This window comes from Pseudomonadota bacterium (assembly GCA_039193195.1).
Taxonomy (GTDB): domain Bacteria; phylum Pseudomonadota; class Gammaproteobacteria; order Steroidobacterales; family JBCBZW01; genus JBCBZW01.
The window spans coordinates 1-115,343 of the sequence record JBCCWS010000003.1 but is presented as its reverse complement, the minus strand read 5'-3'; the positions used below and the strand labels follow the sequence as shown (position 1 = coordinate 115,343).

Below are 115,343 nucleotides of genomic sequence, written 5' to 3'. Positions count from 1 at the left end.
GCTATACCTGGAGCCAAGGCTATACCTGGAGTCAGTCCCTGCCTTGGGAGGGAGGTACGGGCGTCGACACCGCGACAACCGCCTCGGTGAACCACTGGGTGCCGCACGAATAAGGTCCTTCGGCCCTTGAGGCCGAAAGCTAACTGCCTATATTTCGAGGGGGCATCGCGCAACGCGGTGTCCCCTCATTTTTTGCTCCCTCGGACGACACAAGGCCATGTCATCCGCTAGCATCTCCCGGCGTTGCCTAGGTGTGCCCTTCAACTTCTCAGGGAGTCGTTTTCATGTCTCGCAATCACCTTCTCGGTGGCCTTGCCGCCGCCGGTCTCACCCTCCTCGTCGCCGACGCCCAAGCGCAGACCGGGTTCTACGTGGGCGGTGGCGTCGGCATCAGCGATCAGGAAGTCACCCTCGATGCGGTTGGCGAACTGACGCAAATCGCTTTAGACGATGGCCAGGAGTTCGCCTGGAAGGTGTTCGCCGGCATCAACCTCGACGTGCCCTTCATCAATTTAGGGGTCGAGGGTGGTTACGTGGATTTGGGGAGTCCACAGTCTGCTGTCCCCGGGGCTTCGCAGGCGAGCGTGGACAGCAGCGGCTTCGACGCCTTCGGCGTGGTGGCTGTGGACGTGGGACCCTTGTCCATCTTCGGCAAAGTCGGCCTGATCGCGTGGGATCTTGATGTCTCCACGACGCCTCCGGCGCTCGACGTCGGCGAGAGTGGCACCAACTTCGCAGGTGGCGTCGGCGCTCAGTTCCGGATCGGCAGACTGCAGCTGCGCGGCGAGTACGAGTACTTCGATATAAGCGAGGTGGACGATAGCTTCTTGCTGTCCACTAGCCTGCTCTGGAGCTTCTAGGGCAAGGGCGTTCGGGCGGTTTGTGCAGGCGCTGCGATTGAGGGAAGTGGGGGGGAGACCTTGCCTCGCAGCGACCTGCACGCCCCGAACAACCCTAACACTACTGCGCTGCGGCGCAACAATCAAACTAAAATCCTCGACTAGCTGATAGATCGCCTCAATCGGGCGGCAGAATTCTGGAGGTATTTGTCAATTAAGCTGGCCTTTCGTGCACCACTTCCCGACCTGCCGAATGCCCCAGCGAGCCGAGCTTGCGGGTGTCGTTGGTGGCTGGCGACGGGCTGAGGAGAGTTGGCGCGGAAGCGCCCAGGCGCCACTTGGGGCGCACGCCCCTAGCTTGAAAGGCTGGTGCGAGGGTGCGTCAAAAGAAGAAGGAGACGTACATCTGGAGCACGTTGGCGTCGAAGCGGTGCAGGGGTTCCTCACCGACGGCGCCTTCCTGAGTGATGTCTCGGTAATTGTCGTAGCGGAAGCTGAAGCGGTCGTAGTAGACGTTGAGCGAGCCCTTCTCGACAAACGCGAAACCGCCTCGCTTCTGGCCGAACTCCCAACTGGCGCCCACGCTGATGGCATGCGCCTGGTAGGTGGAGAGCTCCTTGTCGCGAGCCCTGAAGTTGAACTGATCCGCACGATCGAACAGGTCGCTGTAGAAGTCAGCGGCGCCCTGAGTGTAGTAGCGGTAGCCCAAGTCTAGCGTTAGGTTCCAGCGCTCCAGGGGGTGCGTGTAGCCGAAGTTTGTGGTATGAGCGAGGATGTTCCAGGTGTCGGTAAAGAACCGATACTCGCCGTATAGGGCAGCACGGTAGGGTAGGTAGTACTTCGCCCGTATCGCTGCCGCGTTGCTCGTGCGCGTGTCCGGATAGAGTTCCTGCTGGAAGCTGAAGCCGCTGCCCGCATCGGGGTTGCGAAAGCGCACCGACCGATAGGGGTTGTTCAAGAACCCTTCGTCGGTGATGGTCTCGTAGGAGAAACCGAGGATGGCGTTCTTCGTCAGCACCTGCGATAGGCCAAAGCTGTAGCCGTAGCGTCGCGTGTCCTCCGAGAAAACGTCATCGTTGCGCCGCATCACCGTGTCGTCGCCGTAGGTCAGGCCAAGGGAGATCGTCGTCAGATCGCCGAAGAAGTCCTGGGACACGCCGAAGTGGTAGTTGTTGGCGAGGTAGTCGTTTTCGTCGCTTCGCGTGTAGTTGAGGCTGATGAGGGTCTTGCCGGTCAGAAAGTCGATACCCGCGGAGGTTTGCACGCGCTCTTCTGTGTAGGCACTGCCCTGAGTGACGACATCCAAGGACGCGCTCGACAGGCTGTCGACGTAGTAGTTACCGCTAACGGAAACGTGTTGGCCGAAGCCCTTGCGCACGAGCACGGAGGGCCCGGTGACGTCCACGCCGTCACCGCTGTAGGCGTGGTACAGCACGTCCGCGCGGTCGTCGGGCAGGATCGCGCCGTTGGCGCTGAGTGCTGCGAGGGTAAGGCTCGCACAAGCCCAGGACCGTAGGCGCCTGGCGGCGGCCACACTCACGACAGTACTCTCCTTGCGCATAGTGAACACTCGGTGAATCGATCAGTTGCAGCCGCAGCCGCCGCCGGTGGCACCGGTGGCACCGCGGGCGCCCTCGCGCGACTCGTGTACGTGACCGATGTAAGCGCTGGCGACTGGTGCGCGGTCGAAGGACATTATCGGATCCGCTAGGTGATCGCGCTCGTAGGGCTCTACCCAAGGCTCAATGGCGGAGCAGGCGCCCAGGAGCAAGGCGAAGCAGGCTATGGTGGCGGTGCGCATCAGTCTCGTGATCATGTCGGGTTCCTCACCAGTAAGGGCGTGCTGCCTTCCCTAAGCCGCACGCGCAGCGTTCGTTGCCGGAGCCCTCGCGCTCACTCGCGGATTAGCGAGCGTACGAGGTCCTGGTAGGTGTTCTCATCACCGGGCTTGTAGCCTTTGTGCAGGTGGCGCACATTGCCGTCGCGGTCGACGAGAATCGTGCTCGGCATTGCCTTTACCTGATACATCTTCGTGAGCTGGTTGGTCGGATCGAGGAGGACGGGGAAGCTCACGCTCGTGTCGGCGAGCCAGCGCTTGGCATCGTCCACATCCTGCTCCACGTTGACCCCCAGGAGCTCAAAGCCGAGCGGGTTGTAGCGCTGGTAGAGCGCTTCGAGCAGCGGCATCTCCTGGCGGCACGGGCCGCACCAGGAGGCCCAGAAGTTGATCATCACCACCTGGCCGCGCAGCTCTGAGAGGCGCACGTTGTCGCCGCCGAGGCTCCTTAGGGTGAAATCCGGAGCCTGCTGGCCGTCGGAGGTGGACTTAGTGAGGCCACCGGCGCTGAATAGCAGGCCAAGGGTGAGCAGGGAGCTTGCGGCGAGGGTCTTCAGTTGCATGCGGATTCTCCTTGGCCATCCCTCAAAGGGGGACAGCGGCATCTACGAATGGATTAGAAAAACACCGTGAAGCCGCCGTGGGCTTCCAGGTTGGTGGTGGTCTCAGGCTCCCCTAGGATGTCTAGATCGAAGAGGTGTCCGCGCGCCGTCGCGTGCAGTGCCAGCCAATCCTTGACGTAGAAGCGATAGCCCAATCCTGCGCTGATCGTGAAGCGACTGTCGCCTGCGAACTCCGTGCTGCCGGCGCCAGCCGTCAGGTACAGCGATGAGTTGAAGGCGCGTTTCTTGCCCATGAAGACCTCGCCCGGCAGCAGGTTCAGGCCGAGCGAGAAGTTGTAGTAGGTAAGCTGGCGATCGTCGGGCAACAGCAACTCGGCGCCGCCGCTCAGCTCCTCAAAGCTCGTCAGTCCGGCCTCCGAGCGGCCGTAGCTCGCTTCGGCGTAGAAGGCCTGTGTCACGTGGTAGGCGGCGCGCACGCCGACCAGGGAATTGGTGCCGAAGTCTTCGATGCTCATGATGCCGCCGAAGACCCCGATCTCGAAGTTCTCGGTATCGATCTTTGCCTGGCGCACCTCACGGGTCTCGATGTCTGGCTCGAACACTAGCGTGAGCGTTTCCTCATCGCCGTCGTCGGCCTGCGCATCTTTGTCGCCGCCGCCGAAGATGGCGCAGCCGCTCAAGGCGAAGGCCAGCGTCAGGTTTAGAAGAAGAACGAGAAACCGAGTTTCCATTCAAAAATCTCCTCGTTCTCTTCGCGCTCGGTGAGTACGACGTAACCGTTGTACTCAGCTCGAGCCATGAAGCGACGGGTCAGGTAAGCGCGCACGCCGAAGGTGGCCGTGGCGACGGGGTCCGTGCGGTCCTCCACCTGCACCAAGGTGGCGTTTGGGGAGGTGCTGATCACGCCGGCGCCGATACCGAAGTATGGCGATGCGCGCCAGCGCGGGAAGAAGGTGTTCACCATCCGGGCCTGGCCGATCAGGCTGTTGGAGACCCGCCCGAGGGCCTGAGAGCCCTGCAATTCCAGCGCCAGGTTGGGGCTCAGGGCGAGGGCTCCGTAGCCCGTCAACACGTTAGCCCCGCCGAAGTCGCCCGTCATGAAGCCCATCTCGAGACGCCGATTGCCGAGCTCATCCAGACCCGCATCTTTGAGAATGACCTCATCGCCATTGGAGAGAATCGTACGCGCCAGGTCCTCACGTGAAACCCAACCCACGTAGTCTCGTACGGTTCGGATCTTGTACCAGTCCGTGCGGCGCTTCAGCACTTCGATAGGCTCACCACGGTCCGCGATCTGTGTCACGGGGTAGCCAGAGTGTGGGCCGGTTCGCAGTTCCAAATAGGGGTCAGCTACCGTGAGTTGCACAGGTGCCTTGCGTGCCCAGCCGGCAGTGCTAAACAGCACCAGGCATACGGTGATGACAGCGGTTAGCACACGTGACACGGCAGCCTCGTCAGTCCACGGGAGCGGCGAACGGGTTGTTATAGTACTGGGCGCCAACGTCTAACCACTCGCTGATGAGTCTCAGTTCTGCAGCGGAGAGATAGCCCTCGTGCACGCCGCCCGGTGCGAACACGGCAAAGAACCGCGTCGATGCATTGGCGCCATTCGCCGTTGCCGGGGGCGCCACGTTTTCTGTGGCGAAGATCGGCAGCCCCGTATCCGGGTCGATCCCCACCTGTATCTGGGCATCAACTAAAACCCCCGCCACGAGGTCCTGCACGGTGTCGCCAAACAGCAACTCCCGAAACGACTTGAACTGGTCCGCCTCCTGATCGGAAGGACCGTCGCCCAGATCAAGCTGCGCCGCCGGTACCTGCAGCACGCCGGCCGGATCCGCGGGGCTGTGACAGGCGATGCAGGTATTGTCCTGGATCACGGTCATGTCGACGTCGTCCAGGATCAGGCGTAGCACGCTCCAGATCGGGTGGATGTGCTCCTCGTAATTCACGGTGATGCGGCACGCCGCGCTCCAGGCTTGGACGCAGGCCTGGAGCGTTGGCGGCGGCGTCTCGAGATCCGCGTAGCTGAAGGTGAAACTCGCGTCGGCGGCGCGGCCGGCGGCGTCCTCGTCGGTCCACACGTCCTCGTAGACGACGTCGACACTCGGCCGCAGGGCGTTGCAGTTATCGATCGCGCAGCTGATTCGCGTGCGGGCCTCGGCCATGGTCTCGCCGAAGTCGGCGAAGATCTCGGGGTTCGTATTGGGGAAGGGCGCGGATGTGGTCAGTGCACCCTGGTTCGCAGGCGCGAAGGCGTCCATCCGACCGTGGCTAAAGGGGCTGTCCGGATCGTGGCAGCCGTTGCATTCCATGATCTCCCCGGCCTGCACGCTGAGCCAGGTGCGGTGGGCGCTACCCACCCGCTGTCCCTCGGCGTCGAGCAGGGACAGGGAGAAGGCGACGTCGGCGGGCACCATCACCCGCACGGAGCCGTCCGGCTCCACTGGCGCGTAGCCCAGAACCTCGCGAAAGCCCAGCCCCTGGTTGGGACCGAAGGCCGTGTTCGGGATCTCGAACACCTCTTCGTCGGGAATCGATACGGCTTTGGTCAAACGTACGAAGCGGACGGGCCGATCGGCCGCAGTGCTGAGCGCTGGGTCGGCGAGGGCGGCGATGTCGGCGGTCGCCTCGCCGTCGAAGTCGTAGACGCTGCGGATGTGGATCACGCCGACGCCCTCATCGGCGAAGGTCTGATCAAACTCCTCGCCCGCATCGCCCGGCAAGATGATCGTGGGCAAAGGCCGTGGCTGGGTCGCCACCACGTCTGTGTACATCACGCCTTCTTCGGGCTGCAGGATCGGCAGCTGCGTATCCGTCTCAAGGTCGTATAACCACACGCCGTAAAGGGGGGGCGCTGGCACCGCGTTTGGGTTCTCGAGGTCCGTCGTCGTGCATGGGCCGATGCGCGATTCGCCCGTGTCTGGATCGGTGATCGTCAGACGGCACTGACTCCAGGTCACGAGCAGGCGGTTGGTGCCATCGAAGAGGGGGAAGACGCTCGAGTAGCGCCCCCCGGGCGATGGGTCCTGCTCCGTGTCGACCACATTGATCGTGGCCGGCACCTGGGCGGGGCCGCTGAGCACGCCGAGGTTCTGCGCCAGAGGCTGCGTGTTCTCCACGTAGTTGGCGACGTCGATGAGCTGTAGATCGCCCCCGTAGTTGTTGGTCACGAAGGGGCGGACCAGGGAGATGATGCGCCCGTCCGGCATCTCCTGGGGCTCTAAGAAGTGGATCTCGCTCTCGTTGGTGCCTGTCATGTGGCTCTCGGCACCGTAGAGCAACTCGATGCCGCTGCCGTCGGGCCGCATCTTGTATAGATGGATGCCCTCGGCGCCGCCGTTGCTGTTGTCCCACCGGCTGAAGACCACCTCGCCGGATTGCAGGATGCTCGGATCTTGATCGTGACTCTGGTTGTAGGTCACCTGGGTCAGGTTGGCGCCGTTGGCGTCGATGGTGTGCAGCACAAAGGCGGGCTCGTTGCCGTCCTCATCGAGGGCCTGGAACTGCGGCTTGCCCTCGTCCAGGAGCACCGCGCTTGAGCGACGCTGGCGCGTAGAGCTGAAGATGATGCGTCCGTCTGGCAGGTAGGCGGGCGAGATGTCGTGCCCCAGCTGTGCCGTGAGATCGGAGGAAATCACCCTCGAAAGGGTGTCCGTCAGCAGGTCGTACTGCCAGATGTTCCAGGTGGGCTGATCTTCCTCGTCCAGGTTCGGCAAGGGCGGGAAGCGCATGGCGAACAAGATCGCGTTGCCGTCGAAGGCGAGGGTAAGGTCTCGGATGTCGACGCCCGGGAAGACGAACTCCGGGTCGTCCACCAGCGTGGCATACTCCGCTTCGAGCTCCACCAGGAAGCTCTCCGTGAGGTGGGTTTCCAAGGAGGTCGGAGAGGCCCGATCGCGAAGGAAGAGCTCGGCGCCGCCAGCGAAGTCAATCAGTTCGCGCGCGTCCAACTCGATCAGCGCGCCGTCCTCATCGACGGGCAGCGCCCGCTTAACATAAGCGATAGGGAAATCGATGATGACGGGGTCTGCATCCTGTCCGGAGCCAAAGCCGATACCGCCGTCGAGGGGATCGGTGCTGTCGCCACCGGTGCAGGCAGCGAGGATCGCGATGAGCGACACCGTTGCGAGCGTCTTGAGCTTGGGTATCAACGTAGCGCTCCGTTCGAGTGAGGGGTGGGCCACCACCAGCCGCTGCGTAGCGAACGCCGCGGGTGCTCGCGCGGTTGACAATAACCGCGGCAGAAGCCGGCCACTAGTGCATTCTGTTGCACCGACTAGCGCGACTTCGCGCGGCCTGCTGCCTTCCAGCTTGTCGCCGCCGCATCGACGTCGAGGATGATGGACAGGGGGGTACCCGCGGTCCGTGATCATGTTCACATCCGCTCTCCGCTACACGGCCCCGCGACGCAACGACGTGATGGAGGTCGCGTAGGCCAGCCAACCAATGTGATGCACATCGAATATTGGGACGGGCGATGGGCCGCTCGCGGGGTGTTGTGTGTCTCCCACAACGTCCCAAAGACGTGCACCGTTCACGCTTCACGGGCGATACGAGGACTCCGTGTAGGCGCTACTGTCTAGGCGATCAAATCAAAAAGGTGGGGTCACCCCCAGTCGTCGCGATAATGCGACGTCGCAGCTTGGAGACGTTTGCCAGGTCGAGGATGCTGTGTGGAAATCACTGCACATCCGAGGGCCGTGCGAGCGCCCTCGGCGGGGCCGCACCGCGCAGGGGGAATGTCTGCCGGGCGGAGTGGATGAACTGTAAATGGCATACCCGTCGAAAGGCGGGGACGCAAAGCTTCCGGTCTAAGGGCAAGAGGCCTAAGACAGCGGAGTTGCCAGGGGTCCAGGTCTCCTTCGGGTGCCTGCGAGGTGATCCAAGCGATCGCCTGAACTTCTCCTAGCCACGCTCACCGCTTCTTCTCACCTCTTCCCTTGGTCGCTTCGGTCCAGCGAAGAGTGCGTCCCCAAGAATCGACAACAAAAAGTTAAGTCGGACGGTAATTGAAATGAGCGCGAATCCAGCAGCGAACATCTCACGCGTACACCACGACGATCGGCAGGGAGCCTGTCGCGATGGTCACAGCGAACCGGATACCCGTATGGCCCGACGTGTGATCCTATGGTCACATTACCTCCTCGTGGGTCTCCTCTTCTTGGGTGTCGTCGCTTACGCAGGCCCGCGTGAGCAAGCCCAGCGTATGCACAATCGTCTTGCCGGCGTTCCGCCCAGTGCGATTGTGCTGAATCAAATGGAAGCGCTGATCGCCGACGGCGACTCGGCTGGTGCCGCCGCGTTGGCGATGGAGAACGATGCGTTCTACAACGCCACGCTCAAGAACTGGATCGCACCGTGGACCAACGAGGAGCGCGACGTCTTCGTGCCCCTCAATGACTACACCGCCACGGTGATTGGCATGATCCGCGACGACGTGCCCTTCAACACGTTGTTCTCCGCCGACATCCTCTACGTGGGGTCTGGGAGCGGCCTGCCGCCCTACTCGATGACCAACAACGATCACTACGAGGAGCTCGAAGCGCGAGGCTTGCCTCTGCAAGACGCGCTCCAGCGTCGCACCCAGTCCGCGCTGACGGACCTGCCGCCAGAGGCGATCGCGGGCATCTTCACCACGCGCCAGGCGGCACAGGCCTACTTCATCATGGGCACCAACCGGGCCATGTTCCGCTTCATGCTCATGGATCACATGTGCCGTGACCTGGAGCAGATGCAGGACACCACCCGCACGCCCGACCGCATCCGCCAGGACGTCTCGCGCAGCCCTGGTGGTGACAGCCGCGTGTTCCTGAATAACTGCGTGAGCTGCCACTCGGGCATGGACCCCATGGCCGGTGCCTTCGCCTTCTACGATTACGATGTGGATCTCGGTCGCATTATCTACAGCGCAAACCAGGTTCAACCCAAGTACTCCCTCAACAACACCACCTTCGCCCCTGGCTACATCACCACCGACGACGGCTGGGTCAACTACTGGCGCGAGGGTATTCACGGCTCCGTCGGTTGGGATCTCAGTCTGCCGGGCAGCGGCAACGGCGCCGCGTCCATGGGCGATGAGCTCGCCAACTCACAGGAGTTCGCTTCCTGCCAGGTGCGCAAGGTGTTCCGCAACGTCTGCTTGCGCGATCCCGTGGATGGCGCTGACCGCAACCAGATCGACGCCATGGTGGCGGGCTTTCGGGCGGGTGGCTTTCGGATGAAGCAGGTGTTCGCGGAGTCCGCGGCCTACTGCATGGGCGAGTGAGGGAGTGAGCACAATGAAAAACGCATTGAATCGTCTCGCGTCAGCCTCGTCCACGGGCGAGTTGCGCGCGCTAGCCGCACGTCCTGCTGCCTGGGCGGTCACCGCGGCCCTCGCCGTGCTCGCCGGCTGCGGCGGGGAAAGCACGGTCCCCTTACCCGTTACCGACACCGGCGGTGGTGGCGACGCGACGTACAATGGCCCACCGGCTGCCACGCCCGAAGTGGCCGCCTTCAAGAACCAAGTGTGGGATCCCATCGTGGCGGAGGGCGGCTGTCAGGGCTGTCACTTCACCGGCGGCCAGGCCCCCACCTTCATGCGCAATGACGACATCAACCTGGCCTTCGAGGATGCCCGACCGCTGCTCGATCAAGGCTCACCCGAGCTGTCGCGCCTGTCGACCAAGGTGGGTGGCGGCCATAACTGCTGGCTCGCTTCGGACCAGGCCTGCGCCGACCGCATGACGGCGTGGATCGGCCTGTTCGCCTTCGAGGTAGCCGGCGGGGAGAGCCCCAGCGATGGGCGCGAGATTATCCTCACGCCACCGCCGATCAAAGACGTGGGCGCGAGCAAGGCCTTCCCTGCGGATCCGGCCCTCTACGCGGCCACCGTGCAGCCGTTGCTGGTGACCTACTGCTCCGGCTGTCACGCGACGAGCTCCGCGCTCGCCCAGTCGCCGTACCTCGGCAATGCCGACCCGCTCACCTCTTACGAGGCGGCCAAGGCGCGCATCGATCTCAACACGCCTGCGAACTCGCGCTTGGTGCTGCGCCTCGAAGATGAGTTCCACAACTGCTGGGGCGATTGCGTAGCGAACGGCACCGAGATGCAGGCGGCGATCGAGGCCTTTGCCAATCAGATCGATCCGACGGAAGTCGACCCCAGCCTGCTCACCAGCAAGGCCCTCACGCTCTTCGACGGATCGCTCGCGAGCGGCGGCAGCCGGGTTGAGAACAACGTGATCGCGCTCTACGAGTTCAAGAGCGGCCAGGGCAACACGGCTTTCGATACGAGCGGTGTCTCGCCGGCCCTCGACCTCACCATCAGCGGAGACTTCGAGTGGGTCGGCGGCTTCGGCGTCGACCTGCGCGACGGCAAGGCCCAGGGCTCTACCACCAACAGTTCGAAGCTCCACGAGCTCATCACCCAGACCGGTGAGTACTCGATCGAAGCGTGGGTGGTCCCCGCCAACGTGACCCAGGAAGAGGCGCGTATCGTCAGCTACTCGGCAGGCCTGTTCCAGCGCAACTTCACGCTGGCACAGACCCTGTACAGCTACGACGCCTTGAATCGATCGAGCGTGACCGACGCCAACGGCGAGCCCGTGCTCTCCACGGACGCCGACGACCAGGATCTGCAGGCCACCCTGCAGCACGTGGTGGTGACCTACGACGCACTGCTCGGCCGTCGGGTCTACGTCAACGGCACGTTCACCGACGACTTCGACGCCGGTGGCGGCAGCCTCGCCGACTGGGACGATACCTACGCTTTCGTGCTTGGCAACGAGGTCTCGAACGATCGGCCCTTCGCCGGCGTGATCCGCCTGGTAGCCATTCACAACAGAGTGCTCACTCAGGAGCAAATTCAGACCAACTTCGACGCGGGCGTGGGCGAGAAGTTCTTCCTACTCTTCAACGTGGCGGACCTGGTGGAGCTGCCTGCGGCCTACGTCATGTTTGAGGTGAGCCGCTTCGATAGCTACGCCTATCTGTTCGAGGAGCCCCGCTTCATTAGCCTGGACGGCTCGGTCATTCCCGATAACATTCCTCTCGAGGGCATGCGCATTGGGGTCAACGGCGCGGAACCGACCGTGGGCCAGGCCTACGCCAACTTGGATGTGTCGCTCAACACGGCCAACTACGATCCTGGCCAAGGTCAGTTCCTGTCCACGATCGGCACCATCGTGGCCCTTGATCAGGGGCCGGAAGCGGATGAGTTCTTCCTCACCTTCGATCGCATTGGCAACAACGAGAACGTTCGCACGGACGACGCGGCCCTCGCCCCGCCCCCTGCCGTCGACGGTGAGGAGACGCCTGACATCGGTATCCGCACTTTCGCCGAACTCAACGCGTCTATGGAAGCGGTGACCGGCGTTGACAGTCAGACCGAGGCGGTGAACACCACCTACGAGCTGATTCGCCAGCAGCTGCCTGCGGTGGATGCGCTAGGCGGTTTCCTGTCCTCCCAGCAGATCGCCGTAGCTCAGCTCGCGATCGAGTATTGCAACACGCTGGTGGACGACACGGGGGCTCGCGCGAGCTACTTCCCGGGCTTCGACTTCGGGGCCGCGCCGAGTGCGGCGTTTGCCAACGCAGGTCAACGCGATCAGGTAATCGAGCCTCTACTGTCGAACATGTTGGGTGACGATGTGGCGACCCAGCCGGTGCCCGCCGACGTGCGCGGCGAGCTCAATGCGCTGATCGATCGCCTCACCGCCTGTGGCAACGCCTGCCCTGCGGACAAGACCGAGACGATCGTCAAAGCGGTGTGCTCCAGCGTGCTCGGTAGCGCTGTGACGCTGATCCAGTAAGCGACAATAAAAGACTACGAGGAATCCTGACATGTCACGCAAGATCAACTTCGCAGACACCAGACAGCCGTTGTTGCACCCGGATCATCCACGCCCAGTCACTCGCCGCGAGTTCATCTCCGCCGGCCTATTGAACGGTCTCGGCGTGGCCTTCGGCTCTACCTTGTTCGGCCTGTTCGGCAGCCCCAAGCTCGCTCGCGCTGCCCTCTCGGATGATCTGGAGACCCTGCGTCAGAGCTGCGGTATCGCCGTTCAAGGGGCGGGGCGCATCCCCTTCATGTGCTTCGACCTGGCCGGTGGCTGCAACGTGGCGGCCTCCAACGTGTTGGTTGGAGGCCCTGGCGGCCAGTACGACTTCCTGACCACCGAGGGCTACGCGCGCTTGGGATTACCGGGGGACATGATTCCGCCCGTGACCAACCCAGCCACGGGAACAAACGATTTCATTAACACGGATATGGGTATCGCCTTCCACTCCGACAGCGCCTTCCTGCGCGGTATTCAAGAGAAGGCCTCGCCCGCCACCCTCGCCAACGTGCACGGCGCGGTGATCCCGGCACGCTCGGAGAACGACACGGGCAACAACCCCCACAACCCCATGTACGGCATCTACCGGGCCGGTGCCGACGGCGAGCTGCTCACCCTGATAGGTTCGCGCAACAGCGATTCGGGCGGCCGATCGGTGGCGCCAATGGAGCTGATGGATCCCAGCGTGCGTCCTACCAAGGTGGATCGCCCAAGCGACGTCACCGGATTGGTGGACACGGGCAAGCTCGTGGGGCTGCTCGATCAGTCCGACGCCGTGGCGGTAATGGAGTCTATCCAGCGCATCAGTGACATGAAGCTGGGGCAAGTGGACACGCGGATCACCTCCGACGACATCGTTAAGGACCTCGTCAGATGTGGGTACGTGAAGTCGGCAGATCTAGCGGACAGATTCGGTAACCCGGCCGCTCTCGATCCGGAGATCGACCCGGACATCGTCGGTGAGGCCGGGATTTTCACCGCCGAAGAGCTGGGCGACAACGATATCCGCAAGACCGCATCGGTGATGAAGCTCGTGATCAACGGCTTCGCTGGCGCCGGCACGGTAGAGATGGGCGGTTACGACTACCACGGCGGTCGCCGAGCCCGGGGCGAAGAACGCGACCTCGAGGCGGGCCGCTGCATGGGAGCAACCCTCGAGTACGCTGCGCGCGTTGGCGTGCCCGTCATGCTGTACGTGTTCAGCGATGGCTCGGTCTCGGCCAACAGCAACATCGACAACACGGAGGAGGGCCGTGGCAAGTTCGAGTGGCAGTCGGACAATCAGTCCACGGCCGCTTCCTTCTTCCTGGTCTACGACCCGAACGGAAGGCCAACGCCGTTCACCGGCGACTCGCTCGGGCCCGAGCGACACATCCAAATCGGCCACTTCCGTCCCGACGGGTCGGTGGAGTCCTCGAGTACGCCGGCCGCCAACAACGTCAACCTGCTGGTGCAGACCGTAATACTCAACTACTTGGCCTTGCACGGGGAGCAGAACCGCTTCGCGGAGATCTTACCCGCGCACGGCTTGGGCAGTGTGGCCCTTCGCGATAGCCTTACGGCCTTCGACCCGATAGTGAACGGTTCGCTTGGCTGAACGACTCCTCGCCACCCGGGCGCCGCTGACGGCGTCTTCTGCAGTGCGCTGCGACGACTCTCGTCGCGGCGCCGTCGTCGCGCCCGGGGCGGCGACGATTCAACGCATCAGCACGCTGCCCGCACCCGCGCAGCGAGTGCGCGCCCTCGAGGCAGGCCAAGTGCTGGTGCTCGAAAGCCCACCCGCCGCCTTTGCCGGCCTTCTGCGCCGTGCTGCGGAGCTGGTCGAGGACGCCCTCGGGCTGGAGGGACCAGCGGCCATCGCCCACTGCCTGCCACCCCCAGTGTTCTTGGAGCGCGGGCGCGCGCTTCAGCAGCGCTTCGCCAGTGATGCAACGGTGCGTGATGCGTTTTGGCAAAGCGTAAGCGAGATGGAGATGGCAGGCGCCACTTTTCGCGATCAGCTGTTCCTGCGTGTCCTGCCGCCGCAGGCGAGCGGCCATGGTGCATTTCCTCCCCTGCACCCACACCGCGACACCTGGGGATCGCGGGTCATGTGTCAGGAGAACTGGTGGGCGCCGGTGTCGCCCGTCTCGCGCTTGAACACCCTGGGCCTGTATCTACAGCACTGGCAGCAAGCGATCGAGAACGAGTCCGATACTTGGTCCTTCGAGGACTACCGAGCGCATCGTAAGGCGGCCGGCGAAGGCCGACCGTTAGCATATCCGTCCGCACCGCGCGCGAAGTGGCCGCCGCCGGCAGGGGAGGCGACACCGCTTGAACTGCCTGTCGGCCATCTCGCCCTCTTCTCCGGCGCCCAGCTGCACGTCTCTTTGCCCAACCACAGCGGCGTCACGCGCTTCAGCGTGGAAACCAGAACCGTGTGCCTGCGGGACGGGCAACTCCCAGCCGGGCCGCAGAACGTCGATACGGCATCCCGGCCTCCCTACCTCGGGTGGTTTCGCGATCGCCAGGGCACCTCTCTCGCCGAGGTCGTCGACACCCAGGGCAGGTGATCGTTCGAGCGACTACAATGCCGGCCCATGATGACCACACTTCCCTCCCGCGCAGGACACTTCTGCAGCGCGCTGGTCGCCGCCATGGCGCTAGTTGGGTGCTCAGAGGCCCCGCCGCCGCGTAACCTCGCCAGTGCACGCTTGCTGAGTATCTCCCTCGCGGCCGCGCCGGAGCATGGCATCGTGTCGCTTGCGGCAGATGGCGCGGACGATGCCGAGCGCTGGCTCTATCGGGCTCCTGCGGGCAGTGAGATTCGCCAGCTTGCCGTGGCCCGTGACGAGTCCTTTTTGGTTTACAGCTTCGTCCCGCCGCCTCAGGGCAACGCGCGCCTGTTCGACCGCAGCGCCCTGTACCGGATGGATCTGACGGCGCCCGAAGGCAACGCCGAGCGCCTGATCGGCGGCGACACGGCGGGCGAGTACCTGCTGGAGCCTGCCCTGTCTCCCGACGGACGCTACTGCTACCACGTGCGCGTGGCTGCCTCGGACGATGCGATCAACGCCTACTCCGACGTCACCCTACGCCGTTTGGATCTTCGTACGGGCGAGGTACAGGACATCATCGCCAACGGTATCTGGCCCACGGTGTCTCCGGACGGGCGCAAGATCGCCTTCGTCGGAGTGCAGCCGCTCTCTCAGCAACGTGGATTGTTCTTAGCGAACGCCGACGGGAGCAAGCTCGAGATGCTCGTGCGCGTTGGTAAGTTCTTCGACGTGGACGCGCCGGCCTTTACACCGGACGGGCGACACTTGGTGTTCGCGGTGGCGGAACAGGACACGCGGATTCCCGCCGGCCAGAGGAGGAGCCTGTCTTCACGCTTGCTGTCGCTGATACCAATCAACGCTGCGCAGGCGCATAACGATCACGATGTGGCATCGGACTGGTGGCGCGTGGCGACTGCCGGAGGCGAGCCCGAGCGCCTTACGCAGCAGGAGCAGATTATGAGCTACGGTGCCTTCGCCGGGAGCGACGGACCCTTCGCCTACGCCACCACCAACGGAATATACCTGACGAACCTATCAGGTGATTCGCCAACGGTCGTGCGCGATGAAGGAGTATGGATGAGCATGGCTTGGCTGGGAGGGCGGTGAGCATGGCGTCCACAATCCCGCTGAGCCTGCTGGCCCTCGGCCTGGCGGCTCTGCTGTTGCTAGGGGCCTGTGCGCCGTCGCCGAGCGAGTCCGAGCAGGCCATGGCGGATGAGCACGCGCACCACAAGCACACGGGGAGCGATGGCGATGCCGAGGTTCGTGCGATGCTCGAAGGGGCGAGCGTCGCCTCAGCTCAGTCCACGCCCTCGTCCTGGCGCGCCCTTCGCGCGGAAGTGGCGGCGGGGCGCATGAGCCTGGACGATCACGGCATACCCGAGAGCCTGGTGCCGGTGGCGAGCAAGCTCAGCGACGGCGGGCATTTTCGCATCAGCCTAGAGGCGCCCGCGGGGGGGGCGAAGATCAATCGACTGCTCACTTACACGATCGCCGTGGACGATCCCGGCGGCCTGCCCGTGGCGAATGCGCAGCTCGACTTCGTTGGCGGTATGCCCCTGCACGATCATGGCTTCCCCACCTCACCGGCGATCGGTGAAGCGTCGGCTCCCGGGCGCTACCCGCTAGAGGGGCTGCGCTTCGGCATGAAGGGCTGGTGGCAGCTGGTGCTGTCGGTGCAGTCAGGGGACGTCGCCGACACGGTGACCTTCGATATCGCCGTGGTCCCTTGAGCCGTGTGAGTGCGCGGGCTGCCTTCTCGGCGCTAGGGTTGCTAGTGCTGCTCGCCTGCGGGGTCCCTGCAAGCGCGACGCAAGCGCCCTGGAGTGATGCGGAGCGTTGGCTCCTGCGCAGCCTCAGCATCTTGCCGAGCCCCAGCCTGCCTGTTCCTCCGAGTCCGTCCAACGCCCTCGCTGATTCCCCCGCCGCGGCGGCCCTCGGGGAGATCTTGTTCTTCGACACGCGCCTGAGCGCAAACGGTGAGGTCTCGTGTGCTACCTGCCACCGGCCGACCCGTGCCTTCGCCGATAGCACGGCACGCTCGCAAGGCTTGAGCTCAACTGCCCGCAACGCGCCCACCGTGCTGGGCGGTGCGTATCAGCGTTGGCTTTACTGGGACGGGCGTCGCGACAGCCTATGGTCCCAGGCGCTCACGCCGATCGAACACCCCGACGAGCAGGGGCTGGGCCGCGTGGCCGTGCTCGCGCTGGTGGCGCAAGACACCACCTATCGGGATGCTTGGCGTCGCCTGTTCGACGAGGCGCCCCTCGATGTATCCGATATGCAGCGCTATCCCCGCCACGCCACTCCGCGCGGTGATGCGCCTGCGCTCGCGGCCTGGCGACGTATGGCACCGGCCGACCGGGAGCAGGTCGATGCTGCCTTCGCGCGCGTAGGAAAGGCAATCGCCGCCTACGAGCGCACCCTGTCACCCGCGCCATCGCGCTTCGATCGATACGTCGACGCCGTGTTGGCGGGGGATGAGACCGGGGGTGAGTACCTCGACGATCAGGAGCGATTGGGCCTAAGGCTATTTATCGGTGAGCGGGCCCAGTGCACCCAGTGTCACAACGGTCCGATGCTCAGCAATGGTGGTTTCCACAACATAGGCCTTGTCGCCCAAACGGCCACCGCTACCACAGCGGACCTCGGCCGGGCGGCGGCGGTGCGCGAAGTGCAGGAAGATCCCTTTAACTGTCTTGGACCGCACAGTGATGCACCGGCCGAGGCCTGTGCCGAACTGCGCTTCATGAAGCAGCGCGGTGCGGAGCTGCTCGGCGCCTTTCGCGTTCCCACGCTGCGCAACGTGGCGCGCACGGCGCCCTACATGCACGACGGGCGCTTTGCCGACCTGCCGACGGTGCTCGCCCACTACGTGGCAGCACCCACTCAGGTGCTCGGGCACCAGGAACTCGATCCCCTGCGCCTGAGCGCCGAGGAGTTGGCCGCTTTGATCGCGTTTCTCAGGGCCCTGAGCGGTGAGGAGCTCGCCAGCGGTGTCGCCTCGGGCACGTGAACATCTCGCACCTTGGCGATCTTTGCTCCCTGCTCGAGGCGGGCGCTATAGTCGCTCTCAAAGCCCCAATGGGTTCGCCTGAAAGCGGTAGGACTGTGCCTTGAAGTTAGCTGAGATTCGCGTCTATCAGGTTGATCTTCCGCTGGTGGAGGGCCGCTACAGCTGGTCTGAAGGCAAGTTCGTCGAGGTGTTCGACAGTACGGTCGTAGAGATGATCGGCGACGACGGTCGCTACGGCATCGGCGAAGTCTGCCCCCTCGGTCCCTTTTACCTGCCGGCATTCGGGCCAGGTGCTCGCGCAGGCATCGGTGAGCTCGCGCCGAGCTTGCTGGGGCAGGACCCTACCGCCCTCGGGCCGATTAATCGCCTTATGGACCGCGCCCTGCTCGGACATCCCTACGTCAAGTCCGCCATCGACATGGCCTGCTGGGACCTGTTCGGCAAGGTCTGCGAAAGGCCCGTCTGTGACTTGCTGGGAGGGCGCCATGGCGAACACGTCGTGCTCTATCGAGCGATTAGTCAACGCTCCGTGGAGGAGATGGCGCAGAACGTCGCCGAGCATCGCGCCGCGGGGTACACGAAGTTTCAGCTGAAAGTGGGCGGCGAACCGTCGACGGATATCGCGCGTATCCACGCAGCCGCCGATGTGCTTTGCGAGGGTGAGCTACTAGTCGCCGATGCCAACACAGGCTGGCGCGTAGACGATGCCTTGCGCGTGGTGCATGCGGTGCGTGATCGCGATGTGTACATCGAGCAGCCCTGCCGAAGCTACGAGCACTGCCTCACGGTGCGGCGCAAAACAGCGCTTCCCTTCATTTTGGATGAGAACATCACCGATCTCGGGGCGTTTATGCGCGGTCATCACGACGGCGCCATGGACGCGATCAACTTGAAGATCTCCAAGGTGGGCGGCCTGAGCAAGGCGCGGCAAATCCGCGATCTGTGCGTCTCCCTAAACGTGCCGATGACCCTGGAGGACAGCTGGGGCGGTGACATCATTACCGCGGCGATCGCCCATCTCGCCCACTCCACGCCGGAGCCGTTGCGCTTCTCAGCCACAGACTTCAATAGCTACGTCACGGTGAGTCATGCCAGTGGTGCGCCGACGCGCGTAGACGGTCGTATTCAGGCCTCGCGAGCCCCGGGGCTTGGCGTCGAACCGCGACGCGAGGTGCTCGGCGAGCCGCTGGCTGTGTACAGCGCCTAGGCGAGGAGTGTTGCGATGGAGCTGCGGGTGTTCGACGCGCAAGCGGTGGTTCAGGGGACGCCCTGGGTGCCCATGATCGATGCGATCCGCGACGCCTTCCGGGCCGAAGGCGTCTCGCCGACGCGCCACCACCACGCGGTACCCAGTGCCCAGCCGAGTGACGAGGATCTCACCTTGCTGCTGATGCCCGCCTGGCACGGTCGGGGCGGTGCCTTTGGGCTCAAGGTGGCAGCCCTGTCCTCAGCCAATGCATCCGTTGGGTTGCCCACCTTGCACGGTGTCTATCTCCTGTTCGAGCCCGGTACGGGCGTACCGCGGGCCCTTCTCGACGCCGGGGAGCTCACCGCCCGACGCACTGCGGCCGCCTCGGCCTTGGCATCGCGCTACCTCTCGCGCGAGGACTCGCACACGCTCTTTATCATCGGCACGGGTCGAGTGGCGCGGCAGCTGGTAAGCGCGCACTGCGCGGTGAGGCCGATCCGAGAGGTGCGCGTATGGGGGCGTCGGCCGGAGCGGGCGCAAGCCTTGGCGGACGCCATCACGGCGGACCTAGGCGAGGGGCAGCGGTGCACGACCGTGTCCGATGTGGCGAGCGGCGCGGCGGGCGCGGACATCATCAGCGCTGCCACGTCGGCCCGGTCACCGCTCCTACGCGGCGATTGGGTGCAGGAGGGTACGCACGTCGATCTTGTGGGGGCTTACACGCCCGCTATGTGTGAGGCGGACCCGGCGCTCGTCGCGCGGGCCGATCGGGTGTTCATCGACACCTGGGAGGGCGCGCGCGATGAGGCGGGTGATCTCCTGCAGGCGATATCCGCCGGTGCGTTTTCCTTCGATTCGGTAGCGGGCGATCTGTACCAGATGTGCGCCGGTGATGGATGCCTGCGCCGTAGCGCGGGCGAGATCACCCTGTACAAGTCCGTCGGCACTGCCCTGCAGGACCTTGCTGCGGCCGAGCTCTGCGTACGCGGTGCCGCCTAGGCGCGCATATGTCGCCCGCCCGTGCGCAAAACGGACCTTGCATAGTGTCGAGGGCGTCGGCGAGCTAGGCCGGCGGCCCCCCTAGTCGATCGACACGCCTGCTAAGTCAATGGCTTATGTTGGTACCCGCGTGCTCCGCTCGCCTCCGGTACACTACGGCCTTCTAAAGTTTGAGCTAATTCAGGCGTTACCTATCATGAACGAGAAGAAGACCGCAACAGCGGCTGTGAAGGCGTCGACCATGTCGCGCGCGGGGACGATCGGGATGTTCGTATTGGCCCTAGTGCTTGCCGGTTGTGGCGGAGGCGGCGGAGGCGGCGGTAATCCAGCGCCGCCCCCACCCCCCACCAACTCGGCGCCCACGATCAGCGGCACGCCGCCAGCGATGGTGGATCAAGATGCCCAGTACGCATTCTCCTTTACCGCCAACGATGCGGATGGCGACACCCTGTCCTTTACCATCGATGGCGCGCCCGCCTGGCTCATGCTCGATGCCGCCACCGGCGACCTCTCCGGCCAGCCTGGTAACGCAGATGTCGGGGTGAGCGCGGACGTTACGGTTAGCGTGAGCGATGGTGAGCTCTCCGCAACGAGCGCGCCCTTCAGCGTGGAAGTGGTGAACGTGAATGACGCCCCCGTCTTCACCAGCGCGGCCTTGCCCACGATGGCGACGGAAGATGATCCCTTCACCTTCCAGCTCACCGCCATCGACGCGGACGCAGATGCGCTGACCTTCGGTCTGCGAAATGCCCCAATTTGGTTGCTGGTCGACCCGATGACTGGTGCTTTGAGCGGTACGCCGACCAACGCCGACGTGGGCGTCACCACAGACGTCATCGTGACGGTCAGTGACGGCACTGCCACCACCAGCAGTGCGGGCGTCACGCTGGAAGTGGTCAACGTGAACGATGCGCCCGAGCTCGTCGGCGCCCTCCCGGCGACGGCCACAGAAGACGCTGCCTTCGCCTTCCAGTTCAACGCTACGGACGCCGACGGCGATACGGTCACCTTCTCCATCGCCAACGCCCCCGCGTGGGCGACCCTGGACCCGGCCACCGGTGAGCTTTCCGGCGCGCCGACCAATGACGACGTGGGCATTACCGCCGGTATCGTCGTCAGCGTCTCCGACGGCGTGGACACCACCTCTAGCGCCCCCTTTACGCTCGAGGTGCTGAACACCAACGATGCGCCGCAAATCACGGGAGTTGCACCGACCACCGTGGATGAGGGCGCCACCTACGCCTTCACGCCTTCGGCGAGCGACGTCGACGTGAGCGATAACCTAACTTTTTCAATCGCTAATACGCCCTCTTGGGCGAGCTTCGATCCGGACACCGGCGCCCTGACCGGCACCCCCTCCAACACGGACCAGGGCGAGTACGCGGACGTCACGATCAGCGTGGGCGACGGCATGAGCACCGCCAGTCTCGATCCCTTCACGATCACCGTGGTGGACATCACGACGGTGATGATTTCCGGCGTGGTGACCGACGCGCCGGTCGCCGATGCCGCCATCTTCGGCAGCTTCGACGGCGATGACTTCGAAGCCACCGCGGACGGCAGCGGTAACTACACGATCACCTTGCAGCGTCGGGAAGGGGAGTTCGATGCGGATGCGCTGGTGACCCTGCGCGCCTTCGGCATGGCGGCCGGTCAGGAACAGGTGGAGCTCGTCTCCGTGCTGGGCAGCCTCGCCCAGCTGGTCGAGGCCGCCGGCGCGGACGAGACTCTCGGGGCGAGCGAGTTTCCACGCCTGAACGTGACCCACGTGAGCACGGCCCGCGATCTGCTGTTACCGGATTTCAACGGCGGCGCCGCCGCGACCGACGCCGAAACCCTGGCGCGCGCCGAGACCGCCATCCCGTTGCAGTTGCTCCTCGACACGGCCGCTTTGATCAAGGCCATCGCCGACGACGGGCTGATCGCTGTGCCCGACGGTGAGACCGTGCTCGGACTGCTGCTCCCGGACGGTATGGAGTCGCGCCAAGAGGCGATCGCCGCCCTGCTGGAGGCGCAAGGTCTGCAGGATGCCGATGGCGTTCGCACGGACGCCTTCGCCCAGGCGCTAGCGGATGCCCAGGCCGACACTTTGGCCGACGGCAATGTGGTCGCCGGCTTCGATGCGGCCACGCTTGCAGGCACGCGCGTCTGGGCGGACGAGTCGGCGCCCGATCATCTCCTACGCGACATCGCGGTGAAGTCCGTGGTTGACCTTGCGGACGGTGGCACTGGAACCTTCTACCGCCAGCGCTACGAGGCCCTCGGCGCGCGCGCCCAAAAGGTGCGCACGGACGCGATCTCGCTTACCTGGGCCTTGATGGACCAAACACTTTCGTTGACTTTCGGGGAGGCCGACGCGCTCGCGGTGGCTACCACCACCGATGTCGTCTTGGCGGATCGTAACGATCTGGTCTCTGAGTTCGGCTTCGATCAAGAAGTCGTCGACTTTATCACCCAAGCGCTCGTGGACGGCGACCCGGTCCCCGATCCCCTGCCGGTGCGCACGCGCCTCGCCTCGCGCACGGCCCAGGCCGTGAGCAGCGTCGATGGCGATGTGCAGGCGATCGTCGAGGAGAGCGAAGTGAGCGACTTGGATCAGGTGCTCACCGATCTCGAGTGGCCGGGAGACCTGCCGAGCGGGACGCGCGCGAGTGAGTTGACGCGGGTGATCTCGCCGGCGACGGCGCGCGAGGGCGATCTCGCCGACGACGTGGTCTCCCTGCAGGCCTGGGCCGTGCCCGTGCGCTACGACCTCGGCGGCAGCTTCGACACGGCACCTGGCATCGCCGTGGACTTGTTCACCCTGCGCCAGGACGGACGCACCACGGTCGGCCCCCTGAGCGACCTCGACTTCGCCTGGAACCTGGTCGACGGCGCGCTCGTGCTCACGAGCGAGGATGAGGAGGGAACGACCGAGCGCTTCACCTACCAGCGTTTGCGACGCCTGTTCGATATCGAGTTCGTGCTGGTCACCTACGAGGTGGACGGCGAGGTGATGCTGCGCTTCACCGACTGGATGGCTCGCCAGCGCAACGATGGGGTGAACCTCCTCGAGGATCTGCTGGCCGCGGAGCCGAACTACTGGGCACCGGTCACCGCCGAGCCCAACTTCGGCGGGGAACGGGTCGATCGCAGCAGCATTTACCGAGCCGACGGCTTGCCCGACCCGCAGCGTGTGTCCGGCTACCTGTTCAGCGCCGACCTTAGCGCGCGCCTGTTCGAACCGGGGCCGGCGACCTGCCTGAGCGACGACTCGCGCGGCTGCTTCGAGACCGCCGGCACCTGGACCTACACCAGCTCCGCCGACACCGCGCAGATCGTGCTTACCGGTGACTTCGCCCTATTCGATCGTGACCTCACCTGGGAGCTGCTCGACTACGATGTCGAGGCCGATGTTGGCACCGTGCTCGAGTTCGAGTTCAGCCTCTTCGACGACGGCATGGGCGGGGAAGGCCGTCAGGTGCGCGTGCCGCCGCGCTTGAACCGCATCGACCTGCAGACCCTCGACGATTACCCCGCCGAGCTTCAGGACGCGCGCAACGTGGGCTTTCTCGAGGATTGAACGCCCCTGCCGCCGGGGCGGCAGCAACCGTCTCGCTGCCGCGCGTTGGAGGAACTCCAGGTACAATGGCGACCTTGGTTTCGTTTTCATCGCGAACTTTATCTCAAGCAGAGGCACCCCTGTCGTGAGCAACTTCGAGCAGCAGAAAGCCAAATTCCAAAGCGCCGATGGTTTCATCGCCGCCCTCGACCAGAGTGGCGGCAGCACGCCGAAGGCGCTGCGCCTGTACGGCGTGGCCGAGGATGCCTGGTCAAGCGACGAGGGGATGTTCGACCTCGTGCACCAGATGCGCACGCGCATCATCACTGCGCCCGCCTTCAACGGCGATCGCATCCTCGCCGCCATCCTCTTCGAGATGACCATGGATCGGGAGATCGACGGTCGCCCCACCGGTGAGTATCTCTGGGAGGAGAAAAATGTGGTGCCCCTGCTCAAGGTGGACAAGGGTCTCGCCGAGCAGTCGCAGGGCGTGCAACTGATGAAGCCCATGCCGGGCCTCGATGAGCTCCTGGCGCGAGGCAAGGCCAAGGGCATGTTCGGTACCAAGATGCGCTCGGTGGTGAAGCAGGCCAACGGCGAGGGCATCGCGGCCATCGTCGAGCAGCAGTTCGCCGTGGGCAAGCAGATCGTCGCCGCGGGCCTCGTGCCCATTATCGAACCGGAGGTGGACATCCACTGCCCGGACAAGGCGGGTGCCGAAGAGATCCTGCACGCCAACATTGTGCAGCACCTCGATGCGCTCGGTGACGATGAGCTGGTGATGCTGAAGCTGACCCTGCCGGAGCAGGACAACCTCTACGCCGACTGCATCGCCCACCCGCGGGTGCTGAAGGTGGTGGCCCTGTCCGGTGGCTATAGCCGTGAGGAGGCGAACGCTCGCTTAGGTCGCCAGAACGGTATGGTAGCGAGCTTCTCGCGCGCCCTGAGCGAAGGCCTTTCCGCGCAACAGTCCGATGAGGACTTCAACAGCACCATGGATGGGTCCATCCAGAGCATCTTCGAGGCCTCCAAGACCTAGTATCCGCGTACGCTCGAGAGGCGATCATCGCCTCAACCTTCACGCCCTGGGGCTAGCGGGGCGTGTCACTCAGACCTCATCGCCGGTGCCGCCAGCCAGTCGATCCGCTAGCTGTGCATACTGGCGAACACCCAAGAAACGGTCCGGGTCGAGCTGCGCCAGTCGTTGCCGTTTGGCCTCGTAGGCCTGTCGCGTCAGCGAGCGGAAGAAGGTGCGAAGGCCCTCTTCATAAGGAGGCTCGAAGGTCCAGCCGATCCCTAGCGCATCGACCATTTCGCCGATCATGAAGTGTCGCGGTGCCAGCAAAGGGCGGCCGTAATAGCCTCCTTCGTACAGGCGGTTCGGGAGCAGCCAGCGGCTGTTGTGTGCCTCGTTGACCAGCTCGAAGGCCCAAGTGAAATCGATGTCTTCGTATAGCCGTGGAAGGTCTTCGGGGTGGGCGTATTCGCCGCCGTAGTGCATACGCGCGTTAGCTTGCACCTGAGCTGAGAACTGCCCTGCGTCGAGGCGCGTCGGGTAGCCATGGAATCGGCAGCAAACCCTCGCCACCGCGTCGTCGCTGAGGGACTGCAGCATCTGCATCGAGCGCTCGCATCGGATGGCACCGAAGTAGCCGATGGTCCAGGTGGGTGGCGCGCCCGTGTCTGCCCCTCGCGTGTGGGGCACCGGCGCCGTCGTCGGCGCGGGGACTGGCGGGTATAGCTTGTTCTCGAGCAAACTCCAGGCACCGTTGAAGCCGTGGCGAGGTGCAAAGTAGGCCTCGATGAACCGCGGGGAGGTGACGACCAGCCGGGCCACGCGCTTGAGGGCCCAGCGCTCCATCGCGCGCAGGCACTTGCTGCGGAGCGAGTTGCGCGTCAGGGCTGGCTGAATGTCCGCCACTTCGTAGGCGATAGGGGGAAACGCCGATCGGCCCACTGCCGCACCTATCGCTAGTAGTAGCAGATCGAGATTGACTGCGTAGACCGCCCGGACGTCGGGCGATTGGCGCAAGGTCTTGCGGATGCGTCCAACAGCGCGCAGTAGGGGCAGCAGTCGGTCGAGGTAAGCGCGGTCGCGAATCGTCCCCAGATCGACGTTGTGCCAGTCCGGCTCGAGGTCTCGGTTGTAGCGCTGACGGCGGAAGGTGAGGGCGATGACCTCGAAGCCCTGATCCGCGAAGGCATGGATGCGCTTGGCGACGCGGCTGTCCGTGCAGTCGGGGCCAAGGAAGATCAGCTTGCCGCGGTGGTGGCGGTTCGGGGGGGCAGTCAACCGGTGAGCTCCTCGCGGCGATCACACGGCCGCTCGCCTCTACGGCGTCCGATGCTAATCCTGCTGCTCGCGCGGCGAAAGGGTGTAGTGCAAGAGGTCCCGCGAGCGCGTGCTCGCGAGACCCGTGCCTTGCTCAACGCTCAAGGATTAGTCGTCGTTGAGGGCACCGTTCAGGCGTAGACCGTCCTCATCCGCCACACTGTCGGACCACAAGTAGGCGTCGCTCCACAGGTAGGCGTCGGACCAGAGGTAGCCATCGCTCCAGAGGTAGGCATCGGACCAGAGGTAGCCATCGCTCCAGAGGTAGGCATCGGACCAGAGGTAGCCATCGCTCCAGAGGTAGCCGTCGGACCAGAGATAGCCGTCGCTCCAGAGGTACGCTGAGCTCCAGCTGGCATCGCCCCACAGCTGCGCCGTGTTCTCCACCAGCATCACCGTGCCGTCAGCTGAGCGCGCCATCAGGGGCGACAGGGCGTTTGCACTGACCGTACCCTGGTCGTCGAGGGCGGCCTCGATGTCCAGAAGACCTGCACCCACCTTCGTCGGGCCACCATCGATCTTCTTCGAAGAGCGCATTAGGCGAGCCTTGATCGTGTCCGGCGTTAGGGACGAGTCCTTCTGCAGCATCATGGCGGCGGCAGCAGCGACGGCCGGGGCGGCCATGCTGGTGCCCGACATCTCCAGGTAGTCACCCTGGCAGCTGCTGCTCGTGCAGGGCACGACGCGATCGGACAGGTCGCTGCGCAGCCTGCTGTTGTCGGTGATCGTGGAGATCACCCGATTGCCCGCTGCCACGAGATCGGGCTTGAGCACGAAGTCGATCGCCGTCGGTCCCTGCGAGGAGTAGGTGGAGGGGAAGTCGTCGAGCGGGTTGAAGCCCGTGCCGTTGTCCGTGAGCGAGCCCACGGTGATGACCTTGCGCGAGTTGCCCGGGCTGGTGATGGTCATGTGCCCGTCGCGGCCGTAGTTGCCTGCGGATACGACCACGGTGATGCCCGAATCCCACACTGCCTCCACCGCCTGAACTAGCGGATCGACGCGGTTGGATCGCAGGACGGGCATGCCGAAGGAGAGGTTGGCCACCTTGATGTCATGCTCCGTGCCGTGCTGCAGGAGCCATTCCATCGCGGCTAGGGCGCCGGACAGGCTGCCGCGGCCATTCTCGTCGAGCATCCGCAGAGAGTAGACCTTCGCCTCAGAGGCCGCACTGCGGTGCGTGCCGTTGGAGCTGTCGCCATCGGCCGCGACGATGCCTGCCACGTGGGTGCCGTGACCGTTCGGGTCGTGGTCGGTGACGTAGGCATCGGGGCCAGCGTTGTAGTGGTCGAGCACCTGATTCGGGCTGAGCGCGTCGCAGTGGACGGCGGCGAGGTGGTACTCGCCCTGCCAGTCGCGATTGCCGTTGTCCGCTTGCGTGCTGAACTCATTGGCGATCGCAAGCTTGAAGTTGGGATTCCAGTTGGAGAAATCGCCGCTGATGGTCTCGACTGCGCGCTGCTGCCCATCGACGTAGAGGCGCGCGTTGCCCTGAGCATCGCGGACGGCTACCACGTGTTGAAGGTCGGTATTGACAGCGTTGGATGGACTGTACAGCTGGCGGCCTACGCCGTTGTTGCCAGTCGTGGTCGTACGTAGGCGCATGACGTAGCGATTGCCGTCCTGCGCGAGCGTGAAGTTACGATGGCCGGCGTTCAGGGAGAAGGTGATGATTCGCGCAGGGCCACCTTGACCTAGCGTCTGCGGCTTCACCCAGGCTTCGAGGGAGATCTCGTTGCTAGCGCGGCACGCGTTGAAGATACGATCGCTGCCTGTCGCGGCAGTGGCGCGTGTGGCGCCGTCGATCTCAGCGGTGCGCTCTTCCCACTCGTAGTTTGTGTTCTCGAAGAGCAGGTCAGCGGGCGTCTCACCGGGGCTGGCGGAGCGGTCGAAGACTCGCCGGCCCTGGCCTTCGTCGAAGATGTACAGGGCCTCGGCTGCCTGGTCGTGGCGTACGCCGTTAGCGGCACGCGTGTAAGGCGTTACTAAGTGGATGCGCTCGACGTTGTCGAGGTCTCCATGGAAGCCCACGCCCGAGTCGACCACAGCCACGTTGACGCCGTTGCCGCGGTACTGGGCGTTGGGACTGTTGGCTTGGGGGGCCTTGTTCGTACGGCGCGAGGCAGTAGAGGCGCCGAGCACTTCCCGATCCAGCGATAGACCGGCAACGTGCGGGTCCATCGCCAGCGCCTCGAGGGAGTTCGCCGGCAGGCTGACGGCCCGCATGTTCAGCGCGTCGAACTCCTGCGTGACCACACCGCCAAGGGCTGCCAGTCTCTGCGCGTCGAACAGCTCCGGTCGGTCGTCCAGGTACGCAACGAGGTTCACCCGCTGATCTCCACCCATGGCGAGCACGGCGGCGAGCGCTGGACCGATCTTGTCGCTGACACTCGGGGTGACGCCATCACGAGCGGCGCTGCGCTGGGTGCCCTGGGCGGTATCACCCACCGGGTCGCCAGGCAGGGTGTCGATCGCACCGGAGGGCGGGGCCTCTAGGTCTGGCACGTCGCCCGTACGCTGGGACCAGGGAAAGCCAGCAGATTCGAAGCTCGCTTCGGCGCCAGGCACCATGGGGTCCAGCGAACCTCCCGCGTGCGCTCCAGGCGCTATATCGGTGGCTGCAAACAGCGCTTGTGCCTCGGTTGGATCCGAGGGTGCGCGTGGTGACAGTGCGGTAGCCGCCGAGATGGCGACGACGACGGCGATCCCGAGGGAAGTACTCTTATTCACGTTGATCAGCCCCAAAGGTGTGTGCCTGAAGATGCACGTATTTCATCAGGGGCCATGAATCCCGGCGGTGTCTTTGCGACGCGCTCCTCAGATCCAAGTGTGAATGTGTTCAAGTAATCGCACGGTAAAGTGCTCATTACGCCGTTCTTCTTGACCGAACGCCGCGCGCAAGCGTGGCGAGCGCGTAGGTCGCTCCCTTGCGTCTCGCCTTGTCGCCTCCGTCCGCGGCGGTAGAGTAATAGCCCTCGCTGACCCTGCCGATCGCTTTGGGACCCTCGCTTATGCAACGCCGCCAGTTCCTCGCCACTGCTGCCTCGGCCCTCGCGTGGGCGTCGGTCGGAGCGGTCACGCCCCCGCGGCGCCCCCTGATCAAGGCGCCGCCGTTGCGCGTCGGCGATCGCGTGGGCCTGGTGAATCCAGCAACTGCTGCCTTCAAGCGTGCGCCGATCGAAATCATGCAGGAAGCCCTCGAGTCGCTCGGTCTCGAAGTGGTGCTCGGCGAGCATTTCTATGATCGCTTGGGCTACTTCGCCGGCGAGGATGAGGCTCGAGCATCGGACATCAATGGGTTCTTCGCGGACCCCTCGGTCCGGATGATCTTTGCGCGTGGCGGGTGGGGATCGGCTCGATTGCTCCCCTTACTCGACTACGACATGATCGCCAACAATCCGAAGGTGCTCCTCGGTTACAGCGATGCGACCGCGCTGATCAACGGCGTCCACCAGCGCACGGGGCTCGTGACCTTCCATGGGCCGTCGCCCCTGGATCGCTTCTCTGCGCGGTACTTCCAGCGGGTTGTGATGGCGGGTGAAGCCGTGACCATGCGCAACCCCGCGGGCGCTCCCAAGGACACGCTGGTGCCCGTCGCCCACCGTATCCGCTCGCTTTGTGGCGGCAAGGCCCAGGGGCCGCTGCTAGGCGGCAACCTCACCGTGCTCACTGCGATCATCGGCTCAGCTTACGTACCGGACTTTGGCGGTGCCATGCTGTTCCTGGAAGACGTGGGCGAGGCGGTCTATCGCGTCGACCGTATGCTCACGCAGCTGAAGCTCTCCGGGATCCTCGACCGTGTCGCCGGGATCGTCTTCGGCCGCTGCACGGACTGCGGACCTGGCACCGACTACGGCTCGCTCACGCTCGAGGAGGTGCTGGCCCGCCACATCGAGCCCCTGCGCGTGCCGGCCTTCAGCGGTAGCATGATCGGCCACATCCCTAAGCAGTTTGTGCTGCCCCTCGGCTTGAGTGCCGAGATCGATGCGGACCTCGGCACGATTCGCCTGCTGGAGAGCGCCGTCGCGCCAGTGGGCTAACGGCGCATCGCACACCCGTCACCGGTTCTCAGCCTGTGGATATCGCCTCCGGCAATCCTTGTTGCTAGGATCGAAGGTCACGGTGCTGCACTAGGGACGCGGCACCTCAACACCGATCGAATAACAACGATGCTAGGCGAGGGCAGTGTTGATGTCGATTATGTCAAAGAAGCGGGTGCCCGTAGGTGCTGGCTCGGCAGCGGTGTCGTTTCTGACACTGGCCTACTGCACAGCGTGGGCGCAGCTGCAGTTCACTGATGTCACGGCGAGTGCGGGCGTGGAGTTCTTCCAGACCGGGGACCATCAGGTGCCGATTGGCGCCGGTGCCGCCTGGCTGGACGTAGATGGCGACGGCGACGATGACCTCTACACCACGCAGATGGTTGGCTGCAATCGCTTGTACCTCAACGATGGGCAGGGACAGTTTACGGAAGTTATAGGTGCCGCTGGCGCCGACGACTGTACCGGCGTCAGCTTCGCAGTGGGGGCGGCGGACATCGACAACGATGGCGATCAAGATCTGTTCGTCGGCAACAAGGGGCAAAATCGCCTGTACGCCAACAGCCTCGTTGACGGTGAGCTGCGCTTCATCGACATCACCGAGAGCGCCGGCCTCGCCAACGACGGGGCGCGCACCACGGGTGTCATCACCTTCGGTGACTTCGATGCGGATGGCTTTCTCGATGTGTTCGTCGGCAACCACATCGTGCCCCCGGAGAGCCCGGAGAACGGGTTTTTGCCCGTTACCTGCACGCCGGACTACCTATGGCACAACAATGGCGACGGCACCTTTACGGACGTGGGACCTGGCACGGGCATCGCCCTATCCGGACTCCCCGAGTCGGCGGGCTGTGCCCTGGCCGCCACCTTTACGGACTTCGACAACGATGGCGACGCTGACCTCGCCGTAATCAACGATTTCGGTACGCAGAGCGGTACCGGAGTACCGAACCGCTTGTTCCGCAATGATGGTCCCGGCGTCCTGTCCTGGACCTTCACGGACGTAAGCGACGCGGTCTCCTTCGACTACCCCCAAGCGGGGATGGGCATCGCCGTCGGCGATATCAATCGCAACGGCTCCTTCGACTACTACTCGACGGACGTGGGCTCCAACGACTTCGCTTCGGGTGATCCCTTCGATCTGATCTTTGCCAACGTCGCGAAGTTTCTCGGCGTGGACGCCAACGATCAGGACATCTTCGGCGGGCGTGGGCTCGTCGGCTGGGGCACGGGGCTGTTCGATCTCGACCACGACGGCTGGGAGGACCTGATCGTCGTCAACGGGGGCGTGCCGATCGAGAAATTCCCGGCGACCTTCGGCGGCGCGGACTACCAGCACGAGAACCCGGTCTACCTGTACCTGAACAACTGGCCTAGCACCTTCCCCGAAGTCCACGAGCAAGTGGGTTTGACGGCCCAGAAGCTGTACCGCGGCTCCGCTGTGACGGACGTCGACGATGATGGTGATCTCGATCTGCTGTTCTCCACCTTCGAAGGCACCAACACGCTGTATCGAAACGACCTAAATCCGGCCGGGGACGAGGCGCACTGGGTGAAGGTGCGCGTGGAGGGTACCCTGTCCAACCGCGACGGGATTGGGACCCGTCTGCGCCTGACCACAGCGACGGGTGCCGAACTGATTCGAGAGGTGGACGGTGGTTCTGGCTACGCGGGTCGAAACACGCTGCAGGTGCACTTCGGGACCGGCTCGGAAGATCGAGCGGATATCAATGCGGTATTCCCGAGCGGCATCGAGACCGAGGTGCTCGACGTTTCCCTGGATCGCACGGAGACCTTTATCGAACCCCTACTCTCAGCACGCTTCGCCTCAGACGAGCAGGTGACGGGGCCTGCCGGCGAGACCTTCTCCTTGGAGTTGACCGTGCGCAACCACAGCGCCAGCACGCAGACCCGCGAGCTGTGGATTCTGCGCCAGACGCCGGCGGGGGCCGAGGTCGTCTTGCGCGAAGCCCGCGAGCTTAGCCTCGGTGCGGGCCAGTCCTTCTCCTTCGCCGTTGCCTTGCCCACCACACCTAATACGCAGCTTGGGCGTCACCGCATCATTGTGCGCTCAGGGGAGTTCCCCGACGTGCTCACGCAGCAAGATCACGTAGACATCAACCTCGTGGCTCCGTAGCAGGTTGGCTGGCCCTGAATGAAAGAGGCCGCTGAGGTGAACCCTCGGCGGCCTTCGCGTGAGTGGTGGGGGAGGCGTGGAGCCTCCCCCGAGTCATTCCGGCGCTCTCATTCGTTCGGCGTGTACAGATCGCGCACTCGGAACTGGCGGTAGGTCGGTACGCTTACGCGCAGGGCCAGGGCCACATCACCGTTGGGCGTCAGCTCATCGCCGCGGGCGAAGGCGAAGTCGATGATGCCCGAGTTGGCGTAAATGTTGCCGTTCTCCAGCAGCTGGGCGGAGCCCAGAGCGAAGGAGTAGCGCGGCGTGGAGAGGCTGCGCACCAGCGTGGCTTCCATGGTGTTCTCATCGAAGCTGTAGAGCTGAGCGCGGCTACCGCAGCCGTTCACGGGATCCGCGACGCAGCCGGACAGGGCGTTGCCGTTGTCGTACACCAGCATCTGGTTGTCGCCGATGAAGTTGTTGTCGTGCTGGTGGCTCTGCCAGAAGTCCGGGTCAGCGCCGTCGGTGAGGGTGAAGTCACCGTCCTTACCGAGGTTCCACTTCACCGCACCGCTGCCGAGGCCATCGCCGTAGTCGATGCCCATCATCCAGTCGAGGTGGCGGATGGACATGACGATGGTGCCGTCCGACTCGCGGTAGCCGAGGGCGTTGCTGTGCAGCCAGTCGTTGGCTTCCACCACGCCGTCCGGCTCACTGCCGGGGCCTTCGGGGCCGTAGTCATCCTGGGAGATGAACAGCGTGGGGCAGCCGGGGCCGTTGGTGACGCAGATCTCACCGAGGATGGCGAGCTTGTCGAGGTTGACGTGCTCGAAGGCGTCCCATTGCCAGATCACCTGCATGTTGCGATCGAGGCCGAGGATGATGTCGGACAGGATGTCGACGGGACCGTCTTCACCCTGGGCACCGTCGAGGCGGGCTTCCGAGTGGGCGAGGATGATCCACTGGCCGTTCGGCAGTTCGCGGGCCTCGTGGTGCACGGTGGTCAGCGGCACGGTGCCGCCGTTGGCGGTGAACTGCTCCGATAGGCGTCGGGCGTTGGTCTCACGCAGGGTATTGCCCACGAGATCGATCTCGCGCACGCGGAAGCGATCCGAGCCCGCCGCGGCGCCGATCAGCATGATGCGACCGCCGCTGGACATACGCGTCAAGGTCACTCCGCTCTCATCTGCCGCGGGCGGGTTGTAGTACCACACCACGTTGCCGTCGAGATCCACGGCGATTGGAGTGCCGCCATTGCCGGCTGTGGGGCCGATGAGGACGAAGCGCTCAGCGGTGCTCATCTCTTCCGTCGCGGCAGACTCCACCGTGACCTCCGGGATGTCCTCCAGCCCCTCCGGGATAGCGCCGCTGGTGAACTGGCGCAGCGGGCCTTGGACCACCTCGTTGCCGTTCGGGGCGAGTAAGACATGGTTGAGGTCGTAGGTGGTGTTCGGTAACAGGCCACCGACGTAGAAGTTCATGGCCGAGGTGCCATTGCAGGGCTTCGCGTTGGTGGAAACCGGCGCATCACCGCTGCCTGTCGGGGCGAACTTCACGGCCATGCGCAGGCCGGCGGGGCAGGCGGGGGCGCCGTAGATACCGACCAAGGGGTGGCGCGTCTCACGGATGCTCACACCCGGGGTCGGGCGAATGAGAAAGCCTGCGCGAAGGGTTTCGAGATTGACCCCGTCGCGCACGGTCATGGTGATGGCGTAGCGACCGACCTCGATCGGCGTCCATCGAAGGCCGTTGATCGACGTGTAGTCGTAAACCACCTGCTGTTGGCCACCGATACGGGTGACGGCGAGGCGGTAGGTCGCATTCTCCGGAGCGTTCTCCACGCTCCAGCTGATGGAGGTACCGGGCAGCTGCCCGGGAGGCAGATCCGATACCAGGTTGAGCTGAGCGTTCGCCAGCCCGGCAGCGAGTGCAAGGCCGGCCGCCACGAGCGGCCGAGTGTGTTTGAGGGTCATTTCACCATCCCTAGCGTTGGCGCTTTTCGAATACTGATTCGCGAATCAGTTTGCTTATTAGAGCGATCCATGGATGCCCCAACATATTGTCGAGACGCGTCAAATATAGCGAATGTTTTAGGGATCGTCGCGCCGATTTCGCGTATTGAATCTGCAGTAAATTGCTGCGATGAACAAACAAGTGTCCCAAACATAGCGCAGTCTGTTGATTCTGTTGTGTGTATCGCCGCACGCGACGGATCGGGACTGTCCTGCTTGGCCTTGAATCAGGAGCTTAGATATGAATCGCAGGTCGCGTTTCGAGAGCGCTCAGGCGCTTGAGGCCCCCACGACGGGGCCGTCGACCGGGGGCAGGGGGTACTTTAGACCGGTGGCGCAATTGAACAGGACGGCGTGGTCGGTGGGCCCGATGAGGCCTCGCTCGCGTGCCAGCTGCCATGCCACGTAGGTGGCTGCCCCTTCCGGGCACAGAAGCAGGCCTTCCTGGGCCGCAACTTGCGCAACGGACTGCGTCGTGTGCTCATCATCCACCGCGATGGCAAAGCCGCCGCTTTCACGAACAGCCTTGAGAATCAGGAAATCGCCGATCGCCGCCGGCACCCGAATGCCCGTAGCCACCGTGTGGGGATCCACCCAGGGTTGCGCATGGCTATCCCCACGCTCGAACGCGCGCACTATGGGCGCGCAGCCGCTTGCCTGCACTGCCACCATGCGCGGCATGCGCGCGTCGTCGAGCCAGCCGAGTTCACGCAATTCGGCGAAGGCCTTCCACATACCGATCAGGCCCGTGCCGCCGCCCGTGGGATAGAAGATGACATCGGGCAGGCGCCAGCCCAACTGCTCGGCGAGTTCTAGTCCCATCGTTTTCTTGCCCTCGATGCGGTAGGGCTCTTTGAGGGTGGAGACGTCAAACCAACCCTCACGTGCCCTGCGCTCACCTACCAAGCGACCGCAATCGTTGATATAGCCATCGACCCGGTACACGGTGGCGCCCTGCAGGGCGGTCTCTTCGATGTTGATCGCCGGAGTGTCCTTGGGGCAGAAGACATGACAGGGCAATCCGGCGCGTGCAGCGTAGGCGCTCAGGGCAGCGCCTGCGTTGCCGTTGGTGGGGATGGCGAAGGCGCTCGCGCCGAGTTCCCGGGCCATCGTGACCGCCATGACCAGACCGCGCGCCTTGAAGGAGCCTGTCGGCAAGCGGCCCTCATCCTTCACCGTGAGCCGTGCCCGCGATCCGCCGAGCCGAGGCAATTCCACCAGCGGGGTCATCTGCTCACCAAGGCTCACTCGATTGGCGAGATCCTGTACCGGCAAGAGCTCTCGATAGCGCCATAGGGTGGGCGCTCGATCGCGCAGGTCTTGGCGTCGAACGGCTCGACCTACGGCATCCAAATCGTAGTGGACGAGCAGCGGCGCGCCGCTCGGCGAGAGGTTGTGCAGCTGGCCTGCGGGCAGGCGTTCGCCGGTCTTCGAACAGCTCAGATGGGTAACGAAGCAGCGATCAACGGTGGTGCCCATAGGACAACTTCCTTGTTTTGCGGGGGTGGCGGAGCCTTGTGCTAGGCTCAGCCCACAGGCGTGCGCCTATCCTCGCACACTCCTAGATCAGCACAGCACAAGCAACGGAGCTCCCATGCCCTGGACCGTGGCCCCCCTAGCCTTCTCCTTGTTCGCGGCAGGGGTGGCCTGCCTGGCGCCGACGGTGAGCGCAGCGGTCACACCTGAGCAGCTCGAGCGGGCGATCGACGCGGATTACCCCTACCTCGGCCGCTTATTCGTTCACTTCCATCGCAACCCAGAACTATCCTTTCGTGAGGAGCACACCGCCAAGCGCCTGGCCCAGGAGCTTCTCGACGCGGGCGTGCCAGAGGTGACCACCGGCGTCGGTCGCACAGGAGTGGTGGCCATTCTGCGCAACGGTCCCGGGCCGGTGGTGATGATTCGCGCCGACATGGATGGCTTGCCCGTGCGCGAGATGTCGGGCCTCGAGTACGCCTCCGAGGCGAAGCAAACGAATATCTTCGGTGATGAGAAACCCGTCATGCACGCCTGCGGCCACGACATGCACATGGCGTCCCTGGTGGGTACGGCGCGCCGCCTGGTGGCCATGCGCGAGGACTGGTCTGGCACGGTGGTGTTCATCGGACAACCAGCTGAGGAGCGCATCACTGGCGCCAAGGCAATGCTCGACGATGGTCTCTACGAGCGCTTTCCGCGCCCGGACTACGCCCTTGCCCTGCACGTGGCGGCGGGCGAGCCGGCTGGGAAGATCGGCGTCAGCTCCGGTCTGACCTACTCGAGTTCGGACAGCGTGGATATCACCGTGCACGGCGTTGGGGCGCACGGCGCCTCGCCTCACCGCGGGAAGGACCCGGTGGTACTCGCCGCCCAAATCATCCTCGCCCTGCAAACGCTGGTGAGCCGTGAAGTATCTCCCCTCAAGCCTGGCGTGGTCACCGTGGGGTCCATCCACGGCGGCCAGAAGCACAACATCATCGGCGAGCGCGTCGACCTGCAGCTAACGGTGCGTTCGAATGACGAGGACACGCGTCGGCGCCTGCTCACGGGCATCGAACGCATCGCCATCAACGCCGGTCGTATGGCGGGGTTCCCCGAAGACAAGCTGCCCACGGTGACCTTCCTGGAAGAGTCCACGCCAGTCACCGAGAACGACCCGGCCCTCGCCTCACGCATCATTCCCCGCCTCCAACGCGATATGGGAGAGGACCAGGTGTACTTCGCCGAGCAGAAGGGTATGGGGGCGGAAGACTTCGCCTACTTCACGAAGACCACGCATGCTGTACCGGGCTTCTACTTCCGCGTGGGCGGCACCCTGGAGGCAGACCTGATTCGCGAACGTGACGGCGGTGCGCAGGTGCCCTCGCACCACTCACCGTTTTTCAAGATCGCGCCGGAACCGTCGATTCGGGCGGGCGTGAAGGCGATGACCCTGGCCGCGATCGAACTACTCGATACCCCGGCAGAGCCCACCGGGGCTGACGCCTCCCGATAGCCCAACCCTTGGCGCGGGAATCTCGCTCGCGATCACTCAACCCACTTGCCGCGCGCTTATGCGACCGCTGTCACATCTGATCGGCCACCCCCCGGTGGCGCGCGGGCGCGTCACGATCGCCTCCCTGCCACACTCCTTTCGAGCAATGCATAGACGCGCGGAAGGAGGCCCCCAGTGATCTGCGAGCGACTAGAGATGGTGAAGAGCGTGGTGGTGGGTGCCCTGATGGCCTTAGCGTTCGTCTTGATCGGTCCGCCGACGGGAGGCGCGCCCGAGGCGTTGGAGCCGACCGTCGCATTGGTGGATCACTCGCCCGCCAGCGGCGGTGAGTACCTCACACAGCTGATCAGCGAATGAGCGAAGGTGGGCTTCCCGGCTCGTCGAGATCGCGGTCCTAGCCGCGCCAGCTGCTTGGCTCATCGGGGCATCGGGCCACCGGTTCGGGTCGGCTGTCGACGAGGCCCGAACGCCAACACTCATCGAACACCGAGCAGTAGCACGCCTCGAAGCGGTAAGTGAAGCGCGCCTGATCGATCGCCGCCCACAACCCATCAGGCCTGCCATCGTAGGGGATGCCGAAGACGAGGATGCCCTCGCCGGGAGCGAGGACGCGGCCCCCTGGGGTGGTTGTGTAGGTACTCGCTCCAACGTCGCCTGATCCGCCGCCGCCCTGCGGCGTCGGCGGCCGTGTCCACTGCGGGTCATAGCTGTGGCGGATCAGTTCGCCTATGTGTCGGAGGGGCGTCTCATCATTCGCGTAGATCACGAAGGACTCCAGGCGCAGCGGACCCACACCGGTGTTGGTCAGGGCAAGCTGGATCACGCGTTCGCCATCCACCAGGTTGCTCGAATCGAGCTGGAGGTAAGGCCAGCTGTTAGCCTCTACCAACCGCTCCATGGAGTCGGCGTTTTGCACGGCGATGAAGATGGAGGCGGCCGAGGTGGCGAGGGCGGCGAGGCTGACGACGATGCCGAACCAGTCACGCCTCGAGGCGGGCGCGGGCACTTCGGCGGATTCGGGGATGTCTTCCATTGTGGCGCTCGAGGCGTGTTCTTAGGGAAATGAGCAGACGATAGCGGCCCACTAGCCGCCAGCCGGCGCCGTGCGCTGCCCGCCGAGCAAGCGCTTCACCGGCGCGGTGATCCAGTTGACCAGTCGCACAGCGTCATCGAGCACCAGGTAGTTCATCGGGATCAGTAACAGCGTAATGGCGGTGGCGAAGAGGATACCGAAGCCGAGCGATACCGCCATGGGCACCAGGAACTGCGCCTGGGTGGACTTCTCGAAGATCAGCGGCATGAGGCCTGCGAAGGTGGTGAGTGAGGTCAGCAACACGGGGCGGAAGCGTGCTCCGCCCGCCGCGTAGACGGCCTCTCGCACGCTGGCTCCTTCGCGGCGGCGCTGGTTCACGTAATCGACCAGTACGAGGCTGTCGTTCACTACCACGCCCGAGAGGGCCAGCATACCGAGGGCGCTCACAAAGCTCAGCGGCAGGCCCATGATCATGTGCCCGAGCATCGCGCCGATCACACCGAATGGAATCACTAGCATGACGATGAGCGGTTGTAGGTAGGAGCGAAACGGCACGGCCAGCAGCACGTAGATCCCGAACAGCACGAAGGGGATACCCGTGAACAGGCTGCCGAAGGACTCGCGTTGTTCGGCGGCTTCCCCCTCGAGAGAAAAGCGCACGCTGGGTAAGGTGGTGAGCTCGCCAGCAAGCCAGGTGTTGAGATCGGTCTTGATGCCCTCGACGTCGGCGCTCTCCTTGTCAACGTCGGCGGTCACGCTGACCTTGCGCGTGCGATCGACGCGCGTGATGGAGGCAAAACCGCGCCCCTTGCTCGCCAGGGCTACCTCTTCGAAAGGCACCTCGGTCCCGCTCGCCGTGCGAATCGTCATGCTCTCGAGGGTGGCGATTGACTCGCGGTCCACACGCGGGTAGCGCAGGTACACGCGCACCTCCTCACGCCCGCGCTGCACGCGCTGCACTTCGAGACCGAAGAAGGCCTGGCGCACTTGCGAGGCGAGATCCTCCAAGGTAAGGCCGAGGGATTCGACCTGCGGCTTGAGGGCGAGTTCGATCTCCGACTTGCCGGCCTCGAAGTCGTCGGTCACATCGAAGACGCCGGGGTAGGTGGCGAGACGCTCGCGCACCTGCGCGGCCACGACGCGCAGCTCATCGAAGTCCTGGCCCGTGAGCTGCACGTCGATGGGCGCGCCACCGCGGGCGAACTCAGCGCGTAGGTTCAGGTCCTCGGCCCCCGGTATGGTGCCGATACGCTTGCGCCAGCTCGCGACCACATCGCGCGTGGTCGGGCCATCGGGGCGCTGCTCCGCGGGTGTCAGCTCCACCAGCACGCGGGCCACGTTGCTCGCCGAGCCGCTCGGCTCCGTAGAGCCGAAGCCGCCGCCGCCCGTGGCGCCGACGATCTCGTAGATGTGTGTGATCACGCTCTCGCCCGTGGCGGGATCGACGAACTCCTCGCGCAGCGCATCGGCCGCCTCGCCCATGCGCCGGGCGGCTACTTGGGTCACCTCGAAGGAGGTGCCCGTGGGCATGGTCAGGCTGGCGCGGGCGGTCTCGCTCGGCACGCGCGGGAAGAAGACGAAGCGCAGGTTGCCGCTCGCCACGGTGGCGAAGGTCAGCATGCCGAGGGCGACGAAGCTCGCGAGCACCACGTAGCGGTAACGCATCGCCAGATCGAGGAAGGGTTGGTACACGCTGCGCACGAACCACTCCAGGGAGTCGGCGATGCGGCGCTGGACCCGCGTGAGCAGGCCTACGTCGTCATCGCGCATCGCATGCGAGCGCGCGTGCTTGAGATGCGCGGGCAGGATCAGCTTTGATTCCACCAGCGAGAACAGCAGCACGGGAATCACGATCAGGGGAAACTGGGAGAACAGCTTGCCGCGCGCGCCCTCGATGAAAAACAGCGGCGTAAACGCAGCGACGGTGGTCAGCACGCCGAAGGTGACGGGGAGCGCGATCTCCTGCGTGCCACGGATCGCGGCCTGCTCCGGCGGTTCGCCGGCACGCAAGTGGGTGTAGATGTTCTCGCCGGTAACGATCGCATCGTCCACCACGATGCCGAGCACCAGAATGAAGGCGAATAGGCTAAGTATATTGATCGTAACGCCGAAGACTGGCATCAGGGCGATGCCGCCCATGAAGCACACGGGTATCCCTACCACCACCCAGAGGGCGACGGACCAGCGCAGGAACAGGGTGAGCAGGATCAGGATCAGCAGGCCGCCCTGAATGGCGCTCTTGGTGAGCGTGCCCAGGCGCGCCTTCACGATCTCCGAGTCATCATCCCAGACGGTGATCGCCACGCCAGGGGGCAGGGTGCTGGCCGCGCGCTCCACGTAGGCCTTGACGGTGGTCGCGATCTCGATCGCGCTTTGCTCCCCAACGCGGCCGACTTCGATCACGGCGGCACCTTCGCCGTCGAAGGCCGAGGCCAAAGGTTCTTCGCTAAATCCATCGCGGACCACGGCAATCTCCGAGAGCGGGATGCGGGTGCCGTCGGCGCCGCGCACGGTAATGCCCTCGAAGTCGAGGCGCTCGTAGGCCTGGCCCTGCGTACGCAGCACGATGTCACCGCTCGGGCTGCGGATCTGGCCGGCGGCCAGATCCAGGGAGGAGCGACGGATCGCCTGCGCCACTTGTTCGAAGGTCAGGCCATACTCGCGCAGGGTGGTGTCGGAGACCTCGATCGAGATTTCGTAGTCGCGCACGCCAGAGAGGGAGACCTGCGTGATGCCCGGCAGGTTGGCGACGTCGTCGCGCACGCGCTCGGCGAGCTGGCGCAACTCCGCTTCGGGCAGTTCGCCGTGCAGCACCACGTCGACCACCTCGAAGCCGGTCTTCGGGATGTAGATGACCGGCTTCTCGGCGTCGACGGGAAAGGTGCTGATCGCATCGACCTGCACCTTGATCTCATCGAGCACATCCTGCGCGTCGTAGCCGCGGTCGATCTCCGCCGTGACCGATCCCAAGCCTTCGCCCGCCGTCGAGCGCAGGCGCTTAATGCCTTCGATCTCGTAGATCGCCTCCTCGATTTTGATCGTGATGCCCTGTTCCGCCTCCACCGGCGTGGCGCCGGGGAACGGCACGCGCACGTTTACCACGTCGATCTCGAAGGCGGGGAAAACCTCTAGGGGCAAGCTGCGCACGGTCATGAAGCCCGCGGCCAGAATCGTGAACATGAGGAGGTTCGCGCTGACGTCGTTGCGCGCGAACCAGTCGATCAGTCCCTTCATCGAAGGGCGCTCGCTGCCGCGTCGACGGCGGTCCCAGCCGCGGCGCCGCCGCCGCGCCGCGCGGGCGCGACGCCGTCCACGGTGGCCCTGACCAGCGTGCCGTCGGCGACCACGGCAAGCGGCGTGGTGACCACCACGTCGCCGGTGCTCAGGCCTTCGTCGATCACCACCTGGTCGTCCGTGAGCCAGGCGACGTGCACCTGTCGACGCTCCAAGGTGCTCTCGCTGGTGATGGTGAGCAGCTCGTTCGCGCCGCGCAGCGCCTGGCGTGGCAGGACGAAGACCCCGCTGAGGGTGCGTCCTTCAATGCGCGCCTCGACGAACTGACCGACGCGCAGGGGAGGGCGGCCTTCGTTCGCGAGGCGCGCATAGGGGTCGATCACCTCGGCGATGACGAACAGGCGCCGGCTGGCACTGTCGATTGCCCCGTCACTGCGTACCACGCGGGCGGGCCAGCCGTACGTACGGTCACCTAATTTTCCTGTCAGTTCGACCTTCGGTGAGGGGGCGGAGCCTTCGTCGTCGTCGCGATAGCTTCCGGGAAGGTCGACGTAGGCCAGCTGGCGACTAGATAGGGGTAGGCGTACCTCGGCGCGCTCTACGGAGTAGAGCTCAGCGAGGGTCGTACCGACGGCGACAAACTGGCCGATGTCCGCGCTGATCGACAGGACGCGACCTGCGTAGGGCGCGCGTAGCACCGTGCGCTCCAGGTCGACGCGGGCGCGTTCGAGCTGGGCCCGCGCTGATGCGAGGTCAGCGCGGGCTGCGGCGATCTGCGGTTCGCGCAGACCCAGGGGAGGAGCCTCGCGGCCGAGGGCCTTCCAATCGCCTGCCACCACCTCTGCCTCGGCGAGCTCCAACTCGAGGGCAGCCTGGGCCTGGGCCACGGCGGCCTCCGCGGAGGTGACGGCGAGCGTGAAGTTGCGCTCGTCAATGCGCACGAGTACGTCGCCTGCTTCGAAGAAGGCGCCGGCACGAAACTGCTCGGCGACCTCTTCAATGCGTCCAGCCACCTCCGGGATCAGAGTGGTGGCGGTGCGCGGCGAGACCGTGCCGTCACTGAGCAGCTCGATGGCGTACTCGGTGGGGACCAGGCGGGTGGCGTCGACGCTCACCACCGAGGCCGGTGGGGTGAAGCGCTGCGGCTCCGGACGGCCGGCGATCATCGCCTTGGAGAGGAGAAACCCAACCACCAACACCCCGACGGCCAACCCCGCCTTGAGTGCAGCTGATCCCACTTTGCTCCGCCCCATAGGTATCCCCTGATCGCTCTCATGGTTCGCTTCTGCCGCCCGTCTAGGCACGCTGTCGAACATGGATTCGCTAAGTCGGTGACTTCGCTCGAGCTTAAGGGACGGATGTGACGGCGACAGCAAAGATCCGTAAGGAATCGTTTGCCGTCGCGGTGCTTCTTGGGATCACTCGTCCGGATCAGGGTCCGGCGGCGGATCGGCTAGCAGGTCGGCCCAGGCCTGAATCGCCGCCTGCATCTGAGTCGCGTCCGCGTTGCAGTCCGCGCTCCAGCACTGATGGTTGTCCACGGCGAGGCGCTCGACCAGGCGTGAGGCCGCGGCCACCTCAAGGTTGACCAGCATGTTGTCGAGGGTCTGGGCGTGGGCTGTCTCCACCACCGGGTCGGCGAAGGCTGGGGAGGCCGGCCCGCCAACGAAGTGGCAGTTCGAACACATCGCCTCGCCGCGCACCAGCGGCCAGACGGTGGCTTGGAAGGCGGCGATGCTGAGCGCGTCATCGTCCGGCGGTGGTTCGTCCTCCGGCGGCGGCACGATGATGATGCCCACGTCGTCCTCGTCGGGAACCAGGCAATCGGGGCCCATGGCGCTGATCCAGGCGTCCACGAGGGCGATGCCCGCCGCGTCGGCGATGCGCTGGCCGGAGGGCGGCATCTGGCGCGGTCCGCGCTCGGCCATGCGCTGGCGCAAGATCGACCGCGCCGCATCGCCAGAGGCGATCAAACGTGGGTCTTCCACTGCGAGGTCGCCACGCACCGGTGCCACATCGCAGGCACCGATCATGTCCACGGTTTGCTCGAAGCGTAGGTCCAGCGCGCCCGGGGCGCTGCCGCCAGGGCGGTGGCAGCTGGAGCAGTTCACGTGCAGGTAGGCGCGCGCGCGACGGGTCAGGGTCTCCTCCATATCGTCCAGGCGCGGGAAGGCGGGCAGGTCCGTGGCGGGTGCGGGCAGGGGTTCCGTGAACAGGTCGATGCCCTCGAGCGTGGTCAGCTGGTTGGCGCGCCGTGGGCCGTAGGTGAAGAGGCTGTTGAGCTGGGGTGACTCGAGGCCCAGGCTGCCGCCGGCAGGGCCGAGGTGGCAGTCGAGGCACTCGTTCTCGCTCGGGTAGTACCACAGGGGCCCTGCCAAGCCTTCTGATTCTCCTAGGTTAATAATCGCACCGCCGCGCACGCGGGTGGCCGTGCGGGTGAGTGGATCCCAGGCGTAGGTATAGCCACGCAGGCGACCGTCCGTGTGCCTGGCGAGCACGCGCGTCTCCACGGGAGAGCCGTTCAGTTCGAGGGTTTGCAGCAGGACGTAGGTGTCCGGCAGGGTCCAGTCCCCGTTGCCCGTCTCCGGGTCGAGGCCCGCGTCCACGAAGGTGTTGTTCGGCAGGGCGAAGCCTTTGCTGTGCACGGCCTCTTCGGTGAAGCTGTCGACCAGGGTGGCATAGGGGATCACGGCGTTGGCGAAGGCTTCGAAGTCGTTGAGGTCGATGCAGCCCGTGTCCGCCAAGGCGTCGGGCCAGGGGTTGTTCTCGCTCGCCGCGTTGGGCGTCATGCGCAAGAAGCGCCCGGAGGCGATGTCCGTGAGGTACAGCTCGCCTTCGGCGTCCTCGAAGAAGGAGGCCGGGGAGCGGGTGGTGTCGAGCAGGCGTTCTACCGTGTAGCCGCCATCGTCGGCTAGGCTCAGGGCGAGGACGCGACCGCTGACGAAGTCCGCAAAGACGTAGCGACCGACCAGCGTGGGGATGGCGCTGCCGCGATAGACGTAGCCGCCGGTGATGGAGCTGCCGAGGCCCTCATCGTGGGCGTATTCGGCCGTGGGTCTGACCAGGTCGATATCCGTGCAGCCGATCGCGGGGTCGAAGCAGCGCGAGCCCTCGCGGATGCGCCAGCCGTAGTTGCCGCCGCCGACCACCACGTCGATCTCCTCCACCGCATCCTGGCCTACATCGCCGACCCACAGGCGGCCGGTGGCGCCGTCGAACTGCCACTGCCAGGGGTTGCGTAGACCCCAGGCCCAGATCTCCGGGCAGGGCGCCGCGCCGACGCCGCCGGTGGCGCAGGTGGGGTTGTCGGCGAAGGGGTTAGTCTCCGGGATCGTGTAGGGCGTGCCGAAGTTCACGTCGACGCGGAGCATGGCGCCAAGCAGGTTCGTCGTGTCCTGGGCATTGTCTTTGGGGTCGCCAGCGCCGCCACCGTCGCCCATGGCGATGTAGAACAAGCCGTCGTCGCCGAAGCCGATGCGCCCGCCGTTGTGGTTGGTGAAGGGTTGCTCCACAGTGAGCAGCTCGAGCTCACTAGCAGGGTCCAGCGTAAGACCACCGTCTTCGCTCACGAAGCGAGAGATCACAGACGTCAGCGGACCTGCGCCGTTGCTAGTTCGGGTGTAGGAGACGAAGACGAAGCCATTGAGGGCGAAGTCTGGATGGAAGGCCGCGCTGAGCAGGCCTCCTTCTCCGCTCGCGTCGACCCGTGCGGTCAGGTCAACAAACACGCTAAGGCCTGCCGGCGGATCATCCGGCAAGGCCTCGGGGTCGGGCAGGGCTGCGCTGTCGTAGCGGTAAATCAGTCCGCCGCGCTCGACCATGTGCCAGACCGTTGCCGGCGGCGGTGGCATTGCGTCATCGAGGGGTTCGACGGCTGGGGGGCGCAACAGCTGGATCGGGGCGGCGAAGTCGGGCAGGGACGGGAATGCGTCCGTAAGGCCCACGGTGGTGGTCGTGGTCGGCGTCGCGCCCGCGAGGCAGACATCGTTCGGCGGGCGGGTCGTCAGTCCGACCCCGTCGCTTTCGTCGTCGTCGTCTACGATCGTGCCCGTCGCAGGACCCTCGGGCAGCACGCCGTTGACCACGTTGCTGAAGCTCAGGACGATCGACTCCGGGCCCTCCTCGATGTCGTCATCGAGGAGGTCGACGACCACCGTCTGGCTGGTCACGCCGACTGAGAAGGTGAGGGTGCCCATCACGGCGAGGTAGTCCTCGTCCGGCGTCGCTGTCCCCGGATCCACGGAGTAGTCCACCATCACCGGCGCGTCGGGCGTTGCCGTCAGCGTGACCAGGAAGCTCAGGGGGGTGACCCCAGCGCTCGCTTCGTTGGCGCTGGCATCGGCGACCTGCAGCTGGGGGAAGAGGTCGTTGTCGACGATGGTGGCGATAGCGCCAGCCAGCTGAAACTCCGCACCTACTGGATTACTTAGTTCAAGTCGGAAGTTCTCATCGCCCTCGCGGATCTCATCGCCGACCACAGGCACCGACACGGTGGCCGTGGTTTGGCCCGCATCGAAGGTGAGCATGCCCGTGCGCCCGAAGAAGTCGATGCCGGCGGCCGCCGTGCCGTCCACGGTGGTGTAGTCGACCGTAACGGTGCTCTGCGACGCCCTGTCTAGGGTGATCGTGAAGATCGCATCGACGGCGCCATCATCGCCCTCGGTCACCTGGGTCTCTGCAACACTGATCCGCGGTGCTGGCGCGGAAGCATCGCCAGCAACCTGATCCGTGTTGACGGTGCACGCGGTCAGCAAGCTGGCGCTGGCAAGGGTGAGGGCGGCGGCCTTCGCCACCCGATCGGTGGGGATCATCACGCGTCGATTCCAAGTGGGCCTGAGCGCTGACGGTACGGCGCTCACTTGTAGGCGGTGAAGCTGTCTCCCGTCGAAGACACGGGCGCGAACGCCTTACCAGCAGGCGGCGGAGGTGTCACCGCCCGTCGTATCGACGGCGGTTCGCTGGCCTGCCGCGTTGATTGAGAAGCTCGAGCAGATCGCATCGTTTACCTGAGGCCCACCCTCAGTGGGCGTCGCGGTAACCGTAAAGGTGGTGGCGTTGGCGGTCGGAATGGTGAGCGTGTAGTAGCCCGCGTCCGTCACCGGATCGTTCAGCTCCGACATGTCGCCATAGCCGTTGTTCTGCAGGTAGTACTTCTCCTGCTCCGCGGCGACGCGCATCAGCGCAGCGGTGGCGTCGGTGCGGTTGCTGCGCCGGATCTGATTGGTGAAGCTTGGCAGGGCGAAGGCGCCGAGGATGGTGATGATGGACACCACGATCATCAGCTCAGTCAGGCTGAAGCCAGCGTTGTGCTTTCGAGTAATGCTCACGTGAACTCCAGAAGTGGCGTAGGCGAGGTCAGGTAGCGCAGGTCGGCGCGCCGGGGACCTCATCGTGGGCGACGATCTGCGGGCGACCCGTGGCGGGCAGGCGAAGAATGCGAGCGCCCGTGTTGCCGCGCTCGTCGCAGAAGATGATGTCGCCGCTCTGGGCGCCGCCACCGATAGCGCGGGTAAACCCGGAGGAGACATAACTCACGTAGATGGGCAGGCCATCGGCAATCGTCGTGATAGTGCCGCGCAGCCAGACGTCGTTGCGTAGAAGCACGTCGCCTGCTCCTGCGTCGAAGGAGGAGTCGTCGTCTACGTTTACGAAGACCGCATAACCAGTTCCCTCTGAGGAGCAAGCGGGCGCGTCGCTGATCGTGCTGCGGCAGACCGTTACGCGCCTACGCTGCTTGACCGCTTCCGAGCGACCCACGTACAGGGCGCTCAGCAGCGTATTGGTGGCCGCGTTCATGCGACTTGAGCGCACCTGGTCGATGAAGCTCGGCACGCCCACCCCTAACACCAGGGCGGCGATCCCCACGGAGTAAAGCAGCTCGACAAGCGTGAAACCGCGTTGAGTGTTCATGACCTCGAGTGTAGCCAGGCCTTGGGCTGGCGCCGGTTGAGGTGGTTCACAACTTGGACCACCGGGGTTTGCGGTGCGACGTAACCTGTCTTGCGCCCAGGGCAACCGGAATTTCATGTCGCGCGGCTGCGAACAGCGTGGCCTCGCCGCGAATCTCGGCGATCGGACTTGAGCCGCCCGGGGCGCCCGTGCACAATCCCCTCCGCAGCGCGTCAGAGGGTTCTCGAACGAGCCAGGCGGCTAAAAAGCAAGCGATTTTCGGCGCGAAAGGTGGCTGGCGTTGGCCGCCCCAAGTGCCGCCCGGCGACTCGGAATCGGGGACTGGAGTGAGGCACATAAGCGTCGTGTCGCTCGATTTGGACGACACGCTCTGGGAACTAGGGCCGGTCATTCGCCGCGCGGAGCAAACGCTTCAAGCCTGGTTGCGCCAGCGCTACCCGGCGGTGAGCGAGCGATTCTCCTCGGCGGACATGTTTGCCATGCGCCCGCTGATGCTCGAGCGCTACCCCGAGCACCGCCATGACGTGTCGACTCTGCGTCGCGCCACCTTGCGCCATTGCTTCGAGGCCGTGGGCGCACCGCGCGCCGGGGCGGACGACGCATACGGCGTGTTCTACGCGGTGCGAAACGAGGTGAAGCTGTTCGAGGAAGTGCCGGCGCTGCTGGCCTGGTTGAGTGAACGATTCACGGTGGTGGCCTTGACTAACGGCAACGCCGACCTCGAGCGGATCGGCGTGTCGACATACTTCGAGCACGTGGTGACGGCCGCGAGGGCGGGGGCGTCGAAGCCGGATCGGGCGATCTTCGAGATGGCCAGGGCGGCCTGCGGGGTGCCCGCATCTCAGGTGGTGCACGTGGGCGATCATCCCGGCGCTGACGTGGCGGGTGCTCTGGGGGCTGGCATGCACGCGGTGTGGTTCAACCCCGCGGGCCACGCCTGGCCTCAGGACATAGAGGTGCGACGGCACCCGAACCAGGCGCATCAGGAGGTGCGGTCTCTGGCGCAGCTGCGGGCATTGCTGCAGCCTGCGGCGAGAAACGCTGCCACGACGGAACAGACTGGGAGAGGGTAGGGGTTTGGCAACCAACATTCTGGCAGAGGATCGGCCGGCGAGCGTCGCGGCGCCGCAGGCGCTCGAGGTCGCCATCAAGCGCGCCCTGGGCTGGCTTGATGACAACCAGGAAGACGGTGGTTACTGGGTAGGCATGCTCGAGTCGAACTCGTGTATCGAGGCCGAGTGGCTGCTCGCCATGCACTTCCTCGGCATCGACGATGGGCCCAAGCGCGACGGTTTGGTGCGCGCTCTGCTGGCAGAGCAGCGCGAGGACGGCTCCTGGGAGACCTACCACGAGGCGCCGCGGGGCGATATCAACGCCACAGTGGAGAGCTACGCCGCCCTGCGTGCATGCGGCTTCGCAGCCGATGATCCTGTCATCGTTCGCGCCCGCGAGTGGATCTTCGCCAACGGCGGCCTCGGAGGCCTGCGCGTGTTCTCTCGCTACTGGCTGGCGCTGATCGGTGAATGGCCGTGGGAAAGCACCCCGAATCTGCCTCCCGAAATCATCTTCCTGCCGAGCTGGATGCCCTTCAACATCTACAACTTCGCCTCCTGGGCACGGGCGACGATGTTGCCCCTGAGCGTGCTGTGCGCACGGCGTTCGAGCCGACCGCTGGCGGCGCAGTCGCGCCTCGATGAGCTATTTCCGAACGGCCGCGACGATTTCGACTACCGCATGCCCAACACCAAGTCAGGCTCGTGGCGCGAAGTATTTCTAAAGGCAGACCGGGCGCTCCACGCCTACCAGAACTTCGGTATCACGCCCGGGCGCAGTGCGGCCATACGGCTGGTGCTCGACTGGGTGGTGAAGCACCAGGATCAGGACGGCGCCTGGGGTGGTATCCAACCGCCCTGGATCTACAGCCTGCTGATGCTCTACGAAGAGGGCTACTCCCTAGAACACCCGGTGCTCAAGCGCGGCCTCGACGCCCTCGACTCGCACTGGTCCTACGAGCGTGAAGGGGCGATCTACATCCAGGCCTCGGAGTCGCCCGTTTGGGATACGCTGCTGTCGCTGCTCGCCATGCAGGACTGCGAGTGCGATTACGCCGCGACGCCATCCATGCAGCGCGCCGTGGAGTGGGTGCTGGAGCAGCAGGTGCGGGTGCCTGGCGACTGGAGCGTCAAGGTGCCGAACGCGACGCCGGGCGGCTGGGCCTTCGAGCGCGCCAACCTGCACTACCCGGATATCGACGATACGGCCGTAGCGCTTATCGTGCTCGCGCGCCTGCGCGGCGCTTACCCGGATCAGGCGCGCCTGCAACGGGCGATCGACGATGCGGTGGGCTGGACTCTGGCCATGCAGTCATCGAACGGTGGCTGGGCAGCCTTCGATAAGGACAACGATCACGAGATCCTCACCCAGCTGCCCTTCTGCGATTTCGGGGAGGTGCTCGATCCTCCCAGCGTCGACGTGACGGCCCACGTGGTGGAGGCCCTAGGTTTGCTTGGCATGGATCGCCGGGAACCCGCGCTGGCCAAAGCCCTCGACTACATTCGCCGCGAGCAGGAGCCCGACGGCAGCTGGTTCGGTCGCTGGGGCGTGAACCACATTTACGGCACGGCCGCCGTGCTGCCGGCGCTAAAGGCCGTAGGTGAAGATATGCGTTCGGTCTACGTCGTGCGGGCGGCCGACTGGCTGGTGCAAACCCAGCGCTCTGACGGCGGCTGGGGCGAGAGCTGTGCCTCGTACATGGACGCGCGTTCCCGGGGCAAAGGTGAGAGCACGGCCTCGCAAACTGGCTGGGCCCTGATGGCCTTGATCGCCGCCGACAACCGCCGCTACCGGGAGTCGATTCAGCGCGGCCTGGACTACCTGACCCTTTCACAGCTCGACGAGGGCACCTGGGACGAGCCCCACTACACGGGGACTGGCTTCCCCGGCTACGGCGTTGGCGCGCGGCGTGATCTCGACCAGAAAGGCCAGAAGCTCGAGCGGGAGCTGCACCAAAGTACCGAGCTTGGCCGTGGTTTCATGATCAACTACAACATGTACCGCCACTACTTCCCGCTCATGGCGTTGGGAAGGGCGCGGCAGTACCTGGCCTCGCTGACCTCTTAGGCGACCCCCGTCACAGGGAGGGGCGCCACACCTCGAAGCGAAAGATGCGCAGATGGCGTTCGCCGCCGCTGCCAGCAGGCGCGTGGGCGACGCGCAACTCGTAGTCGCCGGCGGTGATCTCGTCGGCGGGTATGCTCAGGGTGGGCCGCCTGGAGCCTAGCGTGTCCGCGCGCCAGCTCGGCGATCCGCCGGCCGCAGTGAGTTCCAGGCGCCAATCCACCGGCTCTGCCGTGCGCAGCTGCGGCAGTAGGTCCAAGCGTTCGGCTCGAGGGTCGAGGCGCACGGCAGGGATGCTTTGGGCGTTGGCCCAGGCGGCCATGTGGTCGGGCACGCTCACCACGGTGACGCTCTCCCCCGCGGGCGCCTCGTACGGCGAGATGATCGGCTGCGGCCTCGGGGTGGTAGCCGCACCCCCGGCCGCCCACCAGATGACGAACGAGGCGAGGAGCAAGGCGAACGCGGACCAGGCGCGGTGAGGGTGTGATCTTTGGACGCTGCTAGGTTCCAGCACCGTCGCCGTCACCTCCGACCGCCCGAGCTCACGCGCCAGGCGCAGCTGCTTGGCGAGCTCCGACGGCGCACCTTGCACAGACTGCTCGAAGGCGCGCGCCTGGGCCGGGTCGAGACGTCCGGACAGGTAGCGTCGCAGCACCTCTCGCGGCTCTATGTACGGCGAGCGGCTTGCCTGTCGCAGGCGCAGGGGATGGCGGGTGGTGTCGGGGGCCAACGGCACTCATCTCCTTAGGGTGAATCGCGACGATGTGATCGTAGTCCGGCCCCGACCGGGCGGACTACGGACGTGCTCTCCTTATAGCGCTAGTCCTCGAGCGACACGATGACCGGACACAACTTTTCACGCCCGCGGCGAGCTTCGTTAAACTTTCCGCGTGCTAGCTCAGGAGAACACCCTATCAATACGCCCATTGACGCCCCGTTGATCCCCCTCGACGCTGCCGCTGTCCGCCAGCTGGTGGACGTTCTGTCAGGCCGACGGACCATCAACTTGTTCGACGATCGCCCCGCCCCGAAGGCCGCGCTCATCGATGCGATCGACGCGGCGCGCTGGGCGCCTAATCATCGTCTGACGCAACCCTGGCGCTTTCACCTGCTCGGTGAGCAGACGCGGGATCGGGTTATCGACCTGGAGGTGGCCCTCGCCGTGGCGCGCAATGGCGAGGCGGCAGGCCCACGCCGTCGCGAGCGCTTGGGCGCGATTCCTGGCTGGTTTGTCGTGACCTCCGCCCTGTGTGGCGATGAGCTGACGGATACGGAGAACTACGCAGCCACGGCCTGCGCGGTGCAAAACCTCTCCCTATACCTATGGGCGCGCGGCGTAGGTCTGAAGTGGACTACCGGTGCGATCACTCGCGAGGAGCGCTTCTATGAGATCCTCAGCATCGAGGCGAGCACGCATCAGGTCGTCGGCATGTTTTGGTACGGATATCCGGCGATGGTGCCCGAGCAGAAGCGCTTGCCCTGCGAGGAGATCGTCTCTCACCTGCCCTGATCCGAGATGTGATCGAGGCATCGATCGGAGTCCTTTAGGAGTGTTGGAAAGATGACCCGACTGACGTTTGTCGAACCTGACGGTCGCCGCCACGATGTGGATGCAGACGATGACATGACCGTGATGGAAGCTGCGATCGACAACGGCGTCGACGGCATCGAAGCGGTGTGTGGCGGTGGACTGAGCTGTGCCACCTGCCACGTCTACGTGGATGATGCTTGGGTGGATCGGCTGCCTAAGATCGAGGTGGGCGAGGAGCAGATGCTAGGCACCACGGCAGCTCCTCGTCAGCCAAATAGTCGCCTTAGCTGTCAGCTGGATATCGAGGCGGATGTCGATGGCCTCGTGGTTCACCTGCCGCCCTTCCAGAGCTGATGGGTTTGCCCTCGCGGGCTAGCGGCTAGCCCTGCGCCGCCAGCTCCTCTAGGCGTCGAGCCACCTCATCCGGTGAGGTCGTGCCACGGGCGATCAGGCGGTAGGCTGCGGGCACCACGAAGAGGGTCAGCAGCGTCGCCAGAGAGACGCCGGAGAACACCACCACGCCGAGGGTGGCGCGAGACTCGGCGCCGGGTCCCGTCGCGAGGATCAGGGGCACGGCTCCCATCACCGTCGAGATTGCCGTCATCAGCACGGGGCGAAAGCGCACTCGCGCGCCCTCGATGATCGCCTCTTCGAAGGGCGTTCCCTCATCGCGCATCTGGTTGATGAACTCGACGATGAGAATCCCGTTCTTGGCGGCGATGCCGATCAGCATGACGACGCCTATCTGGCTGTAGATGTTCAAGGTCTTACCGAAGATCATCAGGCCGATGAGGCCGCCGGCGATAGCCAGGGGCACGGTCAGCATGATGATCAGCGGGTGGCGGAAGCTCTCGAACTGCGCCGCCAGCACCAGGAACACCACAAGCATGGCGAGGCCGAGGGTGAACAAGGTCGAGCCAGAGGATTCGCGGTACTCCTGGGATTCGCCGCGATAGTCGATGTTGGCGGTGGGGGGCAGCTCCTCGGCCACCACCTGCTCTAGGAAGTCGAGGGCCTCGCCGAGGGAATATCCGTTGGCGAGATTGGCGGAGATGGTCACCGCCCGCATCCGGTTGTAGCGATTGAGCTCCGCGGGGCCCGCGCGGTCACTGATCGTGAGCAGGCTGGCCAGGGGGATGAGCTCGCCGGAACGCTCGCTGCGCACGTAGATGTTGCTGAGATCACTCGGGCTCGCGCGCTGGTCCTCCTCCGCCTGCAGAATCACGTCGTATTCCTCGCCCCGGGTGATGTAGCTGGCGACGCGCTGATCGCTCATCATCGCCTGCAGGGTCTCGCCGATCGCAAGTGTGCTGACACCGAGCGCGGCCGCCCGCGCCTTATCGATGCTGACGGTGAGCTGGGGCTGGGTCTCGATCAGATCCGAATCTACGCGCGCCAGGCCCGGATTGCTCCGCGCGCGTTCGATGATGGCGTCTCGCCAGGCGGCCAGGTCGATGTAGTTGGTGCCGCCGATGACGAATTGCACGGGTTTGCCACCTCCGCCACTCGATAGGCCAGAGCGCATGAAGGTGAACACGCGCAGATCGGGGATACTCTCCCAGCGCTGCTCTAGCTGATCCATGGCCTCGTAGGTGCTGAGGTCGCGCTGCTTCCACGGCGCCATGGTGACGATGGCGATGGCGCTAGAGGGCGAGGACGCGCCCCAGCTCGGTGCTCGCACGAGGGCGCGGCGGACGGCGCCTTCTTCTACCAGTTCCAGCATCGGCGCTTCCACCTCCACCAGGTGTCGCTCCATACGCTTGAGGCTAGTGCCCTCCGGCGCGCGGACCTGAGCGAAGAAGCTACCCTGATCTTCAGAAGGTGCGTATTCCTTCGGCACGTACTGCAGGAGGAACCAGGTGCTAGCGGCCACCGCTAGGGCCACCAGCACTACCAGGGCCGGTGCGCGCAGCGCCGCGCTCAGGGCGCGCGCGTAGCCGTTGGCGATCGCTTCGAAAGCGCGATCGAACAGGCGCGCCTTGGCTGCCTGGCCCGTTGGCGGTCGGGCACTGAGTAGCTTCGAGCCAAGCACCGGGACCAGGGACAGGGCCAGCACGCTTGAGAAGATCACCGCCGCAGAGAGCGTAACCGCGAGCTCAGCGAAGATGCGCCCCACCGCGTCCTGCAGGAAGGCGATCGGCGCGAACACGGCCACGAGGACGGCGGTGGTGGCGATGACGGCGAAGCCGACTTGGCGCGTGCCGCGAAAGGCGGCCAGCAGTGGCGCTTCGCCCCGCGCCACGCGACGCTGGACGTTTTCCAGGACGACGATCGAATCGTCCACCACCAAGCCGATGGACAGCACGAGCGCCAGCAGGGTGATCAGGTTGATCGACAGGCCGAAGCCGGCCAACACGCTGAAGCTCGCGATCAAACACACGGGGATGGTGACGAAGGGGATCACCGTGGCGCGAAGGCTGCCTAGGAACAGGAAGATCACCAAGCCGACCAGGGCCGTAGTCAATGCAATTGTTTGGTAAACGCTGGCGATTGCGGCCCGGATGAACACCGAGTCATCGCTGCTTTTGACCAGGGAAATGCTGGAGGGAAGGGTCTTGCGCAGGCGGGCGGTCTCCTCTAGTACGGCCTCGATAACATCCACCGTATTGGCCGTGGTCTGCTTGACGATACCCATACCGACGGAGTTCTCGCCGTTGGTGCGGAAGATGCGGCGATCGCTGCGCGGCGCCACCTCCACGCGGGCCACTTCGCCGAGCCGGATGATGTGACCGTCTTCGCCTTGGGTGATCACGAGCTGGCGGAAGTCGTCCGGGGAGTCGTAGTCGCGCAGGACTCGAACCGGGAACTCGCGGTCGACCGACTCGATGCGCCCCGCGGGCAGCTCCACGTTCTCCCGATCTAGGGCCGTCTGAATGTCGGCCACCGTCAGGCCGCGGGCGGCCAGGGCGAGCCGGTCCACCCAGATGCGCAGGGAAGGACGGCCCACACTGCTCACGCGCACGGTGGCCACGCCGGGGATGGCGGCGTAGCGATCCACAACGGATCGTTCGAGGAAGTCCGTAAGGTCCATCAGGCTCATGGCCGAGGAGTTGGCGGTGATGTAGATCACCGGCCGCGCATCGCTGTCGCGCTTACTCACCTCCGGCGGCTCGGCGCCCTCGGGCAGGTTGTCGGCGACCCTCGAGAGGCGATCGCGCACATCGTTGGCCGCCTCATCGATGTCGCGCTCGAGGGAGAACTCGATGGAGATGTTGGACTCCCCGTCCTGGCTCGACGAGCGCACGTTGCGCACGCCCTCGATACCGGCGACTTGGCCCTCCAGCAGCTCGGTGATGCGGTTGTCAACGATCTGAGCCGAGGCACCAGGGTAGTTGGTGTCGATGGAGATCACCGGGCGCACCACATCTGGATACTCGCGCACGGACAGCTGTTTGAAGGAGAGCAGCCCAAAGGCGATCAGCAACAGGCTGATCACCGAGGCGAACACCGGGCGCTTCACCGAAACGTCTGAGAGCCACATAATGTTCTCCTAAGGGGCCGCTGCCGTCGCGCCATCGACGGCTAGGCTGACCTCGCTCGATTTGCGCCGGATTGGGGCGCCTTCGCTGAGGCGGATGGTCCCCTCCACGACCACTTCGTCGCCGGCGACGAGTCCGTCGGTAATCTCGACCAAGCCGGGGCGGCGAACCCCGAGCACGACCTCTCGCCGCCAGGCCGTGTCGTCCTCGTCGATAACGTAGGTGAAGGCGCGCTGAGCCACCTGGAAGACGGCCGCCTCCGGCACCACGATCGCCTCACGCGCGTTCGAGCTAACGTTCACTGTCAGCAACATGCCTGGGCGCAGGGCGCCGTCGGCGTTATCGATGTAGGCGCGGATCGTGGCGGCGCGGGTCACCGGGTCGACGCGCGAGGCGATAGTCTGTACGACGCCGGAAAACTCAGCGCGGCCGGCCCCACCTGTTCGCACGGCGACTACCGGATCGCCCGGCGAGATCACGCCGAGGTACAGTTCGGGCACACTAAAATCGAGTTTGATCCGCGAGATGTCATCCAGGGTGGTGATCGCCGTGCCGGGGCTGACCAAGGTACCTTGGCTCACCTCTCGGAAGCCGAGCACGCCGGCGAAGGGCGCGCGCACGAGACGGTCCTCCATTCGTGCGACCACCGTGTCCAGGCGCGCCTGCGCGGCGTTGCCTAGGGCTCGCGCCGTGTCCAGCTGAGACTCGGGGGCCAGCCCCTCGCGCGCCAGATCGGCCAAGCGCTCGGCTTGGCGCTCGGCATCGCGCAGGTTGGCCCGAGCCTCCTCTAGCAGGGCAGCTTCCTCCTCGCTGGTCAGCTCCACCAGCACAGCGCCTTCCGCCACGCGCTGGCCGTCATCGAAATGCACCTTGCGTACGGTCTCGGTGAGGTTGGCAGTGATGGTGACGGACTCGTTGGCGCGCGCCGTACCGAGTGCCTCGATGCTGTCCACCACGGTGCCTATGGCAACCGTTTGCGTAAGCACTGTGACTGGCCTCGGGGCGCTGCTTTCGCCGGTGAGGTTTGGGTCGTCCGAGCAGGCGCCGAGGAGCACCAGGCTGGCGATGGCGGGGATGGGGCTATGGGCACGTCGCATCATGGTGGGCCTTTTCGCATCAAAGCGGCTTTCGGTTTTCGCGTGCTACCATCGCGCGCTCCGCCGGAGGGGCGCTGCAATTTAGCGGTCGGGATCAGGGCGGCTGCGCGAATCGCGATTGCTCCCCGGACCGTAGCCCTATCCGCCGAGTCTCGCTACCACCTAGCCGTGCCTGTGGCGACGGAGTGACAAGATGAGCGACAGAATTGTAATCGTTGGCGCCGGCCACGCGGGTACGCAGGCCGCTGTGTTTCTGCGCCAAAACGGGCACAGCGGCGCCATCGCCGTGGTCAGTCAAGAGTCCGACGCCCCTTACCAGCGCCCGCCCCTATCGAAGAAGTACCTCACCGGTGGCCTCAGTGACGCGCAGATCGCCTTGCGCCCTGAGCAGTGGTTCACGGATAACGATGTGCTCATGTACCTTGGCGCGGAGGCGGTGGAGCTGGATCTCGACGAGGGCCTGGTCTCCCTGCGCGACGGCGAGGAGCTGAAGTATGACCGCCTCCTGCTGGCCACCGGCAGCCGCCTGCGCCACCTAGTGGTTCCCGGCGCTGATCTGCCCAACGTGCACTATCTACGCACCGCGGAGGACTCACGAAAGCTGGGGGATGCGCTCGGTGAGGGCGAGCGGGTGGCTGTCATCGGTGGTGGCTACATAGGCCTTGAGGTGGCCGCGTCCGCGCGACAGATGGGTTTGGAGGTCACCGTGCTCGAACGCGCTGATCGCCTGCTGCCGCGGGTGGCGTCGGCGGAGCTCGCGGGCGCGATAGCCCGCCTGCATCAGCGAGAGGGGGTGAACGTGCGGTGTGGCGCCAACGTCACCGCACTGAAAGGCGATGATCGCTGCGTACGGGCGGTGGCGCTCGAGGGCGGCGAAGAGGTGCCAGCCGATGTGGTGGTCATCGGTATCGGCGTCACCGCGGAGACCACCCTCGCCGAGGAGGCGGGCTTGCGCGTGGATAATGGCATCGTCGTGGATGAGTTTTGCCAGACCTCGAATCCGCGCGTCTACGCGGCGGGCGACTGCACGAGTCACCCGAATAAATTTGTTCGCCACCGCGTGCGACTGGAGAGCGTGCCAAACGCGACGCAACAGGCGCGTACGGCCGCAGCTGCCATGACCGGCACGCTGGCCGCTTACACGGAGGCGCCATGGTTCTGGTCGGAGCAGTACAGCGTTCGCATGCAGACGGCGGGGCTCCCCGACGCGCGCTACGAAACCGTGCTTAGGGGTGATCCGGCGAGCGACGCCTTCGCGCTGTTCCACCTAGACGGGGGCCGCTTGATGGGCGTGGAGGCCTTAAACCGCGTGCAGGAGTTCATGTTTGGACGCAAGTTGATCGAGGCCCAAGTGGAGGTGGATGAGCGTCTCGCCGATGAGTCCGAGTCCTTTAAGAGCATCGCAGAGTCCTTGCTCGGTTAAGCGTTGACCATAGGAAGATCGAGTTGACCACCGCTGGCTCGCCTGCCGCTGTCGCCCACGGCACCGCCTATCGCTACTACGCGCCGATCATGGCGGCCTTCGTCACGGTGCTCCTGTGTTCGAATCTGATCGGCCCGGCCAAGGTGGTTGGCCTAGAGCTGCCCTTCGCTGTGCCGGTGATCGGTACCCTGCTCGTGTTTGGCGCCGGCAACATCTTCTTCCCCATCAGCTACGTGTTCGGCGACATCCTCACGGAGGTCTACGGCTACGCCCGCGCGCGCAGGGTGATCTGGGCCGGCGTGGCGGCGATGAGCTTTGCTACGGTCATGTCCTGGGTGGTGTTGAACCTGCCCCCCTCGCCCGACGAGCCATTCAACGCCACGCTCCAACCCTCTCTAGAGGTTGTGTTTGGGTCCACGTGGCGCATCGTGGTCGCTTCCTTGTTAGCCTTCTGGGCGGGCGATTTCGTCAACTCCTACGTGTTGGCCCGAATGAAGGTGGCCACCCAGGGGCGCTGGCTCTGGGCGCGTACAATCGGCTCCACGGTGGTAGGTCAGGGCGTCGACAGCCTGATCTTCTATCCCGTCGCCTTCGGCGGCATCTGGGCGAGCGAGACCTTGCTTGCGGTCATGGCCTTCAACTGGGCGTTCAAGGTGGGCGTCGAGGTGGTGATGACGCCGGTGACCTACGCGGTGGTGGGGCATTTGAAGCGCGCCGAGCAGGTGGACGTCTACGACAAGAGCACCAACTTTACGCCCTTCTCCCTGGCCGACTAGGCGAATCGCCCCGACGCTCTTATCCTCTCGAGGGCCTGCTAGCCCTCCCTGTGTTACCAAGCTAGTGTGCTGTCCCAGAAGTTCGTTGAAAAATACGCACGGGGCTTTTCGTTCCTGGGTGCGGCGCTAGGACGAGCGTGGCAGGCCCCACGGGAGGAGGAGCAACGTGCCTAGGGGCAAAATGTACCCGCGAATTCTTCAACGAACTTAGGGGACAGGACACTAGGTAGCGGGACTTGATCCGGGCCCGCAGTGTACATAAGGCCGGCGCCTCTGGCGCATTGCGACCGCGCTCGATGTGCTAGCCGCGTGCGGGGGTGAATCGCTACCATTGCTCGAACAACAACAATACGACGGGCAAGTGGATGGATGCGCAGGTAGATCACCAACGCAGTGTGCTGGGTCTTGTCGAAGAGGCCTTGGTCCAGCCCGCCGGCGCCCGCGGGGCGTGGCTGGCCGCGCGCTGCGAAGGAGCACAGCTCGCCCAGGCGCAACGTTTGCTTGCGGTTGCTGAGGGCTGTGATACGGCCAAGGCCCTGCCAAACGTGCTCGCCCCCGTACCGCTCGATAGCCAACACGGACAAGTGTTCGGCGCCTACCGACTGATAGACATAATCGGCCAGGGTGGCATGGGCGTGGTGTACCGGGCCCAGCGGGCGGACGGTGCCTACGACGACCAGGTGGCCGTCAAGCTCATCGCCCTCGCTAACCCCACTGCCGATCAGGTCGGCCGCTTCCAGCGCGAACGCCAGCTGCTCAGTGACTTGCGACACCCGAACGTGGCGACGCTCTTCGACGGCGGCACCAGCGAGCACGGCATCCCCTACGTGGTGATGCAGTACGTTGACGGCGTCGCGATCGATCGCTATTGCCAGGAGCAGGCGCTCAGCCTAAGCGATGTATTGGGTCTGTTCGAAACCGTGTGTCGCGCCGTGCAGGCTGCGCACCAGCGCTTCGTCATCCACCGCGATCTCAAGCCGGAGAACGTGTTGGTGGAGGCGAGTGGCTTTCCCCGTCTGATCGACTTCGGCATCGCCACTACGCTCGATCGCGAGTCCCACGCGGCCGATCGCACCCAGGTGCTGAGCCTGACGCCCGCTTACGCAAGCCCGGAGCAGATCCGCAATGAGCCGCTCACGGCGGCGACCGACGTCTACTCCCTCGGCATCATGCTCTACGAGCTGCTCGCCGGGGTGCGGCCCTACGACGTCTCGTCAATGAGCGTGTTGGAGGCGGAACGCTTGCTCACCACGCACGAGGCGGAGCGACCGAGCAGCGCCGGGGCTGGCGGGCGATTTTCCCTGAGCGGTCTGCGTTGGAAGGAGCTCGATGCGATCGTCCTGCGCGCGATTGAGGCCGATCCCCAGCGGCGCTATCAGACTGCCGGCGCGCTCGCCGATGATCTCGGCCGATTTCTGCGCCGCGAGGCGGTCAGTGCAAAGCTCGACACGGGCCTCTACCGCGTGCGTCGATTCCTCTCCCGGCATCTGGGAATCAGCGTGGCCAGCGCCGTCGCGGTGCTCGCCCTAATGGGAGGCTTGGTGGTGTCCCTGGCGCAAGCGGATAGGGCGAACCGGGAGCTGGCGCGCGCCGAGGCGGTACGCCAGTACCTCGAGGACATCTTGCTGGCGCCCCAGCCCTACGTGAGCGACTCCCTGCAGCAGGGTGAGGACGCCACCATCGCTGAGCTGCTCGAGGCGGCCGAGACGCGACTGGACAGTGACCTCGAACACTTGCCCAGTGTGCGCATGGATCTGTATCAGACCATCGCCAACGCCCAGATGTGGATGAACCTCCCCGAGTCCGCCTTGCGCAGTGCGCGCAAGGCGCTGGCCCTGGCTCGCGAGAAACCTAACGATAGAGAAAGCTTGATGGTCGCTCTGCAGCTCGTCGCAGAGGTGCACGATGATGCGGGCGACGCGGACCAGGCGATTGCCCTCTACGATGAAGCTAAGAACATGGTAGACGCCCTAGGGGAGCGGGCGTGGGAAGATCGCGTACACCTTTACAACAACTTTGCCGTCGCCCTGGCGGCGGCCGGCCGCTACGATCGGGCGCTTGCTATGCAGCGCGAGATCATGCCGATCCTCGACGACGCCGGCAGGGGCACCCAGTGGGGCATTCAGCTGCCAGCCAACCTTGGACGTTACCTGTTCGAGACCGGTGCTTTGCAGGACGCGCTGGTGGCCTATGAGCGGGCCCTGGAGAACGCGGCCGGCACCTCCGACTTCGAGTTCTCGGCCCGCTTGCTCGACTGGCGCGTGGGGGAGTACTACGAGTTTGCTCAACAGGCGCCTAAGGCACGCCAGTACTACGAGCGTGCGCTGCGCCTAGCCGACACGCCCTACGTGGATGCAGAAGAGGACGTCGCCAAGATCACCTTACTTCTGGCTCGCCTGGAGGCCACCGACGGGTCGTCGGTCGCGGCGCGGGAGACGCTCGATGCCATCGGCGAGGCCTTCGCGGACTACCTGGATCAGCCCGAGGCGTGGGTCTACCACCACGCGGCGGCGGCCCTGGCGCTGACCGAGCAGCGTTGGGGCGACGCACTGGCGGCCACGGCGCGTGCGCGGCGCCTAGCGCTCGCCGGTCGGGCCATCTCGAATGCTCGCCTCTTGCTGATGGACTACGAGCATGCCAAGGCGCTGGCGGGCGCGGAGCGCGATGCTGGACACGCGTTCGATGGGACAGCGTCCGCCGCGGTGGAGGCGATGCGCGAGGCCTACGACGGTCTGCGCCGCTGGGGTGGCGCTGAGCATCCTCTCGTGCAGCGAGCGCGAGAGGAGCTGCGCGCGCTCAGCCTTGAAGACCCGATCGTGTATCGTGAGCGGCCCGCTTCCGGGGCGCCGCGCTAGTCGCCAGCGGTGAATTTGGCGATCACCTCGGCGGCGGTCAAACGGGGCGCGTCGTCGGCGAACTCGTAGTGCTCTGGCTTGCAGTCGATGAAGATGTGCGAGTCGATGCGCGCGAAGGCCGACGTGTCGTCAAAGGCGCCTACGGCGGCGCTGAAGTAGCTCCCGTCACGCAGCCGCCAAAACAGGGCGCTGCCGCAACGCTCACAGGACCCCCGCTCGGCCCATACGGAGCTTGCGAACCAGCGTACGGGCCCTTCGACGTCGTAGCCCTCGGTGAACGCGACCGATAGCAGGGGCCCGCCGTTCCATCGCGCACAGTCGCGACAGTGGCAGCAATGGACCCCTTCCGATTCGCCCTTGCCCGTGAAGGACACGGCGCCGCATAAGCAGTGCCCCTGCGCCCGCATCAGTCGTTCTCCCAGGGTTGTTGAGGCGACGCCTTCAAGTAGCGCAGCTGGAACACCCAGCCGCGGTGCACCGTCTGTGACGGGACCTTTTGCAGGCGGATGCGCTCGCAACCATCTACCCCAGTCGTGTCGCCGTTGAAGATCGTGCGACAGCTCAACAGCGCGTACTCGGCGAGCGACCGTAGGCGGTCGGCTAACGCCTGCGGGCCCTCGCGAGCATCCAGCGCTTCGAACTCGGTGCTGCCTAGGGCGGTGAGCCCTAGGGTGTAGCCCTGAACGCGGCCGTCGTCGAGGGTGCTGGCCCGCGCAGACACCCACAGGCCGACCGGAAAGCGCTGTTCGTAGTCGGTGGCGAGCACACGTTTGGCCTGCGTGGCAGACCAGAGGGTGCGTGAGGGAGCCCACAGCACTGCCCTCGCTTGCGGGCAAGTGTCGAGCAAGGCAAACACGAATTGAGACAGGGCAACCGCCTGCAGCACGGCGCGCTTGTCCGCCTCCAGGGTCACTAGCACCGCGGCCGCATGGGCGTTGCCGGCGGGCCGAGCCGCCGCTTCGCCGAGCACGGGGTGCTGGTCAATGGGGGTGATCAGCTCGAAGGCGATTTGCGCGCTGGGCACGCCGACGCTCCGCCGCAGGGGAGGATCTTCGGTGGCGACAGCTGTGGGCGTGGCGTGCGTCCCCCACTTGCCGCGTACCTTCGCCACGATGGCCTCTAAGTCGAGCGTTGGGTAAGCATCCACCAGCACGACGGCGTACAGCTTAGCTGCATCTACCTCGCTGCCGTGCGCTTGCCCGAGCGCTTCGCTCAGGCTGCGCAGCGGCAGGCTGTCGAGAGTGGGTGCCTCGGGTGGCGGCGGTCGCGTTCGCCAAAGCAACATGTAGGCGGTGGCGGCGAACAGCAGCAGGAGCGCGAGGGGAGCCATAGGTCGGATCGTCTAGGCGGCGAACGTTGGGGAACGATAGCAGACCCGGACGCTCAGCACCCGACCGGGCGTGGCATGTCAGCCCTCATTGGGCACTAGCGACGACATCCACCGGGGCTGGCGTCTGCGGAGTTTCCCATCCGCCGCCTAGCGCTCGATACAGGTCGACGGCCCGTTGATTCATGCGGTTCTTCGCTGCCACCAGCGCCAATGCGGCGTTGCGATCTTCGCGCTGCGCGTCGAGCACGGCGAGGTAGGCGCCGAGACCGGTTTCGTAGAGGCGGGTGGCGATCTGAGCTGCCTCAGCGGTGGCCTGTGTGGCGAGCTTTAGGCGGTCGCGCTCCGCCCGCGCACCGGCGAAGGCCGCGAGCGCGGTCTCCGCCTCCTGCAGGGCGATCAAGGCCGTGCGATCCCAGGTGAGACGAGCGATCTGCGCCTCCGAAGTGGCGTTGTCCACTTCGGCGCGGATTGCTCCGCCTCGATACAGGGGCAGGTTAACCGCGGCACCGAGCAGCCAAGTCACGCTACTCGCCTCGAGCATATCGAGGAAGGACCCGGCGTCCGTGCCGCCAGCGCCGGTGAGTATGAGCTGCGGAAAGCGGATCTTGGCACTCGCCTCCAGGGAGGAAGTCGCCGCCTGCAGACGCCAGCCGGCCGCCGTCACGTCTGGTCGACGTCGCAGCAGATCGGAGCGCACGCCGACCTGCAGCAGAGCCGGTGGTGTGGGTTGGCCCTCTGCTGTCGCGGCGAGCGACTCCTCGAGTGCGCCTGGTGTCTTACCTATCAGAGCCGATAGAGCGAAGCGCTGACCTGCGACCTCGGCCTCGAGGGCGGGCAGGCGAGCCCGGGAAGACTCCAGCTGCCCTTGAGCACGCAGGGCATCCAATTCTGCGCTTAGTCCACTAGCAGCGAGATCTCGCGTGAGCGAGTACTGCTCTTCACTGATGCGTACGTTCGCGCGCTCCACCTCGAGCTGGGTTTGGAGGGCCCGCAGCTGGAGGTAGGTGGAGGCGATCGCGGCGGTGACCGTAAGCTCCACGCCGCGCCGATCCGCGGCGCTCGCCGCGAGATTGCTCTCGGCGGCGGAGATCTGGGCGCCGAGGCGACCGAACAGGTCGACCTCCCAACTGAGGTTGGCTCCCAGGTCGTAGAATTCGTTAACGTCGTCGATGAGCCCCGCCCCGTTCAGCTGGGACGCCGCGCCTGCGCCCTGGGAGCTCACCTCCGCCCGTCGCGCGTTCACTGCGAAGTCCAGCTGTGGTCGGCGGCCTGAGCGCGTACTACGCACAGCGGCGCCGGCTTGACGCAGGCGCGCCGAGGCGATGGCCACGTCTTGGTTCGCCGCCAGCCCCTTGGCGATGAGCTCGCCCAGCGTGTCGTCACCGAACAGCTGCCACCAGTCGACGGCGCTGGGGCCTTGGGTTGAGGGCTTGACGGCTGAGGGCGTCTGCCATCGCCTGTCTGCCGCAGTCTCAGGCACAGTGCTAGCGGGTTCCCTCACCGGCAGAGATGCGCAACCGCTCAGGCACAGCAGGCTGAGAGCTAGGGGCCAGGCAAGGCGATTCATGCGGCACCTCCGAGGGGCTCAGGGCTGTCGCCCACTGGGGGCGCGTGCCTTGGCAGCTTGGCGCTGGCGCGCGCCGCGCGTCTAGTCAGCCAAGCGTAGCAGGCAGGGGTGAAACCAATAGAAAGCATTAGTGATAGGGCAACGCCGCCGGCGATTACCACCGCTAGGGGAGGCCAGAAGTTGCCGCCGCTGATCAGGAGGGGGCCAAAGCCGGCCGTCGTCGTCAGGGAAGTCGCCACCAAGTGGCGAGTGCTGTGCACGACCTCATCCACCATCGCGGCGTGCTCGCCGGCCCGTGCCTTGGGGTTCGCCAGGATCGCGGCGAGGACCACGATGGAGCCGTTGATGGCCACACCGATCAGGCCCGCGCTGCCGATCAGGGGATTGAAACCTAGGGGGTAGCCGGCCAGGTAGAGCGAGAGCATGCCGAGCCCCACGGACAGGAAGGCCACGGCGCCGATCACCGCGCCGAGCAGCAAGCTCGAGAAACTCAAGATGATGGTGGTGGCCATCGCAACGCCGAGAAGCGGGGCGTAGGCCGCGAGGGAGCCGACGGCTTCGGCCTGTGATTCGCTCTCGCCTGCCACCTGCAAACGGTAGCCGGGCGGCAGGGTGAAGCCCTCCTCGTCAAGCCGTTGCAGAATCTCTCGTGTCACCTCGATGGGCAGTACGCCATCGGCCGTGTAGCCGTAGATGTTGTTGACGCGCTCGCCGTTGCGACGCGAGACGCCAGATTTCTCCGGCACGAGCGTGAGCTCGCCGAGGGCCGAGGTCGGGATCCACTCGCCGGCGTTCGTGCCGCGGGTCGACAGCAGACGTAGGTCGGCGATCTCCCGCACGCTGCCGCGAACGGCATCGGCCATGCGCACGCGCACGGCCAGCGACTCCGTATCGCGCAGTACGCTGCCCCCCACGCCGCCATCGAGGCTCGCCTGCAGCTGGCCGGAGATGTCGTCGAGGGTGAGGCCGCTTAGGTGCGCGGCGTACTCGTTCACGTCGAGGCGCAGCTTCGGCTGCCCCCCCTCGACGGACGCCGAGGAGTGCAGCAATCCTGGCACTTCGTGCATTGCCCGACGCACCTCGGCGCCGTAGCGGGCGAGTTCGTCCGGGCTCGGGCCGTACAGCTCGAAGGCTACGGGAGCGTCGATCGGAGGTCCTTGGCCGAAGGCGCTTACCACGATGCGCGCGTCGATGAACGCCTCGCTCAGTTTGCGCTGGAGGCGGGGCACCAAAGCCGCCGCCTCCGCCACGCTGGTGGCGGTCACGATTCCGTGCGCGTAGGAGGGCGTATCGTCTTGGTTCTCGACGGCGTTGTAGTACACCACCGGAAAGCTCGCGCCGATCACCCAGTCGATCTGCGCGATCCCCGCTTCCTCACGCACGCTCGCCTCGATGGCCCGGGTGCTCTTGAGCGTAGCGTTTACGGAGGTATCCGGCGACAACCAAACTTCGATCTCAAACTGATCACGGTCGGCGCCGGGAAAGAACTGCAGACCCAGCTGGGAGGCAGCTACGAATCCGCACAAGGCCACGCTAGCCGTGACCAATATCGTTCGCCGCGGCATGGCCAGGGCCGCACCGAGCAGCTTGCGGTAGGGTGCGCTCATCGGTCGAAGCTGCAAGCCGGCCTTCCACCAGGAGACCCGTGCACCGCTCGGCGTGGTGCCCAGGTAGCGCGCCGCTAGCGCCGGGATCACTGAGATCGACAGGGCGAAGGACGCCACTAGGGCGATGATCACGCTAACGGCGATCGGCCCAACGAAGTCACCGATGTTGCCCTTCAGCAGGAAGATGGGCATGAACCCAAGTACCGTGGTAAACGTCGAGGTAAACAAGGGTGTTAGGAGGTGGTTAACCGCATCGGCGGCCGCGCGGGGGCGATCGCCGTGCTCGGATAGGCGTCGCTGCACATCGTCCGTGACCACAATCGCGTTGTCGATAAGGAGGCCTATGGCGATCAGCAGGCCGAAGATCGTCATCTGGTGCAGCTGCAGGCCCGCGGTGGCCAGGCCGAACATCGCGATCGCCGAGCTCAAGGGCAGCGCCAGGCCAACGATGATGGCGGCCCGCCAACCCATGAGCAGTAGCACGATCAGCATGATGACGGTTGCGCCCATAAAGAGGTTGCTGCTCAGCATAGACAGGCGGTCGTCTACATACTCGCTTTGGTCGAACACGAGATCGATCTCGAACTGGGTGCCAAGCTCTGCGCGAAGGGCGCTGACGGTCTCGCGTGCTTGCTCTCCCCACAGGTCGATGCGCTCGGTGACCACGGGGCGAGCGGCCACCAGCACCGAGCGTTGGCCTTGGTAGAGGGCGATGTTGCGTTCGGGCGTGCGCCAGCCCTGGGCGATGCTCGCCACCTCGCCCACCGTAAGGACGCCGGCGTTGCCGTCGTCGCGTAGGGGGATTCGAGCGATCCGCTCCACGCCGTCGAGTTCGCCCGACAGTTCCAACGCCAGCTCGCGCCGCTCACTGCGCAAGCTACCGGCGGCACTCTTTGCGTCCGCCCGATCGATCCGTTGGGCGACTTCCGCCACGCTAAGGCCCGCGGCGGCGATCGCCTGCGGGTCGACGAGAACGTTGATTTCTTCCTCGGGTGCACCGTAGAAACGCACTAGCTCCGTCCCCGGCAGGAGGCGCAGGCGATCGGCGAGGCGTTCGGCCGTGCGTCCGAGGATGCCCAGGTCTTGCTCCTCAGGGTGACCATCGGCCCAGCGGATCGCCACGACGGCGCCGTAGCCGACGGCGCCGCGCTTGTCATCGAGCACGGGCGCGGTCGCTTCGGCGGGTAGCACGCTGGCCGCGTCGCGCAGCTTCGCGCGGATTTCCGCGAAGATGTCCTGGTTGGTGCTACGGGTGACACTGTCGTCGAGCTCGACGAGGATGCTGGAGACGTTCGCGCGGGAGGTGGAGGTGACGTCCTTGATCTCGTCGATCTCATCGAGCAGGTCTTCGAGGGGTTCGGTGACCAACGCTTCGACACGCTCGGCCGTGGCCCCGGGCAGAAGCGTGGCGATACGGGCGAAGCGTTGGGTGATGCGAGGATCTTCTAGGCGCGGCAGCTCGCCGAGGGCGGCAAGGCCTGCCATGCTCAGGATCAGCAGGGTCAACGCCAGCAGCAGGGGGTTACTGTAGAACCCGGCGGCGATGCGACCGGCGACCGGCTCGCGCGCAGACTCTGGGCGCTCCTCGGAGGAGGTGGCGGCGGTCATCTCAGCGCTCCTCCCCATCGGCGGGGGCCACGTCGGCGATGGCCGGTCCACTCGGTGCAACGCGTTGGCCCACGACCACCCGGTGCGTTCCGTCCACCACCAGTAGGTCCTCATCGCGAATGCCGCTAGTCACGAACACGCGTTGTGCATCGTGGTAGGCCACCTCGACGATCCGTTGCGTGACTCGGTACTCCGATGCGTTTACGCCCTCCACCACCAGCGTGGTCCAGAGCCCCCGTTCGCCCTCGGTCAGCGCGGCGAGCGGCAGCCAATGACCTTCGCGGGCGCGGTACTCGTCGAGCGTGAGCTGCACCAGGTCACCCGGGCGCAGAGAGCCGGTCCCGTCGCTCGGCAGATCGAACAGTACGTCGACCGTGCGCGTGATGGCGTTGCGCACGGGGAGCACGGCGTTGATCGTGCCGTCGACGCTGCCGGTCGGGCCCTGCAGAGGGCGAGAGTCGCCAGGGGTGAGCGCGCGAGCGAGCTCGCCACTAACACCGACGCGAGCGCGCAGGCGACCCGACTCCTCGAGCACAAGGATCGGCGCGCCGGCCGCGACCACGGCGCCTTCATCGACGCGCCGGGCGGCGATGGTGCCGGCGAACGGTGCCCTCAAGGCACTCTTATCGAGGTCCACGTCGATGCGGGCAAGACGCGCCTCAGCCAGCGCTAGCGCGGCCGTGGCGCGGTCGCGGGCATCGCGCGCCTCATCGACTTCCTGCCTCGAGACACCGCGGTAGCCGAGGGCCTCATCGACCCGCGCCAGGGTCGCCGACGCTAGGGTGACCTGAGAGCGCGCCTCGAGCACCGCCGCTTCGCGCTCGCGCTTCGCAGCGGCCAGTCGGTCCGTGTCGAGCCTCGCCAGCACCTGTCCGGTCTCTACCCGCGCGCCCTCTTCCACCGCGACGGCACGCAGGAGCCCACCGAGCTCAAAGCCAAGGGGGGCCGTGCGCGCCGCCTCGATCTGCCCCGAGAAAATGTGCCGGGCAGCGTAGCCTGGGGCCGCCTGAGCCGTGGCCACGGGAACTCGTGTCGGCGCGACTTGCCGGGTGCTTTCATCCGGTGTGGTTGGCCCACAGGCAGATAGTGAGAGCAGCGCGGTGAACGCGAGCAGAGTGCCTCGTGCGGCACCAGGCGTTAGCTTAACTCTCTGAAATATTGAGCTATTCATCAGGACTCAGGCCTCGAAGGAGCTTGTGGGGCGGCTAGTAACTGGTATAAACTAGACCGTACAGTTTGAATATTAGATACCCAAAACTAGACTGTCTAGTATGGAAATAGAAAAAACTAAAGAAGCGCCGACAAAAGGCAGACCTGGGCGGCCTAGGAGCGAGGAGAAGCGGTCCGCCATCCTGCACGCTGGAGCGGGTTTGTTCTTCGAGAAGGGGCTCGATCCCACTAGCATGGATGCCGTGGCCCAGCACGCCGGCGTGTCCAAGCAAACCGTGTACAGCCACTTCAGCTCGAAGGAAGACCTGCTCCAAGCCTGCATTCGCAGCAAGCTGGATGCCTACGAGCTCCAGGGCAGCCGGGCCCTGCAGCAGATCAGCCTGCGCGAGGGTCTCACCACCTTGTGCCTGCGCTACATCAGCCTGCTTTACGACGATAACGTGCTGCGGATGAAGCGCACTGTCATGGGCAGTGCAACGGCCCACCCCGAGGTGGCGAAGCTGTTTTTCGATGCGGGTCCCCGGGCGACCCTCGACACCTTCAAAAACTTCATTCACCACCACGTGCGCGGCGGTGGCCTGGCGGTGGATAACATCCACGAGGCCGCGGACATGCTGACGGGAATGCTCGCCAGCAATGCCCACATGGGCAGTGTGTTGGGGGTGTCCACACCGCTCGATGAGCAAGCGCGACGGGAGCGCGTCGAGTCCTGTGTTGCGATGTTCCTGAGCCGTTACGCGGCCGACAAAGCGTTGCGAGAGACTTAGTCCTCAGTCGAGCGTGCGCGCTTCTCGGTGCCGTAGATACTGCCAGGCGACGATGACCGTGCTGGCGATCGCCACCGCCCGCATCAGCGGATCTGCTGCTGCGTAGTTGGTTCCGCCGATGATCAGCACGATGTTCGAGATCAACGCCAAGCTTAGCATCAGCAGGTGAGCGATCGGATGGAAGCCGCCGCGCCAGCGCTGACTGAGGGCGAGGCCTAGTGCGCCCGTCAGCATTCCGCCGACGGCACCGCCGATGATGTCCAGGGGCCAGTGGACGCCCACCCACACGCGCGCGCACGCAATGACCATGGCGCCGATAATGATCGATAGCCTGGCGATAGGGCTGGGGACGAAGCCGACGGCGACGGCGGCCACCGTGAACGTGGCGAAGGTATGACCCGAGGGAAAGCTGCCGCGCTGCAGCGCCTCACCGACCAGGCGGAAGCTCTGCGGGTCCAGTACGGCTGGCGGACGGGGAACAGCGAATAATTCCTTTAGTAAGTTAATCGCCACTGCGCCGAGCAGCACGCCGATCACCAAGGCGATAAGCAGCTGCGGCCGCGACCGCGCGCTGACCAGGGCTAGCGCCACCAGCACGGCCGTGTTGCCGAGCTCCGTGAGGTTCGCCAGCAGCCAGTTCGGCGTCGGTTCAGCGAGGGCGTTCAGGAGGGTGAAGCCAACCTGGTGGGAGCCGCCCGCAGCGAACAAGGCGAGGCCAAGGGCCGCACCCGCGGCGCTCAGGACGAGGAGCCAAGCGTATGTTCCGGGCGCGATCGTCTCTGCGCGGTGCGCCGCCGCTAGCGCCAGTTCTTGCTTCAGGCTCATCGAGGTGACTTAAGTCAGAGGCGGTTCAGGTAGGGAGGCGAGGCGGAGCATCGTCTTCGGGCTCTTCGGGCTCTTCGGGCTCTTCGGCGTCGGGGGAGCTCTGTGGGTTGATGGGTGCAGAGACCGGGGCTGGCGGATCGTTGGATGCCTTGGGATCGGACTCGCTTGGCGGCGCCTGCCGCTCGGCGATGTCGCCTGGGTCAGGCGCAGGCGTCTCATCGAGCGGCGATGCTGGCGCAGGTGGTGTCCCCGCGTCGAGTGGATCGCCCGCCGCGGCCGGTAGGTTCAGCTCGGCCTCCGCGCCGGACTCTACCGGTGCTTCGGACCCGATCGGTGGCGGGGGCGTCGCAGTTGCATCGCCACCGGACACCCTCGCCAGCACGAGATTGCCGCTGGAGAACAGGGTTTGCGCGGAGAGCCCCTGTTCGGCAAGGAAGGTGGCAAGCGTAGGAGCCTGCGTAAACACAACCTCGCCGGGCAGGGGCGCGCGATGGGGCGTCACGGCGTTGCGATAGACGCTGAAGCTCGGTCGGCGGTACCGGTAAGCGACGACTGTGTCTCCCTCCAGGATCGCCGCCGCTTGCCCCGCAGCCCGGATGTGGGTCTGTTCCAAGCGTGCGCCAGTCGGGGCGACGAACAGCCCGATGAGCACGGCCTGCAGCAACCCGAGGAGCAACATGCCGTGCCAGGCGTGAATTCGGCGCTCCATAGCGATCACCACGCTGAGCACCAAAGCGGCGAGGCTAGCTACTGCGTAAGGCCAGCCGGCCGCTTCACGACCGATCTGCGCGGCCACGTCAGGGGCGACACCGGGCAGCGGCGCTAACTCCAGCGCCAGGGGCAGCAAGGACGGTACCAGGGCCAGCACCGCAAAGAACACGATGGCGGGTGCAAAGCACAGCCAGCGATTGGTGAAGTGTGCGTAGTAGCGACCGAAGAGGATGAACAGGGGGGTCATCCCGTAGACGAGGTAGTGCGGCAGCTGTGTGGCCGAGAGTGAAAAGACGATGAGCGCCACGAAGAACCACAGCCACAGGTAGCGATCGAGCGGCGCATTCATGACCCGCGGCAGGCGCACGAGGCTACTCAAGAACCAGCCTGCGAAGGGCATCAGCAGTAGGGGTGTCCACGGCAGGTAGTACCACCAGACTCCGCCGTGACCTTCGCGCGTGGTGGCGTAGCGGGCGAGGTTGTGGTCGAGGAAGAAGCCTCGCAGGAACTCCCTGCCCTCTGGAGTGATCGTGTTGGCGATGTACCACGGGGCTGCGACCACGACGAAAGCAGCCCAACCGGCGGGCTGGCGCAGCAAGGCCCACAGCACGCCGAGGCGACCGGACCAGATCATCCACGGTAAGCCGACTAGCAGCGGCAGGCCGAGCGCGATCGGCCCCTTGGTGAGAAAACCCAGAGCCATCCATAGGTACACACGCCAGCCGTGCTTAGGGTCGCGATGCTCGGCGAAGCGCCAGGCATCGAACATGGTGAGCGCGATGAACAGGTTGAGCAGCGCATCGGCCGTCGCCCACTTGCCCACCAGAGAGACCATCAGTGCGGTGACGAAGCTCAGGGTGGCGATACCGCCTTCGTCGCGGCCGAGGGTCTGGCGGGTGAAGCGGTAAAGCGCGAGTGCCCACAGGAGCGCGGCGAGGATCGACGGTAGGCGGAAGGCCAGCTCAGCGGGGCCTAGCAGTTTTACCGAGAGGGCTTGGGCCCAGTAGATGAGAATGGGCTTGTCATGGCGCGGCTCGCCATCGAGGGTGGTAGTGAGGTACTGCCCGCTCTCCAGCATTTCTCGCGTGGCTTCCGCGAAGGCGCCTTCGTCCTTGTCGAACAGCGGCGTGTTCCAAGCCCCGAGGCCGAACACGGCGCTGGCGATGACGACTAACGCCCAAGGGTTGTAGAGGAAACGCATGGAGCTCATCCCTGGGCGCGCGTGGCCCGGTTCGCAGAGGTGTCGGGGTCGTGGGGGCCGGCCCAGGCCGTGTGGGATTCGGCGTCGTCCACGCGCACACGGTAGGCGGCGGCTGCCGTTGACTCGAAGTAGGTGCGGCTCAGCAACTCCCCGAGAATGCCGGTGGTCAGGAACTGCAGCGAGGCGATCACGAGTAGGATGCCGACGAACAGCAGGGGCCTCGAGCCAATGTCCTCGCCGAGGATGAACTTAACCACGCCGAGGTAGGTCAGGATGAGGCTGCCGAGGGCGCCCAGGCTCAGGCCGATGGCGCCGAAGAAGTGGCCAGGTTTGGCGTGGTAGCGCAGGAAGAAGAACACCACGAGCAGATCCAACACGACGCGAAAGGTGCGTGAGATGCCGTACTTGGAGACGCCGTGCACGCGCGGGCGGTGCTTGACGGCGGTCTGATCGATGCGCAGGGGCGAGGTGGCGGAGGCGACCCAGACGGGAATGAACCGATGCATTTCGCCGTACAAGCGCACACCCTTGATCACCTCGGCGCGATACACCTTGAGGCTGCAGCCGTAGTCGGTGATGCGCACACCGGTGACCCGACCGATCAGCCAATTGGCGATGCGCGAGGGTACCTTGCGCATGAGCCAGGTGTCCTGACGATCGGCGCGCCAGCCGCAGAGCAGGTCAAGATCTCGGCGCAGCAGTTCATCCACCATGCGCGGGATGTCGTCGGGGTCGTTTTGCAGGTCGCCGTCCAAGGTGGCGATGACGTCGCCGCGGGCGGCATCGATGCCGGCCTGCATCGCGGCGGTCTGGCCGAAGTTCCGGCGCAGGATGCGAACGCGTACGTGTTCGCCGTGGCGAGCGGCCTCGCGCTGCAAGCGCTGGCGCGTCTCGTCCGTACTGCCATCGTCCACCACCACCAACTCCCAGCGTGCTGGGTAGGTGGCCAAGGCCCGGTGGACGTCGGCCATCATCGGCGCGACGTTGTCCTGTTCGTTGTACATGGGGATGACGATCGACAAGGGGGCGGCGAGCAGCACGCCCTTTCGGTCTGCTGGCATCACCGTGTCGGGGACAACGTGGCTCATGGGGACTCAGCTTACCCGATCGGGCTTGGCGGGCGATGGCGGTCGCGGCAACAGGAGCGCCGAGACGCCGAGGGCGAACGCCGTGCCGAGCAGGAAGAGGTGTACGTTGACTGCCGCTAGGAGGGCGACGTCGTGCTCGGCACCCACCGCCACTAGCGCAGCTACCATGGCCCCCTCGTAGGTGCCGCTACCTGCCAGTCCGTGGATCGGCAGTACGCTCGAGAGCTCACCGGCTGCCACACCCACGGCGGCGGTCGAGGCGCTCAAGGCGGTGAACTGTAGCGCCAGCCAGAGCAGGGCGAAGCCCTTCGCAGCCCAGGCGACGAGCGTGAGTAGAACCGCCCTGGCGTAGGCCGCCGATCCCCTCGGCAGGTTGCTAGCAATCGCATGGATCAGCCGCTGCGTGCGCCCGCCATCAAACGCAGCCGGTAGCAGGTGCACTGCCCACGGCAGCAGCAGCAGGGCGGCAGCACTGCCCAGGGCGAGGGTGAGGGCGAGCGCCTGGGTCAGGGGGCCAAGGGGACTTCCCCTCGCGATCACGGTGGAAGCCAGCAACGTCAGGGCGGCGAGGTCCAGCACGCGCAGCCACACGAGCGATAGCCCTGCGTCCGCGAAGCTAACGCCGAAATAGCGTTTCATCAACAGGGGGAAGGCAGCCTCTCCGGTTCGCATTGGCAGTAGGTGGTTGGAGAGGTTGTGCAAGAGGCTCAGGCGGAGCAACCCGAAGGGCGCACGGGCCACCGTGTCGCGGAAGAAGTCGAACAGGCGCGCCGCGCGGGCGAGGTAGGCGATCGCCATGCCCAGGAACAGCACGCCGTAGTCGGCAACCGTCAGACCTATCCAGGGGGTGAGGAGCCTTGGCCAACCCACCGTCAAGTGCACCCACAGGCCGAGCGCGGGCACGCTGAGCACGACCACGGTCAGCGATAGCAGCCTGCGCCAGCCCCGCGTCTTCGTCTGCCGCTCGTCCAAGGGATGCTTAGGTGGCGGTGGCCGTGCGCTGGCGCTGGCGGAAGAACAGATAGAGGTTGTAGCTGTAGATCAACGACGGCATCAGGTTAGAGAGAATTCCCACGGAGTCATTTTTGCCCCAGATGAAGTAGGCGAGCAGCATGAGGCTGCCCGCAACGCTCATCAACCAAAAGGCCAGCGGCATGGTCGGTGCCTGGGCCTTTCGCGAGGCGAGCGCCTGCACCACCCAGCGCAGGCCGAACAGGGTGACGCCGCCGTAACCGATGATTTTCCACGGCGTGATCGACCAGGCGAGACCGCCGAAGGTCACCTCGAAGAGCACTTGGCGAAACGGGTCCGCTGGGGCGGGGGCGATCAGGGGGGTGGCGTCGGCCAAGGCCGTCGCCAACAACAACGATCCGGTCAGTAGCATGGGCGGGTCCAATCCCTCGAGATCCGGGCTAGGAGCGGCGATCGAGTTCCTCGGTCGCTGTGCGGCGATTGCGCATGCCGAGCCAGGCGACACCGATGATATCGATCACCCCGGCCATCGCGCGGTCGAGGATCCCGTACTTCGACTGGCCGCGCTCGCGCGGGCGATGGTTCACGGCCACGGAGAGTACGCGCTGGCCGCCCTGCTGCACCAGGGTGGGGAGAAAACGATGCATATGGTCGAAGTAGGGAAGTGCCAGGTAGGCATCGCGGCGGAGCACCTTGAGTCCGCAGCCGCTGTCAGGCACTTCATCGCCCAGCAGGAGGCGTCTCGCGCCCTTGGCGATGCCCGAGGCGCGTCGGCGCACCCAGGAGTCACGCCGCTTCTTGCGGTGACCGATGGCCATGATCGCCTCGCCATCCTCGATCAACGCTGCCATCAGGTGCGGGATGTCCTTGGGGTCGTTCTGGCCATCGCCATCAAGGGTTGCGATCCACTCGTGTCGAGCCGCGCGTACGCCGTTCAGCACGGAGGTGCTCTGGCCGGCTTGGCGTTCGTTGCGCAGTACCCGCAGGCTATCGAAACGCTCGGCGCAGGCAGCGAGCTCGCGCAGGGAATCGTCGCAGCTGGCGTCGTCGACGTAGATGATTTCGTGCGGCAGTCCCGCCAGCGTCGCATGGATCTCCTCGATCAGCGGGGTGATGTTCCCTGCCTCGTTGTGCACGGGTACCACCACCGACAGCGCAGCGATTGCGCTACTCGGCGCGCCTGCTGGCTCAGCGGGCGTCGCGCTCAGGACCGGGTTGCTGCTGGTCAGGGTCAACGGGCAGGTAGTCCTTGAGGAAGGCCCGCAGGTGGGGCTTTTTGTCGTTCTTGCGCTGCTGAATCTGGATCGGCAGGTAGCTCAGGGAGGGCGCCAGCCAGAAGGTGGTGGTGCGGCTTGAGCCATCGCGCCGGTGTTCGAACACGAGGGTCTCGATCGGGTCCCCCTCTGGTCCCTCGAGGGCTTCCTCTCCTACGAGCCGCGCATAGTAGTCGCGGAGGCGGCCGCGTTCGAGGACCCGAAAGCGATAGCCGCGCTCGGGATCCAGGGGTGCGGAGGCCAAGGTGAGCTCGCCGTGCGCGTCTCGTGCCGCGCCGCTGTGTTCGAGGTCCAGGGCGATCGCCGGGATCAGCAGGGCGCGATCGAGCACCTCCGGGGGAATTTCCATGGAGAAGGTGGCCTCGGCATCGGTGCCCTCGGCGAGAGGGCCTTCGCTGGACGATTCATCGCCCTTAGGCCAGGTGAAGGTCACGTCCTTCGAGCGGTCCTTCATCGAGTCCTTGCCAGTCACGTGAAGGGGGCGCAGGCGGCCGTCGTCGCGTACTTCGAACAGGGCGTCCTCGAAGGTGAGGCCACCGAAGAACAGCTTACCAAAGCCCTTGGCCCGCAGTTCCGAGCGGTAGCGCCAGACCGGTCCTTGCGCGGTGGCGGCGCCGGGCTCGGGGTATTGTTCGACATTCATCTTGCCGCGCAGGCCGAAGGCGCGCAGCTTGTACTCGGCCGTGTAGGCGACCGGTTCGGTCGCCATCGAAGCGCTTGCCGCAACGAGTATACTTGCGGCCGCCAGCAGCCAGCGCACGGGTGCGCGAAGCGAGCTGGGGCAGGGGGGGGCGGCAGCGGTCGCGCGACGACCGGGCCTGAAATCTGCAGGCATATGAGCATTCCTCCGAAACACTCAAGGCTCGCGCCGGCGCGCTGCGCGCCTGGCGGGGGCGAACCCGAAGTCTAAACCGACTGGATACCCTCTTGTTGAGCATCGCGAACCCCAGCAGTTCCCCAGAAGCGGACAAGACCCCGCAGTTCAGTGCCATGCTCTGGCTGCTCGTGGTCCTGCTCGCGATCGCCGTTTACCGCGCCTTCATCGTGCAGAGCACGGGAATGAACCTGTATCTGGACGAGGCCTACTACCTGGATTGGTCACGTCACCTGGCCTTCGGTTACTACTCCAAACCGCCGTTCGTGGCCTGGTCGATCGCCGCCCTCACGAGCGTCTGCGGCGAGGGCGAGCTCTGCGTCAAGCTGAGCGCATTTCTGTGGTATGGCGTTGCTGCGGTATTCGTGGCGTTGCTCGCTATACGTCAATTCGGCCGCGAGCACGGCACCTTGAGCGGCATCGCCTTGTACACTCTGCCCGCCGTAGGCTTCCTGTCAATGACAGTCTCCACGGATGCTCCCTTGGTGGCCTTTTGGGCCATCGGCCTGTGGCTATTCGTGTCGGCGCTCGATGAGCAACCTGGCGCTTGGGTCGGGTTGGGCATCGCCATGGGCTTGGGAATGTTGTCCAAGTACACGATGGTGTTGTTCCCCATCTCCATGTTCCTTTACCTGCTGCTGAGCGAGCATCGCGGGTGGCTGCGCATGAGCGGGCCTTGGTTGGCGCTGGCAGTGATGGCCCTCGTGCTGACCCCCAACCTGTGGTGGAACCTGCAGCATGGATTTCCGAGCATCACCCACACGGCGGAGATGACCGAGTGGACGGGCGATCGCGATCGCTTCGGCGACCTGCTGGAGTTCTTAGGCGGTCAGCTGGGTATCTTTGGGCCCTTGGCGTTCCTGGTGCTGCTAGTTATGTGTTTCTCACCGACCGTGTGGCGTGACTCTCGCCAGCGTATGCTGCTTCTGTTCACCTTGCCGCTCCTGACGATGTACCTCGGTCAGGCCTGGTTGGGTGGGGCAAACGTGAATTGGGCCCTCGCTGCCTACGTGTCTGCGACGCCGTTGCTAGTGGTCTTCTTGCGCGAGCGCGGGCGGATGGGGACGAGTCTGCTGATCGCAGCGCTGGTGCTGAACGGGCTGCTCAACGTTGTGCCGTACCACTTCCGCACGCTGGCACCAGTAGTAGGTGTTGAACTGACGCGCAGGGTCGATCCCTGGTCGCGAATACTCGGCTGGAGGGAGATGGGTGAGCAGGTTCAGGCGCTTCGCGCTGATCGCCTAGAGGCTGCGTTGCTCGGGGATGATCGCCTGGTGCTATCCGAGATGACCTACTACGGTCGGACGCCGCGAACCGAATGGTCCGATGTGGCCGCCTGGAATCCGGATGGCGGCGTCGCCAGCCAGTTCGAACTCATGAACGACATCAGTGCGAGCGAGGCAACCAGCTTCCTATACGTTGGACGTACGCCACTCGATGCTCTGGCACCTGCCTTCGAGGTGGCGGAGCAGATCGGCACGGCGCGCCACCAAGTGGTGGTGGATCGGACGCTCGAGGTGTTTGTGTACTACCTGCAGGGATTCCGCGGCTACGATGCGGTTGCCCACCTGCCGCCGAGCGATGCGATGCCGGGGCGGACCGGGGCCGAGGCGCCACGGCCGTGAGCAAGCGGATTTGGCAGCTCGGCGTCATTTGCCTCGCCCTGTTGACGCTTGCGATCTCGCTTTGGCCCAGCATCGATCTCACGGTGGCGAGCTGGTTCTACGATCCAAACGGTGTGGAGAAGGCGCGCTTTTGGTCTAACGAACAGCCGCCTATCGCATGGGTTTACCACGGCGTGCAGCGCGGCTCGCAGCTCTTCGGGCTGGTCCTGCTGATCATGTTGATGCTGTCCCTAGTCCCCGCCATGCGCTGGCTGCGGTCGCGGCGCACGGTGATTGGATTTCTCCTCGCCGGCTTGTTGATTGGGCCAGGTCTGGTGGTGCACCAGTTCAAGAGCGATTGGCCGCGTCCACGCCCCCGGGATAGCCAACCCTTTCAGGGGGACTACTCGTTTCGACGACTAGGGGAGCTCGCCGGTGAGTGTCAGCGCAATTGCTCCTTCCCGAGCGGTCACGCGGGTTTTGGCGCCTACCTCATGGCGCCCGCCTTGCTCGGGTCGCGTCGGCGCTACCCCTGGCTGCTGGCGGGGCTCGGCGGTGCCCTCGGGGTTGGCTTTGCGCGAATCGCCGTGGGCGCCCACTGGCTGAGTGACGTGCTGTTCTCGTACTGGATCGTTGGGGCGAGCTTGGTCGTGACCTGGCTACTGGTGCACCCAGACGGACGCCGTCGCATCGCATCGTCGTTACGTCGTCGCTGATCCCCGCGCCTCCAGGGGCGCATCCCTACACAGTCAACCGCAGAATCTGTCTGTGGCGCGGATCAAGGCGTCGGTGATGCCGGGCTCAAAGGCTGAGTGGCCCGCATCGTCGATGATCTCCAGGCTTGCCTCGGGCCAGCGTTGGGAGAGATCCCAGGCGTTGCGAATGGGGCAGACCACGTCGTAGCGGCCGTGCACGACCACGGCGGGAATGTGGCGAATGCGATCGATCTGATCGAGGATCTGCGTCTCGCTGTCCATGAATCCGCCGTTGACGAAGTAGTGCGACTCGATGCGGGCGAAGGCCAGGGCGAAGTGTGCATCGCCGAAGGTCTCCTCCACGTTTGGGGCCGGTCGCAGGGCACTGGTCGACCCCTCCCAGATCGCCCACGCGCGCGCCGCCTCTAGCGCGGTGGCTTGGTTCTCGCCCGTGAGGCGGCGATGGAAGGCGCAAATCAAGTCGTGACGCTCGTCCATCGGAATGACCGATTCGTATCGCGCGAACTGGTCGGGATAAATCTCACTCGCGCCGTGCTGGTAGAACCATTCCAGCTCGCTTCGCCGCAACATGAAAATCCCTCGGAGCACAAGTTCCGTCACGCGCTGTGGATGGGTCTGCGCGTAGAGCAGAGACAGGGTACTGCCCCAGGATCCGCCGAAGACCTGCCAGCGATCGACACCCAGGTGCTCACGCAGGCGCTCGATGTCGGCGACCAGATCCCAGCTTGTGTTTTCCTCGAGCGCCGCATGGGGCTCGCTGCGACCACAGCCGCGCTGGTCGAAAACAACGATACGGTAGCGCGCAGGATCGAAGAAGCGGCGAGGGCGTGTGTCGCCGCCACCGCCGGGGCCGCCGTGAAGGAAAACGACCGGTTTACCCGCAGGATTGCCGCTTTGCTCGTAGTAGATGCGGTGCAGCTGGCTCACCTGTAAGGTGCCGTGGTCGAACGGTTCTATCGCGGGGTACAGCGATCGGCGCGGCGCGTGATCCGAGGGCATAGGGGGCTCCAGATAGGGTGATCGAGGAAGCCTACTGGCCCACGTCCAAAGCGGCAAGGCCGGTGTTTGTCGAGGGTGTCTCGTGCGCTCCCTTGTAGCCAAATGAATGTAATAGCTAAGCGAGTGAAGATCAGGGCGTCGCCAGGTGGACGGGCGCCTGGGGTTTAGCCTTGCGAAGGCGCATCGAAGGGTGTATCGGCCTGGGGATTCGGCCCGGGCGACTGCCGCGCGGTGTGGTGGTCATCTAGGGGATTCACCCCGGTGGGCCTGCTCCTTTTGAGTCAATCCCGATGACTTTATGCAGTCGCTTGGTAGCTAATAATAAAAATTCGTTAGGTAAAATGCTGCGATTGCCATACTGGTGACGCGGTTCAAGGTCACCGTCCATCCGAACGCATAGCCTTGGGGTCAAGCGTGTCACGTACCCAGCCTATGAAATCTCCCCCCAGATCATCCAGTGCCTCAACGCCTAAGCCAGGCGCGGCTAGCGACGGCGTTGGCGCTGTGGGCGCGCGATCGGCGAGTGAGGGCGATCAGACCGAGGAAGACCGACGCTTCCTTGCGGGCGTTATCGAGGCCCTGGAGGCGGCCACGTGGGAGTGGGACATAAAGCGTGACCGGGTTCGCATCAACGAGCGCTGGGCGAGCCTGCTCGGCTACACTCCCGACGAGCTTCATCCGGTCACCATGGAGCGCTTTCGCGGGCTGATTCACCCAGACGACGTGCCGCTCGTGGAGGCGTCGATCGCGGCTCACTTCAGAGGCGATCTCGCGAACTACGACTGCGAGATCCGCATGCGTCATCGCCAGGGGCATTGGGTGTGGCTGCAGACCCGAGGACGCGTCCTAGCGTGGGGGGATGACGGCGAGCCCTGCCGGATGTTCGGGGTGCACCTGCCGATCGGGGCGCGTAAGCGCCACGAGGAGAACCTGCGCCGCAACGAGCAGCTCCTGTCCATCACCGGGCAGGTTGCAGGGGTGGGTGGCTACGAGCTCAACCTGCTCACGAACAAGCTCATTTGGACTGATCAGACCAAGCAGATTCATGGGGTGGGTCAGGACTACGAACCGTCCGTGGAGACGGCAATCGACTTTTACGCTCCGCAGGCCCGAGCGATCATCAGTGAAGCGGTCGCACGCGCCCTTGAGACGGGCGAGGGCTGGGACCTGGAGTTGCCACTGATCCGTGCCAGCGGTGAGCGGATCTGGGTACGCGCCCAAGGCCTTACAGAGTCGCGCGATGGAGAGGTGATCCGCGTCTACGGTGCCTTTCAGGACGTTACCGAGCGTCGCCAGCTCACCCAAGCTCTGGCCGAGAACAACGATCTGTTGAACGTCACCCTAGAGTCGATCGGCGATGCGGTGATTACGACCGATCCCAGCGGATTGGTGACCTGGATGAACCCCGTTGCTGAGCGCCTGACGGGCACGGCTTGCGGCGACATGGTCGGCCGCGGAGTGCACGAGGTGTGCTACCTCGTCGACGAAAGCGCGCGCGAGCCGTTGGCCGATTTGGTCAAGCCCTGCGTCGCCGGCCGCACGGCGGTGAGCCTGGATCGCGATGCGCTGCTGCTCTCGCGCGATGGAAGCGAGTACGCGGTCGAGAGCAAGGCGGCACCGATCATCAACGGTGAAGGTGAGGTACTGGGGGCCGTCATGGTGCTCTACGACGTTACCGAACGCCGTCGCCTCGACAACGAGATGCGCTATCGCGCGCGCCACGACTCTCTGACAGGCCTGCTCAATCGCAGTGAACTCGAGTTTATGCTGGGCCAGGCTCACGAAGACGCCAGACACAGTGGGTGCCTGCACGCGCTGCTGTTCCTCGATCTCGATCAGTTCAAAATCGTCAACGACACCTGCGGCCATTCGGTGGGCGATGAGCTGCTGGTGCGAGTGGTGGGCCTGTTCACCAAGGGCGTGCGCGGCACGGACACGGTGGCGCGCCTAGGTGGTGATGAGTTTGCGATCATCTTGCACGACTGTCCGCCGGAAGAGGCAGAGCGCCTTGCGAGCACGATTTGCCAGCGCGTGCGCGATTTCCGCTTCGTCTGCGGTGAGCACCGCTTTCGGGTGAGCGTGAGCATCGGCTTGGTGAGCGTGCACGGTGAGTGGTCGCATCCCGCCGCCATCATGCAGGCGGCGGACACGGCGTGCTACGCCGCCAAGGATGCGGGACGGGATCGCGTCCGGCGCTACCACGACAGCGATACGGAGATCCGCTCCCAGCAAACCCGCACGCGCTGGGCCCTGCGGATCGAAGAGTCCCTCGAGCACGATCGCTTCGTGCTGCACGGCCAGCGAATCGCCCGCCTGCGTGCGGACGACCCAGTGGATCGCATCGAACTGCTCATCCGCATGTGCGAGGAGGACGGTGAACTCGTGATGCCCGGCGCCTTTATGCCCGCGGCCGAGCGCTTTCGCCTGATGATGCGCATCGACCAGTGGGTGCTAGGGCAAGCGCTGGCGCTGCTGAGTGCGCAGGCGAACGATGCCACGACGGAGATCTACGTGAACCTCTCGGGCCAGTCCCTAGGCGATCGCGATTTCCACGACAGCGCCCTGGTCGCCCTCGGGGCTGTGCCCCTGAACGTTCGCCAGCGGTTGATTCTGGAGGTCACCGAGACCGCCGTGATCGCCAACCTGTGCGATGCGCGTGGCTTCCTAGAGGCCGTGCGCCGTGCGGGCGTGCGCGTCGCCCTGGATGATTTCGGTGCCGGCATGTCGTCCTACGGCTACCTGCGCTCGCTCAGCTTCGACTACCTGAAGATCGACGGCCAACTGGTCTCTACCATGCTGGAGGATCCCCTGAGCCTGGCGGTAGTGCGCTCCTTCGTCGACATCGCGGGCGTGCTCGATCTGCAGGTGGTGGCCGAACACGTGCAAAGCGACGAGATTATCGGCGAGCTGACCCGCTTGGGTGTGGACATGGCGCAGGGCTTTCATCTACACCGCCCCGAGCCCATCCAGGCGCTTCTCGCGCCTCGGGTGGAAAACGAGCGTGCCTCTGGGGCGGCCTAAAGCCTCGCATTAGGTCACCCTGCGCTCTGCCCTCGCGTGGTCTGGGTGCTGCGTCTCAGCCCGCACCGCTCTCCTTGAGAGCACCCCACGCACAGTTGGCGCCTCAGGGTTACTCGGCTATCGTGCTCGTGTGGCAATCGCGCTCGCGCGTGCATGCCCCGTCTACCAAGCACCGTCAGCGAGGAGTAAGCCCGATGAGTTCGACACCGCCAGAGATGATCCTGAGCAACACGGAGTTCGTCCCCGGTCGGGAGATCGTGGAGTTCTATGGCGTGGTGTCCGGTAACACGGTGCGAGCGAAGAACATCGGGCGCGACATCCTGGCAGGGTTCAAGAACATCGTCGGTGGCGAGTTAGCCGGCTATACGGAACTGCTGCAGGAGGCGCGCGAAGAGGCCACCGCGCGAATGGTCGAGCAAGCCCGCTCGGTCGGCGCCAACGCGGTGATCAACGTTCGCTTCGCCACCAGCTCTATCGCCCAGGGGGCCTCGGAGCTGTTCGCCTACGGCACCGCCGTGCAGGTGCGCTAGTGTCCTCCGCGGCATGGGAGCTGCTGTTCTCCTTCGGGGTTCCTCTCATCCTACTGGTGCTCGCCTTTCTAGTCGGGAGCACGATCGAGCGCCGCCACTTCGCCCGCCTGCGCGAGCGCGAGGGTGCCCTGGTGGGCTTTCCGGTGGTCAACTTCGCCACCCTGCCGGCGGGCTGGGAGGTCGTGCGCAGCGATCTCAAGAGCGCCAGCATCGTGGTCTCCCTCGACTACTTCAAGCGCGTCATCGCTGGCCTTCGCGCCATCGTCGGCGGGCGCGTGAAGACCTACGAGCCTCTGCTCGACCGGGCGCGGCGCGAAGCGGTCTTGCGCATGGTGGAGCAGGCGCGCGATAGCGGTTTCGATGCCGTGATCAACGTTCGCCTGCAAACCTCTCGGCTGGTCAGCACGGCCGGCAACGGGGAGCAGACCGCAGGGGTGGAAGTGCTCGCCTTCGGCACCGCCATCGAGCGCCGCTGAGCATCCTCCGTGCGCCACGTTCCTCGCCAACCCGACGTCGAGGTCAACGTCAGCAAGACCCACCCGCTGGTCGAGGCGGGCACGCTATTGGTGGGCCTGTCGCTGCTGTTTCTGCTCGGGGCGATCGCCCTGCTATTCGCGGTGGATCTGGCCGTGGCCTTGGTCTCACCCTCGGTGGAGGCCCGCGTGTTCTCCGCGTGGACACCGCGCGATGCCAAGACCGTGGATGCCCAGGACGATCCTCGCCTGGAGGCGGTCCGGGCGATCACCGCGCGGCTGGCGGAGCAGTGGTCCGATGCGCCCTACGACTTCAAGGTGGGCGTGCTCGAGATGGACGCCCCGAACGCCCTAGCGGCGCCCGGCGGCTACATCTTCGTCACCACGGGGCTGCTGGATGAGGTGACCTCCGAGAACGAGCTAGCGTTCGTGTTGGGTCACGAAATCGGCCACTTCCGCAACCGCGATCACCTGCGCGCGCTCGGTCGGGGCGTTCTGCTGCAGCTGACCTTCGCGGCCATCAGCAACGGTTCGAGCGGCCTTGGCCTGAGCGTGGCCACGCTCGCCGATTGCGGGTTCGGGCGTCGCCAGGAGCAGCGCGCCGATGCCTTTGGCCTCACCCTAGTGTACGGCGCCTACGGCCACGTCACCGAGGCGACGCGCTTCTTCGAGCGTATCCGTGATAGCGACGGGGAGGGCGGGCTGCTCGAGAAGTACGCGGCCACCCACCCGCTGCCGCAAACGCGTATCGATGCCTTGGACGCGTTGGCTCAGGAAGCTGGCTACGCACGCGACCGGGAGGTCACGCGCTTGCCTTGGGCCGGGTCCGAGGACTAGCGACCGGCAAGGGGCAAGATGAGCGCTTCGCTCGCCTGATCGCGGCTGACACTCAGGCGATCGCACAGCCAGGTGGCGAGGATCTCCAGCTGGGCGGCCGCTAGGGCACGGGCGCGCAGCGGCGCGGGACCGCGCTCTTCGATCAGCTGCGCCAGACGATCTGTGAGCAGTCGCAGGGGGCGGTCGCGGAACAGGGCGCGGGCGAGGTGACGCTGGGCATCGAAATGCTCCATCACGAAGCGCAGGCGCCCCTGGTCGGGGCTGCCGACAGCGGCGTCCGCGAGGGCTTCGAACAGCCAGGAGATGGTGTGGGTGAGCACCTGGTCCTTGTTGCGATAGTGCTCGTAGAAGGTGGATCGGCCGATGCCTGCTCCCTCGACGATGTCCGCGACGCGAATGTCATCGTAGGGGCGCGACAGCACGAGATCGCGAAAGGCCCTGACGATCGCCTGCTCCGTGCGACGCACGCGGCGGTCGGCGCTGTCTGGATCGCTGTCGGTCATCGGTGCAGGCTACGACGAACTGCCGGCGCGCTCCATAGCGGGCGGAGGGTTCCGGACACTTGGGCGTTCGTGTCTGCTATCGGACATTCGGCCACGTTTGGCGCTCGCGCACGAACCGTGGAGCCCGCAGCATTGGGGCCCTTCGATAGTCAGGAGCGCACCCATGTCCAAGCCGAGGTTGCCAAACCCCCGTCCAGCGGCGATTACCCTGCTCGCCCTCGCCGTCCTGACCCTGTTCGCCATGCTCCACCACCCCACGATCGGCGCTCATGCCATCGAAGAGGCGTTGGCGGAAATCCAGCGCGAGCGGGGCCTCAACGGCTTGATTCACGGCGCGATGATCCTGTTCGTGCTGCTCTACCATTGGTGCTTCAGCGTCCTGTCCAGCTGGCTTGGCGCTTCACGCGCCATCGTAGCGCTGGCGCGGCTGGCCCTGCACTTGGGCGTCGCAGCCTATGTTGGCGCCGCGCTCGTCTCCGGCTTCGCGGTGCCTGAGCTGGCGTCGCGGATCGATCCCAGCGCCGAGGGCCTGCGCACGGTATTGCTCGCCCTCTACTCGACCAACCAGGCGCTGGCCAAGCTTGGCACCGTCGCCTTCGGGGGCGCGATCGTCCTGTGGGGGCTGGCAATACTGCCGTTAGGTAATCGCTCGGCCCTCGGCCGCACGGTCGGCGCAGTGGGTGTCCTGGCCGGCGCCGTCATGATCCTGGGTCTTGCCTTCGGCGTCTGGTCACTCGATGTTGCCGGGATGACCCTGGTGGTCGTGATCCTGGGGTGTTGGGCGTGCGCGGCCGCCGCCTGGCTATGGCGCCAGCCCTGGCACGCCAGCGCGGATGAGTAGTCGGCACGCACCGCTTGCGGCGCCCGCTTCGCCAGGCTCGCTTCAGCGCGTCCACGTGATCGGCAGCAGCAACTCAGGCAAGAGCACGCTCGCGAGCGAACTCTCCAGGGCTCTCGACGTGCCGCTGGTGGAACTCGACGCACTGAACTGGCTGCCCGGTTGGATCGGCCTCAATGCCACCGACCCTGCCCTCTTCGAGCAGCGCATCGCTGCGGCCGTCGAGGGGGAACGATGGGTTGTGGCGGGCTCGTACACTAAGTTCAGTCAACGGGTCTTCTGGGAGCGTCTCGACACGGTCGTGTGGCTGGATCTCCCTATGCCGCAGCTGGTGTGGCGCATGTTGCGCCGCTCGTGGCGCCGTTGGCGCACGGGTGAGCTGTTGTGGGGCACCTGTCGGGAGGCGTTTTGGCCCCAGCTTATGGTGTGGCGCGCGGAGCGATCTCTCCTGTGGTGGATCGTCACCCAACACGGGCGTAAGCGGCGCGAGATGGAGGCCTTCATGGAAGACTGCAGATGGGCCCATATCCGTTTTGTGCATCTGCGCGGCACGCGGCAGATCAGTCGCTGGGTGCGCGAGATGGCACCGTCGCCGTCGCCTTGAAGAACGTGTAGCAGAACACGCCGTCCTGCTCGGCCGTGCGCTCCAGGGCGCGCACTCCAGCGTCAAAGCGCTGGGCGTCGATCAACCGCTCGCCAAGCGCTCGCCCACGTACGGCGGCCACCATGGCGGTGAAGGTGCTTCGCGTGAATGCATCGGCCAGGGCGGGCCGGCTGCCGTCGATGTACACCAATCGGGGGGAGACCCTCACTTCGTCGAGTCCCGCTCTGCGCAGCAGCGGATACAGGCGCCGACCGAGCGTGGCGTCGCCGCCGGCCCGCGCCTGCAGGGCCACCTGGCAGTCGATGGCAGCCCGCGCGTCGGCATTGTCTGGGTGGAACCGCGCGGATCCGTGGTCGCCTTCGATCGCGGTGATCGTGCCGCCAGGTTTGAGCACCCTCGAGAGCGCCCGAAGAGCACCTTCGGGATCAGCTAGGTGCTCTAGCAGGAAACACACGAAGACGTGGTCGAAGGTGCGATCGGTAAAGGGCAGTGCGTAGACATCACCGGTCCGGAAGGTGACGTTCTCGTGCCCGGCGTCCGTTGCCCAGGCCTGTGCGGCGACCACCGATCCGGGGTCGACGTCGAGTGCCGTGATGCGAATGCCGGGATGGCGAGCGATGAGCTGCGCAGTCTGCGCGCCCACGCCACAGCCTATCTCCAACAGATCGCTAGTGGGCTCGAAGGTGCGATCGCTCGGGGGATGCAGCAGGGGCGCGAGGGCGGCGGCTTGGTCGCGCAGTCGACCGTGCGCTTGGGCGTCGTAGCCGTGTACGTAGTCGTTCGCCATGGGGCCTCCTGCGCGGCCAAGGGTGGGGGGTTGGCCGTAGTTCAGCAGGCACGAGGCGCGATGTCTTGGACGAAAGTTGCGCGATGCCTTCAGGCGCGAGCCGCCGATGAGGCCTTGGCGTAGGCGCCTGGGGTAAGGCCGAAGCGACGCACAAAGGCGCGATTAAGGTGGCTCTGATCGGTGAAGCCGCACGCCTGCGCGGTGTCGATCAGGGGCACCCCCTCACGAATCAAGCGGCGCGCCATGTGCACGCGACACTGCACCAGGTACGCGTGAGGTGTGAGCCCGGTCGCCGCGCGCACACCGCGAATCAGCTGGTGGCGGCTCAGGTCAGCCTGGCGCGCGAGCTCGGCGAGACTGATCGATGCACCGGGCGTATCGCGCATCAGACTTAGCGCTCGGGCGATGCCCGGCGATGGCGTGGCGCCGTGTTGCGAGGGCGCCCGATCCTGGTAGCGCCGAGCGTCGCCGAGGATGGTGATGAGCAACGACTCCAGGGCGATGGACGATGACGCCGTCGCCGCTTGCCCAAGCACCTGCGCACACTGGCTGAAGAGGTTGGGCGAGCGCACGACTGGCGAGCGGAACTCGTAGTCCGTGCCGGCGCCCTCCGTGCGGTCGAGGGCGATGTCCGCGACCAGGTCAGGGTCTAGGTAGAGCATTTGCCATGCCCGGGCGTGCGGGCCGAGGGACGCGCCGTCGTGCACCTCAGCCGGGTGCACGGTGATCACATCGCCCCGTTGCGCTTCGACCTGGCCGGCACAGCTGGCCGAGCGCTGCGCGCCCTCGGTCACGATACCGATGCCGAATTGCTCGTGCGTGTGCCGATCGAAGCGCCGTGCGCTGCGCGCGCAAACGATCTCGATGCCGAGCGCAGGATGTCGTTGGACGCGAAACTCGTGCACTTGTTTCATGGGCAGACACGTTACCACCGATGGTAAGGACCGAGGATCGCAGCGCCGCTCCTTACGAGCGTGCGTGGGGACGCTCCGGGGCGCTACCATAAGCAGACCACGGCATCGCCTTCGCAAGGGCGCGAAGCTACGCGGATCAGGAGGGCACGTGACTTTGGCTAACAGCATCTGGTTCATCTACTTCGTGCGATGCGCCAGCGATGAGATCTACACGGGGATCGCCACCGATGTGGCCCGTCGCTTTGCGGAGCACCAGGCAAACGGCCCGCGCACGGCGAGGTTCCTGCGCGGCCGCGGTCCCCTGACGCTAGTCACCTACGCACCGGCCGGTTCGCGCTCTGCCGCCCTGCGCCTCGAGTCGCGCGTAAAGCGCCTGCCTCGCGCGCGCAAGTTGGCGATGCTGGCCAGCGAGGCCACCCTGCAGCGCGAACTCGCGGTCTTGGTCGCGGCCCCCTAGGGAGAGTGGCCATGGTGGCGAAGCGAAAGCTCTACGCTCGCCTAGACGCTTTGGAAGCGCAGCTCAAAGCAGGGTTGCTAGAACATCTGCCCAACGCAGCGCGCGGCGAGAATGATCTGGTTTTCTGCGTATCGCCCTTCAACCCCCACCCCGAACTCAAGCATTCGACGGATAAGACGACGGAGCGCTTGGTGGCCCTAGGCGTGCAGATACTGGCGCTGCGCGGGAAGCTGGGCGAGCCAGAAGACGAGCGTTCCCCCGCGGTACGTATCTGTTGGTACTGCCGACAATGGAGCGATCTCGGTGTCGAGCACCGCGCAAGCGCAGCCCAGCTTGCGCAACGCTTCCTAGCGGAACTAGAGGGAGAGCCCACGGATGGATCCTGATTCCCCCCCGAAAACGGTGTCCAAGCTGCTCGAGCAGCATCAGCAGCTGGTGCATTCGCAGCACAAGAAGGTGCTCTCGCACACGCAGCGTCAGGAAGGGGAGTGGCTGATCAACACGCTGATGATCGAGGATTGTGCGACTCCCTTTCGCTACAAGCGCAAGAAGCGCTATCGCGATCTCAAAGGCGCACGCGTAGACCTCACCTACTATCCCGCTAAGCTCGAGGTGGCGGGGATTAGTATGGACGTGATGAACGTGGTGCGCATCCGGCGCTCATGAAGCGCCCGCCGGGCCGCGCGCTGGCGCCTTACAGCCAGCCCAGATCCCGCGCCGTGCGAAACGCCTCCACTCGGTTGCTTGCCTGCAACTTGTCCATTGCATCCGCCAGATAGTTGCGCACGGTGCCAGCGCTCAAGCCGAGCTCGGCGGCGATTTGCTTGTTCTGCAGGCCCGCTTCCGCCAGCTGCAGCACCTGACGTTCCCGATCGGTCAGCGGGTCTGGGGTGGTCCAGGCGAGTTCGGCAAGCTCTGAGGGCACGTGCCGCTCCCCCCGATGCACCGCGCGTACAGCGCCCGCCAGCGCATCGCTCGAGGCGTCCTTCAGCACGTATCCGGCCACGTCCGCATTGAGGGCCCGCTGCAGATAACCCGGGCGTGAGAAGGTAGTGACGATCAGCACCCGCGTAGGCAAGCGTGCCTCGCGGATCATCTCCGCGAGTTCGATGCCGCTGTGACCGGGCATCTCGATGTCCGTGATCAGCACGTCGGGACGCAGGCGCCGAACCGCGTCGATCGCCTCGGTGCCATCGCTCGCCTCCGCGACCACCTCGATATCCTCCTCCAGTGAGAGAAGGGTGGCCAAGGCGCCGCGCAGCATGGCCTGGTCCTCGGCGATGAGGACGCGAATCATGCGATGCCTCCCGACTCACCGAGCGGCGTGAGCGGCAGGCGAATGCGAATCTGCATCCCCCCTTCGCGCTCGATCTGCGCGTCGCCGCCGAGCGCCTCCACGCGATTGCGCAAGCCACTCAAGCCCGCGCCCTCGCGCGTACTCGCCGTGCCGACGCCGTTGTCCGCCACCACCAACTCGACCCTATCTTCCGCCTGTTCAAGCTCGATCCGCGCGGCGCTCGCCTGGGAATGGCGCACGATATTGGTGGTGGCTTCGCGGATGCTGAGTCCTAGGGTTTTGCCGAGCGTGGGGCCGAGCGTGCGCGGCACGTCGCCGCGGATCTCGAGGTCGACGCCGGCCGCATCGAGTGCCAGGCGCGCGCGGTCGATCTCCGACTCCACGGAGGTGGCGGTCATGTCGTACACCGCCGCGCGGATCTCGCTCAGGGCGCTGCGCGCGGCTGAGGCCACCTCACGCATCTCATCGCCAGCGCGCTCGGGGTCGCGCTGCAGGAGCTTGGCGGCCACCTCGGCCTTCAGCGCCACCATCGTGAGCGTGTGGCCGAGGAGGTCGTGCAGCTCGTGGGCGATGCGCTCGCGTTCGGCGAGCGTGGCCTGCTGGCGCTCGAGCACCTGAGTGCGTTTGAGCTTGCGCTCGCGTTCTATGCTCTCCGCCGTTGCCGTGCAGGCGATGCCGATGATGATGCCGAACGCGAGGTTGAAGAACACGGCCAGGTAGGGCTGGCGCGTGGCGAGAGCGAAGGCGCCGTAAGCGACGCTCAGCACGCCGATCACCAGCATGCCGCGGCGCCGCGGGCGCTGGAAGGCGGCCTGCACGCAGGCGTAGGTGTGGAAGACGCCGTGGATCCCCGCGTAGCCTGCCGTGGCCCAGGCCAAGCCCTCCATGATGGCAATGTAAATCAAGGCACCACGATGGCTGCACTCGTAGGCGCGGAAATAGACCGGCAGGAAGATGGCGATGGCCACCGCGGCGACGATGAGATCGATCGCCTGCGGCGCTCGCCACAGCCAGCCGGTGAAGTAGAACAGTAGGTAGACCAGATTGAACATGCGCCAAAGGCGCGGTTCGTCGTCGTCGGTCTGCGGGTCGTCCTCAGGGCTCATCGCAAGGCTCCGGCGTGCTCAAGGCACCAGCTGTACGTCGTCGAGGGCGAAGGTGTACTCGCCGGCCGCGTCCGGACTGACGAAGGCCATGCCGATAAAGCGCGTGGCGGTGAAACCCGCGAAGTCCGCTAGCGGAATCTGCACCTCGCGCCACTGCTCGCCCACGGTGAAGACCACCGTGGGCGGTGTTCGCACGCCCTGTTCGAACATCATCAGTCTATAGCGTGCAGGGGTGCCGCGTACGGCGAAGCGCACGGCCGAGATTGCCGTGAGGTCGGCGGACTGATCCGGCCCGCCGAAGGCGAGGAAGGCGCCGGCCCAGGGGTATGGGAAGGCGCGCGTCACCGTCGCCTGCACGGCGAGGGTGCCGCCGCGGCCCGCCTCGTCCCCGTCGAGCAGGTTGATTTGCGCCTTGGACGTGCCCCCCATCAACGCATCGCTGGTCGCCGTCCAGCTGAGGCCCGAGGGTCCGTTGAGACCGGTATCGAAGTCGCTCAGAGCGCCCGCTAGGCGCATACTCTCGCCGGCCGGTGGCAAGGCGTCGCCCGAGAAGAAGCCGTTGCGCAGCACCGTGCGGATATCCGCCGTGGCCTCGATGCTCACCAAGGGGTCACCGCTGATCAGCAGCAAGTCCGCGCGTGCGCCTTCGGCGATACGCCCGCGCCCTTCGAGACCGAACTGCTCCGCGGCCACGTGGGTGGCGGCGGCGATCGCTGCCGCCGGCGAGAGGCCGGCACGCACGAGTAGGCGCAGCTCACCGTGCACGCTGATGCCGTGAGCCGTGCCCGGGTTGGGCGCGTCGGAGCCGGCGAGGATGGGCACGCCCGCTTCGTGCAGGCGACGCACGTTGGTGAGCGCCTTGTCCAGGTCGAAGATCGGCGAGCGGACGTTACCGAAGGTTTGGCGTAGGTTTACGCGCGCCAGCGCGTCCACCCGTTCGCCGAGCTCGGGGTGCTCGAGCAACCCAGGGCCCGTGGACTGGCCGCTGGCCGTGGCGATGATGGCGAGTGTGGGCACGATGAAGACGCCGCGTTCGCGCGCCTCGCGCAAGAACTCATCGTCCACGATCGAGTCGGCGAAGATGTGCACGAACCCGTCGATGCCCGCGCCGAGCAACGCGCGCGCGTCTTTTTGGGTGGCGATGTGAGCGACAGCCTTCAAGCCCGCGGCGTGAGCCGCGTCGATGATCGCACTGGCAGTGGCGAAGTCGAGGCTCGCACGCCCCGGCCAGTCGGGCATGTAGACGAGCTTGATGTAATCGGACCCCTCGGCGACGCGGGCGGCGACCCACGCCGTTGCCTCGCTCGAGTCTTGCAGCGTCTCCACGGGGACGGGGAACTGGGTGCCGTGGCCGCCTTCGACGGTCGCCAACATGCCGGCGCTGAACAGGGCGGCGGCGTCAGCGGCGCCGTAGGCGTCGCGAGACTCGCGTGCGCCCAGCAGGTTCATCGGGTCGGTGAACATGTCGAGCACGGTCGTCACCCCGAAACGCAGGGCATCGCGTCGGGAGGTGCCGTAGGTGTGCACGTGGGCGTCGATCAGGCCGGGCAGGGCCGTGAGGCCCTCGCCATCGAGGTGCGGGGCGCCCGCCGGCGCTCGAGCGTGTGCGCCGATGGCGGCGATTTGCCCACCGGCCAGCACCAGGCGGGTGGGGCCGACAAGGCGCTCGCCATCGAAGTAGCGCACGTCGTCGATCACCAAGGAGGTGGCCGCGTCGAGCGTGTCGCTCGGCGTGGGGAGCAGCAGGATCAGGACGATGAAGCTGCCGATGATGCCTGCCAGCGCCAGCACTAGGTTGCGTGCGAGCATAGTGATTTCCTACGGGAGCTAGCGCTGGCGCGACCAACGCCAGGCCGCCAGCGCGCCGAGCACGCCGGTGGTGAGGGCGATGATCGCGATGTGTGGGAGCACCTTGCGGGTCGGGTCTGGGCGCACCACCGCCAGGGCGACCTCCGCCAGGTGATAGGAGGGCAGGGCCTGGCCAACCGCGCGCAAGCCGTCGGGAAACATGGAGGCGGGGAACCACAGACCGCCCAACACGGCGAGGCCGAGGAAGGCCAGGTTGGCGATGGCCACGGCGGCGTTGGCGCCGAAGGTAAAGCCGATCGCGAGCCCGAGCAGGGAGAAGGGCACCACCGCCAGCACGTGACACAGAAGCAGCAGCGCCCAGTCGCTGCGCGCGAGGGTGACGTCGCCCGCGAACCCAGCGGCGGCGTAGAGCGGGAGGAGCGCTAGGGCCCCGAACAGGACGGTGGCCGCCAGGCGCGCCACCACATAGAGGTAGCCAGGCACGGGCGCCGTTCGCTTCAAGGAAAGCCAGCCGCGCTCGCGTTCGCTGGCCACGCCTGCACCAAAGCCGAACAGGGAGGGGCCCATCACGGCGAACACGCCGTAGGTGGCGAGTAGGTAGGCCGCCGCGCCGCCCGATTGGGACAGCATCACGCCGAATAGCAGGTAAAAGGTGGTCGGCATGAGCAGCGTCGGGAGGACGAACTCCGGGGCGCGTAGGGACTTGGTAAGTTCGGCACCGATCTCGTTGAGCAAGGCTCGGGTGGATAGGCTCATGCACGCGCCTCCAGCGTGTCATCGGACGTTCCCGTGAGCACGGAGAAGGCCTCTTCCAGAGAGGGCTTGCGCACGGTGAGTTCCCCGGGTGCCGGATCCACGGCGAGCAGGGCGGCGAGGGTCTTGGGCGTATCGTCGCTGAGCAGTTCCACCAGGCGTCCGTGTCCGCTCACGTGCCGTACCGCGGGCAACGCGCCGAGGGTGGCGGTGTCCAGGGTGGTGCTGCAGCGTATGAGCGCGCCGCCGACGCGAGCGCGCACGCCGGCGTCGTCGTCGGCGGCGATCACCAGGCCGTGGTTTAGGACCACCACCCGGTCGGCCAGAGCGTCTGCTTCTTCGAGGTAATGGGTGGTGAGGACCACCGTCGTGCCCTGCACCGTCAGGCGTCGAATGCCCTCCCACACGGTCTTGCGCGCATCCCTGTCGAGTCCCGTGGTGGGTTCGTCGAGGAAGAGCACGCGCGGGCGTCCGACCAGCGCCATGGCGAACTGGACGCGCCGCTTCTGGCCGCCGGACAGGGTCTTGTAGCGCTGGTCGACGAAGGCCCCGATGTCTGTCTCGTCGATCAGCGCCTCGAGGGTACGCGGCGTCGGGAAGTAGCTCGCCTGCAGGGTTAGCTGCTCCCGCCCTGTTAGCAAATCCGGTAGGTCCGTGTCCTGCAGCATAACACCGCTGAGGCGCCGAGCTGCCAGTGATCCCGCGCGCTCGCCGAACAGGGCGATCTCGCCGGCGTTGGGTTTGATCAGTCCCAGGGCGCACTGAATCAGCGTCGTCTTGCCGGCGCCGTTCGGGCCGAGGACGGTGCAGATCTGACCGGGGTCGAGGTCCAGGTCGACGCCCCGCAGAGCCTCGTGGGCGCCGTAGCGCTTGCGCAAGGTGCGCGCGTGGATGGCAACGTCGGCGGTCAACTCGTGTCCTCCCTTCAAACCTGAGATGCATTCTCGACGGGGGCGTTCTCGGTCACTACCGCCAAAGGGCAGATCGCAGGGGTGACATTTGTCACGGGGCGTTTGACGCACCCAGGGGGAGCTCGCGATCATCCGCGTGATGTTTCGAACGATTCTGCTGTACGCCCTGCTGCTCGCCCTGGCCACCTTCGCGCTCGAGTGGTTTGAGTACCGCTACGTGGCGCGAGTCTTTCCCCGCGAGGTTTACATCGTGGTTATCGCGGTGGCCTTCGCCGCCCTCGGCGTGTGGGTGGGTATCCGCTTGACTCAGGGACGCCGCGCTGGGGCCTCGGCCTTCGAGCGCAACGACGCGGCCCTGACTTCCTTGGGTATCACCGAGCGTGAGTACGCCGTGCTCCAATTGCTCGCCGATGGGCTGACAAACAAGGAGATCGCCCGCCAGCTCTCCCTTTCCCCAAACACCGTGAAGACCCACGTGGCGCGTCTGTACGGCAAGCTCGAGGTGGGTCGGCGTACGCAGGCGGTGAGCAAAGCACGCACCCTGGCCCTCATCCGTTAGGGCGATTCACACAAGTTAAGCCGCTGATTTGACGGTGATCACCCCTTTGGGTGATGGTGCCGTGGGTGCGCGAGGAGTCACGCTTTGCCTATCGCTAGTTGCTCGCCAGGGAGAGGAGACTCCAATGCTTCGCATCATCATCAAGTACGGCTCGGTCTCTGGGCTCATCGTCATTCTCACCATGATCCTCGGCCACGTGCTGTCCAGCAGCGAAGGGTTCTTTGCCGGGGCTGTCTTCGGCTACCTGGTAATGCTTGTGGCCCTGTCCATGATCTTCCTCGGCGTGAAGACTTACCGCGATCGGGAGCTCGGCGGCGTGATTCGCTTCTGGCCAGCCCTCGCCGTGGGTGCGGGGATCGCGGCGGTCGCCGGCGTCGCTTACGTGGTCGCCTGGGAGGCGTACCTGGTCATGACGGACTACGCCTTCGCCAGCGAGTACACCGCCGGGCTCATCGAGGAGAAGCGGGCGGCCGGCTTGAGCGAGGAGGCGTTGGCCGCTGAGGTGGAACGCTTGCGGGCCTTCGAGCAGCAGTACTTGAATCCGCTCTTCCGTATCCCCGTGACGTTTACGGAGATCTTTCCCGTGGGGTTGATCATCGCCCTGATCTCCGCAGGCGTGCTGCGCAACCCCGAGGTGCTGCCCGCGCAGCAGCCAGCTTAGGGGGAAGCGCGGGACGCCGCGGCGCAAGACGACGGTGCATCGGTGATCGATGCGCCGTCATCGTCGTCTGGTCCGGGCAAGGGCAGTGACTCGAGCCGATCCCGGCCACGCTCTTTCGCGAGGTACACGGCGGCATCGGCCCGGGAGAGCAAGTCTTCCGTCGATCGAAAGCCGCCACGCGTGTAGGCCACGCCAATGCTGGCGGTCACGTGCCGCGGTTCCTCACCGCCGCCGTCGAGGCGGATGCGACGCACCGCCGCCAAGGCCTTGTGGGCTGCCGTCAACGCCGCCTCGCGGCTCGCTGGGAACAGGAACACCACGAACTCGTCTCCCCCCAGGCGCGCGACCAAATCCCCGGGCCGCAGGGCGCGGCTCAAGCCCTCCGCCATCGCGAGCAGTGCCTGATCGCCGGTGGCGTGTCCGTACGTATCGTTCAGGTGCTTGAAATGGTCGACATCGATGAAGATGATTGCCGCGTTTTCCCCGCTCGCGCGCGCCACCGCAGCGGCCTCGTCAGTGCGACGATGAAATTCCAGGCGATTGGCGACGTCCACCAGGGGATCCCGCCGCGCCTGGCGATACAGGGCGACGGAGAGGCGCACGTTCTTTCGAATGAGCTGATTGATGCGTTTGGTGGACAAGAACATCATGCCGACGTACACGACGACGAAGACCACCAGGCCAGGACCGCTAGGACCGAGCTCGGCGGCAAAGGCAATCGCGCAGGCGATGGCCGCTGGCACCGAGAAGGCGATGAAGCAGGGCAGGTAGGTGGCGCCCGCAATCGTGGCGCCCGCGATGGTGCCCGCCGTCAGCACAGCGATGGCGATCTGCCCTGCAGGCTCTGCCTGCCCGAAGCAACACAGGTTGAGGTAGGCGATGTGCAGGCCAAAGGCGAGGGAGTTCGCGGCGGCGATCAGTGCCCAGCGCGCCGGCTGCAAGCGGTTACCGTGGCGCGAGTACAAGGTGCTGAGGGAGAAGCGAGCCACGCAGAGCGCCACGCCGAGGGCCCACCACCCGAGCACGTTCGTGAGACCCTGCAGCACGCCCAGAAGGTACGCGGTGACGGTGCTGTTGAGCATCATCACCACCGCCGCCGAGCGGTGATTGCGATAGAGCATGCCGAGGATCGCTTGCTGCTCGCGCTCGTGCGCGTCATCTGCGCTTTCCTGCAACAGGTCGTCGACGGATTGAGGAGAGGGTTCGGCCATCGTCGCCACGCTAGCGGATCCGCTCTTGGATCACCGCGGTCCGGTTTGCGAGGAACGTGAGGGACACCGGAACTGAGCACCAGATCACGTGCGGCGATGCCCCTCGATTGCTACACGCGAATGCTAGACTGCACCGAACAAAAGGCGTTTGGACCACACCCGAGAACAACATCATCAGGGAGCGATGAAATGCGATATGTAAACAGGGGCGTTACCGCCTGTGCACTCGTGCTGGCCGCCGTCACGGCGCAAGCCGATCTGGTGTCCGAAGACAGCGACTTCGGCACCGACACGATCACCCTCGATACGGACACGGGCCTGCGCTGGCTCGATTGGTCCGTCACCTTGGGGCTAAGCTTCGACGACGTCTCCGCCCAGCTTGGCCCGGGCGGCACCTACGAGGGCTTTCGCTTTGCGACCAACGCCGAAGTCGAGGCCCTGTGGCAAAACGGCGGCATCGTCGACATCACCACCGAAGGCCCTATCGACTTCGCCAACGACTTCACGCCCGCCAACTTCACTCCCGCCCAAGACCTCATCGCCCTGCTCGGCACCACAGGCCTCAACGGTGATCTGAGCGAAGGCCTTACGGCGGATGCGAGCGGCGGCGAACAAACGGTGGCCGAGCTGCAGGTGTGCCGCGCCATGATGTTCTGCACCAACTTCGGCGCCCCCGGCGACTCCGCCCTGGCGTCCCTAGGCCCCAACACCCAGGCCGCCGACACGCCGAGCAACATCATCGGCGCCGCACTGGTGCTCGATGAAGTGGCGGCGGATCCCATCGCTGGCACGGCGCAGGGCGTAAGCGTGATTCAGACCATCTGCCGCAACCTCGTCAGCGGCCAGTCCGTGACCGCGCCCTCTGCCGACGGCACGAGCTGGGACTGCTCCGCGGCTGGCCTCACCGGCAATGCTGGCGAGCGCGTGCTGCAGATCGTGGTGGGCGTCGCCGCCTGTGGCGGCCAACCCTGCGACGTCGGCGGCTCCACCACCGGCGTGGACGGCCTGATCACCGTGTGCCGCAACCTGACGGCGGGCGGCAGCGCCAACGCGCCGCTGATCAATGGCGCCTGGAACTGCAGCGATGCGGGTCTCGCCATCTCGAGCGGCGACATCACCTTGCAAGTGGTGGTCGGCAGCATCCCCGCCGCCGCCCAGGAGGCCCGCTACCACTGATCGGCATCGCCCCGTAGGGCGACGCTATCGACGCTAGCGCGAGGGCGATGGCCATCCCCGGCCATCGCCCTCGATTCCCGAAAGGGCGAACCGACACCTCTAGCCAGCAGGCGGCAGCGCTTTTTGGTACCTTGCGCTGCATCAAGGAGGTGCTCCCATGCCCTACGACGCTTCGCACCGCGCCGACCCGAGCGCGCAGCAACTCACGGACACGTTACGTCACGTCCGCGCGGCCTACGCGCGCCAGCCCGCACCCACGGCCCGCGAGCGTATCGACCGCCTAGATCGTCTGCACAACGCCGTGCTCGACTACAAGGACCGCCTGGTCGCCGCCGTCGAGGCCGACTTCGGCAGCCGCCCTGCCGCCGAGACCCTGCTCATGGAGCTGCTGCCCGTGCTCCAGGGCATCGCCCACAACCGCAAGCACGTGCGCGGGTGGATGCGGCCCTCGCGGCGCGAGACGCCGCTGATGCTCGCGCCGTCCACCAGCAAGGTGCATTTTCAGCCGCTCGGCGTGATCGGCATCGTGGTGCCGTGGAACTTCCCGCTGCTGCTCTCGCTCTCGCCGCTCGTGAGCGCCTTCACCGCCGGCAACCGGGCGATGATCAAGACCTCGGAGTACGCACCGCAGACCGGTGCCATGCTGCAGGAGATGCTCGCCAGCGCCTTCAGCGATGAGGAAGTGGTGGTGTTTACCGGCGGCGTGGAGGTGGCTACTGAATTTACTAAGCTACCCTTCGATCACCTCGTGTTCACCGGCTCCACGCAGGTGGGCCGCGTGGTGATGCGCGCCGCGGCAGAGAACCTCACGCCCGTCACCTTGGAGCTCGGCGGCAAGTCGCCGGCCATCGTGCATCCGTCGTTCCCGATCGAGGAGGCCGCCGCACGCATCGCCCTCGGCAAAGGCTTGAACGCCGGCCAGGTGTGCATTGCCCCCGACTACCTGCTGCTCCCGCGCGACCAGGTGGACGCCTTCGCTGAGGCCTACGAAGCCGCTGTGCGCAAGCACTACCCCACGCTCGCCCGCAACGGCGACTACACGGCGATCATTACCGAGCGCCAGCACGATCGCCTGCAGGGCCTGCTGAGCGACGCCGCGGCGAAGGGCGCCGAGGTTATCGGCATCAACCCTGGCAATGAGTCTCTCGAGGGCACCTGTAAGGTACCCATGACGTTGCTCAAACAAGTGAGCGACGACATGCAGGTGATGCAGGAGGAGATCTTCGGGCCCATCCTGCCGCTCGTGCCCTACGACGAGTTCGACGACGCAATCGCGTACGTTAACGCGCGGCCGCGACCCCTCGCGCTCTACTACTTCGATTGGGACCGGGCGCGCGGTGAGCACGTGTTGGCGCATACCCATTCGGGGGGTGTTGCGTTCAACGATGTGTTGAGCCAAGGCGTGGTGGACGACATGCCTTTCGGCGGCGTTGGCCCCTCAGGCATGGGGCACTACCACGGCAAGGAGGGCTTCCTGAGCTTCTCAAAGGCCAAGCCCGTAATCCGCAAAGGACGGCTGGACGCGATCGCCTTCATCGCTGCGCCATGGGGCAACCGCCTGTACAAGGCGTTCATGGCGTTTCAGTTCGCGCGCTTTCGTAAGAAGCGCTAACCGCCAGCAGACCCACGTTGATTCAGCGCGTCGTCCGCGGGCCGGCGCGCTTCTCCTGAGAGTATCCTCTTGAGCAGCAGCTTGCCCTTTGTTCAGCGGGCCTGGCCCGCCTTGGCCTTCGGCTTTGCCCTCACCTTCGCGTCGAGCGCCGGGCAAACCTACTTCATTTCCCTCTCGAGCGGCGCGATCCGGGATGAGCTCGGCCTAAGCCACGGCGGCTTCGGCACCCTTTACACCGTGGCCACCACGGCCAGTGCGCTCGTGCTGGTCTGGCTCGGCAAGCTAGCCGATCGCTACGACCTCGTGACCTTGGGGGCGATCTGTGTCGCAGTACTCGCCGTGGTCTGCGCCGTCGGCATGGGCAGTGCCCAGTCATGGCTGGGGTTAGGTATCGCGGTGTTCGGCCTGCGGCTCGCAGGCCAGGGGATGCTCAGTCATCTCTCGATGACGGCGATGGGGCGCTGGTTCTCGCGCGAGCGGGGGCGAGCCCTCAGCGTGGCGGTGCTCGGGTTCACGGCCGCTGAGGCCTTGCTGCCCTTTCTCGGCGCCCTCGCCTTGGCGACGTGGTCGTGGCGAACCCTGTGGTGGATCGCCGCGGGCGTGTTGCTGGCGGTGATGCTGCCGCTGGTGCTCTGGGCAGGGCAGCTCGCGAAAGGACGCGGCCTAGATCAACCCACCGAGGCCGACGCTGCCTCGACGTCCACGCCCGTGCGCCAGTGGACGCGCTCGGAAGTAGTGCGCGATCCGCGATTCTACGCCCTACTGCCGGGCGTGCTGGCACCGCCTTTTATCGTGACGGGCGTACTGTTTCATCAGGTGCACTTGGTGGAGCAAAAGGGGTGGTCGCTGCCCGCCTTCGCCGCTACCTATCCGTTTTATGCAGGGGCAGCGACGGCGGTGGCGTTGGGTCTTGGGTTTGTGATCGACCGTTTCGGCGCCGTGCGTTTGCTGCCGTACTACCTGCTGCCGATCGCCACGGGCTTGCTCGTGCTGAGTGTTACGCAGTCGCTGGTGGGGGCAGCCGTGTTCATGGCGCTGATGGGGGCGAGTGCGGGTGGCGCGACGCTGGTGATTGGGGCGCTGTGGGCGGAGCTCTACGGGGTGACGCACCTGGGGGCGATTCGGGCGTTGGCGGTGTCATTGATGGTGTTCTCGACGGCGTTGGCGCCGGGATTGATGGGGTGGTTGATCGATGCGGGGATGTCGATCGACTGGCAGTACCGGATGTTGGCGGCGTATGTGGTGGTGGGGATAGCGTTGTTCGCTGTGCTGCAGCCGAGCTTGGGGCTGAGGCAGCACAGCGCCTGGTAATCGCCTGCCCTTGCTCCCCAAGACGACTGTCTGCGGCGTCCGCCGTATTGCTCGTCGGCGGGTGCTATGTACGAGGAGGTCAGCGCTTGCGCTGACAGTTGATGCGAACAGCTGCCAGCGCCCTGGCCGTCGCAACGCGACCGTTCGTGGTCCGCTATCATGCTCGCTAGTCTCCTGGAAGCGAGCCTATGGACGAAGCCGGTCACGTGTTTATCAGCTACGCGCGCGAGGATTTCTCGCGAGTCGAGCCTGTCATCCGCATGCTGGGTGAGCAGGGCTGGGTGTTGTGGTGGGATCAGAAGAACCTACCGCTAGGACAGCGCAACGACCGAGTAATCGAGCAGGCACTGGATCAGAGCAGCTGTGTGGTCGTGTTCTGGTCGGCCGATTCGGTTCGGTCCGACTGGGTGCGGGATGAGGCGGACGAGGGCAAGGAGGCTGGCAAGCTGATCCCTGTACTGCTAGATGCGATTAAGCCGCCGCTTGGTTTCCGTGGACGTAATTTCATCGACTTATCAAGCAATGACCCCGAAGCTAGTGCCCGACTGGTGGCGGCCATTCGGGCGTTTGCCCCCGCCAAGCGTCCAAGGGCTCAACGTGCAGGCCAGGACAGGCGTACGGATGATCAATCCCCAGTCGTGAGCGCTCAGACTGTCAACCCAGGGCCGTCGAAAGGCGCTCCGCTTGATCCGCTGATTGCCGAACTGGATCGGCGGAGCACGTCTCCACAGCGACGGTTGGACATCGGTGACCTGCTTGCGCGGAACGGAGACACGCGCCGAGGCGTGTGTCTCGACGGAGACGCCATTCCGGACATCGCATGGTGCGAGGTGCCAAGTGGGGCATTTCGGTACGGCGATACCGGCGACCAGATCGAGTTGCCGACGTACTCGCTGTCTCGCTACCCGGTGACGAACGCTCAGTACGAGGCCTTCATCGAGGCCGGCGGCTACGAGCAAAGAGACAAGTGGTGGCAAGGCCTTAATCAGATGATACCGGAGAGCGGAGGGTGGTCCCAGAGCAACCGACCGCGCGAGTCGGTGTCATGGTACGAAGCGGTGGCGTACTGCCGTTGGCTGAGCGCGCAGCTCGGGTACGAAGTACGCCTGCCGACGGAGCAGGAATGGGAGAAGGGAGCCCGTGGCAAGCATGGGCGACGGTACCCCTGGGGCGATGAGTACCAAGTGGGAATCGCTAACCTTGATGAAACCAAGCAAGAGGATGGCCCAAACTACCTGGAGCAGACCACAGCAGTAGGCATCTACCCACAGGGAGCTTCACCGTACGGGATAGAAGATATGAGCGGCAACGTGCGGGAGTGGTGCGCGGACAAGTATGAAACGCCTCACGACACTGGCCCTTCCGGTGATGAGCCTCGGGTGTTGCGCGGCGGCTCCTGGTTCGTCTATCCGTGCCTCGCGTGCGCCTGGTACCGCTTCTGGTACCTTCCAAACCTCCGCAACCGCGGCTGGGGTTTTCGTTTGTGTTGCTCTTCCCCTATTCCCCACTGACCACCCTCACATCGAGTGTGAACCTCAGCGCGACCAGCACCATGGCGACTTTCTTGGGCAGTGCGCCGTGTTCTTGGTGGCCCTTTCCGCCAGCGCCACACCGGTCGAATAGTGCTTTGCGGGCGTCTACGCGAGCATGGTAGCAACGCTTCTAGACTAACGATCCTTGCCGGTGCTGAGTCACCGCGAAGCAGTGCAAGCGGGAGTTCTCGATCGCCGCGCTACGGTGAAACGTGATCGCCTGGTAACCGGGATCATTGAACATCGCGTCGATAGCTGCCTTTGACGGATACGCCGCGATGAAGCCGAAGTCCCAGGCGTCCCCGTCTCCCGAGCCGATCAAGGTCATTTGTGCCCGCCCCTGCCAAATGACCTGGCCGCCAACGCCAGCGAAGAACGGTGCCGACAGTTCGCTGTAGGTAGCGTAGGCCTGCTCGCCCGTGACGTCGCGCCCATCTTCGTAGGCGGCTCGGTGTCGCAGTTTGATGAGGTTCAGCATGTGCACGGGCCCCTCGATCTCGAGGTCCATGAACCGAGTGTAGTCCTCCCGCGTGGGGGTGATGAACGCCTCGGTCATGCTGCTCTCCTGCGTGCGGAAGACGTGCCGCGGCGCGTGTTGGTCCTACAGCCAGCGGCGCACGCGGGACCGGTACGCCTCGTAGCGCTCGCCGAACTTTTGCGCCAGCACCTGTTCCTCGGGCACGATCTGAAAGGTCGTGATCCAGATCACGAACAGGATCAGCGTGAGCACTCCTAACGGTTGCCCTAGCCAAAGCACCCACCCGATCAGTACGCCGAGCATGCCGAGGTACATGGGGTTGCGGCTGAATCGGTACCAGCCGCTCACGACCAGCTCGGTGGTCTTGCCGGGCGCGAGCGGCGTGATGGACGTCTTGGCGCGGAAGAACGCGATCACCGCGGTCACGTCGATCGCCAAGCCGACCGCGATGAGCGTGACCGCAACGGCCCGTTGGCCCGGTACGTGAACTTCAATGAGAGGCCCCCAACGATGCAGGCCCCAGGCCGCCCCCGCGCACAGGAGCCCGACCACCGGCGGTGGGACCCGCAGCTTCACGGGGAGGCCGCCTCCACGCTGGCGGTCCTCGGGGCGTGACGGGTCGGGTCGTACGCTTCCATAGGCAGCCCCCGTCGTACCCACCCGGGTCCTGCGCCGCGGCGCCCCGCCAGGCCTTCACGCACGTTGGCCACATTGACGAATCCCGCTTGGGTCAGCAGGTCGGCGGCGATCCCCGAGCGTCGGCCGGTGCGGCAGATCAGCAAGACAGGATGGTTCGGGTCACGATCCGCATGCAGCATCACCTGGCGCAGCAGGTCTGGGTCCTGCAGGGCGATCGTGATGGCCCCCGCGGGCACGCCCGACTCCTTCCATTCCTCGGGCGTGCGCACGTCGATCAATGTGACCTTGCCGGCCTGGGTGAGTTCGTGGGCGGTCGGCGCGTCGACCACCGGCACCTCGCTGGCAGCGATGCCAGCGAGCAGCAACAGCCACAAGGTGATGCCTGTGCGACGACGCGCGCCGGAGAAGCTCACTGGGTGGCGGCTCGCCCTGGCGTCCACGGCGCACCCGCTGCATCGAGTGCCATCTCGATCTCCACCAGTTGCACATCCAACAAGTCTGTTAGTTCTGTGGCGATCTTCGCGAACTCCGTTTCCGCCAAGCGCAAGCTCATCTCATGGCCATGGGTGGGCCCGTAGGTGCTGAGCACGCGCCCGAGTCCAGCGTGGAACAAGCGATCGCCCACCGAGGGCGTGCCTGGGTCGTTGGCCATCGCCCGCATCTCGTTGCCCTGCAGGCGGTCCTTCAGCCCTGAGAGTGCCTTACCGATTGCGTAGGCACGCTCCCCCAGTGTCGGATCCGCTTCGGCGGTCCGCAGCAGCACGCTGCGCACGGCCGTGACCCGCTCCATGCCTGCGTCGATGCGCGCGCCGGCGGCGGAGGTCTGACCTTCGAGCTTGTCCACGGCGCGGTTGAAGGCGAAGGCCACGGCGGGCTGGCGGCCCTCGAGGGCGCGCTCGACGATCGACACCACTTCAAAGGTCTGCGGCTCGCCGAGACGCGTGAGCTTGCCGTCCACGCGCTTCGCCGCGGTCACACTGTAGGTGCCCGGCGGGGCGAGGGCGCCGCCGGTTGGGATGTACTCCTCGCCGCCGGGGTTGGGCGTCCAGGCTTCGAGCCGCGGGTAGCGCAGGTTCCAGGCCACGCGGTGGAAGCCGGCCTTGGCGGGCTGCTCGATATGCTGCACCACCTTACCCTCCGCGTTGTGCACGGTGAAGACCAGCTTGGGCGCTTCCTCGCGCGACTCGCCGATGAGCGTCTCCCAGCCGGGGTAGGGCGTGTCTGCACCGCGCTCGACGAGTTCCGCCTGCTCGGCATCGCGCCGTTGCGCGGCGGTCTTGAGATCGTCGCGCAGGTAGTAGGTGAAGATCGCCCCGAAGTCTGGGTTGGGGGCGACGTAGAACGCATCGCCCTGGTAGGCCGCACCGTCCTGGCCGAGCGTGCGACGCTCTACGTACCAGGGCGCATCGCGTACGGGGAAGAGAGTGAACTCTTCTGCTAGCTGGTCTTCGGAGACGTCGCGCAGGGGTGTGTAGTCGTCGAGGATGTAGAAGCCGCGGCCGAAGGTGGCGCCGACGAGGTCGTGCTCGCGTCGCTGGATGGCGAGGTCGCGGAACGGGATGTTGGGCACGCCGCCGGAGAGCTTCACCCAGTTACCGCCGCCGTCGACGGTGAAGAACAGGCCAAACTCCGTGCCAACGAACATGAGATCTGGCTGCACCTCATCCTGCACCATGCGCCACACGAGGTGGCGGTCCGGTAGGTTGCCGGCGATGCTCTCCCAGGTGCGGCCGCGGTCCGTGCTGCGGAAGAGATAGGGGGCGAAGTCGCCGGTCTTGTGTTGGTCCACCGCCACGTAGACGGTGTTGGGGTCGTGCAAGTCGGCCTTGATGTCGTTGACGAAGAACATGTCCGCGACGCCCGGCAGGCGATCGATCTTGCGCCAGGTCTCGCCGCCGTTCTCGCTCACCTGGATCAGGCCGTCGTCCGTGCCCGCGTAGAGCAGGCCCTCCTGCAGAGGTGACTCGGCGAGGGACGTGATGGTGCTGAAGGCAGACATGGCGTAGGTGTCCCACACGGCATCGCTGCTCCACACGCGGCCCATCATCGGCTCCTCCAAGCGGTCGATTTGGCGCGTGAGGTCCGTCGAGGCGGGCAGCCAGCTGTCGCCGTAGTCCTCGCTGCGCCACACGCGCGAGGACGCGTAGTAGAGGCGCGAGGGCTTGTGCGGGCTGATCAGGATGGGCGAGTCCCAGTTGAAGCGCTCGGACGGTTCGCCCTCGCGCGGCTGCGGCTTGATGTAGACGACTTCGCCGGAGCGGCGGTCGTGGCGCACGAGGTTCCCCTGCTGCCACTCGCTGTAGATGATGTCCGGGTTGGTCGGGTCGATCGCCGGCTGGTGACCGTCGCCGAACACGGTGATGAACCAATCGCTGTTACGGATGCCGTTAGCGCTGTCCGTGCGCGAGGGGCCGGCCTGGGTGGCGTTGTCCTGGGTGCCGCCGATCACGTTGTAGAAGGGCACGTCGTAGTCCACGGCCACCTTGTAGAACTGGGTGACGGGGAGGTTGGCCACGTACTTCCAGGTGTCCGCGCGGTCGAAGGTCTCGTAGAGGCCGCCGTCGCAGCCCGCGAGCATCCAGTCCGGGTCCGTCGGCGAGAAGACCAACGCGTGGTTGTCGCTGTGCTTGTACTTGTGCGGCACCACGGTGAAGGTCTTGCCGCCGTCATGGGTCACGTGCATGCGCACGTCCATCTGGTAGACCGTATCGAAGTTGTGCGGGTCGGCGACGAGTTCCTGGTAGTAGTGGGGGCCCGTGCCGCCGGAGATGTAGTCGTTGCGCTTCTCCCAGGTCTCGCCGCCGTCGGCGGAGCGGTAAAAGCCGCCCTTGCGGTGGGCGAGTTCGATCGTGGCGTAGACCACGTTCGGGTCTTGCGGGGAGATGGCGAGGCCGACGCGGCCCATGTCTTCGCTCGGCAGGCCCGTGCTCAGCTTACGCCACTGTTTGCCGCCGTCCGTGGACTTGTAGATGGCCGTCTCCGGGCCGCCGTTGATCAGCGCTGCCACCGTGCGGGCGCGCTGGTGGGTGCTGGCGTAGAGCACGTTCGGCTGGTCCGGGTGCATCACCACCTCGTTGACGCCCGTGTAGGGGCCCGCGGAGAGCACGTTGGTCCAGCTGGCGCCGCCGTCTTCGGTCATGAAGAGGCCGCGGTCACCGCCCGAGGACCAAAGGGGGCCCTTAGCTGCGACGTACACGACATTCGAGTTGGTTGGGTGGACGATGATGCGGGCGATGTGTTCGGAGGCGGCTAGCCCCAAGTTCTCCCAGGTGTTGCCGCCGTCCTGGCTGCGGTAGATGCCGTCGCCGAAGCCGACGTGGCGGCCGTCGACCGCCTCACCGCTGCCCACCCAGATCGTGTCCGGGCGGCTGGGGTCGATGGCGAGGGCGCCGATCGAGTAGGAGGCCTGCTCATCGAAGATCGGCGACCAGGTGGTGCCGGCGTTGGTGGTCTTCCACACGCCGCCGCTGCCGACGGCCACGTACCAGGTGCTCTGGTCTTCGGGGTGTATCGCAATGTCGGCGATGCGGCCGGACATGAAGGCGGGGCCGATGCTGCGCATTTCGAGGCCGCTGAGGGTGGTGGCGCTCAGGCGGGGGTCGTCGGCGTGGGCCAGGGGGGTGAAGGCCAGCAGGGCCAGCATTGCGCCGAGGAATCTCGGGTGGCGGGAGGCGAGGCAGGTGAGCACGTGCAGCATCGTGGGCTCCGGATGGTCTTCTGGGGTGCATGGAGTCTGCCATAGGCGCTCGGACGCGTCAGGAGCACCCGCCCCGTGCGGAAGGCGTCTGAGAGCCGCGGTGCGGCAGCGTTTGCCCCTGCGGGTGCCGGATACTCCTGCCCAGCTACTTGATCAGCCGCGCCACACTCATCTTCAGCACGGGTGGCTGGAGGGCGGGGCGTGGCAGGAGGGTGTGGTCAAGCCGGAGCGAGCGGCCTCAGCGCAGGGGGTAGCGGGCGAGCCTATGCCCGACACCGGCCCGAGCGGACGCTGCTCTATCAGGTGGTGTCGCGCCACTACCCGGTGTTCGTCGAGCTGATGGAGGCCGAGGATCGCCCGCTGCCGAGGTTCGTGCGGCGGGAGTTCGAGGCATACTTGAAGTGCGGTCGGCTCGAACACGGGTTCCTGCGCGTGCGTTGCGAGGCGTGTCACGCCGAGAAGCTTGTCGCCTTCTCCTGGCCGCTCTTGCGCATCCATGCGCGCGCGGCATTAGTGATTCCATTCACGTCACAAGCGCCGGGGCTGGTGCCCGAGCTGCGGCGCCCGGCACGGCGGCGCTGCTCGTGGACGAGGTGCTGCCGGCAGTGCCGATCCGCCAGTGGGTGCTGAGCGTGCCATTCCCGCTGCGATTCCTGTTCGCAAGAGAGCCCGAAGCGATGGGATCGGTGCTGCGGCTGGTGGTGCGGGCGATCGAGTCGTGGTTGATCGCTCGCAGCGGCCACACACGGGCGAGCGCCCGAGGCGGGGCGGTGACGTTGGTGCAGCGCTTCGGGAGCGCCTTGAACCTCAACATTCACTTCCACCTGCTGGTGCTGGATGGCGTTTACGTTGCAGATCGGCAGGGCGGTCCGTAGTTCGTGGCGGTACCAGACAGTACACGCAGTCATCAGCGTAGAGGACTGAGGATATCCCTAACTGCTCGTAGTTTGGACCAGCGGCTTCCGGAGAGCTACAAGCTCCGTGCGAGTGCTCGGATGCTACCGACCTGATGGTTGCGTGGCCGATCCTGATACGCACTTACAACCTCAGAACGCTTAACCCGTTGGTTTTCCTACGGAGGGTAGCCTTAGTCGCAGGAGCCCAGCGGAGATGATGCGGTGCAAGAGTTGGCCCCGGACGACTGGGTCCGGGGAGACGCGTGAGCTTCCGAACCCCCATGGCAACTCAGCCTGAGTTTGCGCGATCCAGATACTCCCAAGTCCGTAGTGGTCAGCCGAAGCTCTGGACCTACGGACTGTCTTCGGGAGGCAGGGGCCGGTGGTTCGACCTGTCAACTCGACCATTGATTTCAGGCAGTTGACCGCGACAGCTGCTACATGGCCGGAGCGAGGTCACGCCACCTGTATCCCTTGCTGCCTGACGATTGTGTACTAACGTAAACGTTGACCGGTAGGCTGCCTTTCTCAGGCTTTCTGCGTCTCGATGGGCTCACAGCTGCAGGATCCTCTCGATCTCCATGCTCACTTGGCGATGGTGCTCATCCTCTACGGGCTCGACGTACCAGCGCCCACAGTCCTTGGGCACACCGCACGCGCTGCCCGTGCCGGAGCACGACGAGCCGCTGGCTGGTTGCCTCGTGGGGACTAATGGCTCGCGGGGCATTCCCATCTCGGTGCTCACATCGCTCCCCTGCGCGTTGTCACGGTGTCGTGCTGGCCGCGGGTGGGTCGACCGCTTAGTATGAGTTCGAGTCCCAATACACCTGCGCCAGCACGCAAAACCGCGCGAAGCGTTCCCCTGCGGCACGGAGGCCGGCCCGATCATGCGTAGTTCCCGGATCCCACCCACCCAGTCCACCCACATCCACTCGGCTATCAGCGCCGCTGTCCTGCTTATGCAGTTCGGCAGCTCGGCGCATGCCGCGCTCCCGCCCGTGATCGACCTCGGGGCGCTTGAATCAGCCGCCGGGGGTGACGGATCGGTGGGCACGGTCCTGACCGTCGTCGCGCCAGACGAACGCTTCGGTTACTCGGTCGACAGTGTTCCCGACCTCAATGGCGACGGCCGCGACGAGGCGCTGCTCGGTGGGGTCGGTGATACGGCCTGCCTGCGCTGTGCCGCTTTCCTGGTGCGCGGGGTGGAAGCGCCGCGTCCGAGCATCAACGTGATCCGCACCGCCCTGACGACGGACGGGGCGGCGGCCAACGTGTTTCGCAGCGCGGACGCGGCGGACACCGGGGGGCGCAGCGTCGGGGCCGTCGGCGATCTCAACCACGACGGACTGCCGGACTTCGCCATCGGTGCCGACCGCGGCGACCGCGAGGGGCTAAGCAATCGCGGTGAGGTCTACGTGCTCTACGGCGATACGGACGGGTACCCAGCCGTACTCGACACGTTGGCGTTGCTGCCGGAGAACGGCGGCGATGGCAGCGCGGGGTTCGTCGTGCTGGGCGATCGGGTGGACGCGCTGATCGGCAACGCCCTGGACGGCGGCTGCGACATCAACGCGGACGGTTACGACGACCTGCTGATCGGCGGCAACGCAGTATCTGCTGTGCTCTTCGGCGAAGCGGGTGGTCTGGCGCCGGTGGTCGATCTGGCCGAACTGATGCCGGAGAACGGGGGTGACGGCTCGCGTGGCGTCATGCTTACCGACGAAGCGATCGCATTCGGCCAACTCGGGCTCTCGGTGAGCTGCCTTGGTGATATCAATGCCGACGGCATCGACGACTTCGCCTTCGGTGCGCAGCTGACGCGCCTCTACGCCACGCAGCAGGGCGCCACCGTGGTGGTGTTCGGCCGCGACGACGGTTTCCCACCCGTCCTCGACCTCGGCGACCTCCTCTCCGCCAACGGCGGCGACGGCAGTCGGGGCGTCGTCTTCGTCGGCATGCACGAGCGGGACTACGCCGGCGCCGACGTCGCCGACGCGGGCGACTTCAACGGCGATGGGATCGCCGATCTGGCCCTGTCCATGGCGCTCTCCAGCCCGCAGGGCCGGGAGAACGCGGGTCGGGTGGTCGTGGTGTACGGGCGCGCCGAGCCGTTTCCCGCGGAGTTCGGCCTGGCGCGCCTGCTACCGCGCAACGGTGGCGACGGCGACGAGGGCCTGGTCTTTGATAGTCCCGGCGGCGAGCCGCAGGACGAGAGCACCTACGAGATCGACCAGGTGACAGGGGTAGGCGACGTCAACGGAGACGGCCTCGACGACCTGCTCATCGGCGGCTTCGGCAGCCGCCCCCCCGGGCGTCCGGAGGCGGGGGCGGCCTTCCTGGTGTACGGCGCCACGAACTTCACCGAACGGGTGATCGACCTCGACGAGCTCTTGCCGCGGAACGGCGGCGACGGCAGCCGGGGGGTCGTGCTGCTCGGCGCGCGGGTGGAGGACGAGGCTGGCAGCGAAGTGGCCGGCGGCGACTTCAACGGCGACGGCCTGGCGGATCTGCTGATCGGGGCACCGTCGGCGACCCGCGCCGGCGCGGTGGGTACCGGCCTTGCCTACATCGTGTTCGGGCAACCCGGTCCCGAGGCGCCGGTGTCGCAGGAGGTGACCCGATGAACCGCCCGCTCAGTCGCGTCCTGCCGGCGATGATCGTGGTTGTCCTGGCCCTGGGGCACGCCGCGCGCGGCCAACTTCCGGCGGAGGTCTACCTCTCCACGCTGGATCCCGCCAATGGCGGCGATGGCAGCGCAGGGGTGGTGTTCACCGCGGCCACCCCCGAGGAGTTCCTGGGGTCGTCCGTGGCCGCCGGCGACGTCGACGGTGACGGCGTGGCGGACGTGGTCATCGGCGGCCTCGGCGACAGCCCGTGCCTGCGCTGTGCCGCCTTCGTGGCGTACGGGCGAGACGACTTCCCGCCGTCCTTCGATCTGATCCGCCGAGCCAACGAAAGCGATGGGCAGGAGGCCTTCATCATCGGGAGCAGGGCGCGCGACGATCTGGGCGGCAGCGACCTGCAGGCCACGGTCGACCTCAACGGGGACAGTCTGGCAGATCTGCTGGTCGGTGCGCGCTTCGCCGACAACGATGTGGGCAACGCAGGAGAGGTTGCGGTGCTGTTCGGTAGTGGCCAGCGCGGGTCGTCCCGCGTGGACGTGGCCGACCTCCTCGAGCGCAACGGTGGCGATGGCTCGCAGGGCGTGATCTTCAGCGGCTGGGACTTCGCCGAGGGCGTGGGCACCGCCATTGCCGGACCGTGCGACGTGAACGGTGATGGTGTGCACGACGTCGTCTTCGGGGCGCCGGAGGATTCGGAGGGGCAGATGCACATCGTGTACGGCCGCCCCTCGGGCTTCCCGCCGGAGTTCGGGCTGGCCCGCCTGCTTCCCTCCGTGCGCGGCGACGGCCGCGAGGGCGTATTCGTGCAGGAGCCCTTCGATTCCTCGGCGGGCACCTCCGCCGCCTGCGCCGGTGACGTCAACGCCGACGGATTCGACGATCTACTGCTCGGTTCCGGGGGTGATCGTAATGGCGGCGTCTACCTGCTCTACGGCCGCGCCGACTTCCCCCCGGAGCTCGACCTGATCGATCTGTTGCGCCGTGGTGGCGGCGACGGCGCCGAGGGCACGTTGTTCAAGACTGACGGCGGCGGCTTCCTAGGCGTCAGCGTCACGGGTGGCGGGGACTTCAACGGCGATGGCATCGACGATATCGCCTTCGGTGCGCCACCCACGTCCAACAACGCGAGCGGCAACGTCTACGTCGTCTACGGCCGCGCGGAAGGCTACTCCCCCGAGTACCTGATCAACCGACTGTTCCCGGCGGCCAACGACGGTTCACAGGGGTTGGTGATCACCGGCCTGAACGCGGACGACGACGTCGGGGCAAAGGTGAGCTTCGCCGGCGACGTCAACGGCGACGGCCTCGACGATCTGCTCATCGGCGCTCCCCTGGCGGACTCGCCCGCAGGCCTGGACGTCGGCGCCGCCTTTCTGGTCTACGGGCAGCAGGACCCGGACGGCGCCGTGCTCCCGCTCGTGAGCCTGCTGGAGGCGGGCGGTGGCGATGGCAGCCGCGGCGTGGTGTTCTTCGGCGAGTTCAACGGCAGCGATACGGGGGTTGGTCTGGCGGCGGGCGACGTCAACGGCGACGGTCGCCCGGACGTGCTCATCGGGGCGCCGTCCGCACGCAGTTCCGGTGTGGGGATGACGGGCAAGGCCTACGTGGTGTACGGGCAGGCGGCGGCGGACTGAGCCGCCCGCGCCCTATGAAGGCGTGCTGTGCGGGGCTCGATGGCGCAGCGGCGAGTTCGCTTGTTGCCGTAGCGTCGTGCAGCCTGGCAGACGCAAACGATTACTTGGCCCGCATTCGGGTGTCCACAGCACTCAGCCGGACTTCGGGTCACCGTCACCACGCTGTTCAAGCACCATGGAATCGGCGCCGATATCGCTTCGGACCTCTACCGCCACGACAGCGGTGAGCACCAACAGAAGAACTGCCGAGGCCACGCCGACCCAGAACATCCACCCCTCAGACGACCGGGGGGCGCTTGGCCCCCTGTACTCGCTCTCGTCCTGATTGTGTTTCATTGCGTGTCTCCTCGATCATGCTGCAGCAGTCTCGACCGAAGTTGTCGCCGTTTGCGCCGCCGTTGATCACCACTCCTGATTCGCCATCCAGCCCTAGCAGACTTATCTCTGCACGCGATGGGAGATCGGACGCGCCAAAGACAACATAAGCCTGGCCCGCGCCAAACCGACCGCCCGCATCTGCACTGATACCGGTGATGAGTACGTCCGGTAGACCATCGTTGTTGAAGTCCCCGGCCTCAGAGACGCAGGAACCGGCGTCTCCAAACTCATCCCATCCATTCAGAACAACACCAACGCCACTGCCTAGACTGTCCCGAGTCAGCGGGGTTTCAAATGGCTCCGAACGTCCGAAAAGAATGTAGGCCTGCCCGACAGAGTTCATGCCAAATAGATCAGCGCTTGGGGCGCCAATGACCACATCGTCGAATCCATCTCCGTTTACATCACCAACCCCGGAGATAGTTGCGACTGAATCACCTTCGCCGGTTCCTTGAAAAACGATGCCGCTCTCTGCCGTCAAGCTTGCGACTGACAAGTGGCCTGATACGGTGGCGCCGCCGAAGACAATATAGGCCTCCCCTGCGAATAGTTGCCCTTCGGGGTCGGCAAATGCAGCAGTGACGCCGAGGTCGGCATACCCATCGCCGTTAAAGTCGCCGACTACATTTGCGGAGGTCCCAAGGAAGTCCTCTTGTTCCCGGCCGCTGATGACGAGCCCATCGGCTGCCGAGAAGTCACTAGTATCAACGACGGGCGGAAACCCGCCCGCCGCCAGGGAGGTAAGGCTGTGCAACAAAGCACCCATGGCTCCAACAAAAACCATGGTTCCCGTACGATGTGGCTGGGAACCGTAGCTATTGGATTCATTCCTATGTTGCATCATGCCCGTCATTCCAATTTAGAGGGTTGCCAACGCGTTTGGCGAGAGTGTGACACGGCGCATTGAGAAATCGCGTGTGAGCACACCCGTCACTGCGCAGTTGTCCGGGTTGCCTTGCCTGACAACTTCCGAGTAGAAGAAGTCTGGTTCTGTATCAGCGGAGAGGGCGCGCTGTGGCGCAAGTATGGTCAAACCGAGCTAGAAACCCCCTTAAGACCCGGTGAATCCGTACTAATAGGGTTTCAGACCGAATTCCAATTCCGCGCCACCGGTAGCATCCCCTTGGAGCTGATTATTAGCGGGTTTCCTGGGTGGCCCGGACTGGACGAGGCTATGCCGGTAGCGAAGGGTCGTTGGAATACATAGCACCCTCGACTCGCCGTCTGAACTCACGGCTGTCAAGGATGCCACTCACGTGCGGTTTTGTTGGTTGATCAGAGGCACCGGCTCGAGGCCCCGCAGCCGAGATGACCGATGACGGCGCGTTGCGCCCTTGCCGGTTGACCGCCATCGGGCCGACAAGAGCAACCTAGGGCTACGCGCGCACGCCGAAGGCTGCCCCCTTTATCAGGATAGTTGGGCGGTGATTGGACTCTTATCTCTTTGAGCAGGAGGCGGAAGAGAGAGTATTCGATGCCCCGCTATTCCTAGCATATCAGTGAGCGAGGATGATTGCTTTGTAGAACCTCTCGCTAAACAATCCGGCTGTAACGCCCACCAAGGCACTCCCGTACGTATTCAGAACAACAGGAGCACCGTCAACCTGAAGGAAAAGGAGTGTAGCGCCCCCTTTACTCGCCAGAAGCGCAGTAAAGCCAACTGTTGCACCGAGGGTCAGTGCCCGCAAAGCACGCCGCCGATCACATTGTAGAAAGGCACGTCGTAGTCCACGGCCACCTTGTAGAACTGGGTGACGGGCAGGTTCGCCACGTACTTCCAGGTGTCCGCGCGGTCGAAGGTCTCGTAGAGGCCGCCGTCGCAGCCCGCGAGCATCCAGTCCGGGTCCGTCGGCGAGAAGACCAACGCGTGGTTGTCGCTGTGCTCGTTCGCAGGTCATGTCCGGTGCGTCAACGCGCTGCATCGTCAGCGGCGACGCGCCGGGAGAGGCGTCGGCTCATCTGCAGGGTTGGCTGGTGGCAGCGTGTGGCGAGCGGGTGCGGAAGTGGGCAGAGCGGTGCGGCTGCCTTCGCCAGCGGCGAGGGCGGGGCTGCGTACCGGCGCCACCGCCCGGAGCAGACGCTGCTCTACCAGGTGGTGTCACGCCACTATCGAGAGTTCGCGGCGTTGATGGAGGCCGAGGACCGCCCGCTGCCGGGTTTCGTGTGCCGGGAGTTCGAGGCGTACCTGAAGTGCGGTCGTCTGGAGCACGGGTTCCTGCGTGTGCGCTGCGAGGACTGCCGGGCGGAGACGCTGGTGGCGTTCTCATGTAAACGTCGGGGATTCTGCCCAAGCTGCGGTGCACGTCGCATGGTGGATACGGCGGCGCTGCTGGTGGACGAGGTGCTTCCCGAGGTGCCGATCCGCCAGCGGGTGCTGAGTGTGCCGTTCCCGTTACGGTTTCTGTTCGCCCGCGAGCCCGAGGCGATGGGGTCGGTGCTGCGGATCGTGGTGCGGGCGATCGAGGGGTGGCTGATCGCGCGCAGCGGGCACACGCGGGCGGAAGCGCAGG

General features: G+C 65.5%; 94 protein-coding genes, 1 pseudogene and 1 riboswitch (1 of these 96 running past the window's edge). Of the genes and pseudogenes, 46 read left to right on the top strand and 49 right to left on the bottom strand.

What is annotated here, in order from left to right:
* Together AAGA68_04835 and AAGA68_04830 are read left to right on the top strand one after the other, a co-directional pair.
* Positions 1–113 carry the 3' end of a S8 family serine peptidase gene (locus AAGA68_04835; GenBank protein ID MEM9384363.1) on the top strand. It extends 1,876 nt beyond the left edge of the window, so the window shows 113 of its 1,989 coding nt (coding positions 1,877–1,989); its start codon lies off the left edge, out of view; it ends in the stop codon at positions 111–113.
* 171 nt (positions 114–284) lie between these two features.
* On the top strand, positions 285–860 hold the full coding sequence (locus AAGA68_04830) for an outer membrane beta-barrel protein (GenBank protein MEM9384362.1): 576 nt from the start codon (positions 285–287) through the stop codon (positions 858–860).
* Positions 861–1,221: 361 nt separating this feature from the next.
* Here AAGA68_04830 and AAGA68_04825 read toward each other — a convergent pair whose 3' ends face one another.
* From AAGA68_04825 to AAGA68_04800, 6 genes are all read right to left on the bottom strand, one after another.
* Positions 1,222–2,379, bottom strand: a complete 1,158-nt coding sequence (locus AAGA68_04825) for a DUF3570 domain-containing protein (GenBank protein ID MEM9384361.1) — start codon at positions 2,377–2,379, stop codon at positions 1,222–1,224.
* Between the two features lie 42 nt (positions 2,380–2,421).
* Entirely contained in the window at positions 2,422–2,655 is a 234-nt protein-coding gene (locus tag AAGA68_04820; GenBank protein MEM9384360.1) for a DUF4266 domain-containing protein, read from the bottom strand.
* 77 nt (positions 2,656–2,732) lie between these two features.
* Positions 2,733–3,239 carry a TlpA disulfide reductase family protein gene (locus AAGA68_04815; GenBank protein ID MEM9384359.1) on the bottom strand — a complete coding sequence of 169 codons (507 nt, stop codon included), beginning with the start codon at positions 3,237–3,239 and terminating at the stop codon, positions 2,733–2,735.
* Positions 3,240–3,292: 53 nt separating this feature from the next.
* Positions 3,293–3,970: an outer membrane beta-barrel domain-containing protein gene (locus tag AAGA68_04810; GenBank protein MEM9384358.1), complete on the bottom strand. Its 678-nt coding sequence runs from the start codon at positions 3,968–3,970 to the stop codon at positions 3,293–3,295.
* Positions 3,940–4,683 carry an SH3 domain-containing protein gene (locus tag AAGA68_04805; protein MEM9384357.1) on the bottom strand — a complete coding sequence of 248 codons (744 nt, stop codon included), beginning with the start codon at positions 4,681–4,683 and terminating at the stop codon, positions 3,940–3,942. Before AAGA68_04805 ends, AAGA68_04810 begins: the two co-directional genes overlap by 31 nt.
* A gap of 10 nt (positions 4,684–4,693) precedes the next feature.
* Positions 4,694–7,393, bottom strand: a complete 2,700-nt coding sequence (locus tag AAGA68_04800; GenBank protein MEM9384356.1) for a hypothetical protein — start codon at positions 7,391–7,393, stop codon at positions 4,694–4,696.
* A 611-nt stretch (positions 7,394–8,004) separates the two neighbouring features.
* Positions 8,005–8,090, top strand: a riboswitch (cyclic di-GMP riboswitch).
* A gap of 166 nt (positions 8,091–8,256) precedes the next feature.
* On the opposite strand from AAGA68_04800, the gene AAGA68_04795 reads away from it, so the two are divergent.
* The 11 genes from AAGA68_04795 (at position 8,257) to AAGA68_04745 (ending at position 24,382) form a co-directional block, all read left to right on the top strand.
* Entirely contained in the window at positions 8,257–9,507 is a 1,251-nt protein-coding gene (locus AAGA68_04795; GenBank protein MEM9384355.1) for a hypothetical protein, read from the top strand.
* Positions 9,508–9,520: 13 nt separating this feature from the next.
* On the top strand, positions 9,521–12,034 hold the full coding sequence (locus AAGA68_04790) for a LamG domain-containing protein (protein ID MEM9384354.1): 2,514 nt from the start codon (positions 9,521–9,523) through the stop codon (positions 12,032–12,034).
* Positions 12,035–12,065: 31 nt separating this feature from the next.
* A complete protein-coding gene (locus AAGA68_04785) occupies positions 12,066–13,658 on the top strand; it encodes a hypothetical protein (GenBank protein MEM9384353.1) in 1,593 nt (530 codons plus the stop codon).
* The gene (locus AAGA68_04780; GenBank protein ID MEM9384352.1) at positions 13,651–14,613 is read left to right on the top strand and encodes a hypothetical protein; all 963 of its coding nucleotides are present in this window, start codon (positions 13,651–13,653) and stop codon (positions 14,611–14,613) included. The genes AAGA68_04785 and AAGA68_04780 overlap by 8 nt, the downstream gene beginning before the upstream one ends.
* Positions 14,614–14,640: 27 nt before the next feature.
* Entirely contained in the window at positions 14,641–15,705 is a 1,065-nt protein-coding gene (locus AAGA68_04775; GenBank protein MEM9384351.1) for a hypothetical protein, read from the top strand.
* 2 nt (positions 15,706–15,707) lie between these two features.
* Entirely contained in the window at positions 15,708–16,331 is a 624-nt protein-coding gene (locus AAGA68_04770) for a FixH family protein (GenBank protein MEM9384350.1), read from the top strand.
* 5 nt (positions 16,332–16,336) lie between these two features.
* Entirely contained in the window at positions 16,337–17,614 is a 1,278-nt protein-coding gene (locus AAGA68_04765) for a cytochrome c peroxidase (protein ID MEM9384349.1), read from the top strand.
* 100 nt (positions 17,615–17,714) lie between these two features.
* On the top strand, positions 17,715–18,821 hold the full coding sequence (locus AAGA68_04760; GenBank protein ID MEM9384348.1) for a cis-3-hydroxy-L-proline dehydratase: 1,107 nt from the start codon (positions 17,715–17,717) through the stop codon (positions 18,819–18,821).
* Positions 18,822–18,836: 15 nt separating this feature from the next.
* Positions 18,837–19,802 (top strand): ornithine cyclodeaminase family protein, encoded by a 966-nt coding sequence (locus tag AAGA68_04755; protein ID MEM9384347.1) that lies wholly within the window; start codon positions 18,837–18,839, stop codon positions 19,800–19,802.
* Positions 19,803–19,998: 196 nt separating this feature from the next.
* Complete coding sequence (locus AAGA68_04750) at positions 19,999–23,364, top strand: putative Ig domain-containing protein (GenBank protein MEM9384346.1); 3,366 nt, start codon at positions 19,999–20,001, stop codon at positions 23,362–23,364.
* Between the two features lie 124 nt (positions 23,365–23,488).
* Positions 23,489–24,382 carry a fructose bisphosphate aldolase gene (locus tag AAGA68_04745; GenBank protein MEM9384345.1) on the top strand — a complete coding sequence of 298 codons (894 nt, stop codon included), beginning with the start codon at positions 23,489–23,491 and terminating at the stop codon, positions 24,380–24,382.
* 69 nt (positions 24,383–24,451) lie between these two features.
* On the opposite strand, the gene AAGA68_04740 is transcribed toward AAGA68_04745, so the two are convergent.
* Positions 24,452–25,636 (bottom strand): hypothetical protein, encoded by a 1,185-nt coding sequence (locus tag AAGA68_04740; GenBank protein MEM9384344.1) that lies wholly within the window; start codon positions 25,634–25,636, stop codon positions 24,452–24,454.
* 147 nt (positions 25,637–25,783) lie between these two features.
* Positions 25,784–28,402, bottom strand: a complete 2,619-nt coding sequence (locus tag AAGA68_04735; protein MEM9384343.1) for a S8 family serine peptidase — start codon at positions 28,400–28,402, stop codon at positions 25,784–25,786.
* A gap of 281 nt (positions 28,403–28,683) precedes the next feature.
* Here AAGA68_04735 and AAGA68_04730 point away from each other — a divergent pair, with 281 nt between their 5' ends.
* Positions 28,684–29,712 (top strand): LD-carboxypeptidase, encoded by a 1,029-nt coding sequence (locus AAGA68_04730; protein MEM9384342.1) that lies wholly within the window; start codon positions 28,684–28,686, stop codon positions 29,710–29,712.
* Positions 29,713–29,863: 151 nt separating this feature from the next.
* Positions 29,864–31,849 (top strand): CRTAC1 family protein, encoded by a 1,986-nt coding sequence (locus AAGA68_04725; protein ID MEM9384341.1) that lies wholly within the window; start codon positions 29,864–29,866, stop codon positions 31,847–31,849.
* Between the two features lie 107 nt (positions 31,850–31,956).
* Here the strand turns inward: AAGA68_04725 and AAGA68_04720 are convergent, their stop codons facing one another.
* Both AAGA68_04720 and AAGA68_04715 read right to left on the bottom strand, forming a co-directional pair.
* The gene (locus AAGA68_04720; GenBank protein ID MEM9384340.1) at positions 31,957–33,804 is read right to left on the bottom strand and encodes an aryl-sulfate sulfotransferase; all 1,848 of its coding nucleotides are present in this window, start codon (positions 33,802–33,804) and stop codon (positions 31,957–31,959) included.
* A gap of 309 nt (positions 33,805–34,113) precedes the next feature.
* Positions 34,114–35,322 (bottom strand): threonine synthase, encoded by a 1,209-nt coding sequence (locus AAGA68_04715; protein MEM9384339.1) that lies wholly within the window; start codon positions 35,320–35,322, stop codon positions 34,114–34,116.
* Positions 35,323–35,437: 115 nt separating this feature from the next.
* Here AAGA68_04715 and AAGA68_04710 point away from each other — a divergent pair, with 115 nt between their 5' ends.
* Positions 35,438–36,817 carry an amidohydrolase gene (locus AAGA68_04710; GenBank protein ID MEM9384338.1) on the top strand — a complete coding sequence of 460 codons (1,380 nt, stop codon included), beginning with the start codon at positions 35,438–35,440 and terminating at the stop codon, positions 36,815–36,817.
* A 174-nt stretch (positions 36,818–36,991) separates the two neighbouring features.
* On the top strand, positions 36,992–37,174 hold the full coding sequence (locus AAGA68_04705; protein ID MEM9384337.1) for a hypothetical protein: 183 nt from the start codon (positions 36,992–36,994) through the stop codon (positions 37,172–37,174).
* Between the two features lie 37 nt (positions 37,175–37,211).
* Here AAGA68_04705 and AAGA68_04700 read toward each other — a convergent pair whose 3' ends face one another.
* The 6 genes from AAGA68_04700 to AAGA68_04675 form a co-directional block, all read right to left on the bottom strand.
* On the bottom strand, positions 37,212–37,850 hold the full coding sequence (locus tag AAGA68_04700; protein ID MEM9384336.1) for a hypothetical protein: 639 nt from the start codon (positions 37,848–37,850) through the stop codon (positions 37,212–37,214).
* A 51-nt stretch (positions 37,851–37,901) separates the two neighbouring features.
* Entirely contained in the window at positions 37,902–41,084 is a 3,183-nt protein-coding gene (locus tag AAGA68_04695; protein MEM9384335.1) for an efflux RND transporter permease subunit, read from the bottom strand.
* Positions 41,081–42,322, bottom strand: a complete 1,242-nt coding sequence (locus AAGA68_04690; protein MEM9384334.1) for an efflux RND transporter periplasmic adaptor subunit — start codon at positions 42,320–42,322, stop codon at positions 41,081–41,083. The genes AAGA68_04695 and AAGA68_04690 overlap by 4 nt, the downstream gene beginning before the upstream one ends.
* Positions 42,323–42,502: 180 nt before the next feature.
* Positions 42,503–45,895: a PQQ-dependent sugar dehydrogenase gene (locus AAGA68_04685; protein MEM9384333.1), complete on the bottom strand. Its 3,393-nt coding sequence runs from the start codon at positions 45,893–45,895 to the stop codon at positions 42,503–42,505.
* 96 nt (positions 45,896–45,991) lie between these two features.
* A complete protein-coding gene (locus AAGA68_04680) occupies positions 45,992–46,411 on the bottom strand; it encodes a type IV pilin protein (protein ID MEM9384332.1) in 420 nt (139 codons plus the stop codon).
* A 28-nt stretch (positions 46,412–46,439) separates the two neighbouring features.
* A complete protein-coding gene (locus AAGA68_04675; protein MEM9384331.1) occupies positions 46,440–46,994 on the bottom strand; it encodes a GspH/FimT family pseudopilin in 555 nt (184 codons plus the stop codon).
* Between the two features lie 326 nt (positions 46,995–47,320).
* Here AAGA68_04675 and AAGA68_04670 point away from each other — a divergent pair, with 326 nt between their 5' ends.
* A complete protein-coding gene (locus AAGA68_04670) occupies positions 47,321–48,067 on the top strand; it encodes an HAD-IA family hydrolase (GenBank protein MEM9384330.1) in 747 nt (248 codons plus the stop codon).
* Positions 48,068–48,071: 4 nt separating this feature from the next.
* Positions 48,072–50,114, top strand: a complete 2,043-nt coding sequence (gene shc / locus AAGA68_04665; protein ID MEM9384329.1) for a squalene--hopene cyclase — start codon at positions 48,072–48,074, stop codon at positions 50,112–50,114.
* A gap of 10 nt (positions 50,115–50,124) precedes the next feature.
* On the opposite strand, the gene AAGA68_04660 is transcribed toward shc, so the two are convergent.
* Positions 50,125–50,841, bottom strand: coding sequence for a hypothetical protein (locus AAGA68_04660; protein ID MEM9384328.1), 717 nt, complete (start codon positions 50,839–50,841; stop codon positions 50,125–50,127).
* Between the two features lie 207 nt (positions 50,842–51,048).
* Here AAGA68_04660 and AAGA68_04655 point away from each other — a divergent pair, with 207 nt between their 5' ends.
* Positions 51,049–51,621 (top strand): nitroreductase family protein, encoded by a 573-nt coding sequence (locus AAGA68_04655; protein ID MEM9384327.1) that lies wholly within the window; start codon positions 51,049–51,051, stop codon positions 51,619–51,621.
* A 51-nt stretch (positions 51,622–51,672) separates the two neighbouring features.
* Complete coding sequence (locus AAGA68_04650) at positions 51,673–51,996, top strand: 2Fe-2S iron-sulfur cluster-binding protein (GenBank protein MEM9384326.1); 324 nt, start codon at positions 51,673–51,675, stop codon at positions 51,994–51,996.
* Between the two features lie 25 nt (positions 51,997–52,021).
* Here the strand turns inward: AAGA68_04650 and AAGA68_04645 are convergent, their stop codons facing one another.
* Together AAGA68_04645 and AAGA68_04640 are read right to left on the bottom strand one after the other, a co-directional pair.
* Positions 52,022–55,123 carry an efflux RND transporter permease subunit gene (locus AAGA68_04645; GenBank protein ID MEM9384325.1) on the bottom strand — a complete coding sequence of 1,034 codons (3,102 nt, stop codon included), beginning with the start codon at positions 55,121–55,123 and terminating at the stop codon, positions 52,022–52,024.
* Positions 55,124–55,132: 9 nt separating this feature from the next.
* On the bottom strand, positions 55,133–56,221 hold the full coding sequence (locus AAGA68_04640) for an efflux RND transporter periplasmic adaptor subunit (GenBank protein MEM9384324.1): 1,089 nt from the start codon (positions 56,219–56,221) through the stop codon (positions 55,133–55,135).
* Positions 56,222–56,411: 190 nt separating this feature from the next.
* Between AAGA68_04640 and AAGA68_04635 the strand changes: the two genes are divergently transcribed.
* From AAGA68_04635 to AAGA68_04625, 3 genes are all read left to right on the top strand, one after another.
* Complete coding sequence (locus AAGA68_04635; protein MEM9384323.1) at positions 56,412–57,641, top strand: FAD-dependent oxidoreductase; 1,230 nt, start codon at positions 56,412–56,414, stop codon at positions 57,639–57,641.
* Between the two features lie 17 nt (positions 57,642–57,658).
* Complete coding sequence (locus tag AAGA68_04630) at positions 57,659–58,417, top strand: queuosine precursor transporter (protein MEM9384322.1); 759 nt, start codon at positions 57,659–57,661, stop codon at positions 58,415–58,417.
* A gap of 317 nt (positions 58,418–58,734) precedes the next feature.
* Positions 58,735–61,272, top strand: coding sequence for a serine/threonine-protein kinase (locus tag AAGA68_04625; GenBank protein MEM9384321.1), 2,538 nt, complete (start codon positions 58,735–58,737; stop codon positions 61,270–61,272).
* Here the strand turns inward: AAGA68_04625 and AAGA68_04620 are convergent.
* From AAGA68_04620 to AAGA68_04600, 5 genes are all read right to left on the bottom strand, one after another.
* Complete coding sequence (locus AAGA68_04620; GenBank protein ID MEM9384320.1) at positions 61,269–61,679, bottom strand: GFA family protein; 411 nt, start codon at positions 61,677–61,679, stop codon at positions 61,269–61,271. The two genes, AAGA68_04625 and AAGA68_04620, sit on opposite strands and share 4 nt — an antisense overlap.
* Complete coding sequence (locus tag AAGA68_04615; protein MEM9384319.1) at positions 61,679–62,602, bottom strand: DUF4261 domain-containing protein; 924 nt, start codon at positions 62,600–62,602, stop codon at positions 61,679–61,681. The genes AAGA68_04620 and AAGA68_04615 overlap by 1 nt, the downstream gene beginning before the upstream one ends.
* A gap of 85 nt (positions 62,603–62,687) precedes the next feature.
* Positions 62,688–64,169, bottom strand: a complete 1,482-nt coding sequence (locus AAGA68_04610; protein MEM9384318.1) for an efflux transporter outer membrane subunit — start codon at positions 64,167–64,169, stop codon at positions 62,688–62,690.
* Positions 64,166–67,384 (bottom strand): efflux RND transporter permease subunit, encoded by a 3,219-nt coding sequence (locus tag AAGA68_04605; protein MEM9384317.1) that lies wholly within the window; start codon positions 67,382–67,384, stop codon positions 64,166–64,168. The genes AAGA68_04610 and AAGA68_04605 overlap by 4 nt, the downstream gene beginning before the upstream one ends.
* A 1-nt stretch (position 67,385) precedes the next feature.
* On the bottom strand, positions 67,386–68,405 hold the full coding sequence (locus tag AAGA68_04600) for an efflux RND transporter periplasmic adaptor subunit (GenBank protein MEM9384316.1): 1,020 nt from the start codon (positions 68,403–68,405) through the stop codon (positions 67,386–67,388).
* A 250-nt stretch (positions 68,406–68,655) separates the two neighbouring features.
* Here AAGA68_04600 and AAGA68_04595 point away from each other — a divergent pair, with 250 nt between their 5' ends.
* Positions 68,656–69,321 carry a TetR/AcrR family transcriptional regulator gene (locus tag AAGA68_04595; GenBank protein MEM9384315.1) on the top strand — a complete coding sequence of 222 codons (666 nt, stop codon included), beginning with the start codon at positions 68,656–68,658 and terminating at the stop codon, positions 69,319–69,321.
* Between the two features lie 3 nt (positions 69,322–69,324).
* On the opposite strand, the gene AAGA68_04590 is transcribed toward AAGA68_04595, so the two are convergent.
* The 7 genes from AAGA68_04590 to AAGA68_04560 are packed head-to-tail and all read right to left on the bottom strand — an operon-like array spanning position 69,325 to position 76,227.
* The gene (locus tag AAGA68_04590; protein ID MEM9384314.1) at positions 69,325–70,146 is read right to left on the bottom strand and encodes a phosphatase PAP2 family protein; all 822 of its coding nucleotides are present in this window, start codon (positions 70,144–70,146) and stop codon (positions 69,325–69,327) included.
* Positions 70,147–70,171: 25 nt separating this feature from the next.
* On the bottom strand, positions 70,172–72,058 hold the full coding sequence (locus tag AAGA68_04585; GenBank protein MEM9384313.1) for a glycosyltransferase family 39 protein: 1,887 nt from the start codon (positions 72,056–72,058) through the stop codon (positions 70,172–70,174).
* A 5-nt stretch (positions 72,059–72,063) separates the two neighbouring features.
* A complete protein-coding gene (locus AAGA68_04580; protein ID MEM9384312.1) occupies positions 72,064–73,119 on the bottom strand; it encodes a glycosyltransferase family 2 protein in 1,056 nt (351 codons plus the stop codon).
* Between the two features lie 33 nt (positions 73,120–73,152).
* Positions 73,153–74,118 (bottom strand): lysylphosphatidylglycerol synthase domain-containing protein, encoded by a 966-nt coding sequence (locus tag AAGA68_04575; protein ID MEM9384311.1) that lies wholly within the window; start codon positions 74,116–74,118, stop codon positions 73,153–73,155.
* Between the two features lie 7 nt (positions 74,119–74,125).
* Entirely contained in the window at positions 74,126–74,530 is a 405-nt protein-coding gene (locus AAGA68_04570) for a lipid-A-disaccharide synthase N-terminal domain-containing protein (GenBank protein MEM9384310.1), read from the bottom strand.
* Between the two features lie 28 nt (positions 74,531–74,558).
* Positions 74,559–75,353: a glycosyltransferase family 2 protein gene (locus AAGA68_04565; GenBank protein MEM9384309.1), complete on the bottom strand. Its 795-nt coding sequence runs from the start codon at positions 75,351–75,353 to the stop codon at positions 74,559–74,561.
* A complete protein-coding gene (locus AAGA68_04560) occupies positions 75,307–76,227 on the bottom strand; it encodes a DUF3108 domain-containing protein (protein MEM9384308.1) in 921 nt (306 codons plus the stop codon). Before AAGA68_04560 ends, AAGA68_04565 begins: the two co-directional genes overlap by 47 nt.
* Positions 76,228–76,322: 95 nt before the next feature.
* On the opposite strand from AAGA68_04560, the gene AAGA68_04555 reads away from it, so the two are divergent.
* Both AAGA68_04555 and AAGA68_04550 read left to right on the top strand, forming a co-directional pair.
* On the top strand, positions 76,323–77,891 hold the full coding sequence (locus AAGA68_04555; protein ID MEM9384307.1) for a glycosyltransferase family 39 protein: 1,569 nt from the start codon (positions 76,323–76,325) through the stop codon (positions 77,889–77,891).
* Positions 77,888–78,586: a phosphatase PAP2 family protein gene (locus tag AAGA68_04550; protein MEM9384306.1), complete on the top strand. Its 699-nt coding sequence runs from the start codon at positions 77,888–77,890 to the stop codon at positions 78,584–78,586. The genes AAGA68_04555 and AAGA68_04550 overlap by 4 nt, the downstream gene beginning before the upstream one ends.
* A gap of 33 nt (positions 78,587–78,619) precedes the next feature.
* On the opposite strand, the gene pip is transcribed toward AAGA68_04550, so the two are convergent.
* Complete coding sequence (pip, locus tag AAGA68_04545; GenBank protein ID MEM9384305.1) at positions 78,620–79,585, bottom strand: prolyl aminopeptidase; 966 nt, start codon at positions 79,583–79,585, stop codon at positions 78,620–78,622.
* A gap of 432 nt (positions 79,586–80,017) precedes the next feature.
* Between pip and AAGA68_04540 the strand changes: the two genes are divergently transcribed.
* The 4 genes from AAGA68_04540 (at position 80,018) to AAGA68_04525 (ending at position 84,446) form a co-directional block, all read left to right on the top strand.
* A complete protein-coding gene (locus tag AAGA68_04540; protein MEM9384304.1) occupies positions 80,018–82,606 on the top strand; it encodes an EAL domain-containing protein in 2,589 nt (862 codons plus the stop codon).
* Positions 82,607–82,821: 215 nt separating this feature from the next.
* Positions 82,822–83,136, top strand: coding sequence for a YbjQ family protein (locus AAGA68_04535; protein MEM9384303.1), 315 nt, complete (start codon positions 82,822–82,824; stop codon positions 83,134–83,136).
* A complete protein-coding gene (locus AAGA68_04530) occupies positions 83,136–83,612 on the top strand; it encodes a heavy metal-binding domain-containing protein (GenBank protein MEM9384302.1) in 477 nt (158 codons plus the stop codon). Before AAGA68_04535 ends, AAGA68_04530 begins: the two co-directional genes overlap by 1 nt.
* Positions 83,613–83,621: 9 nt before the next feature.
* Complete coding sequence (locus tag AAGA68_04525; protein MEM9384301.1) at positions 83,622–84,446, top strand: M48 family metallopeptidase; 825 nt, start codon at positions 83,622–83,624, stop codon at positions 84,444–84,446.
* Here AAGA68_04525 and AAGA68_04520 read toward each other — a convergent pair.
* On the bottom strand, positions 84,443–84,949 hold the full coding sequence (locus AAGA68_04520) for a TetR/AcrR family transcriptional regulator (GenBank protein MEM9384300.1): 507 nt from the start codon (positions 84,947–84,949) through the stop codon (positions 84,443–84,445). The two genes, AAGA68_04525 and AAGA68_04520, sit on opposite strands and share 4 nt — an antisense overlap.
* A gap of 163 nt (positions 84,950–85,112) precedes the next feature.
* Between AAGA68_04520 and AAGA68_04515 the strand changes: the two genes are divergently transcribed.
* Complete coding sequence (locus AAGA68_04515) at positions 85,113–85,790, top strand: hypothetical protein (protein MEM9384299.1); 678 nt, start codon at positions 85,113–85,115, stop codon at positions 85,788–85,790.
* Positions 85,783–86,391 carry an adenylate kinase gene (locus tag AAGA68_04510; protein ID MEM9384298.1) on the top strand — a complete coding sequence of 203 codons (609 nt, stop codon included), beginning with the start codon at positions 85,783–85,785 and terminating at the stop codon, positions 86,389–86,391. The genes AAGA68_04515 and AAGA68_04510 overlap by 8 nt, the downstream gene beginning before the upstream one ends.
* Here AAGA68_04510 and AAGA68_04505 read toward each other — a convergent pair.
* Positions 86,348–87,178 (bottom strand): methyltransferase domain-containing protein, encoded by an 831-nt coding sequence (locus AAGA68_04505; protein MEM9384297.1) that lies wholly within the window; start codon positions 87,176–87,178, stop codon positions 86,348–86,350. The two genes, AAGA68_04510 and AAGA68_04505, sit on opposite strands and share 44 nt — an antisense overlap.
* Before the next feature lie 89 nt (positions 87,179–87,267).
* Positions 87,268–88,092, bottom strand: coding sequence for an AraC family transcriptional regulator (locus AAGA68_04500; GenBank protein ID MEM9384296.1), 825 nt, complete (start codon positions 88,090–88,092; stop codon positions 87,268–87,270).
* Positions 88,093–88,240: 148 nt separating this feature from the next.
* On the opposite strand from AAGA68_04500, the gene AAGA68_04495 reads away from it, so the two are divergent.
* From AAGA68_04495 to AAGA68_04485, 3 genes are read left to right on the top strand one after another with little or no spacing between them, the layout of a single operon-like run.
* A complete protein-coding gene (locus tag AAGA68_04495) occupies positions 88,241–88,549 on the top strand; it encodes a GIY-YIG nuclease family protein (protein MEM9384295.1) in 309 nt (102 codons plus the stop codon).
* An 11-nt stretch (positions 88,550–88,560) separates the two neighbouring features.
* Positions 88,561–88,935 carry a hypothetical protein gene (locus AAGA68_04490; protein ID MEM9384294.1) on the top strand — a complete coding sequence of 125 codons (375 nt, stop codon included), beginning with the start codon at positions 88,561–88,563 and terminating at the stop codon, positions 88,933–88,935.
* Complete coding sequence (locus AAGA68_04485) at positions 88,925–89,215, top strand: hypothetical protein (protein MEM9384293.1); 291 nt, start codon at positions 88,925–88,927, stop codon at positions 89,213–89,215. Before AAGA68_04490 ends, AAGA68_04485 begins: the two co-directional genes overlap by 11 nt.
* A 28-nt stretch (positions 89,216–89,243) precedes the next feature.
* On the opposite strand, the gene AAGA68_04480 is transcribed toward AAGA68_04485, so the two are convergent.
* Genes AAGA68_04480 through AAGA68_04460 form a run of 5 tightly spaced genes read right to left on the bottom strand, consistent with a single transcriptional unit; the run spans position 89,244 to position 94,425 of the window.
* Entirely contained in the window at positions 89,244–89,846 is a 603-nt protein-coding gene (locus AAGA68_04480) for a response regulator transcription factor (protein ID MEM9384292.1), read from the bottom strand.
* Positions 89,843–90,952, bottom strand: coding sequence for a sensor histidine kinase (locus AAGA68_04475; GenBank protein ID MEM9384291.1), 1,110 nt, complete (start codon positions 90,950–90,952; stop codon positions 89,843–89,845). Before AAGA68_04475 ends, AAGA68_04480 begins: the two co-directional genes overlap by 4 nt.
* A gap of 18 nt (positions 90,953–90,970) precedes the next feature.
* Positions 90,971–92,761, bottom strand: coding sequence for a CIA30 family protein (locus AAGA68_04470; GenBank protein ID MEM9384290.1), 1,791 nt, complete (start codon positions 92,759–92,761; stop codon positions 90,971–90,973).
* An 18-nt stretch (positions 92,762–92,779) separates the two neighbouring features.
* Positions 92,780–93,517, bottom strand: a complete 738-nt coding sequence (locus AAGA68_04465) for an ABC transporter permease (protein MEM9384289.1) — start codon at positions 93,515–93,517, stop codon at positions 92,780–92,782.
* Positions 93,514–94,425 carry an ABC transporter ATP-binding protein gene (locus tag AAGA68_04460; protein ID MEM9384288.1) on the bottom strand — a complete coding sequence of 304 codons (912 nt, stop codon included), beginning with the start codon at positions 94,423–94,425 and terminating at the stop codon, positions 93,514–93,516. Before AAGA68_04460 ends, AAGA68_04465 begins: the two co-directional genes overlap by 4 nt.
* Positions 94,426–94,564: 139 nt before the next feature.
* On the opposite strand from AAGA68_04460, the gene AAGA68_04455 reads away from it, so the two are divergent.
* Entirely contained in the window at positions 94,565–94,984 is a 420-nt protein-coding gene (locus tag AAGA68_04455) for a response regulator transcription factor (protein ID MEM9384287.1), read from the top strand.
* A gap of 124 nt (positions 94,985–95,108) precedes the next feature.
* A complete protein-coding gene (locus tag AAGA68_04450; GenBank protein MEM9384286.1) occupies positions 95,109–95,645 on the top strand; it encodes a DUF4199 domain-containing protein in 537 nt (178 codons plus the stop codon).
* Here AAGA68_04450 and AAGA68_04445 read toward each other — a convergent pair.
* Positions 95,642–96,856 (bottom strand): GGDEF domain-containing protein, encoded by a 1,215-nt coding sequence (locus AAGA68_04445; protein MEM9384285.1) that lies wholly within the window; start codon positions 96,854–96,856, stop codon positions 95,642–95,644. The genes AAGA68_04450 and AAGA68_04445 overlap by 4 nt on opposite strands.
* Before the next feature lie 189 nt (positions 96,857–97,045).
* Between AAGA68_04445 and AAGA68_04440 the strand changes: the two genes are divergently transcribed.
* The 4 genes from AAGA68_04440 to AAGA68_04425 all read left to right on the top strand — a co-directional run bounded on the left by AAGA68_04440 (position 97,046) and on the right by AAGA68_04425 (position 102,466).
* On the top strand, positions 97,046–98,032 hold the full coding sequence (locus AAGA68_04440) for a hypothetical protein (protein MEM9384284.1): 987 nt from the start codon (positions 97,046–97,048) through the stop codon (positions 98,030–98,032).
* 157 nt (positions 98,033–98,189) lie between these two features.
* Positions 98,190–99,644, top strand: coding sequence for a coniferyl aldehyde dehydrogenase (locus AAGA68_04435; protein MEM9384283.1), 1,455 nt, complete (start codon positions 98,190–98,192; stop codon positions 99,642–99,644).
* 69 nt (positions 99,645–99,713) lie between these two features.
* Positions 99,714–100,955, top strand: a complete 1,242-nt coding sequence (locus AAGA68_04430; protein MEM9384282.1) for an MFS transporter — start codon at positions 99,714–99,716, stop codon at positions 100,953–100,955.
* A gap of 188 nt (positions 100,956–101,143) precedes the next feature.
* The gene (locus AAGA68_04425) at positions 101,144–102,466 is read left to right on the top strand and encodes an SUMF1/EgtB/PvdO family nonheme iron enzyme (protein MEM9384281.1); all 1,323 of its coding nucleotides are present in this window, start codon (positions 101,144–101,146) and stop codon (positions 102,464–102,466) included.
* Positions 102,467–102,617: 151 nt separating this feature from the next.
* On the opposite strand, the gene AAGA68_04420 is transcribed toward AAGA68_04425, so the two are convergent.
* From AAGA68_04420 to AAGA68_04405, 4 genes are read right to left on the bottom strand one after another with little or no spacing between them, the layout of a single operon-like run.
* A complete protein-coding gene (locus AAGA68_04420; GenBank protein ID MEM9384280.1) occupies positions 102,618–103,043 on the bottom strand; it encodes a DUF1330 domain-containing protein in 426 nt (141 codons plus the stop codon).
* A gap of 45 nt (positions 103,044–103,088) precedes the next feature.
* Positions 103,089–103,541, bottom strand: a complete 453-nt coding sequence (locus AAGA68_04415; GenBank protein MEM9384279.1) for an isoprenylcysteine carboxylmethyltransferase family protein — start codon at positions 103,539–103,541, stop codon at positions 103,089–103,091.
* Complete coding sequence (locus tag AAGA68_04410; protein ID MEM9384278.1) at positions 103,538–104,017, bottom strand: rhodanese-like domain-containing protein; 480 nt, start codon at positions 104,015–104,017, stop codon at positions 103,538–103,540. The genes AAGA68_04415 and AAGA68_04410 overlap by 4 nt, the downstream gene beginning before the upstream one ends.
* The gene (locus tag AAGA68_04405) at positions 104,014–107,301 is read right to left on the bottom strand and encodes a glycosyl hydrolase (GenBank protein ID MEM9384277.1); all 3,288 of its coding nucleotides are present in this window, start codon (positions 107,299–107,301) and stop codon (positions 104,014–104,016) included. The genes AAGA68_04410 and AAGA68_04405 overlap by 4 nt, the downstream gene beginning before the upstream one ends.
* Positions 107,302–107,592: 291 nt before the next feature.
* Between AAGA68_04405 and AAGA68_04400 the strand changes: the two are divergent.
* Positions 107,593–108,152 (top strand): annotated as a pseudogene (locus AAGA68_04400) (transposase zinc-binding domain-containing protein).
* A 598-nt stretch (positions 108,153–108,750) separates the two neighbouring features.
* On the opposite strand, the gene AAGA68_04395 reads toward AAGA68_04400, so the two are convergent.
* Entirely contained in the window at positions 108,751–108,924 is a 174-nt protein-coding gene (locus AAGA68_04395; GenBank protein ID MEM9384276.1) for a hypothetical protein, read from the bottom strand.
* 160 nt (positions 108,925–109,084) lie between these two features.
* Here AAGA68_04395 and AAGA68_04390 point away from each other — a divergent pair, with 160 nt between their 5' ends.
* Positions 109,085–110,821 (top strand): hypothetical protein, encoded by a 1,737-nt coding sequence (locus AAGA68_04390; GenBank protein MEM9384275.1) that lies wholly within the window; start codon positions 109,085–109,087, stop codon positions 110,819–110,821.
* A complete protein-coding gene (locus AAGA68_04385; protein MEM9384274.1) occupies positions 110,818–112,455 on the top strand; it encodes an integrin alpha in 1,638 nt (545 codons plus the stop codon). The genes AAGA68_04390 and AAGA68_04385 overlap by 4 nt, the downstream gene beginning before the upstream one ends.
* Positions 112,456–112,587: 132 nt before the next feature.
* Here AAGA68_04385 and AAGA68_04380 read toward each other — a convergent pair whose 3' ends face one another.
* The 3 genes from AAGA68_04380 to AAGA68_04370 form a co-directional block, all read right to left on the bottom strand.
* Complete coding sequence (locus tag AAGA68_04380) at positions 112,588–112,725, bottom strand: hypothetical protein (protein ID MEM9384273.1); 138 nt, start codon at positions 112,723–112,725, stop codon at positions 112,588–112,590.
* A gap of 7 nt (positions 112,726–112,732) precedes the next feature.
* Complete coding sequence (locus AAGA68_04375) at positions 112,733–113,677, bottom strand: integrin alpha (protein ID MEM9384272.1); 945 nt, start codon at positions 113,675–113,677, stop codon at positions 112,733–112,735.
* Between the two features lie 831 nt (positions 113,678–114,508).
* On the bottom strand, positions 114,509–114,697 hold the full coding sequence (locus tag AAGA68_04370) for a hypothetical protein (protein ID MEM9384271.1): 189 nt from the start codon (positions 114,695–114,697) through the stop codon (positions 114,509–114,511).
* 216 nt (positions 114,698–114,913) lie between these two features.
* Here AAGA68_04370 and AAGA68_04365 point away from each other — a divergent pair.
* On the top strand, positions 114,914–115,343 hold a 430-nt coding region (locus AAGA68_04365), incomplete at its 3' end, for a transposase zinc-binding domain-containing protein (GenBank protein ID MEM9384270.1).

What these genes read in the sequence shown, in the direction of transcription:
- AAGA68_04720 (MEM9384340.1), bottom strand. Translation starts at nt 33,804, where the DNA reads ATGACCCTCAAACACACTCGGCCGCTCGTGGCGGCCGGCCTTGCACTC.
- AAGA68_04470 (MEM9384290.1), bottom strand. Translation starts at nt 92,761, where the DNA reads ATGCTCGCACGCAACCTAGTGCTGGCGCTGGCAGGCATCATCGGCAGC.
- AAGA68_04650 (MEM9384326.1), top strand. Translation starts at nt 51,673, where the DNA reads ATGACCCGACTGACGTTTGTCGAACCTGACGGTCGCCGCCACGATGTG.
- AAGA68_04595 (MEM9384315.1), top strand. Translation starts at nt 68,656, where the DNA reads ATGGAAATAGAAAAAACTAAAGAAGCGCCGACAAAAGGCAGACCTGGG.
- AAGA68_04440 (MEM9384284.1), top strand. Translation starts at nt 97,046, where the DNA reads ATGCGATATGTAAACAGGGGCGTTACCGCCTGTGCACTCGTGCTGGCC.
- AAGA68_04755 (MEM9384347.1), top strand. Translation starts at nt 18,837, where the DNA reads ATGGAGCTGCGGGTGTTCGACGCGCAAGCGGTGGTTCAGGGGACGCCC.
- AAGA68_04580 (MEM9384312.1), bottom strand. Translation starts at nt 73,119, where the DNA reads ATGCCAGCAGACCGAAAGGGCGTGCTGCTCGCCGCCCCCTTGTCGATC.
- AAGA68_04450 (MEM9384286.1), top strand. Translation starts at nt 95,109, where the DNA reads ATGCTTCGCATCATCATCAAGTACGGCTCGGTCTCTGGGCTCATCGTC.
- AAGA68_04560 (MEM9384308.1), bottom strand. Translation starts at nt 76,227, where the DNA reads ATGCCTGCAGATTTCAGGCCCGGTCGTCGCGCGACCGCTGCCGCCCCC.
- AAGA68_04605 (MEM9384317.1), bottom strand. Translation starts at nt 67,384, where the DNA reads ATGACCGCCGCCACCTCCTCCGAGGAGCGCCCAGAGTCTGCGCGCGAG.
- AAGA68_04420 (MEM9384280.1), bottom strand. Translation starts at nt 103,043, where the DNA reads ATGACCGAGGCGTTCATCACCCCCACGCGGGAGGACTACACTCGGTTC.
- AAGA68_04435 (MEM9384283.1), top strand. Translation starts at nt 98,190, where the DNA reads ATGCCCTACGACGCTTCGCACCGCGCCGACCCGAGCGCGCAGCAACTC.
- AAGA68_04640 (MEM9384324.1), bottom strand. Translation starts at nt 56,221, where the DNA reads ATGATGCGACGTGCCCATAGCCCCATCCCCGCCATCGCCAGCCTGGTG.
- AAGA68_04785 (MEM9384353.1), top strand. Translation starts at nt 12,066, where the DNA reads ATGTCACGCAAGATCAACTTCGCAGACACCAGACAGCCGTTGTTGCAC.
- AAGA68_04815 (MEM9384359.1), bottom strand. Translation starts at nt 3,239, where the DNA reads ATGCAACTGAAGACCCTCGCCGCAAGCTCCCTGCTCACCCTTGGCCTG.
- AAGA68_04820 (MEM9384360.1), bottom strand. Translation starts at nt 2,655, where the DNA reads ATGATCACGAGACTGATGCGCACCGCCACCATAGCCTGCTTCGCCTTG.
- AAGA68_04710 (MEM9384338.1), top strand. Translation starts at nt 35,438, where the DNA reads ATGCCCTGGACCGTGGCCCCCCTAGCCTTCTCCTTGTTCGCGGCAGGG.
- AAGA68_04425 (MEM9384281.1), top strand. Translation starts at nt 101,144, where the DNA reads ATGGACGAAGCCGGTCACGTGTTTATCAGCTACGCGCGCGAGGATTTC.
- AAGA68_04635 (MEM9384323.1), top strand. Translation starts at nt 56,412, where the DNA reads ATGAGCGACAGAATTGTAATCGTTGGCGCCGGCCACGCGGGTACGCAG.
- AAGA68_04570 (MEM9384310.1), bottom strand. Translation starts at nt 74,530, where the DNA reads ATGCTACTGACCGGATCGTTGTTGTTGGCGACGGCCTTGGCCGACGCC.
- AAGA68_04480 (MEM9384292.1), bottom strand. Translation starts at nt 89,846, where the DNA reads ATGATTCGCGTCCTCATCGCCGAGGACCAGGCCATGCTGCGCGGCGCC.
- AAGA68_04590 (MEM9384314.1), bottom strand. Translation starts at nt 70,146, where the DNA reads ATGAGCCTGAAGCAAGAACTGGCGCTAGCGGCGGCGCACCGCGCAGAG.
- AAGA68_04385 (MEM9384274.1), top strand. Translation starts at nt 110,818, where the DNA reads ATGAACCGCCCGCTCAGTCGCGTCCTGCCGGCGATGATCGTGGTTGTC.
- AAGA68_04540 (MEM9384304.1), top strand. Translation starts at nt 80,018, where the DNA reads ATGAAATCTCCCCCCAGATCATCCAGTGCCTCAACGCCTAAGCCAGGC.
- AAGA68_04465 (MEM9384289.1), bottom strand. Translation starts at nt 93,517, where the DNA reads ATGAGCCTATCCACCCGAGCCTTGCTCAACGAGATCGGTGCCGAACTT.
- AAGA68_04775 (MEM9384351.1), top strand. Translation starts at nt 14,641, where the DNA reads ATGATGACCACACTTCCCTCCCGCGCAGGACACTTCTGCAGCGCGCTG.
- AAGA68_04515 (MEM9384299.1), top strand. Translation starts at nt 85,113, where the DNA reads ATGTCCAAGCCGAGGTTGCCAAACCCCCGTCCAGCGGCGATTACCCTG.
- AAGA68_04830 (MEM9384362.1), top strand. Translation starts at nt 285, where the DNA reads ATGTCTCGCAATCACCTTCTCGGTGGCCTTGCCGCCGCCGGTCTCACC.
- AAGA68_04520 (MEM9384300.1), bottom strand. Translation starts at nt 84,949, where the DNA reads ATGACCGACAGCGATCCAGACAGCGCCGACCGCCGCGTGCGTCGCACG.
- AAGA68_04675 (MEM9384331.1), bottom strand. Translation starts at nt 46,994, where the DNA reads ATGAACACTCAACGCGGTTTCACGCTTGTCGAGCTGCTTTACTCCGTG.
- AAGA68_04485 (MEM9384293.1), top strand. Translation starts at nt 88,925, where the DNA reads ATGGATCCTGATTCCCCCCCGAAAACGGTGTCCAAGCTGCTCGAGCAG.
- pip (MEM9384305.1), bottom strand. Translation starts at nt 79,585, where the DNA reads ATGCCCTCGGATCACGCGCCGCGCCGATCGCTGTACCCCGCGATAGAA.
- AAGA68_04395 (MEM9384276.1), bottom strand. Translation starts at nt 108,924, where the DNA reads ATGCCCCGCGAGCCATTAGTCCCCACGAGGCAACCAGCCAGCGGCTCG.
- AAGA68_04770 (MEM9384350.1), top strand. Translation starts at nt 15,708, where the DNA reads ATGGCGTCCACAATCCCGCTGAGCCTGCTGGCCCTCGGCCTGGCGGCT.
- AAGA68_04510 (MEM9384298.1), top strand. Translation starts at nt 85,783, where the DNA reads ATGAGTAGTCGGCACGCACCGCTTGCGGCGCCCGCTTCGCCAGGCTCG.
- AAGA68_04380 (MEM9384273.1), bottom strand. Translation starts at nt 112,725, where the DNA reads ATGTTCTGGGTCGGCGTGGCCTCGGCAGTTCTTCTGTTGGTGCTCACC.
- AAGA68_04475 (MEM9384291.1), bottom strand. Translation starts at nt 90,952, where the DNA reads ATGAGCCCTGAGGACGACCCGCAGACCGACGACGACGAACCGCGCCTT.
- AAGA68_04700 (MEM9384336.1), bottom strand. Translation starts at nt 37,850, where the DNA reads ATGGAAGACATCCCCGAATCCGCCGAAGTGCCCGCGCCCGCCTCGAGG.
- AAGA68_04730 (MEM9384342.1), top strand. Translation starts at nt 28,684, where the DNA reads ATGCAACGCCGCCAGTTCCTCGCCACTGCTGCCTCGGCCCTCGCGTGG.
- AAGA68_04455 (MEM9384287.1), top strand. Translation starts at nt 94,565, where the DNA reads ATGTTTCGAACGATTCTGCTGTACGCCCTGCTGCTCGCCCTGGCCACC.
- AAGA68_04715 (MEM9384339.1), bottom strand. Translation starts at nt 35,322, where the DNA reads ATGGGCACCACCGTTGATCGCTGCTTCGTTACCCATCTGAGCTGTTCG.
- AAGA68_04615 (MEM9384319.1), bottom strand. Translation starts at nt 62,602, where the DNA reads ATGGCTCCCCTCGCGCTCCTGCTGCTGTTCGCCGCCACCGCCTACATG.
- AAGA68_04750 (MEM9384346.1), top strand. Translation starts at nt 19,999, where the DNA reads ATGAACGAGAAGAAGACCGCAACAGCGGCTGTGAAGGCGTCGACCATG.
- AAGA68_04810 (MEM9384358.1), bottom strand. Translation starts at nt 3,970, where the DNA reads ATGGAAACTCGGTTTCTCGTTCTTCTTCTAAACCTGACGCTGGCCTTC.
- AAGA68_04490 (MEM9384294.1), top strand. Translation starts at nt 88,561, where the DNA reads ATGGTGGCGAAGCGAAAGCTCTACGCTCGCCTAGACGCTTTGGAAGCG.
- AAGA68_04725 (MEM9384341.1), top strand. Translation starts at nt 29,864, where the DNA reads ATGTCGATTATGTCAAAGAAGCGGGTGCCCGTAGGTGCTGGCTCGGCA.
- AAGA68_04535 (MEM9384303.1), top strand. Translation starts at nt 82,822, where the DNA reads ATGATCCTGAGCAACACGGAGTTCGTCCCCGGTCGGGAGATCGTGGAG.
- AAGA68_04645 (MEM9384325.1), bottom strand. Translation starts at nt 55,123, where the DNA reads ATGTGGCTCTCAGACGTTTCGGTGAAGCGCCCGGTGTTCGCCTCGGTG.
- AAGA68_04500 (MEM9384296.1), bottom strand. Translation starts at nt 88,092, where the DNA reads ATGAAACAAGTGCACGAGTTTCGCGTCCAACGACATCCTGCGCTCGGC.
- AAGA68_04445 (MEM9384285.1), bottom strand. Translation starts at nt 96,856, where the DNA reads ATGGCCGAACCCTCTCCTCAATCCGTCGACGACCTGTTGCAGGAAAGC.
- AAGA68_04620 (MEM9384320.1), bottom strand. Translation starts at nt 61,679, where the DNA reads ATGCGGGCGCAGGGGCACTGCTTATGCGGCGCCGTGTCCTTCACGGGC.
- AAGA68_04505 (MEM9384297.1), bottom strand. Translation starts at nt 87,178, where the DNA reads ATGGCGAACGACTACGTACACGGCTACGACGCCCAAGCGCACGGTCGA.
- AAGA68_04685 (MEM9384333.1), bottom strand. Translation starts at nt 45,895, where the DNA reads ATGATCCCCACCGATCGGGTGGCGAAGGCCGCCGCCCTCACCCTTGCC.
- AAGA68_04695 (MEM9384335.1), bottom strand. Translation starts at nt 41,084, where the DNA reads ATGAAGGGACTGATCGACTGGTTCGCGCGCAACGACGTCAGCGCGAAC.
- AAGA68_04790 (MEM9384354.1), top strand. Translation starts at nt 9,521, where the DNA reads ATGAAAAACGCATTGAATCGTCTCGCGTCAGCCTCGTCCACGGGCGAG.
- AAGA68_04585 (MEM9384313.1), bottom strand. Translation starts at nt 72,058, where the DNA reads ATGCGTTTCCTCTACAACCCTTGGGCGTTAGTCGTCATCGCCAGCGCC.
- AAGA68_04405 (MEM9384277.1), bottom strand. Translation starts at nt 107,301, where the DNA reads ATGCTGCACGTGCTCACCTGCCTCGCCTCCCGCCACCCGAGATTCCTC.
- AAGA68_04390 (MEM9384275.1), top strand. Translation starts at nt 109,085, where the DNA reads ATGCGTAGTTCCCGGATCCCACCCACCCAGTCCACCCACATCCACTCG.
- AAGA68_04375 (MEM9384272.1), bottom strand. Translation starts at nt 113,677, where the DNA reads ATGATGCAACATAGGAATGAATCCAATAGCTACGGTTCCCAGCCACAT.
- AAGA68_04610 (MEM9384318.1), bottom strand. Translation starts at nt 64,169, where the DNA reads ATGAATCGCCTTGCCTGGCCCCTAGCTCTCAGCCTGCTGTGCCTGAGC.
- AAGA68_04795 (MEM9384355.1), top strand. Translation starts at nt 8,257, where the DNA reads ATGAGCGCGAATCCAGCAGCGAACATCTCACGCGTACACCACGACGAT.